General features: G+C 60.5%; 105 protein-coding genes (2 of these 105 running past the window's edge). 54 read left to right on the plus strand and 51 right to left on the minus strand.

Features of this window, described 5'->3' with window-relative positions; translation table 11 throughout:
- The 6 genes from ACZ1HH_RS03075 to ACZ1HH_RS03100 all read right to left on the minus strand — a co-directional run.
- Positions 1-745, minus strand: partial view of an O-acetylhomoserine aminocarboxypropyltransferase/cysteine synthase family protein gene (locus tag ACZ1HH_RS03075; RefSeq protein ID WP_011537932.1) — the 5' portion only. The gene continues 548 nt to the left of window position 1, outside the view; 745 of the gene's 1,293 nt are visible here — the first part of the coding sequence; the start codon lies at positions 743-745; the stop codon falls past the left edge of the window.
- Positions 746-895: 150 nt separating this feature from the next.
- Complete coding sequence (locus tag ACZ1HH_RS03080) at positions 896-1,885, minus strand: hypothetical protein (protein WP_472637285.1); 990 nt, start codon at positions 1,883-1,885, stop codon at positions 896-898.
- A 98-nt stretch (positions 1,886-1,983) separates the two neighbouring features.
- The gene (locus ACZ1HH_RS03085) at positions 1,984-2,859 is read right to left on the minus strand and encodes a hypothetical protein (protein WP_011537934.1); all 876 of its coding nucleotides are present in this window, start codon (positions 2,857-2,859) and stop codon (positions 1,984-1,986) included.
- 109 nt (positions 2,860-2,968) lie between these two features.
- Positions 2,969-3,412, minus strand: coding sequence for a MaoC family dehydratase (locus tag ACZ1HH_RS03090; protein ID WP_416368010.1), 444 nt, complete (start codon positions 3,410-3,412; stop codon positions 2,969-2,971).
- Positions 3,413-3,614: 202 nt separating this feature from the next.
- Positions 3,615-4,490: a TIGR01459 family HAD-type hydrolase gene (locus ACZ1HH_RS03095; RefSeq protein ID WP_011537936.1), complete on the minus strand. Its 876-nt coding sequence runs from the start codon at positions 4,488-4,490 to the stop codon at positions 3,615-3,617.
- Positions 4,491-4,641: 151 nt separating this feature from the next.
- Positions 4,642-6,735, minus strand: a complete 2,094-nt coding sequence (locus tag ACZ1HH_RS03100) for a DEAD/DEAH box helicase (protein WP_472637286.1) — start codon at positions 6,733-6,735, stop codon at positions 4,642-4,644.
- Between the two features lie 354 nt (positions 6,736-7,089).
- Between ACZ1HH_RS03100 and ACZ1HH_RS03105 the strand changes: the two genes are divergently transcribed.
- Entirely contained in the window at positions 7,090-7,854 is a 765-nt protein-coding gene (locus ACZ1HH_RS03105; RefSeq protein WP_472637287.1) for a M48 family metalloprotease, read from the plus strand.
- Positions 7,855-7,972: 118 nt separating this feature from the next.
- On the opposite strand, the gene ACZ1HH_RS03110 is transcribed toward ACZ1HH_RS03105, so the two are convergent.
- The 3 genes from ACZ1HH_RS03110 to ACZ1HH_RS03120 form a co-directional block, all read right to left on the minus strand.
- Entirely contained in the window at positions 7,973-8,893 is a 921-nt protein-coding gene (locus tag ACZ1HH_RS03110) for a manganese-dependent inorganic pyrophosphatase (RefSeq protein ID WP_472637288.1), read from the minus strand.
- Between the two features lie 135 nt (positions 8,894-9,028).
- Positions 9,029-10,090, minus strand: a complete 1,062-nt coding sequence (locus ACZ1HH_RS03115; RefSeq protein ID WP_472637289.1) for a TraB/GumN family protein — start codon at positions 10,088-10,090, stop codon at positions 9,029-9,031.
- Positions 10,087-11,166, minus strand: a complete 1,080-nt coding sequence (locus ACZ1HH_RS03120) for a TraB/GumN family protein (RefSeq protein ID WP_487320373.1) — start codon at positions 11,164-11,166, stop codon at positions 10,087-10,089. Before ACZ1HH_RS03120 ends, ACZ1HH_RS03115 begins: the two co-directional genes overlap by 4 nt.
- A 69-nt stretch (positions 11,167-11,235) precedes the next feature.
- Between ACZ1HH_RS03120 and ACZ1HH_RS03125 the strand changes: the two genes are divergently transcribed.
- From ACZ1HH_RS03125 to ACZ1HH_RS03155, 7 genes are all read left to right on the plus strand, one after another.
- On the plus strand, positions 11,236-11,925 hold the full coding sequence (locus ACZ1HH_RS03125) for a DUF2161 domain-containing phosphodiesterase (RefSeq protein ID WP_472637290.1): 690 nt from the start codon (positions 11,236-11,238) through the stop codon (positions 11,923-11,925).
- A 274-nt stretch (positions 11,926-12,199) separates the two neighbouring features.
- The gene (locus tag ACZ1HH_RS03130) at positions 12,200-12,487 is read left to right on the plus strand and encodes a co-chaperone GroES (protein WP_011537943.1); all 288 of its coding nucleotides are present in this window, start codon (positions 12,200-12,202) and stop codon (positions 12,485-12,487) included.
- 60 nt (positions 12,488-12,547) lie between these two features.
- Positions 12,548-14,191: a chaperonin GroEL gene (groL, locus tag ACZ1HH_RS03135; protein ID WP_005616555.1), complete on the plus strand. Its 1,644-nt coding sequence runs from the start codon at positions 12,548-12,550 to the stop codon at positions 14,189-14,191.
- Between the two features lie 588 nt (positions 14,192-14,779).
- On the plus strand, positions 14,780-15,034 hold the full coding sequence (locus tag ACZ1HH_RS03140; protein WP_472637291.1) for a hypothetical protein: 255 nt from the start codon (positions 14,780-14,782) through the stop codon (positions 15,032-15,034).
- Positions 15,035-15,203: 169 nt separating this feature from the next.
- Positions 15,204-16,097, plus strand: a complete 894-nt coding sequence (locus ACZ1HH_RS03145) for a DMT family transporter (protein WP_472637292.1) — start codon at positions 15,204-15,206, stop codon at positions 16,095-16,097.
- A 9-nt stretch (positions 16,098-16,106) separates the two neighbouring features.
- Complete coding sequence (locus tag ACZ1HH_RS03150; RefSeq protein ID WP_472637293.1) at positions 16,107-16,913, plus strand: esterase/lipase family protein; 807 nt, start codon at positions 16,107-16,109, stop codon at positions 16,911-16,913.
- 3 nt (positions 16,914-16,916) lie between these two features.
- Positions 16,917-18,074: an alpha-D-ribose 1-methylphosphonate 5-triphosphate diphosphatase gene (locus tag ACZ1HH_RS03155; protein WP_487320374.1), complete on the plus strand. Its 1,158-nt coding sequence runs from the start codon at positions 16,917-16,919 to the stop codon at positions 18,072-18,074.
- Between the two features lie 200 nt (positions 18,075-18,274).
- On the opposite strand, the gene ACZ1HH_RS03160 is transcribed toward ACZ1HH_RS03155, so the two are convergent.
- Positions 18,275-19,372 carry a 5-(carboxyamino)imidazole ribonucleotide synthase gene (locus tag ACZ1HH_RS03160; RefSeq protein WP_011537949.1) on the minus strand — a complete coding sequence of 366 codons (1,098 nt, stop codon included), beginning with the start codon at positions 19,370-19,372 and terminating at the stop codon, positions 18,275-18,277.
- Positions 19,365-19,853 (minus strand): 5-(carboxyamino)imidazole ribonucleotide mutase, encoded by a 489-nt coding sequence (gene purE / locus ACZ1HH_RS03165; protein WP_011537950.1) that lies wholly within the window; start codon positions 19,851-19,853, stop codon positions 19,365-19,367. The genes ACZ1HH_RS03160 and purE overlap by 8 nt, the downstream gene beginning before the upstream one ends.
- 249 nt (positions 19,854-20,102) lie before the next feature.
- On the opposite strand from purE, the gene ACZ1HH_RS03170 reads away from it, so the two are divergent.
- Together ACZ1HH_RS03170 and ACZ1HH_RS03175 are read left to right on the plus strand one after the other, a co-directional pair.
- Positions 20,103-20,993 carry a PhzF family phenazine biosynthesis protein gene (locus ACZ1HH_RS03170; RefSeq protein WP_011537951.1) on the plus strand — a complete coding sequence of 297 codons (891 nt, stop codon included), beginning with the start codon at positions 20,103-20,105 and terminating at the stop codon, positions 20,991-20,993.
- 197 nt (positions 20,994-21,190) lie between these two features.
- The gene (locus tag ACZ1HH_RS03175) at positions 21,191-21,529 is read left to right on the plus strand and encodes a GFA family protein (protein ID WP_487320440.1); all 339 of its coding nucleotides are present in this window, start codon (positions 21,191-21,193) and stop codon (positions 21,527-21,529) included.
- On the opposite strand, the gene ACZ1HH_RS03180 is transcribed toward ACZ1HH_RS03175, so the two are convergent.
- From ACZ1HH_RS03180 to ACZ1HH_RS03195, 4 genes are all read right to left on the minus strand, one after another.
- The gene (locus ACZ1HH_RS03180) at positions 21,511-22,041 is read right to left on the minus strand and encodes a DUF6653 family protein (RefSeq protein ID WP_472635850.1); all 531 of its coding nucleotides are present in this window, start codon (positions 22,039-22,041) and stop codon (positions 21,511-21,513) included. The two genes, ACZ1HH_RS03175 and ACZ1HH_RS03180, sit on opposite strands and share 19 nt — an antisense overlap.
- Before the next feature lie 103 nt (positions 22,042-22,144).
- The gene (locus ACZ1HH_RS03185; RefSeq protein WP_472635851.1) at positions 22,145-23,629 is read right to left on the minus strand and encodes an inorganic phosphate transporter; all 1,485 of its coding nucleotides are present in this window, start codon (positions 23,627-23,629) and stop codon (positions 22,145-22,147) included.
- Positions 23,630-23,878: 249 nt separating this feature from the next.
- On the minus strand, positions 23,879-24,103 hold the full coding sequence (locus tag ACZ1HH_RS03190) for a DUF1150 family protein (protein ID WP_011537955.1): 225 nt from the start codon (positions 24,101-24,103) through the stop codon (positions 23,879-23,881).
- Positions 24,104-24,106: 3 nt separating this feature from the next.
- On the minus strand, positions 24,107-24,520 hold the full coding sequence (locus ACZ1HH_RS03195) for an Hsp20 family protein (RefSeq protein ID WP_005616528.1): 414 nt from the start codon (positions 24,518-24,520) through the stop codon (positions 24,107-24,109).
- Between the two features lie 195 nt (positions 24,521-24,715).
- Here ACZ1HH_RS03195 and ACZ1HH_RS03200 point away from each other — a divergent pair, with 195 nt between their 5' ends.
- Positions 24,716-24,940: a YdcH family protein gene (locus ACZ1HH_RS03200; RefSeq protein ID WP_011537956.1), complete on the plus strand. Its 225-nt coding sequence runs from the start codon at positions 24,716-24,718 to the stop codon at positions 24,938-24,940.
- A gap of 157 nt (positions 24,941-25,097) precedes the next feature.
- Here ACZ1HH_RS03200 and ACZ1HH_RS03205 read toward each other — a convergent pair whose 3' ends face one another.
- The 3 genes from ACZ1HH_RS03205 to trxB form a co-directional block, all read right to left on the minus strand.
- Entirely contained in the window at positions 25,098-26,816 is a 1,719-nt protein-coding gene (locus tag ACZ1HH_RS03205; protein ID WP_011537957.1) for a bifunctional sulfate adenylyltransferase/adenylylsulfate kinase, read from the minus strand.
- 213 nt (positions 26,817-27,029) lie between these two features.
- A complete protein-coding gene (locus tag ACZ1HH_RS03210; protein ID WP_044027023.1) occupies positions 27,030-28,721 on the minus strand; it encodes an adenylate/guanylate cyclase domain-containing protein in 1,692 nt (563 codons plus the stop codon).
- A gap of 254 nt (positions 28,722-28,975) precedes the next feature.
- A complete protein-coding gene (gene trxB / locus ACZ1HH_RS03215; RefSeq protein WP_472635852.1) occupies positions 28,976-29,917 on the minus strand; it encodes a thioredoxin-disulfide reductase in 942 nt (313 codons plus the stop codon).
- 244 nt (positions 29,918-30,161) lie between these two features.
- Between trxB and ACZ1HH_RS03220 the strand changes: the two genes are divergently transcribed.
- On the plus strand, positions 30,162-30,662 hold the full coding sequence (locus ACZ1HH_RS03220) for an Lrp/AsnC family transcriptional regulator (RefSeq protein WP_011537960.1): 501 nt from the start codon (positions 30,162-30,164) through the stop codon (positions 30,660-30,662).
- A gap of 30 nt (positions 30,663-30,692) precedes the next feature.
- Here the strand turns inward: ACZ1HH_RS03220 and ACZ1HH_RS03225 are convergent, their stop codons facing one another.
- From ACZ1HH_RS03225 to lgt, 5 genes are all read right to left on the minus strand, one after another.
- The gene (locus tag ACZ1HH_RS03225; protein WP_472635853.1) at positions 30,693-31,460 is read right to left on the minus strand and encodes a Hint domain-containing protein; all 768 of its coding nucleotides are present in this window, start codon (positions 31,458-31,460) and stop codon (positions 30,693-30,695) included.
- Positions 31,461-31,707: 247 nt separating this feature from the next.
- Positions 31,708-31,863, minus strand: a complete 156-nt coding sequence (locus tag ACZ1HH_RS03230; protein ID WP_168610629.1) for a hypothetical protein — start codon at positions 31,861-31,863, stop codon at positions 31,708-31,710.
- Between the two features lie 280 nt (positions 31,864-32,143).
- Entirely contained in the window at positions 32,144-32,911 is a 768-nt protein-coding gene (gene pgeF / locus ACZ1HH_RS03235; protein ID WP_472635854.1) for a peptidoglycan editing factor PgeF, read from the minus strand.
- On the minus strand, positions 32,908-33,981 hold the full coding sequence (locus tag ACZ1HH_RS03240; RefSeq protein WP_487320375.1) for a class I SAM-dependent methyltransferase: 1,074 nt from the start codon (positions 33,979-33,981) through the stop codon (positions 32,908-32,910). Before ACZ1HH_RS03240 ends, pgeF begins: the two co-directional genes overlap by 4 nt.
- A complete protein-coding gene (gene lgt / locus ACZ1HH_RS03245; protein ID WP_416368027.1) occupies positions 33,978-34,886 on the minus strand; it encodes a prolipoprotein diacylglyceryl transferase in 909 nt (302 codons plus the stop codon). The genes ACZ1HH_RS03240 and lgt overlap by 4 nt, the downstream gene beginning before the upstream one ends.
- A 114-nt stretch (positions 34,887-35,000) precedes the next feature.
- On the opposite strand from lgt, the gene ACZ1HH_RS03250 reads away from it, so the two are divergent.
- The 5 genes from ACZ1HH_RS03250 to ACZ1HH_RS03270 all read left to right on the plus strand — a co-directional run bounded on the left by ACZ1HH_RS03250 (position 35,001) and on the right by ACZ1HH_RS03270 (position 38,499).
- On the plus strand, positions 35,001-35,246 hold the full coding sequence (locus ACZ1HH_RS03250; RefSeq protein ID WP_168610636.1) for an accessory factor UbiK family protein: 246 nt from the start codon (positions 35,001-35,003) through the stop codon (positions 35,244-35,246).
- Positions 35,247-35,811: 565 nt separating this feature from the next.
- Complete coding sequence (locus ACZ1HH_RS03255; protein ID WP_011537967.1) at positions 35,812-36,312, plus strand: type III secretion system chaperone family protein; 501 nt, start codon at positions 35,812-35,814, stop codon at positions 36,310-36,312.
- A 60-nt stretch (positions 36,313-36,372) separates the two neighbouring features.
- On the plus strand, positions 36,373-37,188 hold the full coding sequence (gene proC, locus ACZ1HH_RS03260; protein ID WP_011537968.1) for a pyrroline-5-carboxylate reductase: 816 nt from the start codon (positions 36,373-36,375) through the stop codon (positions 37,186-37,188).
- The gene (locus tag ACZ1HH_RS03265) at positions 37,181-37,531 is read left to right on the plus strand and encodes a tRNA-binding protein (RefSeq protein ID WP_416368028.1); all 351 of its coding nucleotides are present in this window, start codon (positions 37,181-37,183) and stop codon (positions 37,529-37,531) included. Before proC ends, ACZ1HH_RS03265 begins: the two co-directional genes overlap by 8 nt.
- Positions 37,531-38,499: a 2-hydroxyacid dehydrogenase gene (locus ACZ1HH_RS03270; RefSeq protein WP_472635856.1), complete on the plus strand. Its 969-nt coding sequence runs from the start codon at positions 37,531-37,533 to the stop codon at positions 38,497-38,499. Before ACZ1HH_RS03265 ends, ACZ1HH_RS03270 begins: the two co-directional genes overlap by 1 nt.
- Positions 38,500-38,606: 107 nt before the next feature.
- Here the strand turns inward: ACZ1HH_RS03270 and ACZ1HH_RS03275 are convergent, their stop codons facing one another.
- On the minus strand, positions 38,607-39,209 hold the full coding sequence (locus ACZ1HH_RS03275; RefSeq protein WP_472635857.1) for a thymidine kinase: 603 nt from the start codon (positions 39,207-39,209) through the stop codon (positions 38,607-38,609).
- 515 nt (positions 39,210-39,724) lie between these two features.
- Between ACZ1HH_RS03275 and ACZ1HH_RS03280 the strand changes: the two genes are divergently transcribed.
- A complete protein-coding gene (locus ACZ1HH_RS03280; RefSeq protein ID WP_011537972.1) occupies positions 39,725-40,186 on the plus strand; it encodes a hypothetical protein in 462 nt (153 codons plus the stop codon).
- 113 nt (positions 40,187-40,299) lie between these two features.
- Here the strand turns inward: ACZ1HH_RS03280 and ACZ1HH_RS03285 are convergent, their stop codons facing one another.
- A complete protein-coding gene (locus ACZ1HH_RS03285) occupies positions 40,300-41,424 on the minus strand; it encodes a beta-ketoacyl-ACP synthase III (RefSeq protein WP_472635858.1) in 1,125 nt (374 codons plus the stop codon).
- Positions 41,425-41,640: 216 nt separating this feature from the next.
- On the opposite strand from ACZ1HH_RS03285, the gene ACZ1HH_RS03290 reads away from it, so the two are divergent.
- Genes ACZ1HH_RS03290 through ACZ1HH_RS03300 form a run of 3 tightly spaced genes read left to right on the plus strand, consistent with a single transcriptional unit; the run spans position 41,641 to position 46,255 of the window.
- Positions 41,641-42,123 (plus strand): MarR family winged helix-turn-helix transcriptional regulator, encoded by a 483-nt coding sequence (locus tag ACZ1HH_RS03290; RefSeq protein ID WP_472635859.1) that lies wholly within the window; start codon positions 41,641-41,643, stop codon positions 42,121-42,123.
- Entirely contained in the window at positions 42,120-43,193 is a 1,074-nt protein-coding gene (locus ACZ1HH_RS03295) for an efflux RND transporter periplasmic adaptor subunit (protein ID WP_472635860.1), read from the plus strand. Before ACZ1HH_RS03290 ends, ACZ1HH_RS03295 begins: the two co-directional genes overlap by 4 nt.
- Before the next feature lie 11 nt (positions 43,194-43,204).
- A complete protein-coding gene (locus ACZ1HH_RS03300; RefSeq protein ID WP_472635861.1) occupies positions 43,205-46,255 on the plus strand; it encodes an efflux RND transporter permease subunit in 3,051 nt (1,016 codons plus the stop codon).
- 574 nt (positions 46,256-46,829) lie between these two features.
- On the opposite strand, the gene carB is transcribed toward ACZ1HH_RS03300, so the two are convergent.
- Entirely contained in the window at positions 46,830-50,192 is a 3,363-nt protein-coding gene (gene carB / locus ACZ1HH_RS03305; RefSeq protein WP_011537977.1) for a carbamoyl-phosphate synthase large subunit, read from the minus strand.
- Between the two features lie 211 nt (positions 50,193-50,403).
- On the opposite strand from carB, the gene ACZ1HH_RS03310 reads away from it, so the two are divergent.
- From ACZ1HH_RS03310 to ACZ1HH_RS03325, 4 genes are all read left to right on the plus strand, one after another.
- Complete coding sequence (locus tag ACZ1HH_RS03310) at positions 50,404-51,537, plus strand: aminodeoxychorismate synthase component I (protein WP_487320376.1); 1,134 nt, start codon at positions 50,404-50,406, stop codon at positions 51,535-51,537.
- Positions 51,492-52,139, plus strand: a complete 648-nt coding sequence (locus ACZ1HH_RS03315; RefSeq protein WP_472635862.1) for an aminotransferase class IV family protein — start codon at positions 51,492-51,494, stop codon at positions 52,137-52,139. Before ACZ1HH_RS03310 ends, ACZ1HH_RS03315 begins: the two co-directional genes overlap by 46 nt.
- 165 nt (positions 52,140-52,304) lie before the next feature.
- Positions 52,305-54,089 (plus strand): aspartate--tRNA ligase, encoded by a 1,785-nt coding sequence (gene aspS / locus ACZ1HH_RS03320; protein WP_487320377.1) that lies wholly within the window; start codon positions 52,305-52,307, stop codon positions 54,087-54,089.
- A gap of 300 nt (positions 54,090-54,389) precedes the next feature.
- A complete protein-coding gene (locus ACZ1HH_RS03325; protein WP_472635864.1) occupies positions 54,390-54,530 on the plus strand; it encodes a hypothetical protein in 141 nt (46 codons plus the stop codon).
- 166 nt (positions 54,531-54,696) lie between these two features.
- Here ACZ1HH_RS03325 and ACZ1HH_RS03330 read toward each other — a convergent pair whose 3' ends face one another.
- Positions 54,697-55,416, minus strand: a complete 720-nt coding sequence (locus ACZ1HH_RS03330; protein ID WP_011537981.1) for a response regulator — start codon at positions 55,414-55,416, stop codon at positions 54,697-54,699.
- A gap of 186 nt (positions 55,417-55,602) precedes the next feature.
- Here ACZ1HH_RS03330 and mce point away from each other — a divergent pair, with 186 nt between their 5' ends.
- Positions 55,603-56,007 (plus strand): methylmalonyl-CoA epimerase, encoded by a 405-nt coding sequence (gene mce / locus ACZ1HH_RS03335; RefSeq protein WP_011537982.1) that lies wholly within the window; start codon positions 55,603-55,605, stop codon positions 56,005-56,007.
- 69 nt (positions 56,008-56,076) lie between these two features.
- The gene (locus ACZ1HH_RS03340) at positions 56,077-56,352 is read left to right on the plus strand and encodes a DUF1467 family protein (protein ID WP_011537983.1); all 276 of its coding nucleotides are present in this window, start codon (positions 56,077-56,079) and stop codon (positions 56,350-56,352) included.
- 130 nt (positions 56,353-56,482) lie between these two features.
- On the opposite strand, the gene ACZ1HH_RS03345 is transcribed toward ACZ1HH_RS03340, so the two are convergent.
- The 7 genes from ACZ1HH_RS03345 to ACZ1HH_RS03375 form a co-directional block, all read right to left on the minus strand.
- A complete protein-coding gene (locus ACZ1HH_RS03345) occupies positions 56,483-57,436 on the minus strand; it encodes a LysR family transcriptional regulator (protein ID WP_011537984.1) in 954 nt (317 codons plus the stop codon).
- Positions 57,437-57,992: 556 nt separating this feature from the next.
- Positions 57,993-58,334, minus strand: coding sequence for a DUF427 domain-containing protein (locus tag ACZ1HH_RS03350; protein ID WP_011537985.1), 342 nt, complete (start codon positions 58,332-58,334; stop codon positions 57,993-57,995).
- Positions 58,335-58,395: 61 nt separating this feature from the next.
- Positions 58,396-60,180, minus strand: a complete 1,785-nt coding sequence (locus ACZ1HH_RS03355) for an aminopeptidase P family protein (RefSeq protein WP_472635865.1) — start codon at positions 60,178-60,180, stop codon at positions 58,396-58,398.
- Positions 60,181-60,570: 390 nt separating this feature from the next.
- Entirely contained in the window at positions 60,571-62,448 is a 1,878-nt protein-coding gene (gene cobT, locus ACZ1HH_RS03360; RefSeq protein WP_011537987.1) for a cobaltochelatase subunit CobT, read from the minus strand.
- Positions 62,449-62,607: 159 nt separating this feature from the next.
- A complete protein-coding gene (gene cobS / locus ACZ1HH_RS03365; RefSeq protein ID WP_011537988.1) occupies positions 62,608-63,594 on the minus strand; it encodes a cobaltochelatase subunit CobS in 987 nt (328 codons plus the stop codon).
- Positions 63,595-63,822: 228 nt separating this feature from the next.
- Positions 63,823-64,422, minus strand: coding sequence for a methyltransferase family protein (locus tag ACZ1HH_RS03370; protein ID WP_472635866.1), 600 nt, complete (start codon positions 64,420-64,422; stop codon positions 63,823-63,825).
- 317 nt (positions 64,423-64,739) lie between these two features.
- Positions 64,740-65,366: a DnaJ domain-containing protein gene (locus ACZ1HH_RS03375; protein WP_416368041.1), complete on the minus strand. Its 627-nt coding sequence runs from the start codon at positions 65,364-65,366 to the stop codon at positions 64,740-64,742.
- Positions 65,367-65,483: 117 nt separating this feature from the next.
- On the opposite strand from ACZ1HH_RS03375, the gene ACZ1HH_RS03380 reads away from it, so the two are divergent.
- A complete protein-coding gene (locus tag ACZ1HH_RS03380) occupies positions 65,484-65,738 on the plus strand; it encodes a BolA family protein (protein ID WP_011537991.1) in 255 nt (84 codons plus the stop codon).
- 51 nt (positions 65,739-65,789) lie between these two features.
- Here ACZ1HH_RS03380 and ACZ1HH_RS03385 read toward each other — a convergent pair whose 3' ends face one another.
- The 3 genes from ACZ1HH_RS03385 to rimO all read right to left on the minus strand — a co-directional run bounded on the left by ACZ1HH_RS03385 (position 65,790) and on the right by rimO (position 69,193).
- On the minus strand, positions 65,790-66,359 hold the full coding sequence (locus tag ACZ1HH_RS03385) for a DUF4177 domain-containing protein (RefSeq protein WP_011537992.1): 570 nt from the start codon (positions 66,357-66,359) through the stop codon (positions 65,790-65,792).
- Between the two features lie 76 nt (positions 66,360-66,435).
- Positions 66,436-67,683, minus strand: a complete 1,248-nt coding sequence (pepT, locus tag ACZ1HH_RS03390; protein WP_472635867.1) for a peptidase T — start codon at positions 67,681-67,683, stop codon at positions 66,436-66,438.
- Between the two features lie 106 nt (positions 67,684-67,789).
- Positions 67,790-69,193, minus strand: a complete 1,404-nt coding sequence (gene rimO / locus ACZ1HH_RS03395) for a 30S ribosomal protein S12 methylthiotransferase RimO (RefSeq protein ID WP_487320378.1) — start codon at positions 69,191-69,193, stop codon at positions 67,790-67,792.
- Positions 69,194-69,436: 243 nt separating this feature from the next.
- Between rimO and ACZ1HH_RS03400 the strand changes: the two genes are divergently transcribed.
- Together ACZ1HH_RS03400 and ACZ1HH_RS03405 are read left to right on the plus strand one after the other, a co-directional pair.
- On the plus strand, positions 69,437-70,660 hold the full coding sequence (locus tag ACZ1HH_RS03400; protein ID WP_487320379.1) for a pentapeptide repeat-containing protein: 1,224 nt from the start codon (positions 69,437-69,439) through the stop codon (positions 70,658-70,660).
- 113 nt (positions 70,661-70,773) lie between these two features.
- Positions 70,774-72,714 carry an AsmA family protein gene (locus ACZ1HH_RS03405; protein ID WP_472635870.1) on the plus strand — a complete coding sequence of 647 codons (1,941 nt, stop codon included), beginning with the start codon at positions 70,774-70,776 and terminating at the stop codon, positions 72,712-72,714.
- 149 nt (positions 72,715-72,863) lie between these two features.
- On the opposite strand, the gene ACZ1HH_RS03410 is transcribed toward ACZ1HH_RS03405, so the two are convergent.
- Genes ACZ1HH_RS03410 through ACZ1HH_RS03425 form a run of 4 tightly spaced genes read right to left on the minus strand, consistent with a single transcriptional unit; the run spans position 72,864 to position 77,616 of the window.
- A complete protein-coding gene (locus tag ACZ1HH_RS03410) occupies positions 72,864-74,360 on the minus strand; it encodes a phosphomannomutase/phosphoglucomutase (protein ID WP_487320380.1) in 1,497 nt (498 codons plus the stop codon).
- Positions 74,361-74,383: 23 nt separating this feature from the next.
- The gene (gene kdsA / locus ACZ1HH_RS03415) at positions 74,384-75,217 is read right to left on the minus strand and encodes a 3-deoxy-8-phosphooctulonate synthase (RefSeq protein ID WP_487320381.1); all 834 of its coding nucleotides are present in this window, start codon (positions 75,215-75,217) and stop codon (positions 74,384-74,386) included.
- A 4-nt stretch (positions 75,218-75,221) separates the two neighbouring features.
- Positions 75,222-76,979 carry a KpsE/RkpR family capsule polysaccharide export protein gene (locus tag ACZ1HH_RS03420; RefSeq protein WP_472635871.1) on the minus strand — a complete coding sequence of 586 codons (1,758 nt, stop codon included), beginning with the start codon at positions 76,977-76,979 and terminating at the stop codon, positions 75,222-75,224.
- Positions 76,957-77,616, minus strand: coding sequence for an ABC transporter ATP-binding protein (locus tag ACZ1HH_RS03425; protein ID WP_011538000.1), 660 nt, complete (start codon positions 77,614-77,616; stop codon positions 76,957-76,959). Before ACZ1HH_RS03425 ends, ACZ1HH_RS03420 begins: the two co-directional genes overlap by 23 nt.
- Before the next feature lie 334 nt (positions 77,617-77,950).
- On the opposite strand from ACZ1HH_RS03425, the gene ACZ1HH_RS03430 reads away from it, so the two are divergent.
- Positions 77,951-78,553: a uracil-DNA glycosylase family protein gene (locus ACZ1HH_RS03430; RefSeq protein ID WP_472635872.1), complete on the plus strand. Its 603-nt coding sequence runs from the start codon at positions 77,951-77,953 to the stop codon at positions 78,551-78,553.
- Positions 78,546-79,337 carry an SseB family protein gene (locus ACZ1HH_RS03435; protein WP_472635873.1) on the plus strand — a complete coding sequence of 264 codons (792 nt, stop codon included), beginning with the start codon at positions 78,546-78,548 and terminating at the stop codon, positions 79,335-79,337. Before ACZ1HH_RS03430 ends, ACZ1HH_RS03435 begins: the two co-directional genes overlap by 8 nt.
- Before the next feature lie 145 nt (positions 79,338-79,482).
- On the opposite strand, the gene yghU is transcribed toward ACZ1HH_RS03435, so the two are convergent.
- Complete coding sequence (yghU, locus tag ACZ1HH_RS03440; protein WP_416368050.1) at positions 79,483-80,355, minus strand: glutathione-dependent disulfide-bond oxidoreductase; 873 nt, start codon at positions 80,353-80,355, stop codon at positions 79,483-79,485.
- 259 nt (positions 80,356-80,614) lie between these two features.
- On the opposite strand from yghU, the gene ACZ1HH_RS03445 reads away from it, so the two are divergent.
- The 3 genes from ACZ1HH_RS03445 (at position 80,615) to ACZ1HH_RS03455 (ending at position 82,494) form a co-directional block, all read left to right on the plus strand.
- Positions 80,615-81,403, plus strand: a complete 789-nt coding sequence (locus ACZ1HH_RS03445; RefSeq protein ID WP_472635874.1) for an NYN domain-containing protein — start codon at positions 80,615-80,617, stop codon at positions 81,401-81,403.
- Entirely contained in the window at positions 81,403-81,813 is a 411-nt protein-coding gene (locus ACZ1HH_RS03450; protein WP_011538005.1) for a DUF4260 domain-containing protein, read from the plus strand. Before ACZ1HH_RS03445 ends, ACZ1HH_RS03450 begins: the two co-directional genes overlap by 1 nt.
- Before the next feature lie 162 nt (positions 81,814-81,975).
- Entirely contained in the window at positions 81,976-82,494 is a 519-nt protein-coding gene (locus tag ACZ1HH_RS03455; RefSeq protein ID WP_044027027.1) for a YHS domain-containing (seleno)protein, read from the plus strand.
- Positions 82,495-82,662: 168 nt separating this feature from the next.
- On the opposite strand, the gene ACZ1HH_RS03460 is transcribed toward ACZ1HH_RS03455, so the two are convergent.
- A complete protein-coding gene (locus tag ACZ1HH_RS03460) occupies positions 82,663-83,253 on the minus strand; it encodes a GcrA family cell cycle regulator (protein WP_011538007.1) in 591 nt (196 codons plus the stop codon).
- A 189-nt stretch (positions 83,254-83,442) separates the two neighbouring features.
- Here ACZ1HH_RS03460 and ACZ1HH_RS03465 point away from each other — a divergent pair, with 189 nt between their 5' ends.
- Positions 83,443-84,267, plus strand: a complete 825-nt coding sequence (locus ACZ1HH_RS03465) for an ABC transporter permease (protein WP_011538008.1) — start codon at positions 83,443-83,445, stop codon at positions 84,265-84,267.
- Here the strand turns inward: ACZ1HH_RS03465 and ACZ1HH_RS03470 are convergent.
- Complete coding sequence (locus ACZ1HH_RS03470) at positions 84,264-85,190, minus strand: DMT family transporter (RefSeq protein WP_416368054.1); 927 nt, start codon at positions 85,188-85,190, stop codon at positions 84,264-84,266. The two genes, ACZ1HH_RS03465 and ACZ1HH_RS03470, sit on opposite strands and share 4 nt — an antisense overlap.
- Before the next feature lie 373 nt (positions 85,191-85,563).
- Between ACZ1HH_RS03470 and ACZ1HH_RS03475 the strand changes: the two genes are divergently transcribed.
- Both ACZ1HH_RS03475 and argF read left to right on the plus strand, forming a co-directional pair.
- Positions 85,564-86,739: an aspartate aminotransferase family protein gene (locus tag ACZ1HH_RS03475; RefSeq protein ID WP_472635876.1), complete on the plus strand. Its 1,176-nt coding sequence runs from the start codon at positions 85,564-85,566 to the stop codon at positions 86,737-86,739.
- A 75-nt stretch (positions 86,740-86,814) separates the two neighbouring features.
- Positions 86,815-87,741 carry an ornithine carbamoyltransferase gene (gene argF, locus ACZ1HH_RS03480; protein ID WP_011538011.1) on the plus strand — a complete coding sequence of 309 codons (927 nt, stop codon included), beginning with the start codon at positions 86,815-86,817 and terminating at the stop codon, positions 87,739-87,741.
- 192 nt (positions 87,742-87,933) lie between these two features.
- On the opposite strand, the gene ACZ1HH_RS03485 is transcribed toward argF, so the two are convergent.
- The 3 genes from ACZ1HH_RS03485 to hrpB all read right to left on the minus strand — a co-directional run bounded on the left by ACZ1HH_RS03485 (position 87,934) and on the right by hrpB (position 92,718).
- Positions 87,934-89,424, minus strand: a complete 1,491-nt coding sequence (locus tag ACZ1HH_RS03485) for an inorganic phosphate transporter (protein ID WP_011538012.1) — start codon at positions 89,422-89,424, stop codon at positions 87,934-87,936.
- A 121-nt stretch (positions 89,425-89,545) separates the two neighbouring features.
- A complete protein-coding gene (locus ACZ1HH_RS03490) occupies positions 89,546-90,013 on the minus strand; it encodes an NUDIX hydrolase (RefSeq protein ID WP_011538013.1) in 468 nt (155 codons plus the stop codon).
- A 179-nt stretch (positions 90,014-90,192) separates the two neighbouring features.
- Positions 90,193-92,718: an ATP-dependent helicase HrpB gene (hrpB, locus tag ACZ1HH_RS03495; RefSeq protein WP_487320382.1), complete on the minus strand. Its 2,526-nt coding sequence runs from the start codon at positions 92,716-92,718 to the stop codon at positions 90,193-90,195.
- A gap of 245 nt (positions 92,719-92,963) precedes the next feature.
- Between hrpB and meaB the strand changes: the two genes are divergently transcribed.
- The 4 genes from meaB to ACZ1HH_RS03515 all read left to right on the plus strand — a co-directional run bounded on the left by meaB (position 92,964) and on the right by ACZ1HH_RS03515 (position 95,631).
- Positions 92,964-93,965, plus strand: a complete 1,002-nt coding sequence (gene meaB, locus ACZ1HH_RS03500; protein ID WP_472635877.1) for a methylmalonyl Co-A mutase-associated GTPase MeaB — start codon at positions 92,964-92,966, stop codon at positions 93,963-93,965.
- 301 nt (positions 93,966-94,266) lie between these two features.
- Entirely contained in the window at positions 94,267-94,557 is a 291-nt protein-coding gene (rpmB, locus tag ACZ1HH_RS03505) for a 50S ribosomal protein L28 (RefSeq protein ID WP_011538016.1), read from the plus strand.
- A gap of 170 nt (positions 94,558-94,727) precedes the next feature.
- Positions 94,728-95,063 (plus strand): hypothetical protein, encoded by a 336-nt coding sequence (locus tag ACZ1HH_RS03510; protein ID WP_416368058.1) that lies wholly within the window; start codon positions 94,728-94,730, stop codon positions 95,061-95,063.
- Positions 95,064-95,139: 76 nt separating this feature from the next.
- Positions 95,140-95,631 carry a copper chaperone PCu(A)C gene (locus tag ACZ1HH_RS03515; protein WP_472635878.1) on the plus strand — a complete coding sequence of 164 codons (492 nt, stop codon included), beginning with the start codon at positions 95,140-95,142 and terminating at the stop codon, positions 95,629-95,631.
- Positions 95,632-95,688: 57 nt separating this feature from the next.
- Here the strand turns inward: ACZ1HH_RS03515 and ACZ1HH_RS03520 are convergent, their stop codons facing one another.
- Positions 95,689-96,387 (minus strand): NAD-dependent deacylase, encoded by a 699-nt coding sequence (locus ACZ1HH_RS03520; protein ID WP_472635879.1) that lies wholly within the window; start codon positions 96,385-96,387, stop codon positions 95,689-95,691.
- Positions 96,388-96,501: 114 nt separating this feature from the next.
- On the opposite strand from ACZ1HH_RS03520, the gene ACZ1HH_RS03525 reads away from it, so the two are divergent.
- Positions 96,502-96,951, plus strand: a complete 450-nt coding sequence (locus ACZ1HH_RS03525) for a low molecular weight protein-tyrosine-phosphatase (protein WP_472635880.1) — start codon at positions 96,502-96,504, stop codon at positions 96,949-96,951.
- 108 nt (positions 96,952-97,059) lie between these two features.
- Here ACZ1HH_RS03525 and ACZ1HH_RS03530 read toward each other — a convergent pair whose 3' ends face one another.
- Positions 97,060-98,025 carry a LysR family transcriptional regulator gene (locus tag ACZ1HH_RS03530; RefSeq protein ID WP_472635881.1) on the minus strand — a complete coding sequence of 322 codons (966 nt, stop codon included), beginning with the start codon at positions 98,023-98,025 and terminating at the stop codon, positions 97,060-97,062.
- Between the two features lie 266 nt (positions 98,026-98,291).
- The gene (locus ACZ1HH_RS03535; RefSeq protein WP_472635882.1) at positions 98,292-98,603 is read right to left on the minus strand and encodes a hypothetical protein; all 312 of its coding nucleotides are present in this window, start codon (positions 98,601-98,603) and stop codon (positions 98,292-98,294) included.
- A gap of 210 nt (positions 98,604-98,813) precedes the next feature.
- Here ACZ1HH_RS03535 and lepA point away from each other — a divergent pair, with 210 nt between their 5' ends.
- Together lepA and murD are read left to right on the plus strand one after the other, a co-directional pair.
- Entirely contained in the window at positions 98,814-100,613 is a 1,800-nt protein-coding gene (gene lepA / locus ACZ1HH_RS03540) for a translation elongation factor 4 (protein WP_472635883.1), read from the plus strand.
- 142 nt (positions 100,614-100,755) lie between these two features.
- Positions 100,756-102,159 carry a UDP-N-acetylmuramoyl-L-alanine--D-glutamate ligase gene (gene murD / locus ACZ1HH_RS03545; RefSeq protein ID WP_472635884.1) on the plus strand — a complete coding sequence of 468 codons (1,404 nt, stop codon included), beginning with the start codon at positions 100,756-100,758 and terminating at the stop codon, positions 102,157-102,159.
- A 5-nt stretch (positions 102,160-102,164) separates the two neighbouring features.
- Here the strand turns inward: murD and ACZ1HH_RS03550 are convergent, their stop codons facing one another.
- Positions 102,165-103,340: a BaiN/RdsA family NAD(P)/FAD-dependent oxidoreductase gene (locus ACZ1HH_RS03550; protein WP_472635885.1), complete on the minus strand. Its 1,176-nt coding sequence runs from the start codon at positions 103,338-103,340 to the stop codon at positions 102,165-102,167.
- A gap of 223 nt (positions 103,341-103,563) precedes the next feature.
- On the opposite strand from ACZ1HH_RS03550, the gene ftsW reads away from it, so the two are divergent.
- From ftsW to ftsZ, 9 genes are all read left to right on the plus strand, one after another.
- Positions 103,564-104,733, plus strand: coding sequence for a putative lipid II flippase FtsW (gene ftsW / locus ACZ1HH_RS03555; RefSeq protein WP_011538026.1), 1,170 nt, complete (start codon positions 103,564-103,566; stop codon positions 104,731-104,733).
- Positions 104,734-104,779: 46 nt separating this feature from the next.
- Positions 104,780-105,877, plus strand: coding sequence for a UDP-N-acetylglucosamine--N-acetylmuramyl-(pentapeptide) pyrophosphoryl-undecaprenol N-acetylglucosamine transferase (locus ACZ1HH_RS03560; protein WP_472635886.1), 1,098 nt, complete (start codon positions 104,780-104,782; stop codon positions 105,875-105,877).
- On the plus strand, positions 105,874-107,283 hold the full coding sequence (gene murC, locus ACZ1HH_RS03565; RefSeq protein ID WP_011538028.1) for a UDP-N-acetylmuramate--L-alanine ligase: 1,410 nt from the start codon (positions 105,874-105,876) through the stop codon (positions 107,281-107,283). Before ACZ1HH_RS03560 ends, murC begins: the two co-directional genes overlap by 4 nt.
- Positions 107,284-107,449: 166 nt before the next feature.
- Positions 107,450-107,689, plus strand: coding sequence for a DUF2484 family protein (locus tag ACZ1HH_RS03570; protein ID WP_044026678.1), 240 nt, complete (start codon positions 107,450-107,452; stop codon positions 107,687-107,689).
- Positions 107,690-107,830: 141 nt separating this feature from the next.
- On the plus strand, positions 107,831-108,757 hold the full coding sequence (gene murB / locus ACZ1HH_RS03575; RefSeq protein ID WP_472635887.1) for a UDP-N-acetylmuramate dehydrogenase: 927 nt from the start codon (positions 107,831-107,833) through the stop codon (positions 108,755-108,757).
- 358 nt (positions 108,758-109,115) lie between these two features.
- Complete coding sequence (locus ACZ1HH_RS03580) at positions 109,116-110,000, plus strand: D-alanine--D-alanine ligase (protein WP_049763232.1); 885 nt, start codon at positions 109,116-109,118, stop codon at positions 109,998-110,000.
- Positions 109,988-110,887 (plus strand): cell division protein FtsQ/DivIB, encoded by a 900-nt coding sequence (locus ACZ1HH_RS03585; protein WP_011538032.1) that lies wholly within the window; start codon positions 109,988-109,990, stop codon positions 110,885-110,887. The genes ACZ1HH_RS03580 and ACZ1HH_RS03585 overlap by 13 nt, the downstream gene beginning before the upstream one ends.
- 1 nt (position 110,888) lies before the next feature.
- Entirely contained in the window at positions 110,889-112,223 is a 1,335-nt protein-coding gene (ftsA, locus tag ACZ1HH_RS03590; protein ID WP_044026679.1) for a cell division protein FtsA, read from the plus strand.
- 424 nt (positions 112,224-112,647) lie between these two features.
- Positions 112,648-113,830, plus strand: partial view of a cell division protein FtsZ gene (ftsZ, locus tag ACZ1HH_RS03595; protein ID WP_472635888.1) — the 5' portion only. 491 nt of this gene lie beyond the right edge of the window; only the first 1,183 of its 1,674 coding nucleotides appear in the window; the start codon lies at positions 112,648-112,650; its stop codon lies beyond the right edge, outside the window.

Consider the following 113,830-nt stretch of genomic DNA (forward strand, 5'->3'; position numbering starts at 1 on the left):
CGTGATAGGCGGGTTCCGGAGCTGAGAGCGAGGGGAACTTGTCGGAGGCGGACCAGTCGAACTTGCCCGAATCCACGATGCAGCCGCCGGTTACAGTTCCATTGCCGGTGAGGTACTTGGTTGTGGAATGAACTACCAAGGTCGCGCCCTGGGAAATCGGCTGGCACAGGTAGGGCGTTGCAGAGGTGTTGTCGACGATCAGGGGCAGGCCTGCGGCATCCGCCACATCTGCAACCGCGCGGATATCGGTGACATAGCCACCGGGGTTGGCGACGGATTCGCAGAAGACGGCCCGCGTGTCATCGTCGATCGCCTCGCGCAGCGCATCGAGATCGTCGAAATCAACAAATTTCGCGGACCAGCCGAAGCGTTTGATGGTCTGGCTGAACTGCGTCACCGTGCCCCCGTAAAGGCGGGTGGAGGCAACCACGTTCTTGCCGGGTCCCATCAGGGGGAACAGGGCCATGATCTGTGCGGCGTGACCCGACGAGCAGCAGACCGCGCCGACACCACCCTCGAGCGTGGCGAGACGCTCTTGCAGGACCGCAACGGTCGGGTTGGTGAGGCGTGAATAGATGTAGCCTACTTCCTGCAGGTTAAAGAGCGCCGCCGCGTGGTCGGCGTCACGAAACACATAGGCAGTGGATTGATAGATCGGCGTCTGCCGCGCGCCGGTTGCCGGATCAGGGCGGGCGCCAGCGTGAATTTGTAGCGTATCAAAGCCATAGGTCGGGCTGTCGGACATATTGAAACTCTCCCATGTCGCAATCGGTCTGGTTATGGCCACACCACACACCGGGCGCGGCGTCAGTGCAAGCAAAAGCCGGTAGAAGGATTCTCCGAATTTGGCCAGCGACAGAGGACATATGTTCTGACACGGGGTGCAAGTGCGCGTTCAGCGCATCCAGAGACCTGCGGATTTGATCCGGTTGCGGATGGCCTGCTCTTTGCGCGGGAGGTTGTGCTGGTCAAAGAGGGCGCGGACACGCTGACCTCTGCCCTGATAGACCATCCGTTTGATCGGCTCATAACCTTTAAGGACTTTCTTGAGCCAGTTTGGAGCGCAGACCTCCTCAAGCGTGGCGATCACCTCATCACATTCGCGGGCATAAAGGAGCGGGAAGCTGCGATAGTGGCAGCTTGTGCTGCCATCCAGATGGCCTTGTGGCAGGCTGTCGCGCGCGCCACCAAAGGAGTGGATCACCAGCGGCAGGGCTATCTGATCTAGCCAGGGGTCGAGCGACTGGCCGATGAGGGCAGGCGGGAGATCATCGCGGATCGACAACGCGTATTCCAGAAACCGCGTCCCAAAGCGGTGCGGACAGGCGCCATAGAAATAGCCCGCATTAAAGTAGAGATAGCGTCTCCAATGTTCATCGGGTTGGGATAGATCGAGGCTGCTTTCGAAGTCCAACCCAAAACGCGCGTAGAGGCTGCGCCAGATTTCGGTATAGCCGGGACCGTAGAGCGTGGGCTTGGGCCAGGTGCCCTCGCGGCGTAGGCTTGCAGAGGGGCGGTCAAAGTCAAACGGGACGGCATCGATCTCGCCTGTGAGCAGCGTGTCCGTGTCAAAAAAGACAAAAGGCTCGCCTTCGGGCAGCACCGAGAGTGCTTCGATTTTGTTACCATATGGATAAGCCTGACCGAAGTGGCGGCTCTCAAATGGGATTACCTCTGCCTCAAGACGCGCCAGTGCCTCGAGGACGCCACCGTTGCGGATCGTGGGGTTCGAGGTCCAAAGAGAGCCCGGCTCAGGCGTCGCGACGATCAGGCGACCTTCGAAGGCTGGGCTCTTCTGGCGCAGGGATGCCGCAAACAACAGTGCTTCGAACATCAGGCGACCGGACTGGCCGACAATGAGGATGTTAAAGACCTGCCGGGGCATGACGCTCGCTTTGCGACCTAGGGAATTTGCCCGTTCTTCCTATCGCCGCACCTCGCGCGGGTAAACACCTTTGGTCGCTGCAACCGGCAGAGGGTCTATCAGGGGCTGAGCAGGGTCACACCTGGGATCGCCTGCAATTGCGCGACATCAGCATCATAGGCTTGATCGATCCGCTCGATGAACTCCGGCGACCAGTCGGGGATATCCAGCTCTTCCTCGAGCTCTTCATCAAGGGCGAATTTGTCAAGGAAAGCGGCAAAGACCTTTCGCTTGTATACTTCGGTCATTTCAGGCCGATCATGGAGGTACTGACGCAGCAGCCGCATGCCCTCGCGGGTCATGATCGAGGCAAGAAGATCCATGCCGCCTTTGACTTTGCTGTCGGGTTTGAGATGTCCCATCTCGCGCATGATTTGGGCCCATAGGAACGGGGAATCTTCGTAACACCAGAGGGTTATTGGGATATCGGGGACCGCTGTGCGGATGCGAGCGGCCATTGCAGACCAGCGCAAATCCAGTGGATTCGTCTCGTTGAGGACTGCGTGCCGTCGTCCTGCGCCCGCCTTCTCCAGTAGCTTGGACAGAAAACTCACAGGGCTGCGAATGGCCATGTAGAGATGCAATTCGTCCTCTGGAAAAAGCGCCTGCAACGCCAGCAAGCGCTGCTCGGCCTCGGGGTAGAGGCGCTGGCCTTCCAGAGCGTCGCGCTGCGAGCCAAAGAAATGTGGATTGGACAGGATCACCCGCTCTGCGGTCTCTTCTTCGAGGATGGCATCCCACAGAAAGTCACGCGCTCCGGGGGCTGGGTCACCCTGCTGCGCTGCGGACATGCAGTCTTTGAGCAGGGTGCGGTATTTGGCCGGGCCAGGAACAGCGGTGCCGCGCGCAAGGAGGTCCTCCTTGTTGCGCAAGAGGGTCTTCATCAGCCGATCTTCTTCGGTGCCATGCGCGCCGGCATGTATGATGATCTGCATTTCTCTGACCCGTCCGCTCTTTGCCTCCTGCTATAGGTAAAGTGCGTCAAAGTTGCGGTCAAATCGCAACTTATCGGTGACGAGGTCGCTGATCGTCGCAGCGCAAAAGTTAGTCGAACTTGCGCGAGGGCGCCATCACCATGGCTTCTCCGACGAGCACCTTCTTGCCATCGACGATGCAGCGGCAATCCAGCTTTACCCTGCGCTTGTCGATCTGGATGTCGGTGACCTCGACTTCCGCATGCACCAGATCACCCGGTCGCACCGGGGCGAGAAACTTGAGATTCTGGCTCATGTAGATGGTGCCGTGGCCCGGCAGTTGCTCGCCGATCACCGCAGAAATCAGGCCAGCGGTCAGCATGCCATGCGCGATACGCCCATGAAACATGGTGTCTTGCGCGTAGTCTTCGTCCAGGTGCACGGGATTTCTATCGGTGGAGACCTCAGCAAACATTTCAATGTCACGGTCGGTCACCTGTTTGCGCACATAGCGCGTCATACCCATCTCGATGTCCTCGATGCAGATGGTACCGCGGGGGAAGTTGTCGAGCATCTGAGTCTCCTGCCTGCATCGAGAGGGTAATAATGATCACTATTTGCGATCAACTGAGAAATTAAATTACTTCGCAGTTGCAGAAAGTCAAGCCCAAATAGGTTCATATGGAGGGGCCTCAACGGGCGCTTTTTGGGCGACAGCAAAAGACCCGCCTTCACCTTGCGGCAAAGACGGGTCAGATACTCCAAAAGTCGCGATTTTAGCGCAGAAAGCCGATGCTGTAGGTGGGCGCGATCTGTTCCTGCGCGAGATACGCCTCCAGTGCAGCAGGCTCGGGCTGATGAGCCGTTTGGGTGTCTTTTGCGGCCAAGCCGCCGGTGATGAACAGCGTGTCCACCCCTTCACCCATGCCGCCTGAGATGTCGGTATGCGGCCCGTCGCCAATCGCGAGAATGTCGCGGTCCGAAACATCGTGGCCAATTTCCGTCAGGCGACGACGCGCGAGATCGTAGATCGGCGGATGCGGCTTGCCGAAATAGAGGCTCTCGCCCCCCATTTCGGTGTAAAGTTTGGCCAAGGCCCCAGCGCACCATTCGCGTACCTCGCCACGGTCGACGATAATATCCGGATTCGCGCAAAGAAGCTTCATACCCATCTGTTTGGCATAGAGAAAATCGGCGCGGTTCACCTCCGGGTCGGCCAGGGTGTCGAAGGGGCCGCAGCAGACGATCCCTTCGGCTTCCTTGAGCGGGACGCGGGTGATCTCAATGGGCTCGTGGATAACCTTCATTGGCTCAAAAAAGCCGGCATCGCGCTCCCACTCGCCCATGAAGTAGACCTTTTCACCGACAGCACCTGTGAACATCGCCGCGCGCGCGGAATCGCCAGAGGTAGCGATGGTGTCATAGGCGTCATCTGGGACGCCGAACTGGCTCAGTTGCTCTGCCACCCCTGCGCGGGGTTTGGGCGAGTTGGTGACCAGTACCACCACTCCGCCGGATTTGCGGTAGGCCTGAAGGGCCGCGACAGCGTCCGGGTAGGCTGTGATCCCGTTGTGAACGCAGCCCCAGAGATCCACGAACAGAGCCTTGTATCGGTCTGAAACCTCGGAAAGGGCGGAGATGATCTGGCTCATGGGGCCTCCTGCACGGTTGGGATTGCTCTTCCTATGGCAGAGCCGTCGGGCTTTGGCTAGGGGCGCACGGGGTGGAGTAAGCAAGGACCAAGCATGAAAAAAGCCAGCGCCCGGATCACAGGCGCTGGCTTTTTATCTGGAACCTCTGAGGTCAGGCTTTGCGGCCCGGCGGTGTGAAGCGTTTGGATGTGTTGCTGGCGTCAGACCGGCGCGCCTTGTTCTTTTTGCTGTTGGGTTTGCCCTTTGGGGGCGGGGGCCCTTTGGGTTTGGACGCGCGGGGCTTGTCGAATTTGGGCTTATCACCGCGCGGCTTTTCTCCGTGTGGCTTATCCCCCCGGGGCTTGTCACCCCAAGGTTTATCCCCTCTCGGCTTGTCTGAGCGGGGTTTGTCGGCGCGGGGCTTATCAAACTTGCCCTTTTCCGAGCGATCACCGCGCGGTTTGTCAAAAGCAGGTTTGTCCCCATTGGGGCGCGGCTTGGCCGGACGTGGTTTGACCGTGCGGTCAGCGTCGCCATCACGATCGCGGTAAGGCTTGCGGTCGCCTTTGAAATCGCCGCCGCCTTTGCGCTCTCCCTTGTAGCCGCCGGGCTTGCCGCCGCCAAAGCCACCGCGTCCACCACCGCCGCCTTTGCGGAAGGGGGGCTTGCTGCGCTCTGGCAGGTTAGGCGCTTCGCTCAGGCGCTCCAATGCAGAGCCATCATCCAGCGCCATCTCACCGCCAAGGGTTGCCATGAAGCCTTCGACCTTGTCCTCGGCGATCTCGGCATAGCTCTTGTCGCCTACGATGCGAATGGCGCCGATGGCGGTTTTGTCGATCCCACCGGCCTTGCAGAGCATCGGCAGCAGGCGACGCGGGTCGGCACCGGCATCGCGGCCACCGTCGATGGCAAACCAGACAGACGGTCCGAAGGGCGCGCGGTCTTCTTTTCTCTTCCGCGTGTCCATTGCGGCCACGTCCGTGAGTTCTTCGGGCGCTGAGCGGGCTGCGGACCACAGCCGCAGGTACCCTGCAGCCAGTTGTTCCGGGGTGAAACTCTCGACGAGTTTGGCGAGGGTTTCCTGCTGGCTTTCGGGTGCCTCTTCGGTCCAGACCGTATCAGAGAGCATTCGCTCCAGATCGCGGCCGCGAACCTCATCGGCGGAGGGGGCATCGATCCATTCGGCCGAAAGCTTGGCTTCGCGCAGGAGGCGCTCTGCCTTGCGTACCGAGCGCGGCGTGACCATCAGGGCGCTGGCGCCTTTGCGGCCCGCGCGGCCCGTCCGGCCCGAACGATGCAGAAGGGTCTCATGGCTCGATGGAAGGTCGGCATGCACCACCAGGTCGAGGTTCGGCAGGTCAATCCCGCGCGCGGCCACATCGGTGGCGACGCAGATCCGGGCGCGGCCATCGCGCATGGCCTGCAGGGCACCGGCGCGCTCGGATTGCGACAGCTCGCCCGAGAGTGCGACGACCTGAAAACCACGGTTCGACAAACGGGTCAGCAACCGGTTCACCGCTGCGCGGGTATTGGCAAAGACAATGGCGTTGGGCGCTTCGTGAAAGCGCAGCACGTTGATGATCGCGTTCTCGATGTCATGGGGTGCAACCACATGTGCGAGATAAGAGATGTCGCTGTGCTGTTCGGATTTGTTGATCGTGGAGATCCGCTGCGCATCGTTTTGATAGGTCTGCGCCAACGCGGCGATGGGTTTGGACACCGTCGCCGAGAACAACAGCGTCTGGCGGTCTTCGGGGGTCTCTTCGAGGATGAACTCGAGATCCTCGCGGAAGCCGAGATCCAGCATCTCGTCCGCTTCGTCCAGCACAACAGCGGCCACGCCGCTCAGGTCGATGGAGCCACGGGTAATGTGGTCGCGCAGACGGCCCGGAGTGGCGACAACGATATGCGCCCCCCGCTCCAATGCGCGGCGTTCGTCGCGCATGTCCATGCCGCCAACACAAGAGGCCAGGACAGCCCCCGCGTCACCATAGAGCCAGCTCAACTCGCGTTTCACCTGCAGCGCGAGCTCGCGGGTCGGTGCGATCACCAGAGCCAACGGGCTGGCGGCGCGTTCAAATGTGCCGTCCTCGCCCAGAATGGTGGGCGCAATCGCAAGCCCGAAACCTACGGTTTTGCCAGAGCCGGTCTGAGCAGATACCAAGAGGTCCGCGCCCGCCAATTCGGGGTTCGAGACCGCCTCCTGAACAGGGGTGAGAGACGTGTATCCACGGCGCTCCAGCGCCTGCTGCAAGGTGGGTATCAAGTGGGGGGTCCGTTCGTATCGCAAAGAGGGCACTGTCCTGCGCCCGTTGGGTCAAGCTCGGGCGTATAACCTAAGGCTAGGGCTTTGTATAGCACATCTCACCTGTTGTCGCTGCATGGCTGTGTTGCATTCGCGGTGAAATATCGAAGAGCCCCCATGGCGCGCCTCTGGCTGGCGCAGGATAAGTGGCGATTGCCGACGCGGTAGGATGTGCTTTCAGAGTGTCTTGTGATGGCTGCAGAGGGTGATAACTTGAAATAAAATCCGAGTTTGGGGCTGCGCCCAGTACAGAGCCAGTCCAGAGGTACAGATATGAAGCTACAGTATTTTTCACGCCTATCCCGGCCGCTTTTGATGACAGCAGGGCTATTGACCCTCCTGTCCTGCGGCACAACCTATGAATTGCCCGATACCGGCGGTGTGCATTCGGACGCGGCCGCGCGGCTCTATGCCGAAGCGCGCCAGAGCCCGCCGCCAAAAACCTTGTCGCCCACAGCGGCACAGGCGCGGTTCGCCCGCGTGGAGCCACGCATCATGCGAGCAGGGCGAGAGACCTGCCTCCAACTACAGACCGGTGTGAACTGCAATGTAGACATCGCGATTGATCGCGAGATGAAGGAGCGCAACGCCTATTTCACCTATCAGGATGGTCAGCCGATCATCCGCATTTCACTCCCGCTCATTCAGGATACAGGCAGCGATGACGAGGTCGCCTTTGTCCTGGCCCATGAATATGGTCACCTGATTGGCCGGCATGTGGAGAAGCAGCAACAGCAAGTGCTGGCGGGCGCACTTATAGGCGGTGCGCTCGCAGGCATCGTCGGCGACAGCAGTGATGCCATCGGTCTGGGGATGGGTGTGGGCGCCAGTGCCGGGGGGATTGTCTATTCACAGTCATATGAGCTGGAGAGCGACACTCTCGGCACCCGGATCGCTTATGCCGCTGGATATGATCCGGTCGAGGGGGCGCGGTTCTTTGCCCGCTCCGAGGCCGCGCGCGGCGCCAGTGGCGGCTATTCCATCTGGGGCACTCACCCGCCTGACCGGCGCCGTGTTGCCACCGTTCTGGCCACCAAGGCCCAGATCGAAGGGCAGGTGGGCCTGAAGACCGCCAATTAGGCGACCGTTTTGGCGACACTGTAACGCGCTCACCGCGCCGAAACGAAAAGGCCCGCCTGAAGCAGCGGGCCTTTTTTTGCTTTTGGTATTGATGTCATCAGGGCCGGGGCCCGAGAGGTCAGACCTTGAGGTTCGGGATGATCTGCTTCTTGCGCGACATCACGCCGGGCAGAACAACGAGATCGCCGTCGACCGAGGCGCCAAAGCTCTTTTCGGCGACGGTTTTGACCAGATCATTGGGGACCAGCAGCGTGGCTTCTTCCTTGAGGATGTCGACCACGAAGAGGAGCACCTGATCGACGCCGTCTTCGGTCTGGACGGTGTTGAAGGTCTCCATCAGGCTGTCCTTGCGACCCAGCGGGATCTCGGGTGCGGTGGTTTCCAGAACGGAGACACGGAACTTGGTGCCGTCGACTTCGTATTCTTTGGAGTCCATGCGGATCAGCTCGGCATCGGAGAAAGCCGACACGTCCGATTTCGCCGCAAACATTTCGGCTGCATAATCGGTGATGTTGAGGCCGAGATCGGCGGCAAGCTTTTCAGCGACGGCACGATCGTGGTCGGTTGTCGTCGGAGAGCGGAACTCCAGCGTGTCCGACAGGATGCAGGTCAGGGCTGCGCCCTTGATGTTTTCCGGCATGCGCGCGGCATCTTCACCCATCAGATCGTACATGATGGTGGCGGTGCAGGCGAGCGGACGCACGGTGATGTCGATCGGGCCTTTGGTCTCGAGGCCGCCTACCAGCTTGTGGTGGTCGATGATCGCGCGGATATCGGCAGAGTTGATCGAGGCGGGAAGCTCGGCGGGGTTGTTGGTGTCCACGATTACAACTGGCGCATCGGCTTCGACGTCTGCGATGATGGCGGGCTGCTCGAAACCCCAGCGCTTCAGCATGAAGGCGGCTTCGGTATTGGGTTCGCCCAAGAGCGCGGGGGTCGCGGCTTCGCCCTTCACTTCGTTCAGATACCAAGCCCAGACAATTGCGGAGCCGGTGGAGTCGGTGTCGGGAGATTTATGGCCAAAAACTTGAATAGTCATACTTACGATCCTGTCTGACGGGGTCTGTTGCCGCGCCTTATAACAGGGACGCTAGCTTTGTCACCCCGCGTCAAGCGGGCTGCTGGGTTCAGCTCTGTGCATAGCTCTTGGCGGTTGGGGCGCAATAAGGCGCCCCTAGCGGTCGTCTACGGGCGAAAGCGCATAACCCGCGCGGTGCAACAGGTTCAATACTCCGGTGTCTCCGGCCAGATGCGCAGCCCCCACGGCCACAACCAGATGTGGCTCCTTGCGTGCCAGCAGTCGCTTGACCCAGGTGCGGTTGCGGCGTTCCAGAACGACCCTGTCAAAGCTCGCTAGCAGTCGATGGACCTCCTGGCGGGGGACATCAAGGTCTCTGTACATCATCCACAGCAGCAAGATGCGTCCTTCGGTCAGGCGGCCCTCAAAGAAAGAGTCCGACAAGGTGACGTATAGATCCTGATGCCGTGTCTCGCTGCGCAGATCAAACCGCAACATCTTGACCTGATCGGAGAGCGGCATGGAGGCAAGGGCGGCCAGTCCGGCCTCGGGCGATTCCAGGCCAAACGTCGGGATGCCGGCGGTTCGGGCGACGTGCTCGATGCGGTCGTCCAACCCCCGCCGGCTGCCAAGGCCGCGCTTGCGGCAATCGGTGCCGGTGAGGAAATCCGACAGATACCAGGGCTGCATGCGCGCGGTCGCGTCGGAACTTATGCCAAATGGGGCAAGGCGCGCCATCAGCAGTCGCCACTCCGCTTCAGGGATCATCTGGTCCAGCCTTTGTCCCGGCGGCAGCAGGAAGTAGGGCGCAAAGCTGTCCTGCGCCGTGTCGGCGGCTCGCATCTGCGGTTCGGTGACTTCAAGGAATATTGCATCTGCCTGCTCGATCACCGGGCGTAGCCTGCGCATGATGGGGAGCATGCGGGCATCACCGCTGTGTTGCGTGCCAATCACATTGATGCGCTGATCGCCTTTTATCGCAACCCAATGATTGCCGACCGCGAAGGGGACCTTGGCGAGCGCGTCGTCGAGTTTGTGGCGCGCGCTCTCGGTCAGATGTTGGCGAAGATCAATGCCATCACAGCGTGCTGCAGCCGCTTGGGTCAGCGACGCCATCAGCACTGCGGCGATGAGCACCGTGAAAGCCCGCGCGCGCAACTCCAGCAGCGCCTTCCCGCACCGTTCGATCAGTGCGGCGCGTCCCCTTAAATACTTCACCGGAGCGCCTCTTCAATTTGATAACCCTCTGCTTCGAGAAGGGCCAGCACCCCGGCCTCTCCGGGGAGATGCGCCGCGCCCACCGCGATCACCAGTCGGTTGCCCGCGGTGGCTTCTATGACCGGGATCCAATCACGGTTGCGCTGGTAGAGCAGAGCCTCCAGCAGGTCATCCACCTGCGCCTGACGCTCTGCTACCGAGAGGTCGCTTTCTGATGTGAGAAATTGCTTCAACTGCAAAAGGACGTAGGCCTGAACCTCCCCGTCAAAATAGCTTTCCACCATCGTGTAGAAATCATCCGCGCCCACGCCTGCCATGGCGATGTAGCTTCGCAGTTCCTTGATCTGCTCTTCGATTGGCGTGGCGTCAAACAACTGGAACAAGCCCAGAGGATCTTCGAGCGATAGGGTTTCGACGCCGGCGCGCTCTGCCAGGGTCATCAATTTCATGTCGAGCCCATCAGTGACATCCTCAATTGCGCGCGCACAGAGTGGCACAGACATTGACAATGACAGAAACCAGGGTCGCATCTTGGCCGCCATGAAAGGCGGGATTCCGGCAGCGCCGGCGCGCTCTGCGATCTCGTCCCACTCCTCTGGGGGCAGGCGGTCGATCAAGGTCGGCCCCTCGGTGATAAAGATGAGCGATGGCGTCTCAGCCAGGGTGCGCTCGAGTCTGGCCTTGTCTGCACGATTGACCTCGAGCAAGACCGCATCGGCCGCCTGAATTGCAGGCGCCATATGCGCAACCAGCGCATCGTGGCGCGGATCGTTCAGATGCATGGTGCCAATGATATGTAGGCGACGATCGCCGCGGGTTGCGACCCAGCTGAGCCCGCGCGCAAACGGGGTGAGGGCAATCTCCGCCTCGATCTCTGCCCACATACCTGGCGCGGCGCTCTCCCGCAGGTCTAGGCCGCTGCAGGCGGCCCGAAGAGGCGTGGCCATCCAGACTGCGACCAAGCAGAAACAGATCAACGAGAGAAACGGCCGCAGCGTGGCAGGGACAGCACCAGAGTGGCCAAGCGCATGCCGTCTGTCACCGGAGCGTTGCGCGCGGGAAAGCAATCTGTTCATGGTATTCCGCATAAAAATCAGTCTCGGACACATTGCCATTGAGACCGAGCCGGGGCAAGCATGGCCGGGATGGAACGTGAACAGGATCTCTACGCCCCGGTCAAAGCGCTGCTGGAGGCTCAAGGTTACGCGGTAAAAGGCGAGATCGGGGCCGCAGATGTCGTCGCCCTGCGCGGCGAGGAGCCGCCCGTCATTGTGGAACTCAAGCTTCGTTTTTCGCTGGCCCTGTTTCATCAGGCGATCGAACGGCTGAAAGTCTCGGATACAGTCTATGTTGCAGTGGCGCGTCCAATTGGGAAAACCGCACGTCGGGCCTTGAAGGACAATCTCGCACTGTGTCGCCGCCTCGGGCTTGGGCTGATTACGGTGCGCGCCGATGGGCGCACCGAGGTCCATTGCGATCCGGGCCCCTATGCCCCGCGCAAATCACCCTCGAAAAGCGCCCGCCTCTTGCGCGAGTTTTCGCGCATCAAAGGCGATCCCAATGCCGGGGGGGCAACCCGTGGTGGCCTGATGACCGGCTACCGTCAGGACGCGCTCTCCTGTGTCAGCTACCTGCACGAGCATGGTCCGGCCCGCGGCGCCGACATCGCCAAGGCCAAAGGCGTCAGTCGCGCCACGCATGTGCTGTATACCAACCACTACGGCTGGTTCGAACGCGTGACGAAGGGCGTCTACGGCCTTACCGACAAAGGGCGCGTAGAGCCGCTTGACTGGTTCGCCTCCGCAGCTGTTTCCGCAACGCCTCGACCTAAGTGAGAGGGCCACATGAGAGGGCGTTGACCGCCTTCTTCTAACTTGAAATATCCCGGGGAGCGCGAGGGGCAGCGCCCCTCGCAGCCATAGCCGGCTTTGAGGCTCGGGCATTTGCAAGAAACCTCAAATTTTCTGACAGCCCCGTGTTGACTCACGTTTTCGCTATGCCTAACTATCCCGCAGTTAGCACTCGACTGAGGTGAGTGCTAACGTCTCCGCGGCCCATGATGGGCGTGGGGAAAGGAAAACACTTTGAGCCTTTTGAGGAGCTGCAAAGATGGCATTGAAACCGCTTCATGACCGTGTGCTGGTTCGCCGTACCGAAAGCGAAGAAAAAACCGCAGGTGGTCTGATCATTCCCGACAGCGCCAAGGAAAAACCGTCCGAGGGCGTTGTTGTCGCGTGTGGCGAAGGCGCGCGCAAGGACAGCGGCGAGCTGATCGCGATGGCCGTGAAAGAGGGTGACAACATCCTGTTCGGCAAATGGTCCGGCACCGAAGTCACCGTCGACGGCGAAGAGCTGCTGATGATGAAAGAGAGCGACATCATGGGTGTGATCGTCTGAGCCTCGCTCCGACACATCCCACATCGCGTAACAAGACAGTATTCTCAAGGAGACTGAATAATGGCTGCTAAGGACGTCAAATTCGACACCGATGCCCGCAACCGTATGCTGAAGGGTGTCAACACCCTCGCAGACGCCGTTAAAGTGACCCTCGGCCCCAAAGGCCGCAACGTGGTTCTCGAAAAATCCTTCGGCGCACCGCGTATCACCAAAGACGGTGTGTCTGTTGCCAAGGAAATCGAACTGGAAGACAAGTTCGAGAACATGGGCGCACAGATGGTGAAGGAAGTTGCTTCCCGCACCAACGACGAAGCCGGTGACGGCACCACCACCGCGACCGTTCTGGCTCAGTCCATCGTTCGCGAAGGTCTGAAGCAGGTTGCAGCGGGCCTGAACCCGATGGACCTCAAGCGTGGCATCGATCTGGCAACCGACAAAGTTGTCGAAGCGATCAAAGCCATGGCGCGCGAAGTCAAAGACTCCGACGAAGTTGCTCAGGTCGGCACCATCTCCGCGAACGGCGAAGCTGAAATCGGCCGCCAGATCGCGGACGCGATGCAGAAAGTCGGCAACGACGGCGTCATCACCGTTGAAGAAAACAAAGGTCTGGAAACCGAGACCGATGTTGTCGAAGGCATGCAGTTCGACCGCGGCTACCTGTCGCCCTACTTCGTGACCAACGCCGACAAGATGACCGCAGAGCTCGAAGACTGCCTCATCCTGCTGCACGAGAAGAAACTCTCCTCCCTGCAGCCGATGGTTCCGCTCCTTGAGCAGGTGATCCAGTCGCAAAAGCCGCTCCTCATCATCGCTGAGGACGTCGAAGGCGAAGCGCTGGCAACTCTGGTTGTGAACAAACTGCGCGGCGGCCTGAAAATCGCAGCCGTGAAGGCACCTGGCTTCGGCGATCGCCGCAAGGCCATGCTGCAGGACATCGCGATCCTGACCGGCGGTCAAGTGATCTCCGAAGACCTCGGCATGAAGCTCGAGTCCGTGACCATGGACATGCTTGGCACCGCCAAGAAAATCCAGATCACCAAAGACGAGACCACCATCGTTGACGGTGCGGGCGAGAAAGCAGAGATCGAAGCACGCGTTGCTCAGATCCGCGCCCAGATCGAAGAAACCACTTCCGACTACGACCGTGAGAAGCTGCAAGAGCGCGTTGCCAAACTGGCAGGCGGTGTTGCCGTGATCCGCGTCGGCGGCATGACCGAAGTCGAAGTGAAAGAGCGCAAAGACCGTGTGGACGATGCTCTGAACGCAACCCGCGCAGCTGTGCAGGAAGGCGTGATCGTCGGTGGTGGTGTTGCTCTGGTTCAGGCTGGCAAGTCCCTCGAAGGTCTCACCGGTGTGAACGCAGACCAGAACGCAGGTATCGCCATCGTGCGTCGTGCGCTCGAAGCACCGCTGCGTCAGATCGCTGAGAACGCAGGCGTCGACGGCGCCGTGGTTGCAGGCAAGATCCGTGAGTCCGAAGACAAGAACTTCGGCTTCAACGCTCAGACCGAAGAATATGGCGACATGTTCTCCTTTGGTGTGATCGATCCGGCCAAAGTGACCCGCACCGCGCTGGAAGACGCAGCCTCCATCGCAGGTCTGCTGATCACAACCGAAGCCATGGTTGCAGACAAGCCCGCCAAAGAAGGCGCGGCACCTGCAGGTGGCATGCCCGACATGGGCGGCATGGGCGGCATGATGTAAGTCACGCCATCCAGTCTTGGATGATGACCCTTCGGGGTCGAAAGGGTCGCCTTCTGGCGGCCCTTTTTTGCTGCCTGACCTCTGTTTGGTGTTTTTTTGGGGGGGGGGCGGAGTGCAGCATCCCCCCCAAAAAAAAGAGGGGGCGCGGTCGTGTTTCAAATGTCACAGCGCATTGTGTCAGGACAATTTCGCGCTTCTGGAAATTTGTAACCCTGTGTTACGACACGCTCCGTGTTCAACCCCAAACTGACGGAGGCACTATGATGAATATTGTAATCAAGCTGCGCTCCGGCGTTGTATGGACCGATCAAGGCCGCGGGAGCCGTGCTTATGGCAGCCCGCAAACGGGCCATATGGCAGGCACCTGCTGGTCGTGACCTGATCCACCTGGCTCTGGTTTGAGCTGAACACTTTTTCACCCTTTGACTGATTTCTGACCCCTTGTCGCAGTTTCGGCTGCGGTTGGTCATGTGTCTTACATGGCCCGCACATGTGCTGGCCAAGGGGACTCGTTTTTTTCCGCGGGTCAGGAGACGTCATTTCAACAGATAACATATCAAAGGAGCCCCGATTGTGGGGAATACCGAAATGTCAGATCATCCTGCCCTGCCACATATGGCACCCAACCCAATGCTCGCGCGTCTCGTCGTGGAGGACCACTTTCGTGGGCTGAGCTTGATGCGGCGGCTGGCGCTTGCCGTAAGACTGGTCCTGATCGCACGGCCCGCGCGCGCGGGCGTCATCGACACGCCGCTAAGCGCGCATTTGCGTGCTGATGTCGGCCTGCCCGCGAGAACGGATCGCGTCGAGCCGCCTGAGTGGTATCCGCCACCGCTCTATTGACCGCATCTTGCCCCGGAGCCGGCAAACGCCTCCGCTCCGGGGCAAGATCTCTTAATTGGGGCCCAAACCACAGGATTGTGTCCCGCCATTGCTTGACAAGCCGCGCGATGGTGGGCTGGGTGCCCCGGGGCATTGGAGCCACGAGACATCGTAGGGACGGACCTTGGATATGCGGCTGATCGCCCTGACCACTCTTGTGATGATCGCCTTTGCGGCGAACTCAATTCTGGGACGCTGGGCCATTGGGCCGGGTCACATGGATGCGACTGGATTTGGCCTGCTGCGGCTGGCATCGGGGGCAGCGACGCTCTGGGCCTTGTGTGCCCTACAGGGGCGACGCCCGCGTGAATCCTGGCGCCGGTCGCTGGCAGGGGGCGCCTCGCTCACCCTCTATATGGTCGGCTTTTCAATGGCCTACGTTGCGCTGGATGCTGGCTTGGGGGCGCTGATCCTGTTTGGCGTCGTGCAGATCTCGATGTTCGGATGGAGTCTGCTGTCCCGTCAGCCGGTGTCGATGCTGCAGATTGCAGGGGCGTCCATCGCTCTCGCGGGGCTTGCCTATGTGGTGTGGCCCGACGCAGAGATTGAAGCGCCACTCTGGGCCGTGCTCCTGATGGGGGCAGGGGGGCTCGGCTGGGGGATCTACAGCCTGGTTGGCCGTGCGGCGCAGGTGCCGCTGGCGGCCAGTGCAGTGAACTTCTTGTTGGCCACGGGCCTGATCCTGCCCTTTGTCTGGCTCGCGGGGGGCGGCACGGTGATCTCGGTGTTTGGCTGCGTTCTGGCCGTCGTGTCCGGCGCTGTCACCTCGGGACTGGGCTATGCGCTCTGGTATCGCGTCCTGCCGCAGCTGTCCGCCGCGGTTGCGGCCACAGTGCAATTGAGCGTTCCGGTTATTGCGATTCTTTTCGGGGCGCTGATCCTTGGTGAACCTGTCGGAGCGCGTTTGATGCTTGGTACATTCGTTGTGCTTGGAGGGATCGGCTTGGTGATCCTTTGCCCCCGCCCGCAACCGAGGCCTCGCAAAGGCGCGCAGGGGCTTTCGGGATCCCCGCCGAACGCCTAAGTACAACCTATGATCCGCTACATTCTTGCCGCAGTCCTGTTGTCCTTCGCCTTTGAGGCGGGTGCGCAGGAGGGAGCCTCCAGCCCCGCGTCGCCTGAGGCACCGGTGACGCAACCGACAAAGGGCTGCGTTATCCTGCTGCATGGCTTGGCCCGCACTGAGACCTCCTTTCTGCTGATGGAGGAAGCACTGGTCGCGCGGGATTACGAAGTTGTGCGCCCGGGGTATCCGTCGACCGAACATACGGTGGAGCGTCTGGCGGATGCGGTGCTGCCGCGCGCCTTTGATGCCTGCACCCAGACACCGGTGCATCTGGTGACCCATTCCATGGGCGGCATTCTAGTGCGCTATTGGCTCTCGCACACCCGTCCCGTGACGCTTGGTCGGGTGGTAATGCTGGCGCCGCCAAACCAGGGCAGCGAGCTTGTAGATGAGATGGGCGATTGGGCCGTCTTTGACCTGCTGCATGGGCCTGCGGGGCAGGAACTTGGGACCGGGCCGAACAGCCTCCCCAAACGCCTTCCAGCGGTTGACTATCCGGTTGGAATTGTCGCGGGCAGCCAGTCTCTGAACCCTGTCTTCTCGGCGCTTTTGCCCGGACCGGACGATGGCAAGGTCTCTGTCGCGAGCACCGCTGTCGAGGGGATGAAAACCCAGATCATCCTTCCAGTCACCCATACCTATCTGATGAACAACCCACGCGTCATCGCGCAAGTTGTGCAGTTTCTTGAGACCGAACGTTTTGAGCCTTCGCTTGGCTGGCTTGATGGGGTATTGGGCCGCGACTGGGACGGCGGTCTGAACGGGGTAGACTGAGCTATGAGTGAAGATGGATACGTCACACTGCGTCTGGTGGGAGCAGATGTGCTGCGCGCAGATGGGCTGGAGCGCAGCGGGGAGCTGACCCTCGCCGACGGACTTCTGCAAGACGCATCAGGCGCCAGAGAGGTGGATCTCAACGGCTATCGCCTCCTTCCGGGGATTGTGGACCTGCACGGAGACGGGTTTGAACGCCACGTCGCCCCCCGCCGAGGCGCCATGAAGCAAATGGGCGAAGGGATCCGCGCCACTGAGGCAGAACTCGCCGCCAATGGCATCACGACCGGAGTGCTGGCGCAATTCCTGTCATGGGAAGGCGGACTGCGTGGGGCCGAGTTTGCACATCAGGTCTTTGAGGGCATCCGCGAGGTGCGCAGCCAATTGGTTACGGATCTGATCCCTCAGCTTCGATTCGAGATCCACCTGCTTGACCTCTATGACACGCTTCCTGCGCAAATTGCTGATTGGGAGGTGCCCTATGTGGTGTTCAACGATCACCTCCCACACGACAGGCTCGCGCAGGGGAAAAAGCCGCCGCGGTTGACGGGGCAGGCGCTCAAGGCTGGGCGAAATCCTGAAAAGCACTTTGAGATGCTGCTTGAGATGCACGCCCGCAGAGACGAGGTTGGCCCCGCATTGGACAGGCTGTGCAATCTTCTACGCCAAAATGGCATCTGCTTTGGCAGTCATGATGATCATAGCGCGCAGGATCGGGAAATCTGGCGCGCGCGTGGCGCGCATATCTCGGAGTTTCCGGAAACCGCTGAGGCCGCAGAGGCCGCCCGGAGTGCGGGAGATCACATCATTCTCGGTTCCCCGAATGTGGTGCGCGGTGGCAGCCATAAGGGTAATGCCTCGGCGGTGGAACTGATCTCGATGGGACTCTGTGATGCGCTGGCTTCGGATTATCACTATCCCAGCCCGCGCCGTGCGGCGCTTATGCTGGCCAAAACCGGCCTGCTGCCTTTGGAACAGGCCTGGGCGCTGGTCTCATCCGGCCCGGCAAAGATCCTTGGTCTTCACGATCGTGGAGTCCTGACGGATGGGAAACGCGCAGATCTGGTGATCCTTGACGAAAACAATCAGGTGGCGGCGACGCTTTCGGGCGGGCGCGTAAGCTACATGAGCGGGGCTATTGCTGCGCGCTTCTTGAGCTGAGTTGCGCTGCATCTGCACGTCGGGGCGGTAGCGCATTCACTTTTATTGCCTGCGGCGAGCAGAGCCAGGTTCTGCGTCAGGCCTTGGCATCAGGTCTGAGGAGACGTCTTCGTGGTGCGGTCCTCTGGCTCCTCCAGTTCGCTCTTCCGGCCGCGGGGGCAGGAGACAAACCAGCGGAGTCGCCAGAGGATGGTGGCGTGTCAGTAGCCCTCGCGCCCTTCGGTGTGGATGACGCGGTTTACGTGGCCCATCTTGCGGCCAGGCTTTGTTTCGGCCTTGCCATAGAGATGAATGGCGCAATCGGGATCGCGTGCAAGATCGGCGATACGTCCCACGTCCTCGCCAATCAGGTTTTCCATCACAACATCGGCGTAACGGGCGCCATTGCCGATGGTCCAGCCTGTGATGGCCCGGATGTGCTGTTCGAACTGGTCGATGGTGCAGCCTTCCTGCGTCCAGTGACCCGAGTTGTGCACGCGCGGGGCGATTTCATTGACCACTAGGCCATGCGCGGTGACAAAGATCTCGACCGCCAGAACACCAACGTAATCGAGGGCGTTCAGGATCTTACCGGCCATCAGCACCGCATCCATGCTCTGACCCGTCGTGAGGTTTGCGGGCACGGTGGTGGTGCTGAGGATGCCTTCGAGATGCACGTTCTCGCCCGGATCATAGCAGGCGACTTTGCCATTGAGGCTGCGGGCTGCGATGACCGAGACCTCGTGGCTGAAGGGGACAAACCCTTCGAGCACCGCGGGCGCGCCCTGCATGGCGGCCAAGGCCTCCGGAGCTTCTTCGGGATGCATGATGCGCATCTGACCCTTGCCATCATAGCCAAACCGCCGCGTTTTCAGGATCGAAGGCGTGCCGACCTTTTCCAATGCAACTTCAAGGCTGGCGGCATCATCCACCTCTGCAAAGGGCGCTGTTGCCAGCCCAAGCTCTTGCAGAAAGGTCTTTTCCGTCAGGCGGTCCTGCGACACCCGAAGCGCCTCGCGACCGGGGCGGATCGGTTTCAGATCCTCGAGAATGTCGAGCGCCGAGGTGGGGATATTTTCAAACTCATAGGTGATCACATCCACGGTTTGTGCAAAGGCGCGCAAGGCCGCCTCATCCTCATAGGCAGCGGTTGTGACCCGATCCGCAACATGGCCCGCAGGCGGATTCGCGGCCGGCTCGTAGATGTGGGTGGTGAAGCCAAGGCGGGAGGCTGCAACCGACAGCATCCGGCCAAGCTGACCACCGCCCAGAATGCCGATTACGGCACCAGGTTCGAGGATTTGGTCGAGATCAGTCATCGGTAGGCTCCTCGGGAATGGATGCGGCAAGCGCGTCGCGCCAGGCGTCAAGACGTTCTGCCAGCGCGGCGTCGCTGGTGGCGAGAATGCCGGCGGCCATCAGACCTGCGTTGGCAGCGCCTGCGGCACCAATCGCCATGGTGGCAACTGGAAATCCTTTGGGCATCTGCACGATCGAATAAAGGCTGTCGACACCGGACAAGGCGCGGGTCTGGACGGGCACGCCAACCACGGGCACACGGGTCTTTGACGCCATCATGCCGGGCAAATGCGCCGCGCCGCCCGCGCCTGCGATGATCACATGCAGGCCGCGCTCTGCTGCGGTCTTGCCATAGTCCCACAACCGGTCCGGCGTGCGGTGAGCCGAAACGATCCGCGTTTCATAGGCAACGCCCAGTTCGTCAAGGATGTTGGCTGCTTCCTTCATCGTGGGCCAGTCGGACTGGCTCCCCATGATGATCCCTACTTTGATGTCGGCCATATCTCGCCTCTACAGTGGAAGGAGCGCGCACCTTAGCGAAAATGACCAAAATAGCAATGCGTTGCGGGGGGATTTGCTGCAGTTGCAAAACTCTCTGATCTTGGCACAGGACGGAGCATGCCGAACGACGCTTTGGGCGCCTGCCAGAGCTCTTTGGGACATCGAATTGTATCAGCACAGCGCGCGCGGCTTGAGCTTGATACGGATCAATGGTTGCCTGCAGCCCATCATCTTCTGAGGGCGCGACTGATGCAGGATTTCCAGTTTGATTGGGTGGACGCTTTTACGGATCGTCCCTTTGGCGGCAATGGTTGTGCAGTGGTCCATGGGGGCGCGCATCTGCCCGAGGCGGTGGCGTGCGCTTATGTGCGCGAAACCTCGCTGGTAGAATGCACCTTCACCGGCCCGTCTGAGGTCGCGGACATCAAGGTGCGCTATTTCCTCGCCAGCCGAGAGATCCCCTTTGCCGGTCACCCAACCATCGCGACGGTCGCCGCCATGCGGGATCGCGGGCTGATCTCGGGCCAGCGCATCACGCTCGAGACAGGTGCGGGCATCGTTCCAGTCGATCTCGAAGACGATCTCATCGTAATGCAGCAGGTCGCGCCCCAGTTCGGCGTGACCCCGGATCGAGCACTTGTTGCTGCAGCGATCAGCCTGCCGGAAACAGCAATCCTCGGTCAGCCGCAGCTCGTGTCTACGGGGCTGCCGTTTTGTATTACCGTGCTGAAAGATCTCGACAGTCTGCGTGCTGCGCGCCTCGACGCGGTCGCGATGGAGCCACTTGGGCGCGCCCTTGGTGCCGATGGCAGCGATGTAATGGAGCCTTTCCTCGTGACGCTTGATGGGTTCACCCCAACAGGCGATACGTTTTCGCGACTGCTCATGCTGCCGCCAAGCCCGCCGGAGGATCCGTTTACGGGCTCTGCAACGGGCGCTATGGCGGCTTATCTTTGGCATCATGGCTTGATGGACAAAGCCGTGTTTGTAGCAGAGCAGGGACACCTGATGGATCGCCCGGGCGAAGCTCATGTCGCCCTCGTCGGGGACCGGTCAGCCCCGAAGGGCATTCGCGTCGGGGGGCGCGGTTTTGTTTTGATGCGTGGAGAGGTCGGCTTGCCAACGAGTTTACAGACCTGACCCCGCGCAGTTTTCAGAGCCCCCAGGCGCCGCGCAGGCCGCTGGGCTTCGGGCGTCTTTACAGCTAGTGCTGGGCTCATGTTCATGATATGTTCCTATCCATTGCCGATCTGACCGGCCGATATTGGGAGCAAGAAATGATTGAAGGAAGCTGCTGTTGCGGGAATGTGCAATTCGCGCTGAGCGCGCCCCCCTCCATGATGGGGACATGCCATTGCACGCGCTGTCGAAAGCTGGGGGCAAACGTCATGGTGTTTATTCGCCGCGACACTCTGACCTGGCGGCGAGGGCGTGAGAATGTCGCGGTATATCAGCCCGAGGCCCCCTATAAATACCCGCGCTGTTTCTGCAAAACCTGCGGCACCTCTCTCGGAGAGATCCTGTCAACAGAAGAGAGCTTTCCGATTTCGGCTCAGGTCCTTGATGGTGACCTCGAGATACGCAACCGCTTTCACGAGTTTGTTGCGGAGAAACCGTCCTGGTACGAAATCTGCGACAGCGCGGAGCAGTTTGAGGGTCACCCCGTGACGTCTTGATCCGCGTCGTCATGGGCGAGAGAGCCTGAGTGCTGAACATCCGCGAGGACCCAGACCATGCGATCAAGCATCCACAGTTTGCCAAGGCTCGCGATACAAAGCCCGGTCAGCGTAAGACCGGGCCACAACAGGATAAGTCCCACAAGATAGGCCAGCGCCCCGGCCGCACTCAGAAGCGTGATCTGCCGCACGACGGCAAGGTGATGGCTGAGGTCTGGCGCGGTCTTGTGGCGCAGCCAGATCTGCTCTCCCTGAACACCGCGTGACATCCAGTTGTCCGTGCGCTTCGGTCGGGGAAAGATGCGCGGATTGAGCCAGGTCCAGATTAGAACAAGCACAACAGGGACAAGGGCGCCCCAGCCAAGCCATACGCGGCTCCAGACTGCGAGGGCAAACAGGGGCAGGATTGTCAGCCGTGTCCAGCCACTCCATGGGTTTGCATGGCGCGCCCAGATTTCGGGGGTCATGCCCATCATCGCTTCGGTGCGCTCGAATGTGTCTTTGGTGGCCATGCGTATATGCTCCTGTTGAATGCGATCATAGGAAGCCTGACCTGAAAAGAAAACGACCCGCCAGTGGGGCGGGCCGCATCAAAATCGATGGGGAAGGGGAGCCTTATCCCACCATCCGGTTGATCAGCACGAACAACACCCCAGAGAGCGTCGCGGCAGCGGGGACGGTGATGACCCAGGCCGCGATGATGGTCAGGAAATGTGAACGTCGCACCAGTTTGCGGCGGCGGCGCTCTTCGGGGCCAACGTTGGGCGCATCTGCCTTGACGGCCTTAGTCTTGCGCATGCGGCGCTCTGTGTCCCATTCGCGGAAGAATCCAACGCCAAAGACGCCGCCAATCGCGATATGTGTGGAGCTCACCGGAAGGCCGAGCCAGCTTGCCACGATCACCGTGATGGCCGCAGACAGCGCCACGCAATATGCCCGCATCGGGTTCAGTTTGGTGATCTGGCTGCCCACCATGCGGATCAGTTTGGGGCCAAACAGGAAAAGACCAAAGGAAATCCCGAAGGCCCCGATAATCATCACCCAGAAAGGGATTGAGACTGCATGGGTGAAATCCCCAGAGGTCGACGCCTGCACGATTGCCGCAAGCGGTCCAACCGCGTTTGCCACATCGTTTGCACCATGCGCAAAGCTCAGCAGGGCCGCCGAGACAATAAGCGGGATCGAGAAGAGCACCTTCAGCGATTTGTTTCTGTTCTCCAATCCCTTAGACTGTTTGCGGATCACGGGGATCATGAGCATCCAGACCAGAAGCGCAACCACAAGACCAATCATCAGTGAATGCGAGAGGTCAATTTTGATGAGCTTTTTCAGGCCTTTGACCGCGAGGTAGGAGGCGAATGCTCCCGCCATGATGCCCACCAGAATGGGGACCCAGGTGCGCGCTGCAGCAATCTTGTCTTCGCGGTAGATGATGCGCGACTTGATGAGCCACAGGAACCCGGCCGCGATCAGTCCACCCAAGAGCGGCGAGATCACCCAGCTGGCGGCGATTGCGCTCATTTTACTCCAGTTCACGGCGGCAAAACCGGCGGCCGCGATCCCGGCGCCCATGACGCCCCCTACAACCGCATGCGTGGTGGAAACAGGTGCACCGATCCAGGTTGCAAGGTTGACCCAGAGTGCCGAGGCCAGAAGGGCGGCAAGCATAGCGGCGATGAACATCGAAGAGGTCGCCATGGTATCGGGCGAGATGATCCCTTTGGCGATGGTCGAAACCACATCTCCGCCCGCAATCAGGGCGCCCGCGCTCTCAAAGATGGCCGCAACCACGATGGCAAAGCCCATCGACATGGCGTTTGCCCCAACCGCAGGACCCATGTTGTTGGCCACATCATTGGCCCCAATATTGAGCGCCATATAGGCGCCAAAGGCGGCGGCGATCACGATGATAAACGTGTTGTCGGCACTGCCGAGCATCAATCCGGTCGCTGCAGCGACGATCAGGATGAACATGAAGGCGAGACCAAGTCCGACATTCGACCGCCCCACATAGGCTGTCGCCTGTTCCAGCGAGGACAGGCGATCAAGGTCGCGGTCTAGGGTTTCAAGGTGACGCGGCTCTAGATCGTTTTGGGACACCCGTCCTCTCCATTCGTTTTTGCGCGCCGCGTCTGTAACGGTTTTGTGACACCCGGGCAACGTATATGCCGCCTTGCCCTGAAGGAGTTCCTGTTGAGCCGCAGGCGTTGGAACCGCTGCCGCGGCAGTCGGGTCGGGGGATGTCTGGACGGAACCCATTGGCATCGCACAGAATAAAGCCCCCGCACCGTTTTCGGGGGCGGGGGCTGATGCGGCCAGCGAGGGGCTGCGAAAAAAATGCGTGATAGATCAGTGCACGGCAACCGGCGCGTAGTCATGCTGGCGCGCCAGCACGAAGGCCATCTTGCGATCGGCGACAAGCGCGAGCTGCTCGCCGGCCTCATCGTGAACAGCATAGAGCTGGGTGCGACCGGGTACGGAGGCCTGCACATCCTTGGGCAGATCGGCGACTGCAACAGTCTTGACGTAGACGGTGCGACCGCCAGCCTGAGCCATTTCTACAGGTGTCTGCATGATTTACCCCTTTTTGATATTGATGGTTTGCACAACGGTTTCGGGACGTGAGCGCGTGAGATCCACATGAAGCAGTCCGTTCTCCATCACGGCTTCCCCGACTTCGACGCCATCCGCGAGAACGAACATGCGCTGAAACTGGCGTGCGGCGATCCCACGATGCAGGAAGATGCGCCCGTCCGAGTCGTCACGCTGTCGGCCACGAATCACCAGCTGCCTGTCCTCGACCGTGATCGCTAGATCCTCTTCCGCGAATCCGGCCACAGCGAGGGTGATGCGGTAGGAATGGTCAGATGTCTGTTCGATATTGTAGGGAGGATAGCCCTCATTGCCAGATTTGGCAGAGCGCTCCAGCAGGCGTTCCAGTTGCTCGAAGCCCAGCATGTGAGGGTATGAGCCCAAGGTAAGTTTCGACACTGTATCTTCGTCCTTAATTCGAAAGCGACGGTTTCTTGCGGTCCCAATCTGGCAACCGCTGTGCTATAAGATATGGGATGTTTTTGCCGTTTCACAAGTCCCGGGTTCACCTTTGTGCCGACAGTCGCCCCTAGCGCTGCGGTCCAAGGGAGCATAATATGGCGAATGTTTCACTGTCCTTAACAAGAGTCGCAAATGAACAAGCGGTCTGATCTGGCCATGGCCAACGAAGATGTCCTCCGTGTCGAGTTGGAGGTGTTTCGCAGAGAGCATCGCGACCTCGATGAAGCGATTGAGGCTCTGGAGGAAAAAGGCACTGCGGATGCGCTGACGATCCGGCGTCTGAAAAAGCAGAAACTGGTGCTCAAGGACAAGATCGCGCTGATCGAGGATCGGCTGCTTCCCGACATCATCGCCTGAGGGCGCGACATCCCGGTGATACCGGCCAGTCGCTCGGCGGTTGGCGGCGGTGCTGATTATACTTGGGAGCCCCGAACTCGACGTCACAGCCCGCATGTTCAGAGACAAAAAAACGGCCCGCGCAAGACGGGCCGTTGTTCTTTTCTGAATACAAGGATCAGTTGCCGTTGATGAGACCCATGCTCTCAAGCTTCAGCAGCACCTGATGGGCGCAGTTGTCGACTTCGACATTCTCGGTCTCAACGCGAAGTTCAGGGTTCTGCGGCACGTCGTAGGGATCGGAAATCCCGGTGAATTCCTTGATCTTGCCTTCACGTGCGAGCTTGTAGAGCCCCTTGCGGTCACGGCGTTCGCATTCTTCGATCGTGGTTGCGACGTGAACCTCAACGAAGGCGCCGAACTGTTCGATCTCTTCGCGCACGTGACGACGGGTGGCTGCATAAGGCGCGATCGGCGCACAGATGGCGATACCGCCGTTCTTGGTGATCTCGGAGGCGACATAGCCGATGCGCTTGATGTTGAGATCGCGGTGCTCTTTGGAGAAGCCCAGCTCGGAGCTGAGGTTCTTGCGCACGATGTCCCCATCCAGAAGCGTGACCGGACGGCCACCCATTTCCATCAGCTTGACCATCAAGGCGTTTGCAATGGTGGATTTGCCCGAGCCGGAGAACCCGGTGAAGAAGACGGTAAAGCCCTGCTGCGCGCGCGGCGGCTTGGTTTTGCGCAGCTCGGCCACAACCTCGGGGAAGGAGAACCACTCGGGGATTTCCAGACCTTCGGCCAGACGGCGGCGCAATTCGGTGCCGGAGATGTTGAGGATGGTGACGTCATCCTTGTCGGCAATTTCGTCGGCGGGCTCGTACTGGGCCCGCTCCTGCACATAGACCATGTGCTTGAAGTCGACCATTTCGATGCCGATTTCTTCCTGATGGGCGCGGAACAGGTCCTGCGCGTCATAGGGGCCATAGAAATCTTCACCGGCAGAGTTCTTGCCCGGGCCTGCGTGATCGCGGCCCACGATGAAATGTGTGCAGCCGTGGTTCTTGCGGATGATACCATGCCAGACGGCCTCACGCGGGCCAGCCATGCGCATCGCAAGGTTCAAGAGCGACATGGAGGTGGTGGCCGCCGGGTATTTGTCCAGCACCGCCTCGTAGCAGCGCACGCGGGTGAAGTGGTCCACATCGCCTGGTTTGGTCATGCCGACAACAGGATGGATGAGCAGGTTGGCCTGTGCTTCACGCGCGGCGCGGAAGGTCAGCTCCTGGTGGGCGCGGTGCAACGGGTTACGAGTCTGGAAGGCCACAACCTTGCGCCAGCCGAGCTTGCGGAAATAGGCGCGCAGCTCGTTGGGAGTATCGCGACGGGCGCGGAAGTCATAGTGGACGGGTTGCTGGATGCCGGTCACCGGTCCGCCGAGGTAGATTTTGCCTGCAGTGTTGTGCAGGTAATTCACCGCCGGATGCGCCTCGTCATCAGCACCAAAGACCTTTTCAGCCTCGCGGGACTTGTTGGGCTCCCAACGGTCGGTGACGGTCATGGTCGCCAGGATCACGCCTTCCTGATCGCGCAGGGCAATATCCTGACCGATCTCGATGGAGGCGGCAAAATCTTCGGTGACATCAAGGGTGATCGGCATCGGCCAAAGTTGGCCATCCGCAAGGCGCATGTTTTCCACGACGCCGTTGTAGTCCTCTTCGGAGAGGAAGCCCTTGAGCGGGTTGAACCCGCCGTTCATCAACAGTTCCAGGTCGCAGATCTGGCGCGGGGTGAGGTCGTGGCTGGTCAGATCCGCCGCTTCGACCTTGAGTTTCTGCGCGGAATCATATGACACATACAGCTCCGGGATCGGAGCCAAATTACTCGACATTGGCATAATAAATCTCTCTCGTCTTGCGTCGCTCGGGCGATGGCAGCGCTGTGTCGGGCAATACTCCCTCGGGCAAAGGAATGTCTAGGACCGCCAAAGAAAAAGGACGCTGTGTGCCTAATGTGACGTGTTTCAATCACGGGTCATGCAAACGGGCCCGGTTTTGGAACAGAATTCACCGTTGCGCGCTCAGGGTTGGATGGTTCATTCGCGCCGATGTTACCGAAGGGCGTTCTCCGAGGGAGTGTCTGCCAACAAGTCACTCAGCCTTGATGCATGCTCAAGGGGCAGGGCCGCAACGGGGGCATCCACGCCACGCAGCTCGAAGGTTTGAAACCGTGTCTCAGCTTGGGGCAGGGTGGCGGTGTCGAAGACTGCGCGCGAAATGAGGATTTCGACGCCGAGTTCCTTGGTCTTGGCCTCAAGGCGGCTTGCGGCATTTACAGTGGCACCAATGAGCGTACGGGGCGCATGCCCGGCTGCACCGATTTCACCCAGAACGACGGTTCCGGTGTGAACCCCCATGCCGATGCGCAATGGCTGTTCTCCTTCGGCGACCAGCAGGCGATTGAACCGCTCCAGCGCGGAACCAATGTCGGCTGCCGCTGTCAGCGCGGCCTGTGCCGAACTGGTGGCATCCGAGGTTTCAAACAGAGCGAGCAACCCATCCCCCATATATTTGTCGACGGCCCCGCCAGCGCGTGTGATTTGCGGGACAATGGCGTCAAAAAACCGGTTGAGCAGGAACACAACATCATAGGGCAAGAGCCCCTCGGACCGCGCGGTAAAACCACGAATGTCGAGAAACAGCACCGCGATGGTTTTTTCTTCGCCTTGGGTTGCGTGAACCTGATGACGGCCCTTTGCCATATAGAGACGCTTGACCGTCAAAGCCGAGGTGGGTGTGATCTGGCATGCCAGACGCATGTTCTCGGGCGCGTTGATGGCGCGCAAACTGCGGGCCTCAGCCGCTGTCGGTGGGGGGAGATCGTCGCCCCCCGCCAGAATTGCCACGCGGCAGGTCGTGCAGCGCCCTTTGCCGCCACAAAGCGAAGGGTGCGCAATGCCATTCATTTGCGAGATTTCCAGCACGGTCAGCCCGCGGTCGGCCGTCACCTCGGGACCACGCTCGTAGGTGATGCGCACCGATCGACGACGCCGAATGAGACGCCTCACCCCATAGGTGCCCAGGGCGAGCACGAGACAGCCAAAAAAGATCGAGATGCTATAGTCGGAGACCATCGCCAGATGGGCAAAACCCGCGGCATCCGGCCAGTTGTAATCCTCGATGATCTGTTGCGCGACCTCAGGGTTTGAAAAGAACGCCCACATGCGGCGCCCTTCAGTCACCAAACCGGCTAGGGCCAGCGCGGGGATCAAGACCGCAAGCCCGATCATATAGGGTGTCAGGGTCCCCCACCATCTTGTCAGGCGCAGCCACATGTGAAGGCCGACGCAGCCATGTATCCATACCGCCAGCAGCAGGAGATACTGGTGCAGCGCTTCCGGCCCTGACCATAGCATCACCACGACCGAGGACATTTCGTCCTCATAGCCTTGCACGCGGGCGGCATAGTTTGTGTGCGCAATATGTTGAAACAATTGCAGCGGGATCAGTACCCCAAGAAGCAATTGCAATCCCTGCACAAAGCTCATCCGCAGTGTGCGCCGCATCGCCACCTGCCAGAGTGCTAGACCGGCATGCACCAAAAGCGACCCGTACAGAAGCACCTGACCGGGGGGGCTTTTGCTGAAAGGTTCGCGCACCTCCTGCATCGCCTCCATCAGCGCGGGCGAGACCAGACCGGCGGCAACATTCAGAAAGTGAAAGAATGCAAAAGTAAAAAGCACAAGGCCGGAGACCAGCCGGCTGCGGTGGATCCAGTTGCCTTGCCAGAGTGCTTGGGCCAAGAGCGAGCTGTCCTTCTTGCATTGGAGGGGCGGCGCGCATGTCGCCTCTGTGACACCTTGCGGGAACATGCCGCCCGCCGACAAGCCCTTCTCATGATGCCGGTGGTCGTGACCCTAGAATGGTGCTGCGCAGGGCGCGCTGTCCGCCTGGCTGCATATTAGTTCGCAAGCTGAAAAACGAACCATGGGAATGACCATGGAAAAGGCGCGCGAAGCGGTCAGTCTTCGCGCGCCTTCCAAGACAAGGTTGATCCTCACTCTTGCTCGGCGAGGAAACGCTCTGCGTCGAGGGCGGCCATGCAGCCCATGCCCGCCGAGGTGACGGCTTGGCGGTATTTATGGTCTGTCAGGTCGCCCGCCGCAAAAATACCGGGGATCGACGTTTCTGTCGTGCCGGGTTTCACTTTGACATAGCCACCGTTGTGGGTTTCCAGCACGTCTTTGACCAGTTCGGTGGCAGGCGCGTGGCCAATGGCGACAAAGACGCCCTTGGCGGGAATCTCTGTGATCTCGCCTGTCTTGGTGTGTTTGACGCGCACGGCTTCGACGCCCAAGGGCGCATCGGTGCCGACCACCTCATCGAGTTCGTGAAACCACAGCGGCTCGATCTTCTCGTTTTTCATCAGCCGGTCGATCAGGATTTTTTCGGCGCGCAGCTCGTCGCGGCGATGGATCAGAGTGACCTTGGAGGCAAAATTAGTCAGGAACAGGGCTTCTTCGACTGCGGTGTTGCCGCCGCCGATCACCACGATCTCCTGACCGCGATAGAAGAACCCGTCGCAGGTGGCGCAGGCTGAGACGCCAAAGCCCTTGAACTTTTCTTCCGAGGGCAGGCCAAGCCATTTGGCCCGCGCGCCTGTGGCGAGGATCACTGCATCCGACGTATAGGTGGTGCCGCTGTCGCCCTTGGCCACGAAAGGACGGCTCGAGGTGTCAAGCGAGGTGATGATGTCACCGATGATCTCGGTCCCCATCGCGCGGGCGTGGCTTTCCATATTCACCATGAGATCAGGGCCTTGGATCTCGGTGTGACCGGGCCAGTTCTCCACTTCGGTGGTGGTGGTCAGCTGGCCACCCGGCTCGATGCCCTGCACAAGAATCGGCTCGAGCATCGCACGGCTTGCGTAAACGGCGGCCGTATAGCCGGCCGGGCCGGAGCCGATGATCAGAACCTTGGTGTGGCGCGTGTCGCTCATGGTTTTTCCCCAGGTGTTTTGTGCTTGCGGTCTTGCCGCCGTCGAGGACTGCATATAACTGCGACGCGCGCATGCTTAAAGACCTTCGTTTGCACGTCTATGTGTTTGCTCACGGACCAAGATTGCCTGTTCTGGCGGCATGCATCCGAAGATCGCTACAAGAATGTTGCTAGGTTGTGAAATAATGTTGCGTGATTGCCGGTCTCTGCTATAAGAAACGCAATTCTCAGGAGAAAGCCTACCCATGGTCACCACACGTCTGGACCCGATCGACCGCAAGATTCTGTCGGAGCTACAGGCCGATGGCCGGATGACGAATGTCGAACTGGCCAAGCGCGTCGGAATTTCTGCGCCCCCCTGTCTGCGGCGGGTGCGCGCCTTGGAGGAGGCGGGTTTGATCCGGGGCTACCACGCGGAGGTGAACGACCGCGAGTTGGGCTTTGAGGTGCAGGTCTTTGCGATGGTGGGCCTCGAAAGCCAGGCCGAAGCGGAACTTAGTGCCTTTGAAGAAAAATGCCGCAGCTGGCCCTTGGTTCGGGAATGCCACATGCTGAATGGCGAGGTGGATTTCATCCTGAAGTGCGTGGCGCCTGACCTGTCGACGTTCCAGAGCTTTTTGACCAGCGATCTGCTGACCACGCCCAATGTGGCGAGCGTCAAGACGTCGCTGGTTATCCGGGGTGCCAAGGATGAGCCAGGCGTGCCCTTTGACGTGCTTGAAGAGCGGCTCGCGCGCGAAGCCTGAGCACGGCGGAGCCCGCGCTCAGGACCTCAGTCAGGCTTGCGTGGTGCGCGCGCGATCAAAGGCGAGCGGGCCAAAATCCGAAATCTTGTCGGCATGTGGAAACATGTTCAAGAACAGGGTCTTGATCGGATAGCTCACCAGTCGGAGCGCTTCTGGGCCAGGATGATAGGTCTCAAACTCCAGGCCGCCCACTTTTATCACCGCATGTTTGGCAAGGCAGAGGTGATACATGTCGATCGGCGTTGGGGGCGTTGTCTCGACGATGTTCATGCCATCGATGAATTCCGTGACCGGCGTCAAGAGCGGGCTGTCGCCCTCCGCATGGCGCAGATGCATGGGCGTGCGCAGCAGGCGCGCTGCCGGGCCGGTCACCACGCAGGACATCGGCTTTTCCATCCCAAAACTATCGGCCATGAAACTGGTCATCGACAAGGGACCACCGGTTGCAGCCTGATGGCCAGGCACCATCGTCGTCATGCCTTTCCAGATCAGTGTCTGATAGCTGCCATCGCGGGTGAGTACCTGGTCACCGGGATAAAGATCTTCGATTGCAACCGGGCCATAGTCGGTCTCGACGAGCGAGCCGCGCGTGAATGCCGTGAAGGCTTGTTCAAACAGGGGTAGGGCCGGCGCAATGTGGCGGGTCTCGGTCGGGTTGCCATTGGGCAAGAGACTGGCCACCTCATAGCGGCGCAACTGCGGCTTTGACCCATCCGGAAGGGCTTTCTGGTGCCGCACCAGCGGCTTGGTCTTCGCAAGATTGGCGGCAGCGCGCTCTAATGACTGAGGTATGGTCAAAATCCAGGTCCTCTTTCCCTTTGGCGCAGCCTCCGGCCCCCACCGGCGTCTGCGCGCATACTGTTGTGGCCCGAGCGTCCGCTTGCTCTCAATCCGCGCAGCTTGTGTCCGACGGGCAGAACATCGGGCAAACACGCGTTGAGTGACACGGCCAAGGCAGGCAAGACCGGGCTATGAAGCCTGTGCGTCGATGTCACAGGCATGCCGGTTTCACCGACATCGTTTGTTTCAAGAGAGCGAAGAGCCATCAGGCGGATTTGGCGACCGGAGCCTCTGCGTCAGAGGCGTCGTTGCGTCGGGTAATCATCTCTTTGCGCAGCGTTCCGCGGGTCCAGGGCATTTTGACCTCTTGCGATGAGGAGGCCGAGATGATGGATTTCACGAACCGTGATTGCGCGGGCATTCTTCTTCTCCTGTCCACCTCAAAGGGTGGCCGAATTCTTTCTCTGAAATCGTTTTCCACCAACATTGCGGTCTGAATATGACCGATAGATGGAAAGACAGGACGCGCTGTTTGCTGCGCCAAATGGAGAGGCGACTGTCGCTACGGATTTGATTTTATGCAGAAACGCTGTGCTCGTGACGCTGGGTTAATGGCGCTAAACGCAGTCCAGGCGCCAAATGTGGCGCCCGAATGTATCAATTTGGACAAATCGAATGTGGTCTAAGGCGGGCTTGCCGGTTCAGAGCCGGATGCAGGAGATCAGGCGCCCGTAGTCGGCATCCTTCTCATGAGTCGCCCGTCGATAAGAGAAGAAGCGCGCAGGGTCGCCATAGGTGCAATGGCGCGTCCAGGCACTGTCCTTCACGCCCGCGGCCCGCAGTTTTGCCAGACCAAGGCCCGGCAGATCGAACAGGAACCGGTCGCCTTCACCCTGCGCAAAGAAACGGGCGTTGCCCTCATCTTCTGTCATGAAGGCCTCAAAAAACTCGGGTCCGACCTCGTAGGCGCGTTGCGAGATCGTGGGGCCGATCACCGCAGAGATGTTTTCGCGCGTTGCGCCCAAAGACACCATTGTCGCGATCGTGGCCTCCAGTACCCCATCCAATGTGCCGCGCCAGCCGGCATGGGCCGCGCCGATCACCCCGGCCTTGGGGTCGGCGAACAGGACCGGCTGACAATCCGCAGTCAGCACCGAAAGCACCAGACCCGGTGTGGCCGTGACCAGCGCGTCCGCCTTGGGGCGTGGGGCATTCGGGTCCTTGGGCAGTGCATCAATCACGGCGACATCTGCGGAGTGCACCTGATGCATCCCAAGCAATGCCTCTGTCGGAGCCTCCATCGCTTCGGCGACGCGGGCGCGGTTCAGCATCACTGCTTCGCGCTGGTCCGAAGATCCGACGCCGCAGTTCAGTCCCTGAAAAACGCCAGAGGATGCGCCGCCCTTGCGCGTGAAGAACCCATGCGCCACGGGGAACAGAAGGTCGGATGTGACAGATTCAAGTGTCATTTTTCCAGTCCTGCGGGGGGAGCAAATTTTGCCGGGTACAGACCCAGCACTTTGAACAGGTTTCCCATTTCCTCTGGGTGCGTCAACCGCCGATGTGCCGCGATGATCTGCGCGAGCGGCTCTCCGGCGGCTCCTGACGCCAACGCATTGGCGCGATCTGTGATGCCAAGCCGTTCGAGGAAGACACCCTGCGGGGTGAGGCGCGTGTGGGCGCAGCCAGTGGCGCTGGCGGCGGTGCAGATTGCCTCAAAATCCACATGCGCCGTCAGATCCGCCTGACCTGGTTCTGCAAGCGGATCCGTTGGGGCATGGGCGCGCAGCGCCTGCAAGGTGTCGCCGAGCGAGCGCCAGTCACCATAGTCTACCAGAAGGGCCACGCCACCATGGTCGCCAATGCGCTGGGCAATCGCCTCGGTGACGACAGCGGCCACTTCGCAGTGCTCCACCAGGTCGCCGTCCTGGGTGTCCTCGAGACGATGCGCCAGCGCGGGCTGTGGGGCTGGGGCTCCAAGGCCGAGCGTGAGGCCGCTTGCATCCTCTGCGAGCCCGACGCGGCGTTCGCGCCATTGGTTGCCCTCGCGCTGGAACTGTCGGATCGGCAGCGCGTCAAAGAACTCATTGGCCACCAGAAAGAGGGGCTGTTGCGGCAGATCCTCGACCGAGGGGACCCAACGTGGCGCATAAGGGGCGAGGGCCTGGCGCTGCAAATCGCGCAAGCGTGGCGAGGCTTCGATCAACAGAAGTTCCATTGCTTCGTGAAAACCCGGCACCGCACGGGTGGCTCGCAGCATATCGGCCATTAATGTCCCGCGACCGGGGCCGAGCTCTGCGAGCGTAAAGGGCTGTGGCCTGCCCTGATCAAGCCAGCTCTGAACCAGCACCAAACCCAGAAGTTCGCCAAACATCTGGCTGATCTCCGGGGCGGTGATGAAATCGCCCTCCGCTCCGATTGCCGGGGCTGTGGTATAGTAGCCGTAATCGGGATGGAGCAGACATTCCGACATGTAGTCCGCGACGGTCATGGGACCGTCAAGTTCGATCCGGCGACGCAGGCTTTGCATCAGGCTCATGCGCGCACCTCATCGAGGTCAGTTTTTCTGGCGCGCAAGACGAACCACAGCCCAATCAGGATCATCGGGATCGAGAGCGCCTGTCCCTGCGTGAGACCGAAACCGCCGATGTGCCAGGCAAGACCCAGCGGGTTGCCCTCGGAGATGAACTGCGCATCCGGCTGGCGGAAGAACTCGACGATGAAACGTGCAATACCATAGCCAGCAAGGAACACGCCCAGGATACGGCCGGAGGCTAGAAACGCTTGGCGCCGGTAGACCATCCACAGGATGAGCGCGCCAAGGATCAGCCCTTCCATTGCGGCCTCATAGAGTTGGCTGGGATGGCGGGCGCAGATCTCGCCCAGAGCCTGACCACACTTCTGCGCGGCGCGGCCCGGAAAGGCAACGCCCCACGGCAGATCGGTTGCGCGCCCCCAGAGCTCTGCATTTACGAAATTCGCAAGCCGCCCCAGCAAAAGGCCCGGAGCGACAGCATGGGCGACGAGATCCGCGATCTGCAGCTTGTTGATATTGTGCGCTCGCGCATAAAACCAGGACGCGAGCACAACCCCCAGAAGGCCGCCGTGAAAGGCCATGCCGCCCTCCCAGATCCGCAGGATCTGTGCGGGGTTTTGCAGATAGACCGAGGGTTGATAAAAGAGCACATAGCCGATCCGCCCACCCAAGATCACGCCAAGAATGATCCAGGTCATCAGGTCCTCGACCTGGCGCGGGGTCATCGGCGGGGCCTCATTGGCCCAGAGCGCCGGACGTTTCACCGCCCGCACCGCCAGAAACCATGCGATCAGGATGCCAACGATATAGGCCAGCGCATACCAGCGCAGCGCGAACTCGGTTCCAAAGAGCGTGACGGAGAAAATCTCCGGCGACAGGTTCGGGAATTGGATCATCTCTGCGAGCATGGGGTGTTCTGTGCCTCTTTGGGGCAAGTCCTGTCAACGGCTTGCCGTTTGCGCCTCAAGTGCCCATATAGGGGGTAAGCCTCGCAGAGGTAAGACATGAACCGGGAGATGGCCATGCAGACCCGCAACAAGATTATGGACGACATTTCGCAACTGATGACCAACGCCATGGGCGTGGCGCAGGGGGCGAAAGACGAAGCCGAAACCGCGATGAAAAGCATGATTGATCGCTGGCTCGCAGATCGCGATTTCGTGACCCGCGAAGAGTTCGACGCCGTACGCGCCATGGCACAGAAAGCGCGCGAGGAAAACGAAGCGCTGAAGGCGCGTCTGGACGCGATCGAAGCCAAGGCCGACTAAAAGGAAGCGCGCCGCGCATCGGTCGCCCTGTGGTCGCCACAGGTGTTGCCTTACGCGGTGAATGGTCCGAGATCTTGGAATATGGGAAAAGGGATGCACATCGGCATCCCTTTTTCAGTTTGAGTGGTGCCCCGAGCCAAATGCACGGGCTCCCGCCGCCGGTTTCCGTGCGCGCGGTGCGCATCCCCGCGATGACCTGTGCGTCGCCTCAGCGCGGTGCTCTGCGGCAAGGGATTCGAAAGGTTAACGCGTTTTGGGCAAACAAGTGGGCCGATACATCGGTTGAACACGGGGGTGAGGCCCGCCGCTTCCGGTCCCGAACCACCCAGGGCGATGGTTCAGGTAACGCTCCTGAGAGAGTGTACCGCAACATCGATATTTTGCACGTTTTTTCCAACCATCCACAACTTATTGCAGTTGTCCCCAAATAAAGGGTTGCCAGATCTGGGCTGCGCGCTCACCATATCTAGTAGGGGCAAGGAAAAAACTCCCTGCCCTTAGATCAGACAGCTAGCGATAGGGGCGCCTGGCGAGCCTATAAGCTAGAGACCAGAGAGGTGGCATCATGGCACTTTCCGAGCACGAGCTACAGGACGACCTTCACCCCATCGATATTGTCGAAAACCTCGCCTCCCATCACGACTGGGATTTTGACCGCATTGCGGATGATCAGATCGCCATGGCGGTCGAAGGGCAGTGGCGCACCTATTCGCTGACCCTTGCATGGTCCGATTACGATGAAACCCTGCGTCTGGTTTGCAGTTTCGAGATGGAGCCACCAGAGGCCAAGATCCCTCAGCTTTATGAGTTGATCAATCATATGAACGACCAGTGCTGGGCTGGTGCATTCAGCTATTGGCCCGAGCATAAGCTCATGCTGTATCGCTATGGGCTGGTGCTTTCGGGAGGTCAGATGGCCACGCCGGAGCAGGTCGATGCCATCGTGCAAGCGGCCGTAAGCAACTCGGAGCGCTATTATCCGGCCATTCAATTGATGGTCTGGGGCGAGCGACCCGCCAAAGAGGCGATGCAGGTCGCCATTGCAGAGGCCTACGGCCGGGCGTAAGTCTTGTCCCCATCAGCCGCGCAAAAAGCGGCAATGTTCAAACGATAGATGGGGGTAAGCATGGATATGAATGAGATCGCAGCGCGAGGGTTGGTGCTTTTGGGCTGCGGCAAAATGGGATCCGCGATGCTCAAGGGCTGGCTCGAAGGGGGGCTGCCGCGTGAAGCTGTCTATGTAATGGACCCCAACCCCTCCGACTGGCTCAAGGGAACCGGCGTGCATATCAACGCCACGGTGCCTGAGCAGCCCGCAATCGTTCTGGTTGCGGTCAAGCCGCAGGTGATGGGCGCGGCGCTTCCTTCTGCCAAATCCTATGGGGGCGGTGGGACCCTGTTCATCTCCGTTGCGGCAGGCACACCGATTTCGACGTTTGAGACGATGCTCGGTGAGAGCACCCCGATTGTACGCGCTATGCCCAACACACCCGCAGCCGTGGGGCGGGGCATTACGGCTCTCATCGGGAACGCCCATGTGGATGAGGCCAAGATGGCGCAGGCCGACGCCCTGTTGCAGGCTGTGGGCCAGACGGTGCGGCTGGACGACGAAGGTCAGATGGATGCAGTCACCGGGGTGAGCGGATCCGGCCCTGCCTATGTCTTCCACCTCATTGAGACGCTGGCCGCTGCGGGTGTGGCGCAGGGTCTGCCCGAGCCGCTGGCGATGCAACTGGCCAAGGCCACGGTTGCCGGAGCCGGGGCTCTGGCCGAGGCGGCAGAAGAGGATCCCAGCGCGCTTCGGGTCAATGTGACCAGCCCGAATGGGACAACGCAGGCCGCGCTTGAGGTCCTGATGGATGAGGAGACAGGCTTCCCGCCGCTCCTGCAGCGCGCGGTTGCGGCTGCGGCCAAGCGTTCGGAGGAACTGTCCCGTGGCTGACATTTCCTTTGATGACTTCCTGAAGGTCGACGTGCGCGTGGGGACTGTGGTGCGGGCCGAGCCCTATCCTGAAGCACGCCGCCCTGCGATCAAGATGTGGATCGATTTTGGCGATGAGATCGGGGAGCGCAAGTCCTCTGCGCAGGTGACGGCGCATTACGCGCCAGAATCCTTGATCGGCAAGCAGGTGATGGCGGTGGTGAACTTCCCGCCTCGCCAGATCGGAAAATTCATGTCAGAAGTGCTTGTGCTCGGCTTGCCGGATGAGAATGGCGAGATTGTCCTGATTGGCCCCGATGGCGATGTGCCCGCGCAGGTACCGCGCGGGGGGCGGATGCACTGATGGCGGCTTCAGAACGTCGGCGGCTGTTGATCACGCGCCCCATGACCGCAGCGGTTGAGGCGCGCGCGAGCGCAGAATTCGACGTGGAGATCCGTCAAGAGACCACGCCTCTGAGCCCAGAGGAAATGAGACAGAGCCTCGGGGCGTTTGATCTTGTGATGCCCACGCTCGGAGATGCCTATTCGGCGGATGTCTTTGCAGCGGTGCCACAGCCTCGGTGCCGTCTGCTCGCTAATTTTGGGGTTGGCTTCAACCATATTGATGCTGAAGCGGCGCGGGCGGCCGGGGTGGAGGTCACCAATACCCCCGGTGCCGTTACGGATGCCACGGCCGACATTGCATTGACGCTGATGCTGATGACCGCGCGACGGGCTGGCGAGGGCGAGCGGCTGGTGCGCTCGGGGCAGTGGCAGGGCTGGCACCCGACACAGATGCTCGGGCTGCATCTGTCGGGCAAGCGGCTTGGTGTGGTTGGGCTCGGACGGATTGGCGATGCCATCGCGCGACGCGCACATTTCGGCTTTGGCATGGAGATTTCCTATCTCGCGCGCAGCGACAAAGAAACTGCCTATCCTGCCACGCGGGCCTCGAACCTGATCGAGCTCGCCGCGTCGGTCGATATGCTTGTTGTGGCGGTGCCCGGAGGTGCGGAAACCCGACATCTGATCAATGCGGACGTGCTGGCAGCGCTGCCGTCTCATGCGCATCTGGTCAATATCGCGCGCGGCGAGGTGGTCGATGAGGCCGCTTTGATTGCCGCTTTGCAAGCGGGTCAGATCGCGGGCGCAGGGCTTGATGTCTATGAGTTTGAGCCAAAGGTGCCAGCGGAGCTCAGAGCTATGGAGCAGGTGACGCTGCTGCCGCATTTGGGCACGGCCACCGAAGAGGTTCGCAGCGCCATGGGGCATATGGCGCTGGACAACTGCGTGGCATTTCTGACCGGGGCGCCTTTGCCAAACCCTGTGTGATGGATGAACCAGGCGCGAGGGAGATCTCGTGAAGGCAGGGGCACTGCCCCTCTGGGCCCACAAGGGGCCCATTCACCCCGGGATATTTGCGGTTAGAAGAAGATGCTCTATCCCAGTGTTTTAGCGGTGGGGAGATCCCCCATCGCGGCGCGCCAGTGGCGGCGGCACAAGGAGATATAAGATTCGTTGCCGCCAATCTGTACCTGGTCCCCTTCGGTCAGGACCTGGCCTGTCGCGTCCTGACGCACCACCATGGTTGCTTTTTTGCCGCAATGGCAGATGGTGCGCACTTCGCGCATCTCGTCGGCAAGGGCCAGCAGGCTTGCAGAGCCGGGAAACAGATTGCCCTGAAAATCCACACGAAGCCCGAAGGCCAGCACCGGCACACCCAGATCATCGACGACGCGGGCCAGCTGCCAGACCTGCTCGTGCGTCAGAAACTGCGCCTCATCCACAAAGATCGCCGCCACAGGCCCATCCTCGAGGCGGGTTTCGATTTTGCCAAAGAGGTCATCTTCGGGCGCAAACATATCTGCCTCTGCGCTGATGCCAATGCGTGAGGCAATCCGACCCGTTCCGGCGCGGTCGTCGATGCGCGCGGTCAGCAGGTAGGTCTGCATGTTGTTCTCGCGATAGTTATGAGACGCTTGCAGCAGGACCGTGGACTTGCCGGCGTTCATGGTCGAGTAGTTGAAATAGAGCTTGGCCATGCGCTGCGGTCTATCCCGTTTGCTGGCTCTAGAAAAGACGAAAGCGCGGTGGGCGAAGTTGGGTCAGCCAGACCTTGGACGGGGCAGGCCTTGGGGGGCACTTGGGCTGCCTTGCAGGACATGATGCAACGGGGCTGGCTATGCCGAGTGGCTCTGGAATATCGGGCGCACCAGTGTTGAGCCAATGCCAGCTCCTGGGCCAGTGTTGGGATGTCCCCCGCCGCACAGAGTGCCGTCCAGAACGCCTAGCGTTCGTCTTTGAACGGTTCTGCCCTTTGGGGGACATCAATCGGGCAGACCAATTGCCCAGAATAGAACCGGATACTCACTCACTGGGACCGGCTCCACAGGCCCTGCGTGACCAATACTCTTACTGTTTCACTCTTTGAAACCAAGGGTCACACCGGGTCTGGCAAAGGTATTGCACTTCGGGTAAGTAAACTTAATGGGAATTTAATCGTGAGGTTCCCCGAGGCGCAGGCTGCAGGGGGCATCCACTTGGGTAAAAGAGCATTATGGCGGATATCGGGACGTATCTGAAAAAGCACACCGAAGCACTTGTGAAGGATGTTGGGATCGAGGCCGCCTGCCAGATCACCGGGAAATCAAAGGCCACATTGGGGCGCTATTACTCTGAGAATGCGGAACATGCGGACCGGTTTATCCCGGTCGATGCGGTTGCAAAGCTCGAGGGGGCGGCGTCCTTTCCGCATGTGACCTCTGCGCTGGCCGATCTGAAGAACATTACCTTGTCCTATTCCTCCGGCACCGAGGCTTCGGTGTCGCGCCCGGGGGGCGTGAACACAGATGTGATCGCCTTGAGCCGCCGTTTTGCCCAGCTCATGAGTGAGTATCAGGACGCGATTGCCGATGGCATCATCACAGTCAACGAGGCCAAGCGACTGCTGAAAGAGACGGTGTTGTTGCAGCAGGTGCTCCTCGACATGAAGCTGCATCTCGAAGAAGAGAGCGGCTGAGGCTGTCGTCTTTGCCCTTTTGCAGGGGCCATGTGTATCGAGGATCTTGAGCCGCGCGCCCCATTCGGGCGCGCGTTTTGGTTTGGCCAGAAGGGCCCGGAGGATGGATCGCCTCAGCCGTGGCGCCGCACGAGCACTGAGCCCACCGAGTAGCCCGCCCCAAAAGAGCAGATCAGGCCCGTGTCGCCCGCCTCGAGATCGTCCGAGAATTTTGAAAACGCAATGATCGAGCCGGCCGAAGAGGTGTTGGCATAGTCTTGCAGGATATTGGGCTGTTCTCCGGCCTCTGGCGTGCGACCCAGAACCTTTTTACCGATGAAATCATTCATCGTCTTGTTGGCCTGATGCAGCCAGAGCCGTTTAAGGTCGGCAGCGCCGACACCTTCAGCGGTCATATGATCGGTGATGTGCTGGCTGACCATTGGCAGCACTTCCTTGAACACCTTGCGACCGTTTTGCATGAACTGCATGTCACGACGGTCCGCAACGCCATCGGGGCGCGAGCGGCGCAGGTAGCCGTTGTTGTTGCGGATGTTGTTGGAGAACTCTGTGGCGCAACGGGTGGATAGGATCTCGAAATGGGCGCTTGTGGCGTCTTCGCTGCGCTCGATCAAGGTGGCGGTCGCAACATCCCCAAAAATGAAGTGGCAATCTCGGTCGCGCCACTCTAGGTGGCCGGAACAGATTTCGGGATTGACCACAAGAGCTGCACGAATGGAACCCGAGCGGATCATGTCGGCGGCGGTCTGAATGCCAAAGGTGGCCGAGGAACAGGCAACGTTCATGTCAAAGGCAAAGCCCTGGATGCCAAGGAGCTTCTGGATCTCGATGGCCACCGCAGGATAGGCGCGCTCCATATTGGAGGCGGCACAGATTACCAGATCCACATCCTCGGCTGATCTTCCTGCCTGCGCGAGAGCCTGTCTGGCGGCATCCACCGCCATTTCGGCCATGATCCCGGGTTCGTCATCGCTGCGCTGGCGCAGGAGCGGGTGCATCACCTCCGGGTCGAGTACGCCGGATTTGTCCATGACAAAACGGCTCTCAATGCCTGAGGCCTTGAGGATGAACTCTTCGGATGAGTATTGCAGCGGCTCGCGCGCGCCCGAGGCGATCTCGTCGGCGTGTTTCTCATTCTGCAGGTCGACATAGGCGTTAAAGGCCTTGACCAGTTCTGCATTGGTGATGCGTTCGGACGGGGTGTACACCCCGGTGCCGGTAATTGCTGCTGTGTACATTGTAACGTCCCGGGTCGCAGGCCCATCCCTAGGGCCCTGTCTCAAGGTGGCGCATATAGGGCCCGTTTACCTCGCGAAGGTCAAGGGCAGGCGCAAGATCCCGGCTGCATGCCCTCGGGGCAGCGTCGTACTTTTTCGCCTCGGGCCGCGGGAAAAACGGGGGCGTGTCTTTAAATACTTCATCAGGTGAACTAGTTTGGGGCGAGGAGTCGGGACATGACAGTCGACCATTCAGACATCTGGAAGCTTTACACGCCAGAAGTGCAGGCCATGATGGGGGTTTTTGCGCTTCACTGGCAGTTGGAGCAACGTCTGAACGATGTCTGTCACGAGGGGCAATTGGGCCGGTCGGAGCATCAATTGTTGCTTGTTCTTGCGCAACCCCGTCGCATGGGGGAGCTTGCGCGGCTGACGCACAAGACGCCGTCTGCGATGACGGCTGCTGCGGCTGTCCTGGAACAGTCCAATCTGATCCGCCGGGTAAGGGACCCCGGGGACGGAAGAGCTTGGCTACTGGAGTTGACAGAAGAGGGGCGCAGGCGTCGGGCACAATTGGTCGATGCGGCATCCGGGATATTTTACGAAACGTCGGGCCTCACGCGGGAAGAAGCAGAAATCCTCGCCCGGCTCGCACAAAAAATTCACAATAAGGCCGTTCAGTCGGGCGCTGTGGCACCCTGTGAAGGAGATCAAACATGAAAATGACGTCAATCCGGGCGGTGATGCTTGGGGCGATTTTGGCGACCCCGATGGCGGCTGGCGTAGCCGCACAGGCGCAAGACGCAATGCCGGAACAGGTGCTTTTGAAACCTGTGAAGCTGATGACCGCCGATGGTGGCTCGGCGCCGCTGGAACGGAGCTTTTTTGGCCAGGTAGCGGCCAAGGAAACCGTCGATCTGGCCTTTCAGGTGGGCGGGCAAGTGTTGAAGCTTCCGATTACCGAAGGCGACGAGATCCCCAAGGGCGGGCTGATCGCGCAGCTGGATCTGGAGACGTTTCAGCTTCAACTCGAGCAAGCGGTGCTGAATAAACAGCAAGCGGATCGCACCAAGGAACGCAACGCGCGCCTCGCGGGCACCGTGAGCCAGGTGGCGATTGAAGATGCCGAAACCGCCGCCGGACTGGCAGAGGTGGCCTTGCGTACGGCCCAGACGAACCTCGATCATGCAACGCTCTATGCACCGTTTGATGCCCTGGTGGCGCGGCGCGAGGTGGCGCAGTTTTCCACGGTGGCTGCAGGTACGCCAATTGCGCGCCTGCATGATATGTCCGAATTGCACGTCGAAATCGACGTGCCAGAGCTTCTGTTCCAGAAGGCCAACGAGAGCGATACGTTCGAAATCGTGGCCTCTTTCCCCGGGAGCAGCAAAGAATACCCGCTTCAGATCGTCGAATATGTCGCCGAAGCCTCTGCCGTGGGGCAGACCTACCGCGTGACCCTTTCGATGGAGCCGCCGGAAGATCGTCACATCCTGCCGGGGGCCTCGACCACCGTGAGCGTGCGCGTCTCGACCGGCCTGCATCGTATCGCACTTCCGGTGACCGCCATCGTGACCACGCCAGAAGGCAAGACCGGTGTGATGGTCTTTACCCCCACGGGCGCGGACGCGGGCTCGGTGACATGGACCGAAGTAGAGATCGCGCCCAATCAGTTCGGCACGTTTGATGTGCTCTCCGGTGTGGAGGACGGCGACGAAGTCGTTCTCACCGGGGGCGCCGCGCTCAAGGACGGGCAGGCGGTGCGCCGCTTTGTCGGTTTCAGCAATTGAGGCTCTGAAACATGGACATTGCACGCGGATCAATTCAACGGCCGCTTTATACGTGGCTGATCATGCTGTTTGCCCTCTTTGGGGGCATCTGGGGCTTTCTCTCGCTGGGCCGATTGGAAGACCCTGCCTTCACCATCAAACAGGCGGTGATCCAGACGACTTATGCCGGCGCCAGCGCCGAGCAGGTGGCGCTGGAGGTGTCCGAACCTCTGGAATCCGCCATCCAGAAGATGGAGGAAGTCAAGGAAATCACCTCCATGAACCGCCCCGGCGTGTCGATCATCGAAGTGGAGATGCGCGACACCTATGACGGCTCGGAGTTGCCACAGATCTGGACCAAACTGCGCGCAAAGGTGCGTGATGCGGCCCGTGGCCTGCCGGATGGCGTCAGCGAGCCGCTGGTGAACGACAGCTTTGGGGACGTGTTTGGTATCTTCTATGCGGTGACGGCTGAAGGGTTTTCCGACCGCGAGAAATACGAGCTATCGACCTTCCTGCGCCGCGAGTTGTTGACCGTGGACGGTGTGGCGGATGTCGATATCTCGGGGCTGCGCAAAGAGACAATCTATGTCGAACCAGACATGCCGATTGCCACCAACCTCGGGGTTTCGGTCAATGCGATCGCCAATGCCGTTGCCACTTCGAACTCGGTGACACCGGCAGGAGAGATCAAGGCCGGACCGATGAACACCATTCTGCAAACTCCCGAAGGCTCGGATTCCGTTTCGGAGATCGCGGGTCTGACGGTGGGCGTCGGGGGTGAGACCATCAACATTATCGACATCGCAAATGTCTGGCGCGGACGAGAGATCGACCCGTCGCTGATGATCCGCTTTGACGGGGTTGAGGCCTTTACCCTTGGGGTGTCCGGGATCGCCAATGAAAACATCGTGGATGTTGGTCATCGCGTGGACGCCAAGCTGGCGGAGCTGGACAGCGACATTCCCTTTGGCGTGGAACTGCATCCGATCTATCAGCAGCATATCGTTGTGGAGCAGGCGTCCAATGATTTCCTCGTGAACCTTGCCATGTCGGTGGCCATTGTGATCGTGGTGCTGGCGCTCTTCATGGGGTGGCGCGCGGCCATTGTGGTCGGGACAACCCTGCTGCTGACGGTGGTGGGGACGCTCTTCTTCATGGCGCTGTTTTCAATCGAGATGGAACGCATCTCGCTTGGGGCGTTGATCATCGCCATGGGCATGCTCGTCGATAACGCCATCGTGGTGGCGGAGGGGATGCAAATCTCCATGCAAAAAGGCAGATCCTCGCGTGAAGCCGCGCATGAGGCGGCCTCAAAGACCCAAATCCCTCTGTTGGGCGCGACGGTGATTGGCATCATGGCCTTTGCCGGGATCGGGCTCAGCCCGGACGCCACGGGCGAGTTCATGTTCTCGCTCTTTGCCGTGATCGGGATCTCGCTTCTGCTGAGCTGGATTCTAGCGCTCACGGTCACGCCGCTTTTGGGGCATTACTTCTTTAAACGCGGTTCGGGAGACGATCAGGACAGCTACAACGGGCTGTTGTTTCGCAGTTACGGCGCTCTGCTGCGCGGCGCACTCAAGGCGCGCTGGCTTGTGGTGGTCGGCCTCATTGGCGTGACGGTGATGTGTTTCATGGGGTTTGGCCTCATCAAGCAGCAGTTCTTTCCGAACTCCAACACGCCGCTGTTCTATGTGCACTACAAGTTGCCACAGGGCACCGCGATCGAAGCAACCTCTGCGCATATGGCTGAAATGGAATCCTGGCTGGCTGCGCGCGATGAGGTGGTATCGACCGCAACCTTCGTGGGGCAGGGGGCGACCCGCTTCTTGTTGACCTATGCCGGTCAGAAGGCCAACCCAAGCTACGGGCATCTGATCATCCGCACGGAAAATCTCGAACAGATCCCGGGCTTGCAGGCGGATCTCGAGGCCTGGGGCAAGGCGCATTTTCCCGAAGGTGAGTTCCGCACAGAGCGGCTGGTCTTTGGCCCCGGCGGCGGCGCCCCGATTGAGGTACGTTTCTCCGGTCCGGACCCGGCTGTGCTGCGCCGCCTTGCCAATGAGGCCAAGGAACTGCTGGAGACAGAGAGCGATCTGACGCGCGATGTGCGTCACAATTGGCGCGAGCAGGAGTTGGTGCTCAAACCCGTCTACGCCACGGACCGGGCGCAAACGGCTGGGGTGACGCGAGAGGCGATCTCGAGCGCGCTGCAGTTCTCGACCAACGGGGTGACAGCGGGGGTGTTCCGTGAACGCGAACGCCTGATCCCGATTGTCATGCGCCAACCACAGGAAGCCCCCTATAACGTGATGAACCAGGTGGTGTTCTCGGAGACCTCTGGTAGCTGGATCCCGCTGGAACAGATGATCGATGGCATCTCCTACGAGGTTCAGAACACGCTCGTGCATCGGCGCGACCGCGTCTACACTATCACCGTGGGGGCGGATGTATTGCCGGATGTGACGGCTGCCACCGCCTTTGGCGAGGTGCAGGCCGCGATCGAGGCCATCGAGGTGCCGGTCGGCTACAAGATGGAGTGGGGCGGGGAGCATGAGAACTCCTCGGAGGCCAATGCAAGTCTCGGCAAGCAATTGCCGCTCTCGCTGCTGATCATGGTGCTGATCTCCGTTCTGCTCTTCAATGCGATCCGTCAGCCGATCATTATCTGGCTGCTGGTCCCGATGAGCGTGAACGGGGTTGTGATCGGTCTCTTGGGCACGGGGCTTCCCTTTACGTTCACAGCACTTCTTGGTCTGCTGAGCCTGTCCGGCATGCTGATCAAAAACGGGATCGTTCTGGTGGAAGAAATCGACATTGTCCGGCGCGAAGAGGGGCTGCCGCTGCGCGAAAGCATCGTGAAGGCCTCTGTGTCGCGTTTGCGTCCCGTAATGCTTGCGGCGATTACGACCATCCTCGGTATGGCCCCTTTGATGAGCGATGCCTTCTTCGTGTCGATGGCGGTGACGATCATGGGCGGTCTGGCCTTTGCAACAGTGCTGACGCTTGTTGCGGCGCCGGTGTTCTACCTGATCTTTTTCAAAGGGGTGGAACGGCAGGAGCAGATGGCAGCCGCCGCCTAGGCTGCGGCCTCACGGCGTGCGAGAGTGCCTGAGACCATTGCAGGCGCTCTTCAACCAGCCCGAGCCAGTCTGACGCAATGTGAGCGTTGGCGTCATGTTATGGCGAGACACAAAAAATAAGAAAAGCCCCGGGGATCTGTCCCTCGGGGCTTTTCCGTTTGGGGGGAGATCAAAGATTGGCCATCTGTGAGGGGTGAGAGAGCGATTGATGGCCGGGAGGGAACATGATCTTCCGCTGCCCTTCTGGGCTGCTCTGTGTATGGAGACTGTGCCTTTGAGGGTGAGTCGCTGCAATGCTATCTGCGTGAGCGCAGCGCAAATATCAGATCCAATTGTTTGTATATGTCCTCGCCATCCCGCAGCGCGTTCAGAGCACTGGTGGTGCGTTTCACCTGTTCTGTCGGGAAGGGACCTGCGCCGCAGCCGCCCGGCCGGATTGCCAATGGCGATCCGGTCTCTCTTGAGAGAGGTAAAGGCACAAAAAAACGCCCCCGAAACCGGAGGCGTTTTGAGGTCTGCTGCTTGCACGGTACTGTGAGACGATCAGCGGAGTTCGCGTCTTCGTACTTCGCAGTTAGCCTTGCAGGCTTTTCACTTCGACTTCCCCTTCGGCCTGCGCCTGAATGGCGCGCGCGGCGGCATGGGCCCCGGCTGCAGTGGTGAAATAGGGGATCTTGTCATAGAGCGCGACAGAGCGCATCGGCTTGGAATCCTCGACCGCCTGGTTGCCTTCGGTGGTGTTGAGCACCAGCTGGATCTCGCCATCCTTGAGCATGTCCACCACATGCGGACGTCCTTCATAGACCTTGTTCACCACAGCGCACTCTACACCGTGCCCCGCAAGCCAGCCCTGCGTGCCGCGGGTGGCCACTAGATCAAAGCCCTGGGCGATCAGGATGCGCGCCGTATCAAGCATGACCTCGGTCTTGTCCTCATCCTTGATCGAAATGAACGCGCGTCCTTTGCTGGGCAGCACCATGCCAGCGCCCATCTGCGCCTTGAGGAAGGCGCGCGCAAAGCTGCGATCCCAGCCCATGACCTCGCCAGTGGAGCGCATTTCTGGCCCCAGAATGGTGTCGACGCCGGGGAAACGGGCAAAGGGCAGCACCGCTTCTTTGACGGAGAACCACGGCATGTCCGGATCAGCAAGCGTCATCGGATCAGCCATGGGTGTGTTCACGTCATAGCCTGCGTCGGGCTCGTAGGGTGCGCGCTGCGGGAAGTTCGACAGCGGCTCTCCGGCCATGACGCGCGCGGCGATGGAGGCGATGGCGCTGTCAGTGGCCTTGGCGACAAACGGCACCGTGCGCGAGGCGCGCGGGTTTACCTCAATCAGGTAGATCTCATTGTCCTTGATCGCAAATTGCACGTTCATCAGACCAACAACATTCAGCGCCTTCGCAAGCGCAAAGCTCTGCTCCTTGATACGCTCGATCACCTCTTTGTCGAGCGAGTAAGGCGGCAGCGAGCACGCCGAGTCACCAGAGTGAACGCCAGCTTCCTCGATATGCTGCATGATGCCTGCAACATGCACGTCTTTGCCGTCGCAGATCGCGTCCACGTCGAGCTCCACCGCGCCAGAGAGGTAGCTGTCCAAGAGCACCGGGCTGTCGCCCGATACCACCACTGCCTCGTTGATGTAGCGTTTGAGCTGGTCCATGTCGCGCACGATTTCCATCGCGCGGCCACCCAGAACGTAGGACGGGCGGATCACCAGCGGGAAGCCGATTTCCTCTGCGATCTTAAGCGCTTGTTCGCCGGTGGAAGCGATGCCGTTCTTGGGCTGTTTCAGGCCAAGCTCATTCACAAGCGCTTGGAAACGCTCACGGTCTTCGGCAAGGTCAATCGCGTCCGGCGTGGTGCCGAGGATCGGAATGCCTTCGGCCTCTAGCGCATTGGCAAGTTTCAGCGGGGTTTGGCCACCGAACTGAACAATCACACCGTGCAGGGTGCCGTTTTCCTGTTCGACGCGCAGGATCTCCATGACGTGCTCCATGGTGAGGGGCTCGAAATAGAGGCGATCCGAGGTGTCATAGTCGGTCGAAACTGTTTCCGGGTTGCAGTTGACCATGATGGTCTCATACCCCGCATCCGTCAGCGCAAAACAGGCGTGACAGCAGCAGTAGTCGAACTCGATACCCTGACCGATCCGGTTTGGCCCGCCACCGAGGATCACAACCTTTTTGCGATCCGAGGGGCGCGCTTCGCATTCCACTTCACCCATCATCGGGCTTTCATAGGTGGAGTACATATAGGGCGTCTGCGCTTCGAACTCTGCGGCGCAGGTGTCGATGCGTTTGAACACCGCCTTGACGCCGAGGTTGTGGCGCGCGCGGCGCACGTTGTCCTCGTCACGGCCCGTCAGCAGACCCAGACGGGCGTCCGAAAAGCCGAGCATCTTGAGCGCGCGCAGCTTGTCTTCGCGCATCGGCAGGCCATTTTTGCGGATCTCGCGCTCGGCGTCGATGATCTCGCGGATCCGGGCGAGGAACCACGGGTCAAATTTGGTGACGCCCTGGATTTCATCGTCCGACAAGCCATGACGCATCGCCTGTGCGATGGTGCGCAGGCGGTCCGGGGTCTGCTGGCTGATCGCCTTGATCACTGCGGCCTTGTCGTCGGCACCAACGCTTTCCCAAAGGCCAGCTTGCACACCGGGGATCTCCACCTCGTCAAAGCCGGTGAGACCGGATTCCATCGAAGCGAGCGCCTTTTGCATCGATTCGTGGATGGTGCGGCCAATCGCCATGGCTTCGCCCACCGATTTCATCGCTGTCGTGAGGTAAGGCTCGGAACCAGGGAATTTCTCAAACGCGAATTTCGGAATTTTGGTGACGACATAGTCGATGGTCGGCTCAAACGATGCAGGCGTCACCTTGGTGATGTCGTTGTCCAACTCGTCGAGCGTGTAGCCCACAGCAAGCTTTGCCGCGATCTTTGCAATCGGGAAACCTGTCGCTTTGGAGGCCAGCGCCGAAGAGCGGCTCACGCGCGGGTTCATCTCGATCACGACCATCCGCCCGTCTGCGGGGTTCACTGCCCATTGTACGTTGGAGCCGCCGGTTTCCACGCCAATTTCGCGCAGGACCGCAATCGAGGCGGTCCGCATCATCTGATATTCCTTGTCCGTGAGCGTGAGGGCAGGGGCCACGGTGATCGAGTCCCCGGTATGAACGCCCATCGGGTCCACGTTTTCGATCGAACAGACGATGATGGCGTTGTCCGCTTTGTCGCGGACCACTTCCATCTCGTATTCTTTCCAGCCCAGCAGGCTCTCATCGACGAGGATCTGGTTCACCGGAGAGGCATCCATGCCGGAGCGGCAATAGTGGATGTAATCCTCGCGATTGTAGGCCACGCCACCACCGGTGCCACCGAGGGTAAAGGCGGGGCGGATGATTGCGGGCAGGCCGATGTCCTCGAGGGCTTCGAGTGCAAGCGCGACACCCGCCTCAAGGTCGGCGTTGCCGTTGTCTTTTTTCGGCGCTGTAACAATGGTGGCGCGCGGGTTTTCAAGACCGAGGCGATCCATGGCCTCGCGGAAGAGCTTGCGGTCTTCGGCCATCTCGATGGCTTCGCGCTTGGCGCCGATCATCTCGACGTTGAATTTTTCGAGGACGCCCATTTCCTCAAGCGCGAGCGAGGTGTTGAGGCCGGTCTGCCCGCCCATCGTCGGCAGGAGCGCGTCGGGGCGTTCTTTCTCGATGATCTTGGCGACCACTTCCGGGGTGATCGGCTCGATGTAGGTCGCATCAGCAAGACCCGGGTCGGTCATGATCGTCGCTGGGTTGGAGTTCACCAGGATCACCCGGTAGCCTTCTTCGCGCAGCGCCTTGCAGGCCTGAGCGCCAGAATAGTCGAATTCGCAGGCCTGACCGATGACGATGGGCCCGGCGCCAATGATCATGATCGACTTGATATCGGTTCTCTTCGGCATGGCGGGCGTCCTTTTGACAGAAATTTCGGCGTGGCAGTCTGAATCAGGCACGGGCTGCGCCCAAATTGTCCTGCGTTATAGGCAGCGAGACAAAAGGTGCAAGGGGGATCGGCCCTGCAATGCAAATTGCCGTTTTCGACCCTTTCGTGTGGCGTCGAAACCGCTATATGCGGGGCAAGGGAGACACTCACTGCTCACGGAGACCCTGCCGGTGGAAATCCGCTTTGACAATGGCCCATCGAAGGGCGCGGCGCTGTTTGAAGCCCCAGTTGACCTGATCCGCGCGCAAGACCCGGATGAGGTGCTGGGGGCGCTTGCGGCCTTGGACCGTGCCCGCGCCGAGGGGCATTGGGTTGCAGGCTACGCGTCTTATGAGTTGGGCTATGCGCTTGAGCCACGTTTGACGCATCTTCTGGAGGGGCGCGGGCACCGGCGTCTTCCGTTGCTGCAGTTCGGAGTGTTCCGCGCGCCGGTGGCGGCGGAAGTGCCGCTTTGGGCTGGGGATGCAGGCGTGGGAGAGGCGTGCGCGCGCTGGGACGCTGCCCGCTACACCGAGGCCTTTGATCGCGTCAAATCCTACATTGGCGCGGGCGACATATATCAGGCCAATCTGACTTTCCCCATCGACGCACAGGTCTGGGGCGGGGCGGATGCGCTTTATGCGGCCCTTGCCGCGCGTCAGCCTGTAGGTCACGGGGCGCTGGTGCGTCAGGACGGGCTGCCAACGATCCTGTCGCGCAGCCCGGAGCTCTTCTTTCGCACATCTTCTGATGGGGTGATCGAAACGCGTCCCATGAAGGGCACGCAACCGCGCAGCCTTGACCCGCGAGAGGATTCGCGACGACGGGATTTCCTGCGTTCTGACGAAAAGAACCGCGCTGAAAACCTGATGATTGTCGACCTTCTGCGCAATGACATCAGCCGCGTGTCTGAGACCGGCTCGGTCCATGTGCCAGAACTGTTTGCCGTAGAAAGCTACGCCACGGTGCACCAGATGGTGTCACTGGTGCGGGCACGCCTCAAGGCCGGCTGCGGTCTGGCGGACATCTTTGCGGCACTTTATCCCTGCGGTTCGATCACCGGCGCGCCCAAAATCCGTGCCATGGAGATCCTTGCGGAACTCGAGCCCTGGGCGCGCGACATTTATTGCGGCACCATTGGCTGGGCGGCCCCCGACGGGCGGTCGGAATTCAATGTCTCCATACGTACGATGATGCTGGAGGGCGATGCGGCCACGTTCAACGTCGGCGGTGGGCTGGTCTGGGACAGCACCTCCGCCTCCGAGTATGAGGAAGCGCTGTGGAAAGCCCGTTTTGCACAAGTGACGACCCCGATTTCCGCTTGATCGAGACCTTCGGCTTTGCGCCGGGGCAGGGTGTTGCGCGGCTTGATCTGCACTTGGCGCGTCTGACGCGCTCTGCCGAGGCCTTTGGTATTCCGTTCCGGCGTGCCGAAGCGCTGGCCATGGTTGAGGATCTCGCGGCGACCACGCCGCTGCGCTGCCGTATGACGCTGGCTGCGGATGGTTTTCTTGCGTTGACCACCGCAGAGATGCCGGCAGCGGCAAACCTCTGGCGCGTTGGGGTTGCGCAGGAGCGCCTCGCCTCGGATGAGCCTTTGCTGCGTCACAAGACGACCCGCCGAGAGATCTACGATCGCGCGCGGGCGCGCCTGCCCGCAGGGATCGACGAGGTGATATTTTTCAACGAACGCGAAGAGATCTGCGAGGGCACAATCACCAATCTTGTTCTGACAAGAGAGGACGGCACGCGGCTGACGCCACCTGTGTCCTCGGGCTGCTTACCGGGCGTCTACCGCCAGAGCCTGCTCGACGCAGGAAGCGTAAAAGAAGCCGTTTTGACAATGGCCGACCTTCAACGGGCCGCTGCACTGCATCTCACGAATGCGCTGCGCGGTGAGATCCCCGCGACACTGTCTGAGACCTGAGCGCCCATCCCGCGCCGGTCGCTGCCCGACGCGGCGCTGAAACAGGCGCATTTTGCCCACATTGCTTGACAACGGGGCGGGAACCTTGTGTACGGAGGGTTGAATTTTGCTTGGGCACGGCGCCCCCTCGCGCGCGCCCGCCGCTGACCGAAAGAGACCAGATCCATGCACGCATTTCGCAGCCATACCTGCGCTGAACTGAACAAATCCCACGTGGGCGAAACCGTTCGCCTCTCCGGCTGGGTTCACCGGGTCCGCGATCACGGCGGCCTTTTGTTCATCGACCTGCGCGACCACTATGGCGTCACGCAAGTCATGGCCGACCCCGACAGCCCGGTGTTTGCCGAGATTGAAAAGGTGCGGTCCGAATGGTGTATCCGTATCGATGGTGAAGTGAAGGCACGTGACGAAAGCCTCGTGAACGCCAAGATCCCGACCGGCGAGATTGAGGTTTTCATCCGCGACATCGAAGTTCTGGGCAAATCCGAAGAGCTGCCGCTGATGGTCTTTGGCGAGCAGGAATACCCAGAAGAAACCCGCTTGCGCTATCGCTACCTCGACCTGCGCCGCGAGAAGATGCAGCGCAACATGGTGCTGCGCTCCAACATGATCCGCTCGATCCGCAATCGGATGTGGGATAAGGGTTTCAACGAATACCAGACACCGATCATCACCGCGTCGAGCCCCGAAGGCGCGCGCGACTTCCTCGTGCCGTCCCGTCTGCACCCGGGCAAGTTCTACGCCCTGCCGCAGGCGCCGCAGCAGTTCAAACAGCTGATGATGGTGTCGGGCTTTGACAAGTATTTCCAGATCGCGCCCTGTTTCCGCGACGAGGACCCGCGGGCGGACCGCTCGCCGACCGATTTCTACCAGCTCGACATGGAAATGTCCTTTGTCACCCAGCAGGATGTGTTTGACACCATCGCGCCGGTGATCGCGGGCGTGTTCGAGGAATTCGGCCAGGGCCGCAAGGTCGATGCTCCGAATGAATGGCCGCAGATTTCCTATAAGGACGCGGCCCTCTGGTATGGCTCCGACAAGCCGGACCTGCGCAACCCGATCAAAATGCAGGTGGTGTCCGAGCATTTCCGCGGCTCTGGTTTTGCAATCTTCGCAAAGCTCCTGGAGCAGGAAGGCACCGAAATCCGCGCAATCCCCGCACCGACCGGTGGCTCGCGCAAGTTCTGTGACCGGATGAATGCCTTTGCCCAGAAAGAGGGCCTGCCGGGCATGGGCTATATCTTTTGGCGCGAGGGCGCGGACGGCATGGAAGCCGCTGGACCCTTGGCGAAAAACATCGGCCCCGAACGCACCGAGGCGATCCGCCAGCAGCTTGGTCTGGGTGTGGGCGATGCGGCCTTTTTCCTCGGGGGCAAGCCCAAGACATTCGAGGCGGTTGCAGGCCGCGCGCGCAATGTGATCGGCGAAGAACTGAACCTCACCGACAAGGACCGTTTCGCCTTTGCCTGGATCGTGGACTTCCCGATCTATGAAAAGGACGAAGAGACCGGCAAGATCGACTTTGAGCACAACCCCTTCTCCATGCCGCAGGGCGGAATGGACGCGTTGAACGGCGATCCACTCGATGTGCGCGGCAACCAGTATGATCTGGCGTGTAACGGTTACGAGCTGGTCTCGGGCGCGATCCGGAACCACAAGCCAGAGATCATGTTCAAAGCCTTCGAGATCGCAGGCTACGGCAAGGAAGAGGTCGAAAAGCGCTTTGGCGGTATGGTCAACGCGTTCCAGTATGGCGCCCCGCCGCACGGGGGCTGTGCAGCCGGTATCGATCGGATGGTGATGCTTCTGGCGGATGAGGCCAACATCCGCGAGGTCATCATGTTCCCGATGAACCAGCGCGCCGAAGACCTGATGATGGCCGCACCCTCCGAGCCGATGTCGGAGCAGCTGATGGAACTTGGCCTGCGCGTGATCCCGCAGGACGACTGAGACTGACGCATCGACGGATTATGATGGGGGCTGCTAGTTTGGCGGCCCCTTTTCTTTGGTTGGCGCGCGTTTCAGCCGGGTCCAGTGCTGCGTCTTTCACGACAGACGGCATTGCTTGGCACAGCTGTGCTGAGGGGCTGGATCGGGCGCATGCCCAACGCACGCCTATCTATATGCAGGCGCACGCAACTTGGTGCCCGGCTTGTCGCGCCTTCTGGTCGGATTTCTTTGAACGCCGCGTCGGGGCGCCCTCGCGCAGGTTGATATTTGTGTCGGGGGGATCGGGAGCTGCAACCTGAGATGCTTCAAACCTCTGCACCGGAGGGTGACGACATCCCGCGCGCAATGATCCTGTCACCCGAAGCCGAATTGCAGGAGGCGCTCAATTCCGGACGCCGTGACGACCGCATTTTTCGCCAGGGGAAGACCCGGAACCGCTGATCGGCCTGTTGGAACAGGCGATTCGCTATACAGGCTAACGCGTTTTTGGGCGTCGACGCTGCATCGAATGACGAGAGGCCTCTGTGTCAGAGGAGCTGAGACGAGACTGCACGGCCAGGACGATGACCAGCGTCAGCGAAGCGATGACAAGGGACTGCAGCATGGTTCAGATCGCAATCTTGCGTTGGAGCCGCTCCTGTACGAGATCGGCAATCATTGCAGTTTCAACGGCCAGCGGCCCACCAGATTTGCGTGTCTCTTGGAGGCGCGTTGCAGCGGTTTCAAGCGGGGCATCCCCGACGCTCCGCGCCACACCTCCCAGGAATTGCGCCAGGTAGTCGAGCGTCTGCTCGTCCTTGCCTTCATCCAGAACCTCGGCCGCATGTGCCATGTCATCGCGGAACGCGAGCATGTCAGGTTCTACCGATTCATCTGTCATTGGGCGCGGCCCGATGGGTTGACGTTCCGGAGGCATGTTCGAAAGGATCGCGTTCTGGAAGGCGGCGAGCGAGACGATGGGCTTGGGAAGAAAGCCGTCTGCGCCAGCTGCCATGGCGGCTGCCTCGGCATTTTCATCACCAGAAATGCCGAGGATCACGGCAACCCGCGGCGAAGCCGTGGAAAGCGCCTCAATGAGCTCGGCACCGGACCCATCGGGCAATCCCAGGTCGATGATCACCACAGAGGGGCGATAGACCTGCAGATGCCTGCGGGCGGACTTGAGACTGTCGGCGCGCCGAATCCGAGCCCCGCTGCGCAAACACAAAAGTCGCATTGCTTCACATGCATAACGGCTGTCCTCGACCACAAGGATCGTCAGCCCCAGAAGTGGGCGGCGACCGCTGCCCAGACGGGCTGCAGAAGAAAAAAGATCCGAATCGTCCATGTCCTGACCTCACTAATAACCTGCTAAGACGCTAGGGATTCTGGGCTAACAAGTTCTTAACTGGCGCCTGAGAGCGCTCTCATACCCAATTTTTGCAACCTGAGCGTGCGTAGGTGGGCTTGCAAGAAACGTGCGGTTTTGATCTTTACGGAGACATATCGTTTCAAAGCCTCGGGAGAGCCCCCCATGATCGGACGTTTGAACCATGTCGCCATTGCCGTGCCAGATCTGGAGGCCGCCATGGCCCAGTATCGCGACACCCTTGGCGCCAATGTCGGTGCACCTCAGGATGAACCTGATCATGGTGTGACAGTGGTCTTCATTGAGTTGCCCAACACCAAGATCGAGCTTCTGTATCCTTTGGGAGAGGGCTCTCCGATCCAGGGTTTTCTCGAGAAGAACCCGGCCGGCGGCATTCATCACATCTGTTATGAGGTCGATGACATCCTCGCTGCCCGCGATCGGCTCAAGGCACAGGGCGCGCGGGTGCTCGGAACCGGAGAGCCCAAGATCGGTGCCCATGGCAAGCCGGTTCTTTTCCTGCATCCCAAAGATTTCAACGGCTGCCTGGTGGAACTCGAAGAGGTTTGAGGCTAGATGCAGGGAAGGGCGCGCGGCGCCGCCCTGCGATCTGTCTTGGCTCTTTGAAAGGAACCTCCCATGGGTATCACTTCCGGTCTCGTACTCTATGCGGTCATCTGGTTCATGACTTTCCTGGTGGTGATCCCCATTCGACTGGAAACACAGGGCGACACAGGAAAGATTGTACCCGGTACCCATGCCGGGGCGCCGGAACGGCACTATCTCAAGCAGAAGGCCTGGATCACCACGGGCGCGGCTGCCGTGATCTGGGCCATCGTCGCCGGGATCATCCTGTCGGGAATGATTACCGTTAACGACTTTGACTGGTTTGACCGCCTGCCAGATCGGCCCTGATCCCCATTCCATCTATTGCGCGCCATGCGCTACGATGCTGATTTGTTCGCAAGGTCGGGAGATCGACGGCGTGTGAGAGCGTGCTCGTGTGAGTCTGCCTCTCAGCAAGCACTGTTGATTGAGGCGTAGCCTACTCGAACGAGTGCGCGCGAAGCCCAACGTCATTGGGGTGGTCCTGAGCTTGCTGGGCCAGTGCGGTTTCAATCGTCATCAGCAACCACTGCAACCGCGCAGAATCCGCAAAGCGGCGGTGCCAGACCAGATCGAACTGTAAAGGCGGCAACTCGACCGGAAAGGGCGAGGATGCCAGAGTGCCTGTGGTGTGGCGTGACGAGCGGGAAGGCAAGCTTGCAATCATGTCGGTGCCCTGCATCAGCCGGATGAGGGTCCAAAGGTTGGGCACCCCGAGTGTGACCCGTCGGTGGATCGCCAGTGCTTCGAGCTCGGTCTGCAGCAGGCTCTTGCTGCCCTGGCCGAAGGATACGGTGGCATGGGGTGCCCCACAAAAGTCCTCGACGCTATCGACCGGCCCTCTGACATTTGGGTCGTAGAACACGCGGAAACTGTCTTGCGTCAGAGCCATGTGGCGGAGCGTGTTGGGATAGGACCGTGGGCGCAGCGTGAGAACCACATCCGCCTGGCGCGTCTCCAGAAGGGGCTCGATCTCCGAGAGCTTGCCAAGGTCCCGAAACATGAGGTGCTTCTGCGGCAGGCTGAGGCGCAAGGCGTCATATATGGTCTCAAGTTCGCCATCCAGGATGCTTGAACTCAACGCAATGACAAATGGGTCGGGGTCGGTGATGGGGTCATAGATGCCCTGATCTGCCAGGCCTTCCATCTCGATCAGAATGCGGCGGACCTTTGGTGCCAGGACGTCCGCACGTGCGCTTGGGACGATGCCGCGTCCGGATTGCACAAACAGCGCATCCCCCAGCAATCCGCGCAGTTTTTCAATATTGTGGCTGATGGTGGATTGGCTGCTTTCGAGCACATCCGCGGCCCGGCTTACTGATTTCTCGTCATAGACAGTCAGGAAAACACGCAGCACGCGTCCGCTGATTTGAGAGATGTCAATTCGAGGCATAAGCGCACCAGAATTTAGGACTTGATAACAAAGGTTAACCCGGGCAATTTTGTTAATAAAGCAGTAATAATAGCAGGCATCGGGTGGACGAATATAATGCATGCTTGGGCAGGCGATCCGAGTGAGATCGGATCTTTCGGGACAGATAAGAACCAAGAAAACGAGCGGGCTGCGCTAACGGCTCTCATAAACTATGTCGTTGAAACTACTTGCAATTCTCCGGAGAACCCAACCCTCGACAATGCCGAGGATCTGCGGCGGAGCCTGAGCGAAGTGGTTCTGACAGCCTAGTCTGGGACAAGGATTTGCGCGCATCGTTTTCGAAGTTTTGAAACTCCATCCCGCGGGGTGGCGCGCTGACTATGGCGCATTGAATGCGGCCATTTTTTCGAGAAAATGAAAGCGGCAGCCCCTCTCAAAAAATAAAGTGCAATACTGTTGCAAAAAAGCCGGACCATCTGTGGCCCGGCTTTATCGATTTAAGTGACAAACTCTTGGTGGATATTGGCGATCTGGTTGCCGATCCGCTTTGCCTACAGACGAGCCGCGGCGATAATCAGAGTTGCTCCACCTTCACCGAGGCAAGCGGCATGAAAGCCAGGTGGCCTTTGATCTCCGATACTGCATCAATTGGGTTTTCGTAACTCCAGACTGCGTTTTCATCGGTGGAGGACCTATTCACAATTGAATAATAAGTGGCGTCGCCTTTATGCGGGCAATGGCTTGTTTTGTCGGTTTTGTCGAGAAACGCCATGGCGATGTCCTCGCGCGGGAAATAGATCACTGGGGCCAGATCGCCTTCGATCAATTCCAGTGCATTCTCCGTCTCGCCTAGAATGGCGCCACCAGAACGCACAACCCATCGGCCTGTTGCTTTTTGGATCGTGATCTTGGTCATCGGGTTCCCCCTCCTTCTAGCTTTGGTAAGGCTTCTGCCCGGTCATTGTAACAGTCATGTATCACAGCGGCGCGCAGGCCGCGTTCAACCACTCTGCCGCAGCGGCGCTGACGCGCGGCGCGATAGTGCGGTTTACATCTGCGTGATAGCTATTGAGCCACTCGCGCTCCCCCGAGCTCAGCATCTCGGGCACCACCAAACGGCGGTCGATGGGCGCAAACGTCAGCGTGCGCCACGCGAGCATCTTGCGGTCTGGGTCGGCGGTGTCAAGGGCTGGGGCCTCTTCTACCACTACGAGGTTTTCAATCCGGATGCCAAAGGCGCCCTCCCGGTAGTAGCCCGGCTCGTTGGACAGGATCATGCCCGGCTCAAGCGGTACCGTATTAATGCGGGAAAGACCCTGCGGTCCTTCATGTACGCTGAGGAAGGCGCCGACGCCATGACCAAGCCCATGGTTGAAATCCTGTCCAGCCATCCAGAGAGGCAGGCGGCCGATAGCATCAAGTTCGCGCCCGGACCGCCCCTCGGGCCAACGCAACCGGGAGACCGCGATCATGCCCTGCAGGACGCGCGTGAAGGCTTTGGCTTCCTCGCGGCCCGGCGATCCAATGGCGATGGTGCGGGTGATGTCGGTGGTACCATCGAGATATTGCCCGCCGCTGTCGAGCACCAGAAGATGACCCTCTTGCAGCGTCGCATTGGTATCATGTGTCACACGGTAATGCATGATCGCGCCATTGGCGCCTGTCCCGGCGATGGTTTCAAAGCTGATGTCACGCAACGCTGGATCTGCCGCGCGGAATCCTTCGAGGGTTTTGACCACGTCGATTTCGGTAATCGTGCCCGGCTCCTGCGCATCGAGCCAAGCCAGCGTTTCGACAACGGCAGCCCCATCGCGCAGATGTGCGGCCACGCTGCCTGCGATCTCGGCGGCGTTCTTGCGGGCCTTTGGCAGGGCGCAGGGGTCTCCGACCGCCACCAGCCTGTCGCCCAAAACCCGTGCAACAGCCTGTGGCAGGCTGCGCGCGTCCACCGCGACCTGACCATTGAGGCCGGCTGTGGCCTCGAGAAAGCGATCAGGCGTGTGCAAGGTCACATGCGCGCCAATTCTGAGCTCAGAAAGCTTCTCTGCTGCCATAAACAGGTCCACACGGGCGTCATCATGCAGGATCGCAAAACCATGGGCGACCGGATTGCGCGGGATGTCAGAACCACGGATATTCAAGAGCCACATGATGCTGTCTGGAAGAGTGATGACCGCTGCGGACTGTCCGCTTTTACGCAGGCCCTCGGCCAGGCGCTGAGCCTTCTTTTCGGCGCTCTCTCCGGCATAGTCCTCCGAATGCGCCCGAGCTGGTTGCATCGGGGGCGCTGGCTGGTCTGGCCAGATGCGGTCTACAAGATTGTCGCTCTCCACCAGTGAAATACCCGACGAGGCGAGCCGCTCGGTCAGGTCGCGGATCTCCTGCAGGGAATGCAGCCAGGGGTCATAGGCGACAATCCCGCCCTCTGGCAGTTGCTCCACCAGCCAATCGCCCAAAGTCACATCCGGCCAAGGAACAGGGGTATAGACATCCGCGATTTGGCTTTTGACCTGTGTGCGGTAGCGCCCGTCGATAAACACGCCAGCAATATGCGGCAGCACGGCGCAGAATCCCGCAGAGCCGGTAAAGCCGGTGAGCCACGCCAGACGCTCATCCCGTGGGGCGACGTATTCGCCTTGATGCGCATCGGCGCGCGGGACCAAAAAACCGTCGATCTTGTCTCGCTGCATCTCAGCGCGAAGCGCGGCAAGGCGCGCCGGGCCCTGCTCGGGACGGGCCGTGACGTCAAAGTTTTGAAACATTTGTCTCTCCTCAAGATGAGTCACTCTTCGCGAGGACGTCTGTGAAGCGGATCGGGGATTGCCCACGGCGACACTGGCGCGTGGCCGAAAGTGGTTTGTTGCAGATCAGAGGTCTGCACACAAGCCCGCCGGGAAGGCGTGTCGCGGCGACAGGAGCGGAGAGGTGGCACACATGGTGCCTTGCGGGGAACCACTAAGCCGCCGCGTCCATCCTTCTGCAAATGCCGGGCCTGCAGTCATTGGGGCTGAAGGCCTAGCAGACGCTCGTGAACGCAAAGTCGGATGTATCAACGCAGGCACGTTAATGGTGCGGCAATGAGTGCAGTTGAGGGCACGCCAAAACGCGCCCTCAGAAAGGTCGATTGCGACCGTGCATGAGGCCCGCAGGTGCTATCCGGTGCGACGCATCCCCATTACCCGCGCACGTGCCCTTGGATCGCTGTCAAAGAGGGCCGCAAGCTGTTCCGTCATCGCACCCGCAAGTTGTTCGACATCGGTGATCGTTACCGCGCGGTCGTAATAGCGGGTCACATCATGGCCAATGCCAATGGCGAGAAGCTCCACCTGTTTCTTTTTCTCCACCATGGCGATTACGTCACGCAGGTGTTTTTCAAGGTAATTCGCCGGGTTCACAGAGAGGGTGGAATCGTCAACGGGGGCACCGTCTGAAATCACCATCAGGATCTTGCGCGCCTCGGGCCTGTTCACCATGCGACGATGCGCCCATTCGAGTGCTTCACCATCGATGTTTTCTTTCAGGAGGCCCTCTTTCATCATCAAGCCAAGGTTGGGGCGCACGCGCCGCCAGGGCGCATCGGCCCCCTTGTAGATGATGTGGCGCAGATCATTGAGACGCCCCGGCAACTGCGGGCGGCCCTCGTTGAGCCAGGCCTCGCGCGAGAGCCCGCCTTTCCAGGCGCGAGTGGTGAAGCCGAGGATTTCGACCTTCACGTTGCACCGCTCCAGCGTGCGCGCCAGAACATCGGCACAGATCGCCGCGATGGAAATAGGCCGCCCCCGCATGGAGCCGGAATTGTCCAACAGGAGCGTCACCACAGTGTCGCGGAACTCCATGTCCTTTTCGACCTTGAACGACAGGGGCGTGGTGGGGTTCGCGACCACACGCGCCAAGCGGCCAGCATCCAGCACGCCTTCTTCCTTGTCGAATTCCCAAGAGCGGTTCTGCTGCGCCTGCAGGCGACGCTGCAGTTTGTTGGCAAGCCGCGATACCGCGCCCTTCAAAGGCTCCAGCTGCTGATCGAGATAGGCGCGCAGGCGCTCGAGCTCTTGTGGCTCAGCGAGATCTTCGGCGGCGATTTCCTCGTCATGGGCGTCGAGGAACACGCGGTAATCGGGATCAGCGTCAGAGACGGGTTGCGGGGCCGGAGGCTCCAGCGGGGCCTCGCCGTCGGGCATCTCGGTCTCGTCGGTGACCTCTTCTTCGGCCATGTCGTCGGCGGAAACCTGAGCCTGACTCTCGTCCTGCTGCTGTTCCTGTGCCTGCTCGGGAGAGGCGTCCGCCTCTTCCTCGTCGCTGTCGTCCTGGCCAGAGCTGTCGGGCTGTTCCTCTTCTTCGGCGGTCTCCTCGGACTCGTCATTCATCTCGTCATCGAGATCATCCGGGTCGTCGCCAAGCTGGTCGCCATAGCCAAGGTCAGAAATCACCCGGCGGGCAAATTTTGCAAATGCGGCCTGATCCGAGAGGGTTTCATCTAGGTTCTCGAGCGTCTCGCCAGCTTGCGCTTCGATAAAGCCACGCCAGAGTTCCATGACGTTTGCCGCTGCCTCGGGCATCGGGCGGCCGGTGGCGAGATGACGGATCAGATAACCTGCGGACACCGCCAGGGGCGCCTCTGATGCAGATGTGACCTGATCATACCCGCGCCGCAGCGCTTCGTTCTGGATCTTGACGTCAATGTTGGAGGCTGTGCCCGGCATATCGCGCGCGCCCATCGCCTCGCAACGGGCGCTTTCCATTGCGTCATACAATTCGCGCGCCATGTCGCCGGAGGGCGCATAACGGCTGGCAACGCTCTCGTCGTGATACCTGCGGCGCAGCGCCAGCGCATCGGCGGTCCCGCGCGCCAGCAGCACTTCCTCTCGTGTCATGCGGCGGGAAACCTGCGGCAAGCGCATCGTGTCGCCGCTCATGCCAGCGGGGTCGACCGAATAGTTGACAGTCAGTTCCGTGTCATCGGCCATGACCTTGGTGGCCTCTGCGAGGGCCTTCTTGAACGGATCTGCCGGGTTATCATTTGGTTTGCTCATGAGCGCGGGCTCCTGTTGCACCAGCATTGAACCTTTGCGGGGCGCTGTCCAGCCCTTCGGAGGCTGACGGGTCGCGTCACGCAAGGGGCGGGGGTGCCTGCGCCCCCGTCGAGGGGGCGCAGGCACCGGTCGAACGGCGTAGCCGTCCGAACCCCGCTCTTATCCGAGGCTCACATTTGCAGCGCTTTCAGGCAGTTCCTCGTCAAAACAGCGCTGATAGAACTCAGCCACGGTCTGGCGTTCCAGTTCGTCACATTTGTTGAGGAACGACAGACGGAAGGCATAGCCAATGTCGCGGAAGATTTCGGCGTTCTGCGCCCAGTTGATCACGGTCCGCGGCGACATCACGGTCGACAGATCACCGTTCATAAAGGCGGTCCGGGTCAGATCCGCCACCGTAACCATCTGAGCGATCTGCTTGCGGCCCTTTTCGGTGTTGTAATGCGGCGTCTTCGACAGGACGATAGCGGTTTCTGCGTCGTGGCTCAGATAGTTCAATGTCGCCACCAGCGACCAGCGGTCCATCTGTGCCTGGTTGATCTGCTGGGTGCCGTGATAGAGCCCGGTTGTGTCCCCGAGGCCGACTGTGTTGGCGGTGGCAAAGAGGCGGAAGAAGGGGTTCGGGGTGATGATCTCGTTCTGATCAAGCAGCGTCAGCTTGCCGTCATGCTCCAGCACACGCTGGATCACAAACATCACATCGGCGCGCCCTGCGTCATATTCGTCGAATACGATCGCAACCGGGTTGCGCAGCGCCCAGGGCAGGATGCCCTCGTGGAACTCGGTGACCTGCTTGCCATCGCGCAGCTTGATCGCGTCCTTGCCGATGAGGTCGATCCGGGAGATGTGGCTGTCGAGGTTGACCCGCACCGAGGGCCAGTTCAGACGTGCGGCGACCTGTTCGATATGGGTGGATTTCCCCGTGCCGTGGTAACCCTGGATCATGACGCGCCGGTTGTGGCTGAAGCCGGCAAGGATCGCCATCGTGGTGTCGGGATCGAATTTATAGGTGGGATCCAGCGCCGGAACGCGGTCGGTCCCTTCTGCAAAGCCCTTCACCGTCATGTCGGTGTCGATGCCAAAGACCTCACGTACCGAAATCGTCTCGGTTGGTTTTGCGTTCATATCCAGCAGGCCGTCGGTCATAGGTGTCAGTCCTTGTCTTGTCAGTCACGGGCGCGGGATGGCTGCCTTGTGGCCCGTCGGTCACTCTCGGGGTGCAGTTGCATGTAATCGCGCGATTGGTGCCTGAAGATGCCCGGGAGGGCAAGGGAAACCGTTGTGTCGATACGCCACATGCCCGCTGCAGCGCTGAGGTGGCGCAAAAAACCGCACTGTCAAGACATCCAGCAGAGCCGCGTTGGGGGAGCCGGCTCAGAGTGCCGCGCGAAGGCGCTCGAGGCTGCGTTCGTCCAAAAATCGAGGGGTCGAGCGCATGTAGTCGGCAAAGGCCTTCCCGTATCCCTTTAGGAGCCAGCGCTCCTCGTTCAGAACAAACAGGAAATAGAGCGCAAAGAGCACCAATGCGAGGGCGACGGTGGTCCAGGATCCGGTCGTGATGCCAAGGCCGACAGTCGCCAGCACCGAGGTCACATACTGCGGATTGCGCGAATATTCATACATGCCTCCCGTCACCAAGCCGCCCGTGTCGCAATAGGTATTGTCGAGCCCGAGGATCCGGTACCCCCAAAGCGTGATTCCGAAGGCCATCACCATGAGAGGCAGCCCCAGCGCATAGCGCAGCCAATGGCCCCACCCATTCACGCCGATCTCTGTCAGTGCAAAGACAACCGTCGCGCCGCAGAACACGCGAAACAGCCCAAACGCAAGATGATGTCGCCAGCCGTCAGCGGCAGGCCAAAGACCAAGACTGGGGCATTTCAAGCTGAGACTGAGGTGCGTTGCGAGCAGTATGGCGGCAAGAAGCGCCACCATCGGGGCGAGATCGTGAGTGGTCTGGAGATAGTCGAACATGGCGTCTTCGGTTCCTTTTGGGGCAGGTCGTGGACTGTGCAACGGGCTCCGGGCAGGGGCTCGGATGCCGCTTCGACTAACAGCAGATTGTAACAGCCGTGCGCAGCCGCTCGCATCTGCGTGCCATAGCCGCGCCCATAGCAGGGCTCAGGGTCGGAGCAGAATGGCAGGGACAGCAATGCGCCGGATCCATTGTCCAAAAGAAATCGCCCGCCCCTGTGAAGGGACGGGCGACTGCGTTTTTCACCTGCAGGCCTTGCTTGTCGGAGATCTTTTCGAGAGGTGGGCCTCATCCAACAAGTGCCCTCAGGAGGGCTCTATTTGAAGCTGCGGCTATCCTTGACCTGATCCCAGGCCCACATGACCTCTTGCAGCTGTTCTTCCTGGCTGCGGTCTCCGCCGTTCATATCCGGGTGGAGCACCTTGATGAGCTTCTTGTAGGCCTTGCGGATCTCGGCCTTGGTCCAATCGTCCTTGGCCTCGAGGATTTCAATGGCGCGGCGCTCGGTGGGCGGCAGACGGCGACCGGCGGTCTGGCCGTTCTTGCCCGGGTTGCGGGTGGCATTGTTTCCGAGGACCTGATGCGGGTCCTCGATGCCGAGACGGGCCCAGGCGCGGGCCTCGGGATCCCCTAGCGGCTTCGTGGTGCGCTCCCAGACCTTGTCTTTGGAGGCTTGCGCGTTCATCTCGGCCTCCGTGGTGCCCTCGAAGAAGTTCCACTTTTGGTTGTATTCACGCACGTGCTGCTGGCAGAACCAGAAGAAATCGTCGAGAACATCCGGGGCCTTGGGCGCGCGGAATTTTCCTGGCTCCTCGCAGCCCTCGTGGTCGCAGACGCGCACTGATGTCTCCGAGGCGCCGGACATGCTCCGCCGCCCGCGCGGATTTTTCTTCTTCGCGGAGCGAATGGACATATCAAAGCCAAAGGGATCGGATTTGGTCATGCGGGAGCACCTTCTAGACGCATCTGTTCGACTCGGAGGCAGCAGTTTAGTCTAACGGTCGAGAGATAAAAGGGGGGCGGACACAGTTTTATGAACAACAGGCGGAGTAGTGCAGCAATGAGCGTCAGAGACGAAATCGAGAACACGTTGAGAGAAGCCTTTGATCCCAGCCGATTGGAAGTTGTGGACGACAGCGACAGCCACGTCGGGCACGCAGGTCACGACGGAAAGGGTGAAAGTCACTTTAACGTGCTGATCCGCGCAGAGGCCTTTCTGGGCATGACGCGCGTGGCCCAACACCGGGCGGTACACAAGGCGCTTGGCGATATCGTGCCACGTATTCACGCGCTTGCACTGGACATCGGCAGCTGAGACACAAGATCCGGCCACGCCTAATGTGGCCGGATCCTGCATTCGTTGGACTTAGTCGTCCGTCTTGCCTCGGCTTGCGCGCGCTTTGAGTGCGGCGGTCAGGCCTGAGACGGGGCTCAATTCCTCGACGCCATCATCGGCAACCATGCGGCGAGCGCCGGGGCCAGGGACCGGAATGGCTTCGGGCGGGGCCTCGGGATCACCTGCGATGGCGGTCAGCGGCGCCGGCTCTGGCGCATGCTGTGCGTCGGGGGTGGAAACACGCGGTGCGTCGTCCGGCAGATCGACCTTGCCTGCCTCTTCTGGGGCCGCGACTTCGGGCGCGCTGTCCACGGCGGGCGCAGGCTCTGCCGCGGTCGCTGGCGTCGGTTCTGTGAGGCCGGTGTTGCCAAGTGCGCGTCGAAACACCAGCAGATTGCGCCAGGTTGTCTTGCTGCCCGTGAGGCCCGAACGTTCTTCGCTGGGCAGCATCTCGGCACGTTGAAATTCCCAGCCCTGCTGGGCCATTTCGTTCAAAACCCCCTCAATCCCATGTGCAAAGCGGGCTTCGGGTGTTTTCACGCCGCGCGCTTTCTTGCCCTTGTTGGGAGCGGGGACGACCTTGTACTCGTAGTGTTGCATCACTTGTTCCTGTGCGGCCCAGGGTAGGAGCCTAGCAGCTCTGCGGGGCAGAGCGAAAGGCGCGCCATGGTTAGTTTTAGGTCTTGTCGAGCGTTGCGGCGCGCGCCGCGAGGCTCAGACACATCTGCGTTGCCAGCGACATATCCTGAACCGAGATCCACTCCAAGGGGCCATGAATGCATTGCATCCCCGTAAAGATATTGGGCGTCGGCGTGCCGAATTCGGTCAGGCGAGACCCATCGGTGCCCCCGCGGATCGGAACCGATACGGGCTCCAGCCCCACATCTCGGCAGGCGGCATGGGCGAGATCGACAGGGGTCATGTCCTTTTCGAGCCAATACCGCATGTTGCGATATTGCGGGGTAATCTCGCAGGTGATCTCGGCGCGCGGTTCGGTTGCCGCAACCGCCTCGCAGACGCTGCGCAGAAGGGCGCCCTTGGCCTCAAGATCGGCCATTTCAAAATCGCGCAGGATGAAGCGGATCTCCATCTCGGAAGACCCCCCGAACATGTCGGTGGCATGGATGAACCCCTCGCGGTCCGCTGTTGTCTCGGGCGTCATCGTGGCCTGCGGCAGCGTCTGGATGATCTTGGAGGCAAGATGGATGGCATTGACCATCTTTTCCTTGGCGAGGCCCGGGTGGATGGAAACGCCGGTAATTTTCACAACTGCGCGGTCGGCCGAAAAGCTCTCGTACTCCACTTCGCCGAGTTCCCCGCCATCGAGCGTATAGGCAAAATCCGCCTCCAGGTCGCGCTCCAGCTGGGGTTGCACGCCGCGACCAATCTCTTCGTCCGGAGTGAAGGCAATCCGGATCGTCGGACGGGCGGCATCCGGGTTTTGCAGCAGGTGCTCTGCCATCGTCATGATGATCGCAACCCCCGCCTTGTCGTCCGCCCCAAGCAATGTGGTGCCAGACGCAGTGATCAGATCATGGCCGATTTTCTCGGCCAGATAGGGGTGCGCCTCGGGAGAGAGCACCAGCTCCGGATCATCGGGAAAGCTGATCTCGCCGCCATTGTACCCTTTGATCACACGAGGTTTCACACCGGTGGCATTGAACTGCGGGGCAGTGTCGACATGGGCGAGGAAGCCCACTGTGGGGGCCTCCGAGGTGCCGGGGATCGTCGCCAGAACAACGCCGTAATCGGTCAGCTGCACGTCTTGCGCTCCGATCTCGGTCAACTCGTCGCGCACCAAGTGCAACATATCAAACTGGATCTTGGTGCTGGGTGCGGTGGGGGAATTCTCATCGCTCTGGCTGTCGATGGCAGCATAGCGCACGAGACGGGATTGAAGGGCGTTGTCAAAGCTGTCGGTCATCAAAAACTCCTGCTGTCGACTGCAAGATTGAGGGAGGAGAGGAGCAGGTCAAGGTGAACTCTCAAACCTGCACCGTCCTGAATGTGGCCGGATTGGCAGCGCCGCCTTAGCGCAGCGCCCCCCAAAGGTCATACTCGCCGGCTTCATCCACTTCGACCGTGACCAGATCCCCGACGCTTAGATTTTCGGTGCCTTCGTCGATAAAGAGGTTGCCGTCGATTTCCGGAGCATCCGCCTTGGTGCGGCAGGTGGCGATCCCGTCCTCGTCGATCTCGTCCACGATCACCTGCAGGGTCTGGCCCACTTTGGATGCGAGTTTGGCCTCGGAAATGGCCTGTGCTTTTTCCATGAAGCGCTCCCAGCGGTCTTGCTTGACCTCCTCCGCGACGTGGTCGGGCAAGTCATTGGAGCGGGCGCCGTCGACGTTTTCATATTTGAAGCAGCCCACGCGATCCAGTTGAGCCTCATCCATCCAGTCGAGCAAGTGCTGGAATTCGGCCTCTGTTTCGCCTGGATAGCCGACGATGAAGGTCGACCGCAGGGTGATGTCGGGGCAGATGGCACGCCAGGCGCGGATTTCGTCCAGCGTCTTTGCTGCCGCTGCCGGGCGGGCCATGCGACGGAGCACATCCGGGTGGGCGTGCTGGAACGGAATATCGAGATAGGGCAGCACCGCATTGTCAGGGTCGGCCATCAGCGGGATCAACTCGCGTACATGCGGGTAGGGGTAGACGTAATGGAGCCGCACCCAGAGCTGATCGGCGGGGGCCAGCTCCCCCAATGCGCGGCTCAGATCAGTAATATGGCTTCGGATCTCGCCGTCTCTCCACGGGTTCACGTCATATTTTCGATCGAGCCCATAGGCCGAGGTATCCTGCGAGATGACCAGAAGCTCTCGGACGCCAGCGGTGACCAGTTTCTCGGCCTCGCGTAAAACCGCATGGGCCGGGCGCGACGCAAGTTTGCCGCGCATGTCGGGGATAATGCAGAACTTGCACTTGTGGTTGCAGCCCTCAGAGATCTTCAGATAGCTGAAATGCCGGGGCGTGAGGCTCACACCCGTGGCGGGCAGAAGGTCCACAAAGGGGTCGGGGCTGGGCGGTACCGCCGCATGGACCGCATCCAGCACCTGCTCGTATTGATGCGGGCCCGTGACGGCGAGGATGCGCGGATGGTGCTCGCGGATATAGTCCGGCTCAGCACCAAGGCACCCGGTGACGATCACCTTGCCGTTTTCCTTCAGCGCTTCGCCAATCGCCTCGAGGCTCTCGGCCTTGGCGCTGTCGAGAAAGCCGCAGGTGTTGACGATCACCGCATCCGCGCCGGCATAATCCGCCGAGATCCCATATCCTTCGGCGCGCAACCGGGTGAGGATGCGTTCGCTGTCCACCAGGGCCTTGGGGCAGCCCAAGGAGACCATGCCGAGGGTCGGCTGGTCGGGGCGGGGCGCCGTGCCAAAGGTGGGTTTGGGGGCGAGGTCGGGGCGGAGATCTGGCGGGTTGCTGGTCATTGCCGTCCTATAAACCGCAGCGCGGCGCTTGGGAATGGAGGATTTCCGGGATCCGCTCACAGGCGCGGGCTTGCGCGAGCGGTTTTTGGCCGCGGCGTTGCGCAAAACACCCTTGGCCCGTGCCCCGCGTGCTGGTTAGGCTGGCTGCACTGCGATTTTGATGACGAAAGCCGATTGATGACCGATGCGCCCGAGATCCCAGAGGGCCTGCGCCCCGCCAATGAAAACCCCTGGTACATCCTGATGACGCTCTATGGCGAGCAGGAGGGAGAGGAGATTGATGTCGAATTGCACAAGAAGAACCGCCGGGCGTGGAATGCTTGGGTCGGGCAAGCGCTGAGCGCGGAGGAGCGAGTTGCGGCGGCGAAAAGCTCGCAAATCAAGGTAACGGAGCTGGAGGCTTGGGATGAACTTGGAGAGAAGATCAAAGCACGTTTTTTTGAGGAGAGCAATCGTCGCAATGTCGATACTGAGGGGATGCTGGTATTTCCCGAACCCGCGAAGCCAATATGGATGGGAAACACCGTATTCTCCGAGAATCTTGTATTTGAGAATATGGTGATTGCATCAAAGGTGAATTTTGGTTCAGCCAATTTCATGCGAAATGCACGGTTTGGTTTTGTAACCTTTGCTGGCGTTGCTGTGTTTGGGTCAGCCAAGTTCGAGCAGGAGGCTTGGTTCCACTTTGCGAATTTTCAAAAAGCAGCCTTGTTTGGTAGAGCCAGGTTCAAGGATTTTGTCTACTTTTTTCGCGCGCGTTTTGGCGGGTGCTCTGGCGTACGGTGCCTTCCAAGCTTCGCCTACTGTCAATTTGAAAGGCCGACGATCTTCTCTCGTGCGCTTTTCTGTGATGGCTATCCCGATTTCTCGGGCGCGGTGCTGCATGACAAGACCAGCTTTACCGCGCGAATGGACCCGACCTCGGATGAAGTTGCCCAAGACAAAGACCTTGAGGGGCGGACCTTCTGGCCCCAGAGAACCAAACAGGATCCGGTTAGTGCGCGTGAAAGCTGTGCCACCATACGGCATTTGCTGACCCAACAAGGGCTACCGGAAGAGGCGCATTTCTTCTTTCGCCGGGAAATGCGCTTTGCCAGCCAGATAGGCTCGTTCTGGCAGCGGCTGCCTTATCTGTTGTTTGGCTGGCTGTCCGACTTTGGGTATTCGATCCAGCGGCCCCTGTGGTGGCTGGCGGGGATCTGCTTTCTCGGGATGGCGGCGTTTTGGACGGTGTTCTCCTTTCCCGGTGGCCCCCCGGTCCTTTCAGAGAGCGATCTTGGCACGGCGGCAGCGCTGAGCTTTTCCAATCTCTTTCCGCTCTTTGGCTTTGGCCGGGTGTTTCTGAGCGAGGTGCTCGCGAGTTTGCCACGCTGGGCGCAGGTGCTGTCCGGGGCGCAGACCGTGTTGTCGCTGCCGCTGTTGTTTTTCCTCGGTCTGGCGCTGCGGCAACGGTTTCGATTGCGCTGAGGGCGCGCTGGGCAGCTGCGGTGGATTGATCCCGCGCGCGAGCGGTGTAATCTGCGCCAAAGCCCTGATGTCACGGGCGAAGATTTCCGCATTCCCAGAAGGGGCCACGAGCTATGCGCCTGATCCTCCGTATTCTTTCCGCCATCGTGATCACCATTGCCGTTGGCGTCGCGATTTTGACCTTTCTGCCCGGCCAAAAGATCGCTGAATTGGCCGCGCAGCAAATCGAGAAGCAGACCGGGCGTCAGGTGGTGTTTGGCGGTGACGTGCGATTCTCCTTCTGGCCGACGCTGGGTATTCAGGCCGATGACGTCGCCCTTGCCAACGCGGATTGGGCGGGGCCAGAGCCGCTTTTGACGGCGGGGCGGCTCACGATTGGCGTGGATGCCGCGGATTTGATCCGCGGCGACATCCGGATCACGGAGCTGACGGCGATTGTGCCCCATCTCAATCTTGAGACCCGCGAAGATGGCATTGGCAACTGGGTCTTTGATGCGCCCGCCTCGGGCGAAACGTCCGCCCAGGTTGAGACCGACCCAGAGGGTGAAGGGACGTCCGTCGCGATCGAGGCCATCACGCTGCGTGGGGCGTCGCTGCGCTTTGCGGCCCATGGGCAGGATGTTGTCGAAACCAACCAAGTGGACCTGCAACTCGCGTGGCCCGATCCCAACGGCACGGCAAACGTTGATCTGACCCTGCGCCCTGCCGGAAAGCCGCTCCGGATTGCAGGGGAGATTGGCAGTTTCAGGCGGTTCCTGCTTGGTGAGGTCGCGTCCCTCGGGGTGACGGTCACGGCCGAGGCAAGCAAGCTGCGCTTTGATGGGCAGGCGGATCTGAGCGGGGCGTTTGATGGGCGCATCACCGGGGCAAGCGACGACACCAGTGCGCTCTTGGTGGCCTTGGGGCAGGCGGCGGTTGATCTCCCCAACGGTCTTGGGCGCGCAATGACTTTTGCTGCTGACACGACCTATACACCGGACGGGCGGGTGTCGCTGCGCGATCTGAGCCTTGCCCTGGATCACAACGCGCTGCGCGGGGATGCGGATCTGAACCTTGCGGCGTCTCCGCTCAAGGTGACGGCCGCCTTGGAGGGAGATATGCTGGACCTCAGCGCGCTCGGAGCGCCGACGACAGGCGCCGGGGGCAACACCGCGGAGCCTGCGACGCAAGGATGGTCGACCACGCCGATCGATGCGTCCATGCTTGCGCTTATCGAGGGGCAGATCTCGCTGGATGTGAAGGGGCTTCAGACGTCCTCGGTGATATTTGGTCCCAGCCGGATGACTCTGAGCATCGTGCGGGCGCGGGCGGTTCTATCTTTCCTGCCGGTACAGGCTTTTGGCGGGACGCTTCAGGGGGAGTTGATTGCGAACAATCGAAATGGGCTCTCGGTGGCGGGCAACCTGCAGTTTGCCAATGTCGAGATGCGCGAGGCGCTGGGGCAATTGGCAGGGTATGACAAGCTCAACGGGGAGGCGCTCGGTAATCTGGAGTTCCTCGGCGTCGGCAATTCCATGGACCAGATCATGCGCTCGCTTGATGGCAAGGGGCGCGTTGAGCTGGGCAAAGGGTTTTTCACCGGGTTTGACTTGCAATCGGTCATGGATCCGAACGGCGGCAATGGTGGGACAACCATCTTTGAAGGTCTGACCGCAAGCTTTGACATGATTGATGGGACTTTGCGCAATGACGATCTGAATGCTGCGCTCAAGGTCCTGAAGGCCGCAGGCGCGGGGCGCATCGGGCTTGGATCGCAGGATCTGGACTATACGTTTACCCCCACGGCCTTTGCGAGCGAGACCTCTGCAGGCGTGTCGGTACCGGTGCGGATACAGGGATCGTGGTTCGACCCCGAGATCAAACCCGATCTGAGCAAGCTGGTGCAGCCAAAATTGGATGAGGCCGAAGAAAAGGCAAAACAGGCTGTGCGTGACAAGCTGAGCGAGGAGCTCGGGGTGCCGGTGGAAACCGAGGAGGACCTGAATGATGCGCTGAAGCGTCGGGTCGAAGAAGAGGCGCGCAAGCAACTGCTGAAGTTTCTCGGCAGCGATTGAGCTGGCGTCTTTGCTATCACACAGGGGCTATGCGGCTCGTGAGGGGAGATCGGGGCGCTGCCCCGGGACCCTATTTATTTGCAAAGAGATGAAGCATACATACACGGCCGCGCCCCTCGGATGAGGGCGCGGCCGTGTTTTTGCCTGGATCAGATGGTCTGATCGTAATCGCCAACAGCGGGTTCGGTGCGGATAACCGCATCGATGTCGGCAAAGATAGCGCGCATTTCGTCTTCGCTTTCAGAGCTTTCGCAGACCACCACGAGGTTGGGGGTGTTGGAGGACGCGCGCACCAGCCCCCAGGAGCCATTGTCGAGGATCACGCGGGCGCCATTCACGGTCACGACCTCTTTGATGGTGCGGCCTGCCATGAGCTCACCTGCGTCGTGTTTGGCGACAAGTTTGTCGACCAGCCGGGCGAGGATGTCGTATTTCTCGGTGTCTGCGGCATAGGGCGACATGGTGGGTGTTGCCCAGGTGCGCGGCAGCGCCTTGCGCAGGTCGGACATCTTCATGTCTGGGTTTCGGTCGAGCATCTTGCAGACCTCGACCGCGACGCGCATGCCACAGTCGTAGCCGCGTCCCACTGGTTCGGCGAGGAAATAATGGCCGGATTTCTCAAAACCAGCCAGGGCGCCAATTTCCTTGACCCGCCGCTTCATGTGGCTGTGACCGGTTTTCCAGTAGTCGGCTTTGACGCCGTTTTTCTGCAGTTCCGGGTCAGAGGCAAAGAGGCCCGTGGACTTGACATCCGCAACAAAGGTGGAGCCCGGATGCAGTTTGGAGAGGTCACGGGCCATGATCACGCCAACCTTGTCCGCAAAGATCTCTTCACCCTCGTCATCCACCACGCCGCAGCGGTCGCCGTCGCCGTCAAACCCAAGCGCGAGATCAGCGCCCGAGGCTTTGACGCTCGCGGACATATCGTGCAGCATTTCCAGCGCTTCGGGGTTGGGGTTGTAATGGGGGAACGTGTAATCAAGGGCGTTGTGGCTGGGCACAACCTCGACGCCGATGCGCTCAAAAATTTCGGGTGCGAAGGCCGAGGCGGTGCCATTGCCGGTTGCGCAGACCACCTTGAGCGGACGCGACATTTTGAAATCGCCCACAAGGTCGTCGATATAGGCTTCCTTGACGCCTTCGACAAATTCGTAAGAGCCCCCCTCGCGGCGTTCGCCTTCGCCGTTCAGCACGATGTCGCGCAGCTCATTCATTTCATCCGGGCCATGGGTGAGGGGGCGGTCAAAGCCCATCTTTACGCCGGTCCAGCCATTTGGGTTGTGCGAGGCGGTGACCATGGCGACGGCCGGGACGTCCAGATGGAACTGGGCAAAATAGGCCATGGGCGAAAGCGCAGGGCCGATGTCCTTCACTGTGATCCCGGCCTGCATCAGGCCAAGGATCAGCGCGTTTTTGATCGCCAGCGAGTAGTCGCGGTAATCATTGCCGACTGCGATGACAGGCGCGATGCCGCGGCGGATCATCTGCGTTCCAAGACCAAGACCGAGCGCGGTCATCCCCGGGAGGTTGATCTCTTCGGGGTATTTCCAGCGCGCGTCATATTCACGAAAGCCGGTGGGCTTGATCATGGCGTCGCGCAGGAAACTCCAGCTGTTGGGGGTCACCTCTGGCAGCGGCTTGGTCATGGGAGATCCTCGTTCTTTCAAAATCAGATGCGGATGGGGCTGGCTTTGGCAAGTGCGTCAAAGCCCATCAAAGTCTCAATCAATTGCGGCATATCTTTGAGGTAAATCATATTCGGCCCGTCCGAGGGCGCGTTGTCCGGATCTTCGTGTGTTTCGATGAAAACGGAAGCAATGCCCAAAGAAACGGCTGCGCGGGCCATCACCGGAGCGAACTCTCGCTGACCACCTGTCGAGCCCCCCTGACCGCCCGGCTGTTGAACCGAATGGGTGGCGTCCATGACCACCGGGTAGCCGGTTTGTGCCATGCGGGGCAGACCACGCATATCTGCGACCAAGGCGTTGTAGCCAAAGGAGGTGCCGCGTTCGGTCAGCAGGATCTTGTCGTTGCCGGTGCTTTCGACCTTGGCCACAACATTGTCCATGTCCCAGGGTGCGAGAAACTGGCCCTTTTTGATGTTCACGGCCTTGCCGGTGTTACCGGCGGCCAGCAACATGTCAGTCTGGCGGCACAAAAAGGCGGGGATCTGCAGGACATCAACCACGTCCCCCGCAACGATGCACTGCGCCTCGGTGTGAACATCAGTCAGTACCGGCACGCCAAAGGTGTCACGCACGCCCGCGAGCACTTCGAGGCCCTTGTCGATGCCAAGGCCGCGCTTGCCCGACAGTGAGGTGCGGTTGGCCTTGTCGTAGGAGGCCTTGAAGATGAATTGCGCGCCCGCAGCGTCGCAGGCTTCCTTGAGCTTGCCCGCGATCATTTGCGCGTGGTCGGCGCTTTCCAGCTGGCAGGGACCGGCAATGACCGTCAGCGGACAGTCATTGCCAATGGTGAGACCATTGATGTCGATTTTTTTCATGAGCTTACGAAGAGACCTGTTCCCGAAGAATGGATGCCGTGAGGGCACACATCAGGTAGATACCGGAAAAGATCAGGAAAGCCAAAATCGTATTTTCGAACTTGCGCGGCGAGGAGGGTGTGTCGGCGGGAACCGGCTCGACCGCAGTTGTCAGATAGCGCACCTGGCGGTTTGCCTCCATACGGGTTTGTTCGACCTGTTGCAGGGCGGATTGCAGCATCATGTCGCGCGTCGCGAGGTCCGCTTGTGCCATCTGGATCTTGACGCTCAGCGAGGCAAGCGAGTTCTCGCCCTGAGACGCATCGGTCATGCGTTCGTTGAGATTGGCAATCAGCGCCTCAAGGCGTTTGATGTCTGCGGCGGTGCCTTCGACCTTGGCGGCGTTGGGGCGCAGGTTGTCCTGCAACGCCGCGAGCTCCAGGCGCTTTTGCTGCAGTTGAAGCTCAAACGTGTTGATCTGGGAGCGCAGCGAGGCAATGACCCCTTCGGGATCGAGGACCGACCCTTGCTGCTGCAGGCGCACAAGTTCTGCCTGGGCGTCGCGGCGTTGCTGCTCTGCAAGGGCAAGCGCCTCCTCGGCGTCACCCACCTGATCGGCGCGCTTTTGCTCGGAAAGGTGGTTCACGTTTTCCTGTGCATAGGAAATCAGGCGGCGTGAAAACTCTGCCGCAACCGCTGGTTCTGCCGCAGAGACATCCATGCGAATGACGCCCTCGGTGGGATCATAGCCGATTTTTACATTGCGCTGATAGGTTTTGTAGGCGTCGTCATTGCTGGCGTCGGGTTCCAGTCGCTGAATTGGGTCGATCCAGTCCTGCGAGAAATGCGCGCGAAATCCGGCCTCTTCGTCGAGGCGGCGCATCGCGACTTTGGATTGCAGATAGGCTTGTACCGCAATGGAATCCTGGCTGGTGGCAAATTGCGTGCCGCTCAGAAGGCCGCCGAACCCCGAAGACCCGGTGCTGTCGGCTTTGAGAACAAGGAACTCCGAATGCGACGCATACATCGGTGTTGCGACCTTGTAATAATAATACCCTGCCAAAAGCGTAGGGATCAAAACAAAGGCCCCGAGCCGCGCCCCCAAGAGCGCCATTTTACGGCGGCGGCGTCGCGCGATGTCACGCTGGATGGAGCGAATTTCGCGGTTGCGTCGCTCGGTCGGGCTCAGATGATCGGCGGGCGGTGCGCTGGGTTTGCTTTTCTCTACCGTCTGCGGAAGCGTCTGTGGCTTGGGCGCGCCCTGTGGGGCTTGGGTCGCGGGCAGGCTTGCGCTTTGGCTTTGCGGCACCACCAGCTCTAGCATGTTGGCGCGTTTGAATGGATCAATGCCGCGCAGCCGCAGCAAACGCACAGCGTCGTAATCCGATGTCGCAGGCAGATCGTGCTTTTGTGCAACGCGACGGGCGAGGCGCAATTGACGCCCCGTGAGGCCCTCACGCTTGATGTCTTCAATATCGGTCGAGCCCACATCCTCGGATGCATCCTGCGGTGGCGTTGTGGCGCCGCTCTGGGATGGCGTCATCTGTGGCGAGGACGCGCGCGCTGGTGTGTCGGACGCGGCAGGCGCAAAATTGCCCGCGGAAGAAGCCTGTGCAGCCTGTTCCACCTGAGACTGCATCTCAAGCGGATGGTCGCGTCCGGTCTCCTGCGCGGGCGGCGGAGGCACCGGGCGAGCGCTCGCCGCCGCAGCGGCCTGCGGCTGTTCAGCCCCCGAACTCGGGCGGCGGATACGGAATTTTTTAGCCTTGGGTTTCGTAGTCATAGAGCTGTTTCGCTTCTTCCAAGGTTTCAAACATATGGAGTTGTCCATTCATCAACACAGCAGCGGTGTTGGCGAATTTCTCCAGCGTACGGGGCTGGTGGGATACAATAACGATTGTCGTTGTCTCGAGACGTTCTTGCAAGATGATGCCCGCCTTGCGGTTGAACTCCACATCGGTGGAACTGGGCATGCCTTCGTCAATCAAATAGATGTCGAAGTCCAGCGCCAGCATGAGCGCAAACGAAAACCGCGATTTCATGCCAGCAGAATAGGTGCCAAGCGGTTGGTCGAAATACTCGTTCAAGCCACAGAGCCAGCGACAGTAGCTTTCGACATAATCCGGGTCGAGACCATAGAGGCGTGCGATATAGCGGCAGTTTTCCATGGCCGAGAGACGGTTGATAACGCCGCCCATGAACCCGAGCGGAAAGGAAATCTTGCAGCCGCGATAGATCTCGCCCTCATCGGGCTTCTCAAGGCCGGCCATCATGTTGATCAGCGTCGTCTTGCCGGTCCCGTTTGGGGCCAGAATGCCAAGCGAGGTCCCAAGCTCCACCGTGAAGGAGACTTTGTCCAGGATAATCTTGCGCTGAGTCCCGGTCCAAAAGGATTTGCTGACATTCACGAATTCCAACATGGTCTGCTCAGTATATCGCCTCTTGACCTCGGGTGTTGGCGGCGTTGGTCACACTGTTGTGACCGGTCCCGCGCGGAATGTTATATGTTGACCTTCGCCCGGCGAAGGTGGGGTGTAAACGCAGAAAAACCAAACGATTTCCCGTCATTGGTGTCTCTGCAGATGCCTGTTGTGCCAGCCCTAGCACAAGTTAGTTAACGGACTACGCGTTGATTTAGGCGCAAATATGTCGAATTTGAGCGATGCAGGGATGCTGGCTGGAAACTGTTGTGGCAAATCGACAGTTTATGCGCGCAGGCAACGGCGTGCGAGAGCCTGCCAACAGGGGAGAGCGATGCAGAGCAATACGGATGGGCTCAAGAAAGAGATCTCTGCCTGCCGTCTGTGCGCGGCCCGGTTTGCCGCGACGCGGACCGCGCATGAGCCGCGTCCGGTGGTCTGGTTTGAGCCAAGCGCCCGGATATTGATCGCAGGGCAGGCGCCGGGGATGCGGGTTCACCAAAGTGGCCGCCCGTTCACGGATTCCTCGGGCGACCGGCTGCGAGAGTGGCTTGGCCTGAGCGAGGATTGCTTTTACGACACCAGCCGCGTGGCCATTGTGCCCATGGCCTTTTGTTTTCCCGGCTATGACGCCAAAACAGCCGATCTGCCGCCGCCCAGGATCTGTGGCGCGACTTGGCATGATCGGGTGATTTCGGCACTGGGGAAGCTGCGGCTGCGGATCCTCGTTGGAGGGCATGCGCACCGCTATCATCTCGGAACCCGCCTTGGGGTCACCGAACTTGTGAAGGGCTGGCGCAGCTTGCCGGAGGGGGTCTTTGCCTTGCCTCATCCCTCCTGGCGCAATACGGCTTGGTTGAAACGAAATCCCTGGTTCGAAGCGGAGCTTCTTCCGGTTCTGCGCGCAAGGGTGAAGGAGCAGATGCAACATGACTGAAATGACCCCGCTTGATCTGGCCCATGCGGCAATGGAAGCGGCGCCTGCCGATGCTGCTGCGCGGCTGCGGTTCTTTGAACGCCTTGCGGACAGCGAACTCTTCCTGCTGCTGGACAAAGAGCCGGAAGGCGATCGGATCAGCCCCGAGATCTTTGAAACAGGCGAGGGGCGTTTTGTTCTGGTGTTTGATCGCGAAGAGCGACTGGCGCAGTTTGCCGAGCGCATCGTGCCTTATGCAGCGCTCTCCGGGCGGGTGATTGCGTCGATGTTGGCGGGGCAGGGGATCGGACTTGGCGTCAATCTGGAAGTCGCGCCATCCTCCATCCTCATCCCGGACGCGGCGATGGGCTGGCTTGCGGAGACGCTCGCGCATGCGCCGGGCGAGGTGGAGGCTGCGATCTCGGAGGTGCACCCGCCCCGTGGGTTGCCGGAGACCCTTCTGGCGGCGCTCGACACAAAGCTTGCCACAGCGATGGGGCTGGCGCGCATGGCCTATCTTGCAGCCGTGACCTATGAGAGCGGCGGCAGCGGCCACCTTCTGGCCTTTATCGGAGCGGAACCCGGCGCGGAGCCTGCATTGGCCAAGGCCGCCGGAGAGGCACTGACGTTTTCCGGGATCGAAGCCGGGGCTCTGGACGTGGGCTTTTTTGCGGCAAGCGAGGAGATTTCCGCAAGGCTAGCGCGTGTCGGGCTGCGATTTGATCTTCCTGAGGTGGAAACCGGGCAGATCTATCAGCCGCAAAGACCCGGCAGTGATCCAGAAAAGCCTCCCCGTCTGAAGTGATCGCTCAACGCGCCCTGGAGGGATGCGGGCCGGCGCGCGGGGATCGCGCCCACTGCCAGTGTTCTGCCTGTCCGCAGGCCCCGAAAACGGAACTGGCCGCACGCCCGGTAGAGCATGCGACCAGATCGCGACTGCAAAGAGCGGGTTACTCTGCCGCTTCGAGCTTGTCTTGGGTCTTGGTTTCAAAGTCCTCGGCCGAGTGACGTTCTCGCAGCTGCGTCGACAACTCGCCAAAGGCACGGTTGACCATGCGGCCACGCTGGACGGCGGGGCGGGCATCAATCGCCTTGGCCCAACGCATCACATGTTCGTAGCTTTCGACGTCCAGGAATTCTGCCGCGTCATAAAGGCGGCCCAGTACCAGCTGGCCATACCATGGCCAGATCGCCATATCGGCGATGCTATAGTCTTCGCCCGCGATATAGGTTTTGGTCGCCAGCTCACGGTTCAGCACATCCAGCTGACGCTTGGACTCCATCGTAAAGCGGTTGATCGGGTACTCGAATTTTTCGGGCGCATAGGCGTAGAAATGACCAAAGCCACCGCCGAGATAAGGCGCAGAGCCCATCTGCCAGAAGAGCCAGTTCAGCACTTCGGTGCGGGCTGGGCCCTCCTTGGGCAGGAAGTGACCGAATTTCTCGGCCAGATGCATCAGGATCGATGCGCTCTCGAATACGCGAACGGGTGCATCGCCGGAACGGTCATGCAGCGCCGGGATCTTGGAGTTCGGGTTGATCTCCACAAAGCCGGAGCCAAACTGGTCGCCCTCGCCGATATTGATAAGCCAGGCATCATACTCGGCGTCTTTGACGCCCGCCGCCAGAAGCTCCTCGAGCATCACGGTGACCTTCACGCCATTCGGGGTCGCCAGTGAATAAAGCTGGAAGGGATGCTCCCCGACCGGAAGCTCCTTGTCGTGGGTCGCGCCCGCGATCGGACGGTTGATCGAAGCGAACTGGCCGCCGCTTTCCTGTTCCCAAGTCCAGACCTTGGGAGGGGTGTAAGTCGTATCGCTCATGGAGGGCCTCTTTGTTCCCGTGTCAGACAATTGTTGTCGAGCCGCCCTTGAGGCGACGTCGTTCCTCAGATGGGGACGATAATGAAAATTCCAATGACTGGAAGGTCTGTAGCTGTAAAAAATCGCACAGGCTCTGTGCACAGGGGAGATTGCATTTCACCCATCGCCTCTGTGCCAGCCGTGCGCGCTCAGCGCTTTTCATTTGTGCACATCCGCGTATGAAGGAGAGAGACTTCCTCACAAAAATACAGGACATCCAATGGCCAACACCGAAAAACCCCCGCTTCTGGCGGTCCTGATTGACGCGGACAACATATCGGCGAAATTCGCTGGGGCCATGTTTGAGGAGATAGCTTCACTCGGAGAGGCGAGCATCCGCCGCATCTATGGTGATTTCTCGGGCGGCGGACCGCAGGGCTGGAGCAAAGACAAGCTGGCGGCGTTTGCAATCGTGCCGCACCAGCAGTTTGCCAATACTACCGGGAAGAACGCCAGCGACATCGCTCTGGTCATCGACGCGATGGACATTCTGCACTCAGGCCGCTTTGATGGCTTTGTGCTGATCTCCTCGGATAGCGATTTCACCCGACTGGCGAGCCGCATTCGCGAACAAGGGTTGGACGTCTACGGTATGGGTATGCGCAAGACACCTGCAGCCTTCGTACGCGCCTGCAAGCGCTTCATCTATGTCGAGAACCTTTTGACCGAGGTCCCGAAAGACGCGCCCAAGCCGCAGAAATCAAAGCCAAAACCCTCGACGCAATCCTCGGGCGCCACTCTCGAACAGACTGCCGCGCCGCAAGACGACGAAGCCCCGGCGGAACTTGAAGATCCGCAAAAGCTGGTCCTGCGTGCGATGGATGCGATCAGCCAAGAGGACGAGTGGTTCTCTCTTGGGCAGATCGGTCAGTACATTACGGCGGCAAGTCCCGATTTTGACACCCGCAGTTATGGCAAGCGCAAACTGTCAGATCTGATCGCAACCATGAAAATATTGGAAACGCGCCGTGGAGAAGGCAATCAGATCCTCGTACGGAGGCTCGACTGATGTCTGTACCGCAGGCAGCGGACGCGCCTGCGCGCATCTGGCAACGAATCGAGGGTGGCCTGATCTGTGCTGCGGGGCTTTGGCTTTATGCGGGGGCGGAGGCGGTGCTGCCGATCTGGGGCGCGATGCTTCTGTTCTTTGCCCCTGACCTCAGCTGCGTGGGTTATCTGTTTGGCCGACGCGCCGGGGCGTTTTGTTACAATCTGGTCCATCTCTACGCTGCTGGGGTCGTAACATTGGCCTTGGCGCATCTGTGGCAGTCCCCTCTGTTGTGGGAGATCGCCGCGCTTTGGCTGGCGCATTGCGGATTTGATCGGCTGCTCGGCTATGGGTTGAAATCCACGCAAGGGTTTGAATTCACTCACCTTGGGCGCATCGGTCGGGCGCGTGAACCACGCTCCGATGCCTAAGGCGCCGGGGGCGAGCTCTCCTCACAGGGTCTCTTCTTGCAACACAGCCGCGTGAGAGTGGCTTCGCGCGCGTCAGAACTTGCGTATCGTTGTGGCACGGGCCGATTGATGCGGCTCGATTGGAGCGTGCAGCGCCCGTGGGCGCAAGAAGAGGACTTTGTGATGAAACGTTTTGCTTTGGCTGCGGTGGCGGCTCTGTCTTTTGGTCTGCCTGCCTTTGCGGGCGAGCAGTTTGTGGATGACACCGGATTTGCGGTTTCGGGCTATGATGTTGTGGCCTACCGCAGCCTTGAGCAAGCTCCGGTGGGGCAGGCCCAGCCTGCGGCGGTCCCGGGCAAAGCCGACATTACCGCCGACTACAACGGCGCCACATTTGCTTTTGCGACGGAGGAAAACCGCGCGACGTTTTTGGAGAATCCTGCCTATTACGCACCGGCTTATGATGGTCACTGCGCCTATGGGGTTTCAAAGGGGGGCAAGGTGCCCGGTAACCCAAACCTGTGGCGCATCGTGGATGACAAACTCTATCTCAATATCACCAAGAATGTCGTGAGCTTCTGGGAAGAAGACATTCCCGGAAACATCACGCTGGCCGAAGGCAACTGGCCCGCGATCGACCCCAACCCTGCCTCTGGCAACCCGATCCCGAATTTCACCTCGAGCGCGCCAGTTCAGGACTGACGCCTGCTTCCAGCGGATACCGAGACTCAGAAAGCCCCGCAGCGATGCGGGGCTTTTTGTCGAGCAGGCGCATGAAGAAACGAAACCCCGGCGTGCCAGTGGCAGCCGGGGTTGAAATCTGTGTCGGCGCTGATTCAGCCATGATGGGCTGATGAGCGCAACGGCTGGTTAGCGTTTGCGGTCGCGGCGCGAGCTCATCGGCTGGAAGGCAACGCCCACATGAGCCTCGCAATAGGGTTTGCCCTGTTGCACGGGCAGGCCGCAGAACCAGAAATCTTCGGTTGCGGGATCGCCCACGGGCCATTTGCAGGTTCGCTCGGTCAGTTCCATCAAGGAGAGCTTCTTGGCTTTCTTCTCGATCTCATTGACCTTGGCCAGTGCCTCTGCCGGGATTTCATTGGCAGAAGGCTGCGGAGGCAGGGGCTGACCGGCGGGAATGATCTGCTTGCGCGCCGGGGTCGAGGGCTTCGGCTCTGCAGCGGGGGCCTCGGCCACAGGCTCCGGCGTCACCGGGCGCGCCGGTTCTGTCTTTGGCTGAGCCTTGGGCTTTGCGGCCGCCTTGGGCGCGGGCTTTTCTTTTGGCTCGGCTGCAGCCTTGCTGCCGCCGCCGGTGGTGCGGTTGGACAGACCGAGGCGGTGTACCTTGCCGATCACCGCATTCCGGGTCACGCCACCAAGTTCTTTAGCGATCTGACTGGCCGACTGGCCTTCGCCCCACATTTTCTTGAGCAGTTCGACGCGCTCGTCAGTCCAGGACATAAGGTGCCTTTCAAAGCTAATAGCGGCCTCAAGAAACCTGTGGCCGCCATCGAATTCCAGAGTTCCGCCCTACAATAGTCACTGACGGGCGAGATACAAGTCATGAACCGACGTCTCGGCCGACAGAAGCGCGGCTTGCATCCGCGTGATGAGACTTTATGCAAGGGGCAGCACGAAGATGAGGGTGGCATGTCAGACAACAACGCACAGTCGAGCTTTCGGATCGAAGTGGGAGAACGCCGCTTTGGCAGAGTGAATTGGCTGGGTCTTCAGACGCTTGCCGGGCGCGAGATCAAACGCTTTATGGTGGTCTATACCCAGACCTTGCTGGCGCCGATGGTGACGGCGGCGCTGTTCCTGTTGATCTTCTCGATCGCAATTGGCCCACGACGCGGCGATGTCATGGGCGTGCCTTTCATTTCCTTTATCGCACCGGGCATCATGATGATGACCGTGATCCAGAACGCCTTTGCCAACACGTCCTCGTCGCTGGTGATCTCCAAAGTGCAGGGCAACATCGTCGACACGCTGATGCCACCGCTTTCCGGTTTCGAGATCCTCCTCGGGTATCTTGCGGGGGCGATCACACGCGGGCTGTTCGTCTCTGTCGGGATTGGTCTCGGGCTGGCTCTGGTGCTGGGCATGGTGCCGGCGCATCCGCTCGTGGCGCTGGGCTTTGTGGTTCTGGGAGCAGCGTTTCTCGGGGGGCTTGGCATCGTCGCTGGCGTATTTGCCGACAAATTCGACCAGATGGCGGCCATCACCAATTTTGTGGTGACGCCGTTGGCGTTTCTATCCGGCACGTTCTACTCAGTCGAAGCCCTACCACCGGTGCTCTACGCGATCTCCCATGTGAACCCGGTTTTCTACCTGATCGACGGGGTGCGATATGGCATGATCGGCGTCTCCGACAGCGACCCGGCCTTTGGCGCGCTAGTCTGCCTTGGGGCGACGGCTGTCATATTGCTGCTGGCCTGGCAGATGCTTCGGACAGGCTACCGGCTGAAGAACTAGAGCACGGTGTCGCTGCGGGGCAGGGGCTCTGTCACCAGGGGACGCTTGCCGTTGACGCTCTCGCGCCAGGCAAGCAACCCCGCTCCAGAGAGGATGATGCCAGCCCCCAAGACCGTGACCCAGTCAGGCAAAACTCCAAAGATCAGCGCATCATAGAGTGCGGCAAACACCAATGTGGCATAGGCGAAGGGAGCCACAAACGAGGCGTCCGCCCGCGCCATCGCATTGACAAAACACGCCTGCGCGCAGGCCATCAACGCCCCAAGCGCCACAAGGGCCGCCCATTGAGCGGGCGTTGGCATCTGCCAAACGGCCAATGCTGCCGTTGAGGCAATGACCATACCGATCAGGTTATTCACCCACAGGATCTGCAATGGTGGCTCGCGCCTTGCGAGGGTCTTGATAAAAATCAGCTCTGCGCCCATCGCGAGCGCCGCCCCAAATGCAAGCAGCGCCGCCGGCTGGAAACTCGCAGGTGTAGGACGCAAAAGAACCATAGCCCCCAGAAGCGCGATCGCAGCCGCCAGCCAACGCCAGGGCCCGACCTTTTCACCTAGGAAAGGGATTGCGAGGATCATGCCGATCACCGGGTTGAGAAAAGAGATCGCCGTTGCGTCTGCCAGAGGAATAAAGGCCACAGAGGCGAACATCAGCGTGACGCCGCCCCATCCAAAAGACGACCGCCCGATATGCAGTCCCCAATGCGGCGTGTGGATCTTCTGGCGCAGAGCCACCACGGCGGCGGAGATCCCGATAAAGGCAAACACAAACCGTCCCTGACTGATCTGCAAGGCGTGCAAAGGGGGGCCAAGCACCTCTGTGCCAAGTGATTTTGCCAGCAACGTGGTGCCGGCGATGAACACGGTGGCCAGCAGGATCAGCGCCGCGGCAAGGGGTGGGTTCTGTGGGGTCTCGTGGGTCATGGCGTCATCGGTGCGCTCTGGCTCGCCCAAAGGCAAGCGCAAAAGCCGCGGCCGCAACGTGCCCATTGGCTATGAATGGGTGCGCTTCTGCCGTTTTGTTGCAACTTGGGTGCCAAAGGGGGTTTTCAGTCGCGCTGCCTTCCGTTATGGAGCCGAACTATGATCAAACACGCAGTCCTCCTGTCGACCCGACGTCGACGCCAATGTGCCTGATACGCTGCCCTCGCAGCGCCTTTGATCCCATGCGCCGCCTTGATCTTTGCAAATGGCGCTCCCTTCAAAACCTACCGGACCTCTTATTGACCGTCGCCCCGTAGTGGGGCACTGATTTGGTCCTGATCCCCGTTCGAACTCTCCATAAAGGATGTTTCAGATGATCCCCTCCGTTCTCCCAACCTATAACCGGGCGCCCTTGAACTTCGTCAAAGGCGAAGGGTCTTGGCTGATTGAGGCGGATGGACGACGTTTTCTGGATCTGGGCTCTGGCATCGCGGTGAACGCGCTGGGCCATGCGCATCCTGCACTGGTGGAGGCGCTGACCACGCAGGCGCAGAACCTTTGGCATGTCTCCAACCTCTATGAAATCCCGCAGCAGCAGGCTCTGGCCGACAAGCTGGTGGCGGAGAGTTTTGCGGATACGGTGTTCTTCACCAACTCCGGCACCGAATCCTGCGAGCTGGCCGTCAAGATGGCGCGCAAGTACCACTATGAAAAAGGCCACCCGGAAAAAGTCGAGATCATTACCTTCGAGGGTTCTTTTCATGGCCGCTCCTCGGCGGGGATCGCCGCCGCGGGATCTGAGAAAATGACCAAGGGGTTTGGTCCCCTGTTGCCGGGATTCGTACATCTCCCCTGGGGCGATGCGCAGGCGGTTGCGGCCGCCATCGACGACAAGACCGCAGCCATTCTGGTTGAGCCGGTGCAGGGCGAGGGCGGCATTCGCCCGATGCCCGATCAGGACCTCAAGGATCTCAGGGCGCTTTGTGACGAGCACGGTCTCCTTCTCATTCTCGATGAGGTGCAATGCGGCGTGGGACGCACCGGTAAACTCTTTGCCCATGAATGGGCCGGTATCGCGCCCGACATCATGATGGTCGCCAAAGGCATCGGAGGTGGCTTTCCTCTCGGCGCCGTCCTCGCGTCCGAAGAGGCCGCCTCGGGTATGACCGCCGGCACCCATGGCTCCACCTATGGAGGCAACCCTTTGGGCTGTGCTGTGGGTTGCGCGGTGATGGATCACGTTGCCGCACCGGATTTTCTGTCTGAGGTCAATCGCAAGGCGGGCCTCCTGCGCCAGAAACTCGAAGGTCTCGTGGCCTCTCACCCGGATGTTTTCGAGGAGGTGCGCGGCTCGGGCCTGATGCTTGGCCTCAAATGTAGGGCTGTCAACGCAGAGGTTGTCAAAGCAGGCTACGATGCCGAAGTCATTACCGTGCCCGCCGCCGACAATGTGATCCGCCTCTTGCCCGCACTGACCATCACCGACGCCGACATCGAAGAAGCCATCACCCGTCTTGATGCCGCGGCCACTGCGGTCGAAGCCGCCTGAACTTCATCTTTTTACAAATAGCTCGGGGGTGCGGGTCTGGCCCCCGCATGTCCCTCTCCAGAAAGCGACGACAACATGAACCATTTCCTCGATATCCATAAAACCGCACCCGAAGATCTGCGCCAGATCATTGATCAGGCCGGGCAAATGAAAACCGCACGTCTTGGCCGCCCCAAAGGCACGCCAGATGACGAGCAGCCGCTTGCAGGGCATATGGTTGCGCTGATCTTTGAAAAGCCCTCGACCCGGACGCGGGTGTCTTTTGATGTCGGGGTGCGTCAGATGGGCGGCGAAACCATGGTGCTCTCCGGCAAGGACATGCAGCTTGGTCACGGCGAGACCATCGCTGACACCGCGCGGGTGCTGTCGCGCTATGTGGACATGATCATGATCCGGACTTTCGACGAAACCGTGCTTACCGAGATGGCAGAATATGCCGATGTGCCGGTGATCAACGGTCTTACCGACCGCACCCACCCCTGTCAGATCATGGCCGATATCCTCACCTATGAAGAACACCGCGGCCCCATCAAGGGCAAGAAGGTGGTCTGGACCGGGGACGGAAACAATGTTTGCGCGTCTTTTCTCCACGCGGCGGGTCAGTTCGGCTTCGATCTTACCTTTACTGGTCCGGCGCAGCTTGACCCGGAAGATGAATTCATCGGGTTTGCGCGCAACGCGGGCTCCAAGATCACGATCGAGCGGGATGCGGCGAAAGCCGTTGAGGGCGCGGATCTGGTGGTGGCCGACACTTGGGTGTCGATGCATGACAGCCAATCCTCGAAGGAGCGGCGCCACAACATGCTGCGTCCCTATCAGGTCAACGATGCGTTGATGGCGCATGCCAAGCCGGACGCGCTCTTTATGCATTGCCTGCCAGCGCACCGCGAGGAAGAGGTGACCTCGGCAGTGATGGATGGCCCCCAGTCGGTGATTTTTGACGAAGCCGAAAATCGCCTGCACGCGCAAAAGGCGGTCATGCGCTGGTGTCTAGGCGTCTGACGCTACCCCCCGGGTGCACTCCCGCCCGTCGGATGCAGTATTGAAATACTACCCCTCCCGTTGGGGATTGCGCCGGGCCTTTGGCCCGGCGCTTGGCGTTTCAACAGGCTGCTTCAGCGCTGACATGACAAACAGAAGAGCATGAGCATCGGGGATGCCGTAGAGGACGGATGCCCCGCTTGCACTCTCTCGTTAGCCAGAAAACAGATGCAAGATCCCGTAGATGCCCGCTGACAGCAAACCAGAAAGCGGCACGGTAATGAGCCAGGCTGCCAAGATTGTTAGAACATGGCTGCGGCGCACCAGTCGACGGCGGCTGCGATCTTCGTGAGGCAGGCCGGGTCGGGTCTCCTTCTGGCCTGCGCGGCGCGCCTGTGCTGCGGCGTGCTCGCGGTAGAATCCAACCCCAAAGACGGCGCCGACGGCCACATGGGTCGACGATACCGGCAGACCCAACCAACTGGCCATGATGACCGTGAGGGCGGCAGACGTGGACACGCAATAGGCCCTGATCGGGTTCAGCTTGGTGATCTGGTTGCCCACCATGTTCACCAATCTGGGACCAAACAGAACCACACCCATTGCCATGCCAAACGCTCCGATGATCAGAACCCAGACAGGCACATCAAGAGTTGTGAACGCATTGATTTCGGCTGGGTGTGAGCCGGTGTTTTCCAGATCCATTGCCTGCACGATGCTGGCAAGCGGGCCGATGGCATTTGCCACATCATTGGCCCCATGCGCAAAGGACATCAGGATCGCGGCGATCACAAGGGGCAGGCGGAACAGGGCCTTTATCGCGCCCTTTTGGTTCTCAAGCTCTGCGGCGCGGCGCAGAATGAGCGGCCGAGCAATCACAAAGGACAACAGCCCGAGGCAACCGCCCGCCAGCAGGGCTTGGGCAGAGGTTGCGGCGGCAACGGTTTCAGGCAGCTTGAGCACGAAGAACGTCCCAAATGCGCCCCCCATACCGGCCAGCAGGATCGGCACCCACCGGCGCGCGGCTTCGAGCTTTTCATCCTGCTCGGTGATCACCTGTCGGATCAGGGCGAGGAGCGCCATCGCAAGCACGGCCCCGATCAGCGGAGAAAGCATCCAGCTTGTGGCGATGCTGCCAAAGGTCAGCCAATCCACCGCGCCAAAACCGGCCGCCGCTGTTGTCGCACCTAGAATGGCACCAATGATGCTCTGTGTTGTGGAAACCGGCGCCCCCATCCATGTGGCCAGATTGACCCAGAGAGCGGATGCAATCATGGCCGACATCATCGCCTGAATGAGCATATGCGGCGCGCTCATGGCGTCCGGCTCGATCAGGCGGGTAGAGACGGTTGCCACCACCTCGCTGCCTCCCAGAAGCGCGCCTGTAACCTCGGCCAAGGCGGCAGCAATCAAGGCTGCGGTCATCGGTAGCGCCTTAGCGCCGACAGCGGGACCCATGTTGTTGGCCACATCATTGGCCCCGATGTTGAGTGCGAGATACGCGCCGAACATGGCTGCGACCATTGCCATCATCGTGGTTTGGGATGTCCCCAGTACAAAGGCCGCTTCAACACCAGCCAAAGCCATGAAGGTCAGCGCCAGGCCAAACCCGAGGAGCGGGCGCACCACATAGCCTGTGGTCCGCTCCGTCTGGTTAAGGCGCACTAGGTCCTTGTCCAGTGATCTCCAGTCCGGCTGTGTCATCGCGCGCCCCCGTCAATCACTGCGAGTTCCTGCCTTGCGCACTGCTTTGCGCGCTGGCGTGGGAGAGGCCCGCGCGCGATGCAAAAGGATACAGTCTCGGGGGAGTTCAGGGGCGACAGGATCAAGATGGGCTGAAACCGCGCAAAAGGTCCTGGAGTTGAGGCTCGCGCACCATCTCTGCGGCGTCCTTGGGGCTGACCCATTTTCGGGTACGTTCATGGGCTTCGGGGAAGTCGTCTCGCAACTCCTGCACTTCGATCGCGTAGACCAGTGTCTCCAGAGGCTCCAGTGCTCCGTTGTTCAGGCGCTTGTCATATTCAAAGCGCCCGACAGGAGTTTCCTCAAAACGGCCACAGCGCACGCCAGCTTCTTCCCAGGCTTCCTGAGCGGCACTCTCGGCGCTGGATTTGCCCTCCATTGGCCAGCCTTTTGGTACCACCCAACGACCGGTGTCCCGGCTGGTGATCAACAGGACTTCGCACCCCGACTTGTCACGGCGATAGCATAGCGCTGCCACTTGCAATCTGCGCGGGCGCGACAACATGGGCTGAAAGGTCTGGGACCAGATTTTATGCAGTAACTGTTGCATCGAGTGCTCGAAGCCTTTTTCGGCCAATTCTTATACTCTTTGGAGGATTGAGCAACGGGATATAGCCCCGTTCGCCCTTGTGCACAACGTCTTTGCGCTCAAGTTTCGCAACCGTTGCTCTTATATCAATTCCCGCTAGCGCTGGGCCCCGGCGTTTATGATGGCTTATCGGTGTTGGCCTATTTGCGCGGTCGCGCCCGCAAGGTTGCCTCCGCCTTTGTGGGGTCTTCGGGCCAGGGGTGTTTGGGGTATTGTGCCCGCATGTCCTTGCGGACATCGGCATATGATCCCGCCCAGAACCCCGGCAGATCGCGAGTGATCTGGATCGGGCGACGGGCGGGCGACAAGAGCGTGACCTTCAGCGCGACGCCTGCAACCGTGGGATGGCGGGTCACGCCGAACACTTCCTGCAGGCGTACCGCGATCCCGGGGATCTCGCCGTCGTAGTCGATCGGGATCTTGCGTCCCAGAGGTGTCACAAAACTGCCGGGCACATCGCGGTCGAGCATTTGGGTTTGGTCCCACGTCAGGGCAGCACGTAGGGCGGGGAGGGCGTCAAAGCTCTTCCAGTCCGCGTCGCTACGCAACCCTGAGATCATGGGCAAGAGCCAGTCCTCAAGCCTGGCCATCAAGCCCTCCTCGGAGAAATCCGGCAAGTCGCGTCCCTCAGCGCGCAGCAGCTCCACACGCGTTGCAAGACGCGCAGCTGCAGGCGAGAGCCGCAGGCCCAGATCACGCACCCCATCAAGCATGGCGTGGGCCACGGCGTCAGGCGGGACATCTTTCCAGATCCTGTCGTCCAGCACCAGAGCACCAAAGCGCTCTTGTTTGCGGGCGACCACGCGCCGGTCCCGTTTGGACCAGCTGCAGACCTCTTGCCACGCGATCTGATCGCCAAATAGCCCACGGATTTCGGCGAGGGTGATCTGTGCAGCCTGACGGATCTTGGCCTCGCGCGGGTTGCCATCGGTGTCGGTAACCACGAGGTATGAGGCCCCCGCCAGCGGGTCAGCGTTGTCCAGCACAGCCCCCTTGCCTCCGGAGAGCATAAAACGTGCATCATCGCCCTTCCGGCGCTGGGCCACCCGGTCGGGATAGGCAAGCGCAGCCATTGCGGCAGGCGAAAGGGGCTCGCCGGACGGGGCAGCGGGGAACAGCGGAGCGGCGGGTCCGTCCACGGGATTGGGGGCAGCGGTGCCGTGCCCGCCGCGATGGCGCTTGAGACGCTTTGCCTCGGCAGTGATGGCCTGGTGCGCGGGGGCTTTTACCTCATAGGGGCGGCGGTCGCGAAACCGGCGCAGATCCTGCAAGGCCTCCAGGCGCAGCGCCAGATCTACCGGTGCCCCCCGCAACGGGTCGCGGTCGGCCAGCAATGCGGCCAGCGTTGCGCTCTCGGGGCCTGCGATGGTGAACATATGCGCGAGGCGGGGATGCAAGGGCAGACGCGCCAGCGCGCGACCATGCTCTGTGATCCGCATCTTGGTATCGAGGGCGCCCAGCATCTGCAGAAGCAGCTGCGCCTCGGCAAAGCTGCCCGCAGGCGGTGGCGTGAGCAACGGCAAATCCTGCGGTTCCGCCCCCCACAGCGCCAGTTCCAGCGCGAGACTGGTGAGATCCGCCGCCTCGATTTCGGCCGGGGGGTAGGCGGCGAGTGCGCCTTCTTCACCCTGTGCCCAGAGACGATAGCAGACGCCCGTGCTCACGCGACCTGCGCGCCCCTGGCGTTGAGTGGCCTCGGCGCGGGTGACGCGCTCTGTCACAAGTCGCGACATTCCCGCACCGGGGTCAAACCGGGCGCGCCGGGCCTGCCCCATATCGACCACCACGCGGATGTCCTCGATGGTGAGCGAGGTTTCAGCAATGGATGTTGCAAGCACAACCTTACGCCCCTCGGTGGCGGGGGCAATCGCAGCGCGTTGCTCGGCAAAGGGCAGCGCCCCAAAGAGCGGGCGGACCTGGCATGTGGCGGGCAGGCGGCGCTCAAGCGCGCTGGCGGCGCGGCGGATTTCGCCTTCGCCGGGCAGAAACACCAAAAGACCGCCGCCGCCCGCGCGATCATCCTTGTCGCGGGTCTCGGCCTCGGCTTGCACCACAAGATCCACCAAGGCGTCGATCCGGCGCGCCTTTGCGGGGAGCGGAGCAGGGAGCCAGCGGGTTTCCACCGGGTAACTGCGCCCCTCTGAGGTCACAATCGGTGCGTCCATCAATGCCGCAACCGGGGCAGCGTCGAGCGTCGCGGACATCGCCAGCAGCAGCAGATCGTCGCGCAGGGCGCTTGCCACCTCTAGGCAGAAGGCCAGCCCGAGATCGCCGTTCAGAGAGCGCTCGTGAAACTCGTCAAAGATCACGGCTCCCACGCCCGGCATGTCCGGATCCGACTGCAGCATCCGGGTCAGAATGCCCTCGGTGACGACCTCGATCCGGGTGGATCTGGAAACCTTGGCCTCGCCGCGCACCCTGTAGCCAACGGTCTGGCCTGCGGGTTCACCCAGTTTGGAGGCCATACGTTCCGCTGCCGTACGAGCGGCGAGGCGGCGCGGCTCGAGCATGAGGATGCGCCCTTCCGTCAGCTTCGCATCAAGGATCGCGAGCGGAACCTTGGTTGTCTTACCTGCACCGGGGGGGGCCTCCAACACGGCTCGCCCCCGTGCCCGCAGGGCCGAAATCAATTGAGGAAGCGCGTCGTCGATGGGAAGCCGTGTCATGGCGGCGCTTATCGCCAATCATGGCTGCAAGGTCCAGTGGCGCGCGCAGCCTGGCACGTGCGAAGTCACCCCATATGCGACGCGTTGGAGCGGCCCGCACATTCAAAGTGATCCTGTCTTGGCGCTGACGGAATGCGAACACAGCTCAGAGCCCTTGTGCGAAGCCGTCAGAGTTTATCCGCCCTCCACTGGACAAGCCCGCCCTGACTGCGCCATCAATGCGCGGCACAGGTAAAGGGCGCGCCATGGACATCACAGAGCTGAGCAAGAAAATCCTGCAGGCTGATCGAAGGGCGCTGGCCCGGGCGATCACGCTGGTCGAAAGCGCACGCGCCGATCATCGCGCACAGGCAGATGCGCTGTTGTCCGAGCTCGCCAAAAGCGACCGTCAGGCATTGCGGATCGGGCTCTCCGGGACACCGGGCGTGGGGAAATCCACCTTCATCGAGGCCTTTGGCATGATGCTGATCGAGCAGGGGCTCAGGGTCGCCGTTCTGGCGGTTGATCCAAGTTCGGCGCGGTCTGGTGGCTCGATCCTTGGCGACAAGACTCGCATGGAGCGGCTGAGCCGGGAGCGCGCGGCCTTCATTCGCCCCAGCCCCAGTCAAAGCCATCTCGGTGGGGTCGCCCGGCGCACCCGCGATGCTGTTGCGCTGTGCGAGGCGGCAGGGTTTGATGTTGTGCTGATCGAAACCGTCGGTGTTGGTCAGTCGGAGACCGTCGTCTCGGAGTTGTCGGACCTGTTCTTGCTCCTGCTTGCGCCTGCGGGCGGGGACGAACTGCAAGGGGTCAAGCGCGGCATCATGGAGATCGCGGATATGATCCTCATCAACAAGGCCGATGGCGATCTGAAGGCGACCGCAACCCGAACCTGTGCCGACTATGCCGGGGCCTTGCGGCTTTTGCGCAAACGTCCGCAAGATCCCGAGGGCTTTCCCAAGGCGCTCACGGTTTCTGCCATAGAGGCGGCGGGGCTCGATCAGGCCTGGGAAGAAATTCAGGCGCTTGCCGGGTGGCGGCGAGAGAACGGCTTTTGGGACAAGAACCGTGCACAACAGGCGCAATACTGGTTCGCAGAGGAAGTCCGGCAGGCCCTCCTGTCACGGTTGCAGACTTCCTGGGCCAAGTCCCGCATGGCAGACCTTTCGGCGCAGGTCGCGGGTGGGGCGCAAACACCACAGGATGCGGCGCGCGATATGCTCTTGGGGCTGGGCGTGGGTGATGTGGATCCTTCCGGCGCGCCCTGAAGGAGCGACTCAGGGGCGTAAGCGGCGAAAACCCGGAGGACCAGAAGCCAGGCCCAGGCTTGTAAGCTGCGGCTAAAACTGTAAAAGCGCGCCAGCGCCAGTGGGGATCACGCGGGAATGTCGTCTGCTCTGCCATAAAAGCGTCGCATATGGCTTGACCATCTTCGCGATTCCTCCTAAACGCATCCAACCAGTTTTCGGGCGCAGCCAATGGCAGCGCCCTTGTAATTTGGCGACTGATTCCAAACGGCCGGGCAGGCCATAAACGGGTCGGGACGCCGCAGATACGAAGGATAACACCATGTCGCGCCGTTGCGAACTGACCGGAAAAGGCCCGATGACTGGCAACAATGTCAGCCACGCCAACAACAAAACCAAGCGTCGTTTCTTGCCGAACCTGAACGACGTCACCCTGCAGTCCGAGACTCTCGGTCGCGGCGTGAAGCTGCGCATCTCCGCAGCAGCCCTGCGTTCGGTTGACCACCGCGGTGGTCTGGACGCCTTCCTGGCCAAAGCCAAGGACGAAGAGCTCTCCGCCGCAGCGCTGAAGGTCAAAAAAGAAATCGCAAAAGCACAAGCTGCTGAGGCCTAAGCGCCCGCGATTTTTGATCCTGCCCAGATATTCTGGAAAGACCACCGTGCTTCGCGCCGGTGGTCTTTTTGCATGCTGTAGGGGCGCAGGCTGCGACTCTTTGCCTGAGCTGTGCCGGCGGTCTTGCGATCCCGGCTCGGTCCTGAGATATCCATGACAAGATGAAGGTCATGAGACGGTATATCGCCCTGCTTCTGGCAGCGGCCTTGCTGCTGACCGGCCATAGCGCCGCTGCCAGCCGCTTTGACCGTGATGCGACGGGGCAGGTGATCCTCTGCACGGGCAGTGGGCCTGTGACCGTTTATGTGGATGAAAACGGTACTCCAACGGGCGCGCCGCATATCTGCCCTGACTGCATCACGCATCTTCTTGATCTGGCGGAATATGCCCCACATCTGCGGGCGCCTTATGAACCTGTTCGGCAGGTCCACCGGGTGCTTTCGCGCGCGCAATCCACCGTCGCACCTCTCGAAGAGGTTCGCGCGCGCGCGCCGCCCTTGGTCTGACCTCTGCTCTGTTTACAGCCCGACTGGTCGCCTGACAGCGCCCGGAACACTCAGATCTCATATCAAGGAAAAACTCATGTCCTATAAATCCCTCGGCCGGTCTGCGGCCTTTGGTGTTTTCGCAAGCGTTGCATTCGCCACTTCGGCTTCGGCACAGATGCTTGTGCAGGATGCCTATGCGCGATCCTCCAACAAAATGGCGGGCGCGGCCTTTATGGAAATCACCAACCAAGGCGCATCAGAGGATCGCCTGATCGACGCTCGCTCTGATGTGGCCAAGCGTGTGCAACTGCACACACACCAGGAAGACCCCAATGGCGTGATGAAGATGATGCATGTCGAAGAAGGGTTTGCGATTCCCGCCGGAGAGACTCATCTGCTGCGGCGTGGTGGCGATCACGTCATGTTTATGGGGCTCACACGGGAACTCAAGGATGGCGAGACTGTCGATGTGATCCTTGTGTTTGAAAACGCAGGAGAAGTGTCGGTGCAGATCCCTGTCGACATGGATCGCGCACCCAAGGGCGGCCACGGAAATCACAGCGGGCACGGTGATCACTCGAACTGATCTTGGCAGAGACACCCGAGATGTCAGACAAGGCTCCGGTTATGACCGGAGCCTTTTTTACGCAGCGTCCCGCATGAGGTCCTCTACCCAGATCGGAAAAATGTCGGAGGCCTTGCCAAAGCGATGCTGTGCAAAATCTGCACTCACTTCCGAGGGTTCGAGGTTGAGTTCGAGCGTCTGCGCGCCGTATGTGGCCGCCTCTTGGACAAATGCCGCTGCCGGATAGACCTGACCCGAGGTGCCAATGGCAACAAAGAGATCGGCTTCTTCGAGATGGCTTGCGATTTGCTCCATATGATAGGGAACCTCGCCAAACCAGACCACATCCGGCCGAGCCGTGTTTGCGTCACAGGCAGGACACCGGGTCTCGGGCGTCATCTGGAGCGGGGCAGGCCAACGGTGCGCACAGGCGGCACAGAGCGCGCCTGAGAGCGCGCCATGCACGTGCAGCACACCGCGAGAGCCTGCTTTCTCATGAAGGCCATCGACGTTCTGCGTTATGATGATGACGTCGCCAGTCCACCGTTCTTCCAGACGTGCCAGCGCGTCATGGGCCGCGTTGGGGAGGGCTTCTGCCGCATGCTGGCGCCGTGCGGAATAAAACCTGTGCACAAGTTCCGGATCGCGAGCAAATCCTTCGGGCGTTGCAACATCCTCGATCCGATGCTGCGACCACAGGCCTCCTTTATCGCGAAACGTGCCAAGCCCGCTTTCTGCTGAAATTCCTGCGCCGGTGAGGATCACGATTTTTTTCATCTCAGTATCTTTGCCCTCTGGTTTCAAATTGGTTCCAGCATTGATGACCTGCGCTCTGGTGCCTATCAAAATTATATATATTATTTTGAAGTGCCAAAAACAAAAGGGGGCTTCGTGGAAAGCGTATTGTTTGTTTGTCTTGGGAATATTTGTCGATCTCCTGCCGCGGAGGCGATATTTCGTGAAAGCTGTCCCAATATCCAATGCGATAGCGCGGGGACAGCTGGCTACCATGTCGGCAGTCCTCCCTATCCAGAGATGCCAAAGGCCGCCCGCGCGCGAGGAATTGACATGAGCGACTTGCGGGCACGGCAATTCTGCGCGGAGGATTTCCGGAACTTTGATTTGATCGTGGTAATGGATCAGGACAATCAGGAAAACGTCGAGTCCCTGCGCCCCGCGGGAGACCGGACACCGGTAGTTTTATTTGCACCGATGGCGGCGGGCTTTGATGTCGAGGCGGTACCGGATCCCTATTACACGCGGGACTTTGATGGATGCCTTGATCTGTTGGAGAGCGCAGCACAAGGATTGAAGCGCTATGTCACTCAGGCCGGGGTGTGAACGGGGATCCCGGGCACGGGTATTGACGGCATAAAAGCCAAACCGGGCGCCATGTCGTATGCGGGAAAATCGCAGTCTGGGCGCGGGTGACGCGCCCAGGCGCGAGGATCACTCTTCGATGACGCGCAGTTGTCCGGCAAGCCAAGGCAGGCGGTTGATGGCTGGGGTGATCATCTGGCTCTGGGTCAGTCGACGCACCGTGCCTGCCACCTCAAGCGGGACAGTGTCCGGCCAATCGGACTGTGCAAAGAGTGAAATGCGACGCGAGAACCCGGCAAATGGCAGCGCGTATGCGTCGATGTCCTCATGGAAGCGCACGGCCCGCATGTAGCCCAGCGGGGTCGTAATGGCCCAACCAATCCGGCGCGCCACCATGGCCATCAGCGCAAGATGTGAGCCGATCTCGAAACGGTCGTCAAATTCCATCTTGTTGCGGCTGAGATGCGACTCGATCTGCTGCGAGATCAGCTGATCCCGCGCGTAGCGCAGCAGCGGCAGGTGATTGAGCTGGTTCCCGACGTCGTCGGGGTCGGTGATGCAGCCCCGCGGGGCCACCAGGATAAAGGGCTCTTCCACCAGCGGATATTCGGTCACACCTGTGCGAAGTTCGCCGGTTGATGCCGCAACGCCGATGTGCAGATCCTTTTCAGCCATGGCTTTATGGATGTCATGGCTGGAGGCTGTGACCATCTTGAAACGGCACTGCGTGAGACTGTCCGCCAGAATGGTCGCAAGGCGCGGTGTCAGGTCATTGTCAAAATCGTCAATCAACCCAATCGACAGCGCCGGCAAATGTGACAGATCCATCACGGTGAGTTCGCTTTGGGCGAGGCGCAGCTCGCTCAGGATCGCTTGGGTGCGCGACAGAAAGCTGCGTCCGGCAGAGGTCAGCACCATTGGGCGCCGTCCATGATCGACCAGATCCGATCCAAGCGCCTTTTCGAGATTTCGAAGTTGCTGACTCACGGCGGGCTGGCTGAGTCCGGTAATATCTGCAGCCTGCGCGACAGAACCCGATTTGGCCAAAGCTTCAAAAACTTCAAGCCCTCTGAGCGTGACGCCTTTCATAAGCATAGATTAGCTCCCAAAAGTCCTATTAATTTCAAACTCCGTCACGCGATGCTTCTGCCGGGGGAGCGTCTGAACACTGAACAGCACAGGATTTCCCTGCGTATGAAACGATCTGCAATGTTTCTATTTTTATTTTATTAGTTTGAAAAGAGAAAAGTTCTCAAATTGTATCCGAGGCGGTGAGTTTTGCCTTTTTGAAAGAAAAAATGGTTAATTACAGCGCGGATTAACCATTTTTTAACAGAGTTTCTGAGGTGGGGTCGGCGCGTTTATCCGCAGATGCGTTCGGCGTCCGTACCAAAGAGTTTGTAACGTTCCCACAGACGGGCATCGCTGCGCCGGTCGGATTGGCGCACTTCTTGTGCGCGGTGGGGTTCTGCAAACCACTTGGCGACGGTGCGCTGCTCGGATTTGGTGAGCCGACGTTCTGCGACTTTCTGGATGCAACGGCAGATCGTGGGCTCTGCGGCCTGACGGTCGGAGTTGCGACAGGCGCGTTCGATCGTGCCGGCCTGCGCCGAGGGCGCAAAAACAAGCGTTGTGGACAGGCAGAGGCAGGCGGCGAGGGTCAGGCGGTACACGATGATCTTTCTCCGGTTGGCACGGTGAAACTCTCTAAAAATTTGACCAACTATTCCACATCTGAACAGGGCGTTTCAATGGGCTTGCAGCGGCCTTTGGTCTCTGGAATGCGCCAGCGCGGCGACCGGTCGCATCTTCGCGCCAATCCGGTGGGCAGTTGCGCATGATCCACCTTGACCAAAGGCGAAATCCCAATCATATGCGCATGCATGACAGAGCTCTCGAAAATCCGCAATTTTTCCATCGTCGCCCATATCGACCATGGTAAGTCCACGCTTGCAGACCGCCTCATCCAGTCGACGGGGACGGTGCAGGATCGTGACATGAAAGAGCAGTTGCTCGACGCCATGGACATCGAGCGTGAACGGGGCATCACCATCAAGGCGAACACCGTCCGCATCGACTACGAAGCCGATGACGGGGAACGCTATGTGCTGAACCTGATTGACACCCCCGGCCACGTCGATTTTGCCTATGAGGTGTCGCGGTCCATGCGCGCGGTTGAGGGCTCTTTGCTCGTTGTCGACTCCACCCAAGGGGTCGAGGCGCAGACCTTGGCGAATGTCTACCAGGCGATTGATGCGGACCACGAGATCGTTCCGGTTCTGAACAAGATCGACTTGCCGGCGGCCGATTGTGACCGTGTGGCAGAGCAGATCGAGGACGTGATCGGCATCGATGCAACCGATGCGATCCGAGTCTCGGCCAAAACCGGCATCGGCATCAAGGACACGCTTGAGGCCATCGTGAAACGTCTGCCCGCCCCGACAGGAGAGCGTGACGCGCCTCTGAAGGCGATGCTGGTGGACAGCTGGTACGACGCTTATCTGGGCGTGATCGTTCTGGTGCGCATCATGGACGGGGTCCTGAAGAAGGGCGACCAGATCAAGATGATGCAGACCAACGCGCGGTACGGTGTGGACCGGATCGGTGTGTTCCGTCCCGCGATGCAGGTGGTGGACGAGCTTGGGCCGGGCGAGATCGGCTTTATCACGGCTTCGATCAAGCAGGTGCGTGATACCAAGGTGGGCGATACCATCACCCACGACAAGAAAGGCGCAGAGACCGCATTGCCGGGCTTTAAGCCCTCTGTGCCCGTGGTGTTCTGTGGCCTGTTCCCGGTGGACAGCTCGGAATTCGAGGACCTGCGCGACGCGATTGAAAAGCTGGCGCTCAATGATGCGTCCTTCTCCTACGAGATGGAAACCTCCGCCGCGCTTGGGTTTGGTTTCCGTTGCGGCTTCCTTGGGCTCTTGCACCTTGAGGTAATCCGGGACCGGATCGAGCGAGAGTATAATATCGAGCTGATCACCACGGCGCCGTCGGTTGTCTATCATATCTTCATGAAAGACGGGGAGATGCTTGAACTGCATAACCCCGCTGACATGCCCGACTTGTCCAAGGTGGATCATCTCGAAGAGCCGCGCATCAAGGCGACCATCCTGGTGCCGGATGAGTATCTCGGTGACGTGCTCAAGCTGTGTCAGGACCGCCGCGGCATTCAGCAGGACCTGTCCTATGCGGGCTCGCGGGCCATGGTGGTCTACGACCTGCCGCTCAACGAGGTGGTGTTTGACTTCTATGATCGTCTGAAATCGGTCACGAAAGGCTATGCGTCCTTTGATTACCAGATGATCGGCTATCGCGCGGACAATCTCGTAAAGATGTCGGTGCTGGTGAATGACGAACCTGTGGATGCGCTCTCGACCATGGTTCACCGCGACCGTGCCGAGCAGCGGGGCCGCGCCATGTGCGAAAAGCTCAAGGACCTGATCCCGCGCCACATGTTCAAGATTCCGATCCAGGCCGCGATTGGTGGCAAGGTGATCGCGCGCGAGACGCTCTCGGCCCTGCGCAAGGATGTGACCGCAAAATGTTACGGCGGCGACGCCACCCGGAAACGCAAGCTCCTTGAAAAGCAAAAAGCCGGTAAGAAGAAGATGCGCCAGTTCGGCCGGGTTGAAATCCCGCAAGAGGCGTTTATCTCCGCGCTCAAGATGGACGACTGAACAAAAGGCCTCCCCTCGCGGGAGGTCTTTTTGATTTAGAGAGGGGGCTGGAAACAGCGGCCATCGCTCCAGCCCTGCTTGCATTTCCGTCCGACGCAGGTGCAATGTCGCGCCGACTTAAATTTCCAGAACGAGGTGAAGCATGATCCCGGTCAAAGGTGTCGCAGGGCAAAACGTGGCTGTGCTGGGGCTTGGGCGCTCGGGGCTCTCTGCGGCGCGGGCCTTGCGCGAAGGCGGGGCAGAGGCGATCTGTTGGGACGATAACCCCGCTGCACGCGCCACTGCCGAGGCAGAGGGCTTCACCTGTCGTGAATTGACCAAGCAGGGCGCATTCGATGGCATCTCGGCCCTCATCGTGTCGCCTGGGATTGCGCATCTTTACCCGAAGCCCAATCCGGTTATCCGGGCTGCCCTGATGGCGGGCGTGCCGGTGGACAATGATATTGGCCTGTTCTTCCGCTCTGTTGCGACCTCGGAGTGGGACGAGTTTGACACCGCGCCGAAGGTGATTGCCGTAACGGGCTCAAACGGCAAATCGACGACGGTTGCCTTGCTGCACCACATTCTTGAACATGTCGGGCGCAACAGTCAGATGGCGGGCAATATCGGGCGCGGGGTGCTGGACATCGACCCACCCGTGGACGGTGGTGTCGTGGTGCTGGAGCTCTCCTCCTATCAAACCGATCTGGCGCGCGCGCTCACACCGGATGTCGCGGTCTTCACCAATCTGACGCCGGATCATCTGGACCGTCACGCTGGAATGGGGGGCTATTTTGCGGCCAAGCGGCGCCTTTTTTCAGAGGGTGGCCCGGATCGCGCGGTCATCGGAGTTGATGAGGACGAGGGGCTTTTCCTTGCAGGGCAACTGAGCGAAGGCGAGAGCGATGATCGCGTGATCCGCATCTCAGCGCGCCAGAAACTCTCGGGCGGGGCAGGGTGGACCGTCTTTGCCCGCAAGGGGTTCTTGTCGGAGTATCGCAAGGGGCGGCAGGCCGGCTCGATTGATCTGCGCGACATTCCCGGTCTGCCCGGAGCGCATAACCATCAGAACGCCTGCGCGGCCTACGCTGCAGCCCGTACGCTTGGGCTGGCGCCGCGGGTGATCGAGGCGGCGATGCGGACCTATCCGGGGCTGCCGCACCGCAGCCAGCGCATCGCGGAGGCGGATGGGGTATCTTATGTCAATGACAGCAAGGCCACCAACGTCGACAGCGCCGCCAAGGCGCTGAGCGCGTTCAAAAATATCCGCTGGATCTGCGGCGGCTTGGAAAAGGAAGGCGGGCTTGAGGCGCTGAAAGGTGCCACGGATGATGTGCTCAAAGCCTATGTGATCGGCCGCGAGGCGGCGCAATTTGCCATGCAGCTCGATGTGGAGGCCGAGGTCTGCACCACCATGGCGCAAGCCGTCGCGCGTGCCATGGCCGAGGCGGGCCCGGGGGAGACAGTGCTTCTGGCCCCTGCGGCGGCGAGCTTTGATCAATACGACAGTTTTGAAAAACGCGGCGAGGATTTTATCGCTGAGGTCACGGCGCGCCTGAACGGCTAGACGCCTCAGCCCCGAATGGCGGTGCCTGCGGCGTGGCCCGACGCCCAGGCCCACTGGAAGTTATAGCCGCCGAGCCAGCCGGTCACATCCACCGCTTCGCCGATTACATAGAGGCCGGGCTGCGTCTTGGCCTCCATCGTGCGCGACGACAGTGCATCGGTGTCGATCCCGCCCAGCGTCACTTCGGCGGTGCGATAGCCCTCGGTGCCGGTGGGCTTCAGTCGCCAACTGTGTAGCCGCACGCAGAGGGCTTCGAGCGCTGCGTCGGACTGATCGGCCAAACGCCCCTTGAGGCTGCCGTCCTGCGCCAGCTCCTCCACCAACCGTGCGGGCAGGTGACGCGTTAGTTCGGTTGTCAGATCCTTGCGCCCGCTTGCCTGACGTTGCGCGCGCAGGGCCGAAAAAAGATCCAGTTCCGGCAGCAGGTGGACCAAGATGTCCTCTCCTTCGCGCCAATAGCTCGAGATCTGCAGAACCGCCGGTCCAGAGAGGCCCCGATGGGTGAAGAGCAGCGCTTCGTCAAAACTGGCCGCAGTATTGGAGAGCCGTGCGGGCACCGAGACCCCTGCCAAAGGTTTGAAACGCCCCTCGCCAAAGGTGAAGGGAACAAGCCCGGGGCGGGTCTCAAGGACGGGCAGCCCAAACTGCCCCGCGATATCATAGGCAAGACCCGTCGCGCCCATCTTGGGGATCGATTTGCCACCGGTTGCCAGCACGAGGTTCTGAGCCGTGATGGTCACGGGCTTGCCCTCGCGCTCAAGGCGGACGGTGTATCCGTCACGGCCATGCACCACATCCACGACCGAGGTCTGCAACCACAGGTCAGCCCCGGCGTCGCGCAATTCTTTGACCAGCATCGCGACGATCTGGCGTGCGGAGTCATCGCAAAAGAGCTGGCCAAGCGTTTTTTCATGCCACGCGATGCCATGACGGCCCACGAGGTCAATGAAATCCCATTGCGTGTAGCGGGCCAGCGCAGATTTGCAGAAATGCGGGTTCTGCGAGATGTAATTCTCGGGTGCGGCATACATATTGGTAAAATTGCAGCGCCCGCCGCCGGAGATGCGGATCTTCTCTCCGGGGGACTTGGCGTGGTCCACCACGAGGCAATCGCCCCCTGCATGGGCTGCACACATCATACCAGCCGCGCCGGCGCCGAGAATCAAGGTTTTTATCCGCATGGGGCGCATCGACCACGAAAGCGCGCACCGCGCAAGGCGCAGCAACAGATGCCATTCGGACCGATGCGCCTCGCAATTGGGGCATTTTCCCGCCCAGCAAGGCCGGAAGATGCTGGCCTGATCGTGTCAATCACGGTACACTTTGCCTAATAAGTTCCAAAACCGGGACACATTGAGGCAAAACAGGCCCCTCATTTTGGGGTCCAACAAAGGCAGTGAACCCATGACTGAGATGGTCTATGGCGCGCTTCCCGCGCAAGAGGGGGAGCCGATCCTCCCGAAATGGTGGCGGACACTGGACAAGTGGACGATGACTTTCATCGTTACCCTGTTTGTGATCGGCTTGCTTTTGGGGCTTGCGGCTTCGGTCCCGCTGGCGGCGCGCAACGGGTTTGACAACTTCCACTATGTGCAGCGACAGGCCTTCTTTGGGAGCACGGCGCTGGTGGCGATGGTGCTCACGTCTATGATGTCACCCACCTTGGTGCGCAGGTTGGCGGTCATCGGGTTTATCTTTGCCTTTGTGGCGCTTGCCTTCCTGCCGATCTTTGGCACGGACTTCGGCAAAGGCGCAGTGCGCTGGTACAGTCTGGGCTTTGCCTCGGTACAGCCGTCGGAATTCCTGAAGCCCGGTTTCGTGGTCCTGGCCGCATGGATGATTGCCGCCAGCCAGCAGATCTATGGGCCGCCGGGCACGCTGTTGTCCTTTGGTCTCTGCATGGCGGTGGTGATGCTTTTGGTGATGCAGCCCGACTTTGGTCAGGCCTGCCTCATTCTCTTTGGTTGGGGGGTCATGTATTTTGTCGCGGGCGCGCCAATGCTGTTGCTTGTGGGGATGGCCGGGGTTGTCATTATCGGCGGCGTCATCGCCTATTCCAACTCAGAGCACTTCGCCCGCCGCATCGATGGCTTCCTGAGCCCTGATCTCGACCCCACCACGCAGCTTGGCTATGCGACCAATGCGATCCGCGAGGGCGGATTGTTTGGTGTCGGCGTCGGCGAGGGGCAGGTGAAATGGTCGCTGCCGGATGCGCATACCGATTTCATCATTGCTGTAGCTGCCGAGGAATACGGGCTGGTGCTCGTCTCCATCATTATCTTCCTCTACGCCATGATCGTCGTGCGCTCCCTGTTTCGCCTGATGCGTGAACGCGATACGTTTATCCGCCTTGCCGGTGCGGGGCTTGCCTGCACTTTTGGGGTTCAGGCGATGATCAACATGGGTGTGGCGGTGCGCCTGCTGCCTGCGAAAGGCATGACTTTGCCGTTCGTGAGCTACGGTGGCTCCTCCCTCATTGCAGGCGGCATCGCGATGGGTATGCTCCTGGCCTTCACACGGACCCGACCTCAGGGCGAAATCGCGGACGCATTGCGCGGGCGCGGGCGTGGCTGAGCATGGTGGTTCGGTCAACGGACAAGAAGACGAAGGCAGGCACGAGATGACACAGAAACTGCTCCTGATGGCGGCAGGCGGCACCGGGGGGCATATGTTCCCCGCGCAGGCCTTGGCCGAGGCGATGCTGCGTAAGGGCTGGCGGGTGAAGCTCTCGACGGACCCGCGCGGTGCGCGCTACACGGGCGGCTTTCCTCATATGACCGAGATCACGGAGGTCTCCTCGGCGACATTTGCGCGCGGTGGGCTGCTTGCAAAGGCCATGGTCGCGCCGCGGATCGCCGCCGGCGTTGCGTCTATGGCGATGCAGATGCGCCGCGACCGGCCCGATGTGGTGATCGGCTTTGGCGGCTATCCGTCCATTCCGGCACTGGGGGCAGCGACGCTTCTGGGACTGCCGCGCATGATCCACGAGCAAAACGGCGTGCTTGGCAAAGTGAACCAGAAATTTGCAACCCGCGTGGCCGAAGTGGCCTGCGGCGTCTGGCCCACGGATCTACCCGCAGGTGCCGAAGGTATTCATGTCGGCAATCCGGTGCGGGTCGCTGTTCTGGAGCGCCAGGGCGCGCCCTATATCCCGCCCGGCGATTATCCGATGTCGCTTCTGGTGATGGGCGGCAGCCAGGGCGCGCGTATCCTGTCGGATGTGGTTCCCGGAGCCATCGCGGCGCTGCCCGAGGCCTTGCGCCGCCATCTGCGCGTCAGCCATCAGGCCCGCGAAGAGGATATGGCACGGGTTGCGCAGTTTTATGCCGACGCAGGAATTGATGCCGAGGTCCAGACCTTCTTTGCCGATGTGCCGTCGCGGATCTCCGAGGCGCAGCTGGTGATCTCGCGCTCCGGGGCGTCCTCGATTGCGGATATTTCGGTGATCGGCCGTCCGTCGATCCTGATCCCGCTGGCCACGGCCGCAGGCGACCATCAAACCGCGAATACCCGAGGGCTGGTTGAGGCCGGAGGCGCGATCCGTATTCCCGAGAGCGCCCTTGACACCACCTCGCTTGCAGAGCAAATCGCCGCAGTCCTGACCAATGCCGAAGGGGCCACGCAGATGGCCCATGCCGCGTTGAGCACAGGCATTCCAGATGCCACGGAACGTCTTGTGGCGCGTGTTGAACATTTGTCCGAGGAAGCTGCCCCATGACCCCTGCCACCAAACTGCCCGGCGACGTCGGCCCGATCCATTTTGTCGGTATTGGCGGCATCGGGATGTCTGGCATCGCCGAGGTGCTTTTGAACCTTGGCTATGTGGTGCAGGGCTCGGATCTCAAGTCCTCCAGGATCACCCAGCGGCTCGAACGCCTTGGCGCAACGATTTTTGAAGGCCAGCGCGCCGAGAACCTCGAAGATGCCGAGGTCGTGGTGATCTCGTCCGCGATCAAACCCGGCAACGCCGAACTCGACGAAGCCCGCTTGCGTGGACTGCCGGTGGTGCGCCGCGCTGAAATGCTGGCCGAGCTCATGCGGCTCAAGTCCAACATTGCCATTGGCGGCACCCACGGCAAAACCACCACCACCACCATGATGGCAGAGCTGATGGTGGCGGGTGGCTTTGATCCGACCGTTGTGAACGGGGGCATCATTCATGCCTATGGGTCGAACGCGCGGATGGGGCAGGGCGAATGGATGGTGGTGGAGGCCGACGAGAGTGACGGCACCTTCAATCGTCTGCCTGCCACGATCGCGGTTGTGACCAATATCGACCCCGAGCACATGGAGCATTGGGGCGACTTTGATCGCCTGCGCGACGGATTTTATGAATTTGTCTCCAACCTTCCTTTCTATGGTCTCGCGGTATGCTGTACCGACCACGCCGAAGTACAGGCGCTTGTTGGCCGGATCACCGATCGCCGCGTTGTCACCTACGGGTTCAACGCGCAGGCTGACGTGCGCGCGGTGAACCTCACCTACAAAGGAGGCGTGGCGCATTTCGACATCCTGCTGCAGGCTGAGGGTCAAAAAATCGAAGGCTGTACGCTGCCGATGCCTGGGGATCACAATGTCTCCAACGCGCTCTCTGCGGTGGCCGTCTGTCGTCACCTCGGCATGAAGCGCGAAGAGATCCGCACAGCCCTTGCCGCCTTTGGTGGGGTCAATCGTCGCTTTACCAAAGTGGGCGAAGTGGATGGTGTCACCATCATTGATGATTACGGCCATCACCCGGTGGAAATTGCCGCCGTCCTCAAAGCTGCGCGACAAGCCATCGGCACCGAGGGCGAGGGGCGCGTGATCGCCGTCCACCAGCCGCACCGCTATTCGAGGCTCTCCAACCTCTTCGACGATTTCTGCGCCTGCTTCAATGACGCCGATGTTGTGGCCATAGCCGAGGTGTTTGCCGCCGGCGAAGATCCCATCGAAGGTGCAAGCCGCGACGATCTGGTGGCAGGGTTGATCCGGCATGGTCATCGCCATGCCCGCGCGATCCTCAACGAAGATGACCTGCTGCGCCTCGTGCGTGAACAGACGCGCCCCGGTGACATGGTGGTGTGCCTTGGTGCAGGGACGATTTCGGCATGGGCAAACGGATTGCCCGAGAGGCTCCGGGGGTGAACCCGGGCGCCTTCCTGCCCCAGAAGGCACAGGGTGGCGAGGCTGTCTGCGGTCCGCGCCCGTGCCGTATGGTCCGGTTTTGCGCCGACCAGACGGTAAGCGAAGCGCCGCGCTGCGGCGCCCATTGCTGGAATTGCGGCGGTGGCAACGGGTGGAGGGCCATTTGATGAATATCTCCCTGATCCTTGCGTGCATTTGGATCTTGGTCGCCAATGTGCTGGCGCTCATACCCTCGCGCGACAATCACTGGACACGCGCTTATGTACTGATCGCGATCGGCATACCGCTGCTGGGCTATGTGACATATGAAAACGGCCCCTGGTGGGGGCTGGCGATGCTGGTGGCAGGTATGTCGATCCTGCGTTGGCCTGTGATTTACCTGTTGCGCTGGATGCGGCGCGGCTAGGCGAGTGATGCTCGATGTCAGCGCGCTTGCTGCGCGGGCCTGCTCGGGAATGTCGTTCAGAAGGCTGCAGAGATCGGACAGAGGGGTTTTCCTCGCAATGGGCATGGCCTAAACCCTCGGGGAAACCACAAGCGAGCCATCATGACCGACCTTCCTGCTGTGCGCGGGCGCCTGACGCCGAACCGAGACCTTTCCGATCTGACGTGGCTGCGTGTCGGAGGTCCAGCGGATTACCTGTTCCAGCCAGCCGATTTGGAGGATCTGCAAGAATTCCTGCGGAACCTACCGGCAGATATGGACGTCTTTCCCATGGGCGTTGGCTCCAATCTGATTGTGCGTGATGGCGGATTGCGTTCGGTGGTGATCCGTCTTGGGCGCGGCTTCAACGGGATCGCGGTTGACGGCGACACGGTGACTGCTGGCGCGGCGGCGCTTGATGCACATGTGGCACGAAAATCCGCCGAGGCAGGAGTGGACCTGACGTTTCTGCGCACGATTCCCGGCAGTATTGGCGGCGCCGTGCGGATGAACGCGGGGTGCTATGGTTCGTATCTGGCGGATGTCTTTGTGTCCGCGCAGGCGGTGCTGCGGGATGGCAGCCTTGCGACGCTTTCGGCAGAGGATCTGCAGTTCAAGTACCGCCAGACCGAGCTGGCGCCCGGCGCAGTTCTCGTGTCCGCAACCCTGCGAGGCCCCAAGGGGGACCCAGATGCCCTGGCGGCGCGCATGGAGGAGCAGCTGCGCAAACGCGACGAGACACAACCGACAAAGGAACGCTCTGCGGGGTCCACCTTCCGCAACCCGGCGGGGTTCTCGTCCACTGGCAAGGCGGATGATGTCATGGATCTCAAGGCCTGGAAGGTGATTGACAACGCGGGCTTGCGCGGCGCCACCCTTGGAGGGGCGCAGATGAGTGAAAAACATTCCAACTTCATGATTAACGCCGGCGGCGCAACCGCCGCCGATCTGGAAGGATTGGGCGAAAATGTGCGAAAAAAGGTTTACGCGGACTCAGGCATTTGGCTAGAATGGGAAATCATGCGTGTGGGCGATCCTAAGCGGTCGTGACCCTCGAAAACTCAAGTCAATTCATGAATTTGGGCCGATCAGCGGAATGTCTGATCCGGCTCGGTGGAGCGATCTGAGCAGGGTCATGGTCGTCTGGCTGCTTAACTGGCAGGTCACTTTGGTTAATGAAGCGGTAACGCTTTTGTCATAACTTGGACCACGTCAACGCCAGCATCTCGGTGCGCGCAGACAGGACACTACTGCAAAGGGGAGCAGGCCCCCGATGCGAAGACAGACAAATTGCTGTGCGGGAGCCGGAAAACCGACCCCGTTATAATGATAAAATGGGCGAAAATGCCCGGGTACAATTGAGGCAGTGATCGTGGGTGGAGCGAGCGGAACACTCCCGAAGGTTGCGATGTTGATGGGTGGCCCCTCGGCCGAGCGCGAGGTGTCTTTGTCGACGGGGCGCGAATGCGCCCGCGCACTCAGAGGACAGGGCTACGAGGTGGTCGAGGTCGATGCAGGCCCCGACCTTGTAGCGCAACTCAATGACATCAAACCGGATGTGGCTTTCAACGCTCTGCATGGGCGTTGGGGAGAAGACGGGTGTGTGCAGGGGCTTCTTGAGTGGCTGCGCATCCCCTACACCCATTCCGGCGTGCTGGCCTCTGCACTGGCGATGGACAAGGAGCGCTCCAAGGCGGCCTATCGTACCGCAGGCCTGCCGGTGGTCGACAGTGTGATCGCCGCCAAAGCAGACGTGATGGCCCGCCATGTGATCGCGCCGCCCTATGTGGTGAAGCCCAATAATGAGGGTTCGTCGGTTGGCATTTACATCGTTCACGAGGCCACCAACAGCCCGCCGCAGCTCTCTGAAGAGATGCCTGCACAGGTGATGGTCGAGGCCTATGCGCCTGGTCGCGAGATGACAGTGACCGTGATGGGGGATCGCGCGCTCTGTGTGACCGACATCCTCACCGATGGCTGGTACGACTATGAGGCCAAATATGCCACGGGTGGCTCGCGCCATGTATTGCCTGCCGAGATCCCGGACGAAATCGCCGATCTCTGCCATGATTACGCCCTGCGTGCCCATCAGGTGCTTGGGTGTCGCGGGATTTCGCGTACGGATTTTCGCTGGGACGAGGCGCGCGGCGCTGATGGGCTGGTGCTGCTTGAAACCAACACGCAACCGGGGATGACGCCGACCTCGTTATCGCCTGAACAGGCCGAGCATGTTGGTCTCACATTCGGGCAACTTTGCGCCTGGTTGGTGGAGGACGCGTCATGCGAGCGCTGACCTCTCGTTTGTCCCGCAGCCGCGCAGGTGAAAGCAAGGCTGACCCAGCGCCTTCACGATTGAAATACCGGATCCAGCGCTGGATGTTGACGCCGGGCATTCGAACGGGCTTGCGGGTGGGGCTTCCGCTCGGGGTTCTTTTTATCGCTGCCGGGAGTTATCTGGCCAGCGAGACCCGCCGCGATCATCTGATGGCTCTTTATAATGAGGCCCGGGCCTCCTTTGAGACCCGTCCGGAATTCATGGTTAACGTCATGGCGATCGACGGCGCGGGCGAGAGTGTGGCGACCGATATTCGCGAGGTGACCTCGCTGGATCTTCCGGTCAGTTCCTTTGATCTCGATCTCGCGGCCATTCGCGATCTGATCGTGGGGCTTGATCCTGTAAAAACCGCATCGGTGCGGATACGGCCCGGAGGGATCCTGCAGGTTGATGTGGAAGAGCGCGAACCAGCAATCGTCTGGCGCAGCCGCGATGGGCTGGCGCTGCTGGATGAGACCGGTGCATTTGTGGCTGAGCTTGGCCAGCGCAGCCTGCATCCGGATCTGCCGCTGATCGCTGGACGGGGGGCGGACGAACGCGCTCCCGAGGCACTGCGCCTTTTTGCGGCCGCGCGCCCGCTAGGCAGTCGTTTGCGCGGCATCGTGCGTATCGGCGAGCGCCGCTGGGACGTGGTTCTGGACCGTGGCCAGCGTATTCAGCTGCCTGTAAAGCGCCCCGTCGCGGCGCTTGAGCGGGTAATCGCGGTCAGCGAAGTCAAAGATCTGTTGGAACGGGATGTCGCAGTCGTGGATCTGCGCCTGCCCACGCGTCTAACCGTTAGAATGAACGCGCCAGCCGTAGAGGACTGGTGGCGCATCCGTCAATTGAATGAGAGCTCCTATTGATATGACAGACCTGTATCAATCCCAACGTGCGATGCGGCAAATGCGCCGCCAGGCGATGCAACGCGGTGTGGTGGCCATTCTGGATGTGGGCAGTTCCAAGATATCCTGCCTGGTACTGAGGTTTGATGGCGTCACGCGCCTGAGCGAAGACAATTCGATCGGGTCTCTTGCAGGGCAGTCGGGTTTTCGCGTGATTGGCGCGGCGACGACCCGTTCGCGCGGGGTGCAGTTTGGCGAAGTCTGCGCCATGCAGGAAACTGAGCGCGCCATTCGCACCGCCGTGCAGGCGGCGCAAAAGATGGCTGAAGTCCGGGTTGACCATGTGATCGCTTGTTTCGCCGGTGCACTGCCCCGGTCGTATGGGCTTGATGCCACGGTGGAGCTCGAAGGGCAGGAAGTCACCGAGAATGAGATCGCACGTGTGCTGGCGGCCTGCGAAGTGCCGGAATACGGCGCCGGGCGCGAGGTATTGCACGCGCAGCCGGTGAATTTCGCACTCGACAATCGATCTGGTCTTGAAGACCCGCGCGGCCAGATGGGGCAGGCGCTCTCTGTTGATATGCATATGCTCACGGTCGAAGCTGCCGCCATCCAGAACCTGGTGCGCTGTGTGCAGCGCTGCGATCTGGAACTGGCGGGGATTGCCTCTTCGGCCTATGTCTCGGGGATCTCAGCCCTTGTGGAAGATGAGCAAGAACTCGGCGCGGCCTGCATCGACATGGGGGGCGGCACCACTTCGGTGTCGATCTTCATGAAGAAACACATGATCTATGCCGATGCGGTGCGCATGGGGGGGGATCACGTTACCAGTGATATTTCCATGGGGCTCGGCGTGCCCACAGCCACTGCCGAGCGGATCAAGACCATGTCTGGCGGCGTACATGCGACTGGTGCGGATGATCGCGACATGATCGACATCGGCGGCGAGACAGGCGATTGGGAGCGGGATCGCCGCACCGTTAGCCGGGCGGAGCTCATTGGGATCATGCGCCCCCGCGTTGAGGAAATCCTGGAAGAAGTGCGCGTCCGTCTCGATGCCGCCGGATTCGACCATCTGCCGAGCCAGCAAATCGTGCTGACCGGCGGCTCCAGCCAGATCCTCGGGCTTGATGGTCTTGCAAGCCGCATACTCGGCCAGCAAGTGCGCCTTGGGCGACCGATGCGTGTGCATGGTCTGCCGCAGGCTGTGACCGGGCCGGGCTTTGCCTCTGCCGTCGGCATGTGTCTGTTTGCAGCGCATCCGCAGGACGAGTGGTGGGATTTCGACGCGCCGGTGGACCGGATGGCTGGCGGCTCGATGCGCCGCGTCGTGCGTTGGTTTAAGGACAACTGGTGATCTACGCGGCGCTCGGCAAACCTTTGCCGATTGCCGCGGGCCTCCACAAAGTTATGCACAGGTTTCCCACAGCTTCTCCACATTGGCCGTGACAGGCCTCCGAGGATCAGTTATATCTACCAGAAACACGCTGAAAATCAGCGACGCGCGAGGCCGAGCAGAGGATCTCCGCAATCTGAATTCAAGACTCCGAACCGCCCGCATGCCGCGCGCGGGGTGATGTCCTGTTGTGTTTCAGGTTGCCGCGTTACACCACATCTCGCCAGAAGGGCGATATTCGGCAAGTTCCCACGCCTTTTGACCCATATTTTGTGGGCGAATGCGCTTTTGGGGATGACGAGACTCACGCGTCGCGGTAGGATTAAGGCAGAAGAGTGACAATCGACGCCCTTGCGGGAGGGCTAAAAACACAGGCGGAAAAAGCATGACCCTGAACCTTTCGATGCCCGGACAAGAAGAGCTGAGCCCCAAGATCACTGTCTTTGGGGTTGGTGGTGCGGGCGGGAATGCCGTCAACAACATGATCGCCAAGCAGCTCGAGGGTGTGGATTTTGTTGTTGCCAACACCGACGCACAGGCGTTGCAGCAAAACGCAGCCAAAAACCGTGTGCAGCTCGGCGTCAAGGTAACCGAAGGCCTTGGCGCAGGTGCACGCCCCTCGGTCGGCTCTGCTGCCGCTGAGGAAAGCATTGAGCAGATCGTTGACCATCTCGCGGGCGCGCACATGTGCTTTATCACCGCGGGCATGGGCGGGGGCACCGGAACCGGCGCCGCTCCGATCATCGCGCAGGCCGCGCGTGAGCTCGGTGTGCTGACCGTCGGGGTTGTCACCAAGCCGTTCCAGTTCGAAGGCGCCAAGCGGATGCGCCAGGCCGAAGAGGGCGTCGAGAGCCTTCAGAAGGTTGTTGATACGCTTATCATCATTCCGAACCAGAACCTGTTCCGTCTGGCCAATGAGAAGACTACCTTCACCGAAGCCTTTTCTATGGCGGACGATGTGCTTTATCAGGGTGTCAAAGGCGTGACCGACCTGATGGTGCGTCCGGGCCTCATCAACCTCGACTTTGCAGATGTACGTGCCGTGATGGACGAGATGGGCAAAGCGATGATGGGCACCGGCGAGGCCGAGGGTGAAGATCGCGCCATCCAGGCCGCCGAGAAAGCCATCGCCAACCCGCTGCTGGACGAAATCAGTCTCAAGGGCGCCAAGGGCGTGCTCATCAACATCACCGGTGCGCATGATCTGACCCTGTTTGAACTGGACGAAGCGGCCAACCGCATTCGCGAAGAGGTTGATCCCAACGCCAACATCATCGTGGGTTCCACGCTCGACACCGAGATGGAAGGCAAGATGCGCGTTTCTGTTGTTGCAACCGGGATTGATGCTTCTGAGGATGCCAATGAGGTTCCGGTGCCGCGTCGCCCGATGTCTGCACCGCTGACCAAAACCGTCAGCGTCGAGGAAAACCGTCAGGCGCCGCTTGAACTCACTGATCAGGTAGACGCTCCGGCGCCCGTCGCCGCGCAAGCCGGTGCAGGCCAGGAGCCTTCGTTGTTTTCCGAGTTTGATGCTGATGAAGGCGCTGCAAGCGACGATGTGATCGAGG

It is taken from the genome of Epibacterium sp. HA2-3 (assembly GCF_055693725.2).

Coding starts and splice junctions, on each gene's coding strand:
- ACZ1HH_RS03080 (WP_472637285.1), bottom strand. CDS start 1,885: ATGCCCCGGCAGGTCTTTAACATCCTCATTGTCGGCCAGTCCGGTCGC.
- ACZ1HH_RS03085 (WP_011537934.1), bottom strand. CDS start 2,859: ATGCAGATCATCATACATGCCGGCGCGCATGGCACCGAAGAAGATCGG.
- ACZ1HH_RS03090 (WP_416368010.1), bottom strand. CDS start 3,412: ATGCTCGACAACTTCCCCCGCGGTACCATCTGCATCGAGGACATCGAG.
- ACZ1HH_RS03095 (WP_011537936.1), bottom strand. CDS start 4,490: ATGAGCCAGATCATCTCCGCCCTTTCCGAGGTTTCAGACCGATACAAG.
- ACZ1HH_RS03105 (WP_472637287.1), top strand. CDS start 7,090: ATGACAGCAGGGCTATTGACCCTCCTGTCCTGCGGCACAACCTATGAA.
- ACZ1HH_RS03110 (WP_472637288.1), bottom strand. CDS start 8,893: ATGACTATTCAAGTTTTTGGCCATAAATCTCCCGACACCGACTCCACC.
- ACZ1HH_RS03120 (WP_487320373.1), bottom strand. CDS start 11,166: ATGAACAGATTGCTTTCCCGCGCGCAACGCTCCGGTGACAGACGGCAT.
- ACZ1HH_RS03125 (WP_472637290.1), top strand. CDS start 11,236: ATGGAACGTGAACAGGATCTCTACGCCCCGGTCAAAGCGCTGCTGGAG.
- ACZ1HH_RS03130 (WP_011537943.1), top strand. CDS start 12,200: ATGGCATTGAAACCGCTTCATGACCGTGTGCTGGTTCGCCGTACCGAA.
- groL (WP_005616555.1), top strand. CDS start 12,548: ATGGCTGCTAAGGACGTCAAATTCGACACCGATGCCCGCAACCGTATG.
- ACZ1HH_RS03140 (WP_472637291.1), top strand. CDS start 14,780: ATGTCAGATCATCCTGCCCTGCCACATATGGCACCCAACCCAATGCTC.
- ACZ1HH_RS03145 (WP_472637292.1), top strand. CDS start 15,204: ATGCGGCTGATCGCCCTGACCACTCTTGTGATGATCGCCTTTGCGGCG.
- ACZ1HH_RS03150 (WP_472637293.1), top strand. CDS start 16,107: ATGATCCGCTACATTCTTGCCGCAGTCCTGTTGTCCTTCGCCTTTGAG.
- ACZ1HH_RS03155 (WP_487320374.1), top strand. CDS start 16,917: ATGAGTGAAGATGGATACGTCACACTGCGTCTGGTGGGAGCAGATGTG.
- ACZ1HH_RS03160 (WP_011537949.1), bottom strand. CDS start 19,372: ATGACTGATCTCGACCAAATCCTCGAACCTGGTGCCGTAATCGGCATT.
- purE (WP_011537950.1), bottom strand. CDS start 19,853: ATGGCCGACATCAAAGTAGGGATCATCATGGGGAGCCAGTCCGACTGG.
- ACZ1HH_RS03170 (WP_011537951.1), top strand. CDS start 20,103: ATGCAGGATTTCCAGTTTGATTGGGTGGACGCTTTTACGGATCGTCCC.
- ACZ1HH_RS03175 (WP_487320440.1), top strand. CDS start 21,191: ATGATGGGGACATGCCATTGCACGCGCTGTCGAAAGCTGGGGGCAAAC.
- ACZ1HH_RS03180 (WP_472635850.1), bottom strand. CDS start 22,041: ATGGCCACCAAAGACACATTCGAGCGCACCGAAGCGATGATGGGCATG.
- ACZ1HH_RS03190 (WP_011537955.1), bottom strand. CDS start 24,103: ATGCAGACACCTGTAGAAATGGCTCAGGCTGGCGGTCGCACCGTCTAC.
- ACZ1HH_RS03200 (WP_011537956.1), top strand. CDS start 24,716: ATGAACAAGCGGTCTGATCTGGCCATGGCCAACGAAGATGTCCTCCGT.
- ACZ1HH_RS03205 (WP_011537957.1), bottom strand. CDS start 26,816: ATGCCAATGTCGAGTAATTTGGCTCCGATCCCGGAGCTGTATGTGTCA.
- trxB (WP_472635852.1), bottom strand. CDS start 29,917: ATGAGCGACACGCGCCACACCAAGGTTCTGATCATCGGCTCCGGCCCG.
- ACZ1HH_RS03220 (WP_011537960.1), top strand. CDS start 30,162: ATGGTCACCACACGTCTGGACCCGATCGACCGCAAGATTCTGTCGGAG.
- ACZ1HH_RS03230 (WP_168610629.1), bottom strand. CDS start 31,863: ATGCCCGCGCAATCACGGTTCGTGAAATCCATCATCTCGGCCTCCTCA.
- pgeF (WP_472635854.1), bottom strand. CDS start 32,911: ATGACACTTGAATCTGTCACATCCGACCTTCTGTTCCCCGTGGCGCAT.
- ACZ1HH_RS03240 (WP_487320375.1), bottom strand. CDS start 33,981: ATGAGCCTGATGCAAAGCCTGCGTCGCCGGATCGAACTTGACGGTCCC.
- lgt (WP_416368027.1), bottom strand. CDS start 34,886: ATGCTCGCAGAGATGATCCAATTCCCGAACCTGTCGCCGGAGATTTTC.
- ACZ1HH_RS03250 (WP_168610636.1), top strand. CDS start 35,001: ATGCAGACCCGCAACAAGATTATGGACGACATTTCGCAACTGATGACC.
- ACZ1HH_RS03255 (WP_011537967.1), top strand. CDS start 35,812: ATGGCACTTTCCGAGCACGAGCTACAGGACGACCTTCACCCCATCGAT.
- proC (WP_011537968.1), top strand. CDS start 36,373: ATGGATATGAATGAGATCGCAGCGCGAGGGTTGGTGCTTTTGGGCTGC.
- ACZ1HH_RS03270 (WP_472635856.1), top strand. CDS start 37,531: ATGGCGGCTTCAGAACGTCGGCGGCTGTTGATCACGCGCCCCATGACC.
- ACZ1HH_RS03275 (WP_472635857.1), bottom strand. CDS start 39,209: ATGGCCAAGCTCTATTTCAACTACTCGACCATGAACGCCGGCAAGTCC.
- ACZ1HH_RS03280 (WP_011537972.1), top strand. CDS start 39,725: ATGGCGGATATCGGGACGTATCTGAAAAAGCACACCGAAGCACTTGTG.
- ACZ1HH_RS03285 (WP_472635858.1), bottom strand. CDS start 41,424: ATGTACACAGCAGCAATTACCGGCACCGGGGTGTACACCCCGTCCGAA.
- ACZ1HH_RS03290 (WP_472635859.1), top strand. CDS start 41,641: ATGACAGTCGACCATTCAGACATCTGGAAGCTTTACACGCCAGAAGTG.
- ACZ1HH_RS03295 (WP_472635860.1), top strand. CDS start 42,120: ATGAAAATGACGTCAATCCGGGCGGTGATGCTTGGGGCGATTTTGGCG.
- ACZ1HH_RS03300 (WP_472635861.1), top strand. CDS start 43,205: ATGGACATTGCACGCGGATCAATTCAACGGCCGCTTTATACGTGGCTG.
- carB (WP_011537977.1), bottom strand. CDS start 50,192: ATGCCGAAGAGAACCGATATCAAGTCGATCATGATCATTGGCGCCGGG.
- aspS (WP_487320377.1), top strand. CDS start 52,305: ATGCACGCATTTCGCAGCCATACCTGCGCTGAACTGAACAAATCCCAC.
- ACZ1HH_RS03325 (WP_472635864.1), top strand. CDS start 54,390: ATGCTTCAAACCTCTGCACCGGAGGGTGACGACATCCCGCGCGCAATG.
- ACZ1HH_RS03330 (WP_011537981.1), bottom strand. CDS start 55,416: ATGGACGATTCGGATCTTTTTTCTTCTGCAGCCCGTCTGGGCAGCGGT.
- mce (WP_011537982.1), top strand. CDS start 55,603: ATGATCGGACGTTTGAACCATGTCGCCATTGCCGTGCCAGATCTGGAG.
- ACZ1HH_RS03340 (WP_011537983.1), top strand. CDS start 56,077: ATGGGTATCACTTCCGGTCTCGTACTCTATGCGGTCATCTGGTTCATG.
- ACZ1HH_RS03345 (WP_011537984.1), bottom strand. CDS start 57,436: ATGCCTCGAATTGACATCTCTCAAATCAGCGGACGCGTGCTGCGTGTT.
- ACZ1HH_RS03350 (WP_011537985.1), bottom strand. CDS start 58,334: ATGACCAAGATCACGATCCAAAAAGCAACAGGCCGATGGGTTGTGCGT.
- ACZ1HH_RS03355 (WP_472635865.1), bottom strand. CDS start 60,180: ATGTTTCAAAACTTTGACGTCACGGCCCGTCCCGAGCAGGGCCCGGCG.
- cobT (WP_011537987.1), bottom strand. CDS start 62,448: ATGAGCAAACCAAATGATAACCCGGCAGATCCGTTCAAGAAGGCCCTC.
- cobS (WP_011537988.1), bottom strand. CDS start 63,594: ATGACCGACGGCCTGCTGGATATGAACGCAAAACCAACCGAGACGATT.
- ACZ1HH_RS03370 (WP_472635866.1), bottom strand. CDS start 64,422: ATGTTCGACTATCTCCAGACCACTCACGATCTCGCCCCGATGGTGGCG.
- ACZ1HH_RS03375 (WP_416368041.1), bottom strand. CDS start 65,366: ATGACCAAATCCGATCCCTTTGGCTTTGATATGTCCATTCGCTCCGCG.
- ACZ1HH_RS03380 (WP_011537991.1), top strand. CDS start 65,484: ATGAGCGTCAGAGACGAAATCGAGAACACGTTGAGAGAAGCCTTTGAT.
- ACZ1HH_RS03385 (WP_011537992.1), bottom strand. CDS start 66,359: ATGCAACACTACGAGTACAAGGTCGTCCCCGCTCCCAACAAGGGCAAG.
- pepT (WP_472635867.1), bottom strand. CDS start 67,683: ATGACCGACAGCTTTGACAACGCCCTTCAATCCCGTCTCGTGCGCTAT.
- rimO (WP_487320378.1), bottom strand. CDS start 69,193: ATGACCAGCAACCCGCCAGATCTCCGCCCCGACCTCGCCCCCAAACCC.
- ACZ1HH_RS03400 (WP_487320379.1), top strand. CDS start 69,437: ATGACGCTCTATGGCGAGCAGGAGGGAGAGGAGATTGATGTCGAATTG.
- ACZ1HH_RS03405 (WP_472635870.1), top strand. CDS start 70,774: ATGCGCCTGATCCTCCGTATTCTTTCCGCCATCGTGATCACCATTGCC.
- ACZ1HH_RS03410 (WP_487320380.1), bottom strand. CDS start 74,360: ATGACCAAGCCGCTGCCAGAGGTGACCCCCAACAGCTGGAGTTTCCTG.
- kdsA (WP_487320381.1), bottom strand. CDS start 75,217: ATGAAAAAAATCGACATCAATGGTCTCACCATTGGCAATGACTGTCCG.
- ACZ1HH_RS03420 (WP_472635871.1), bottom strand. CDS start 76,979: ATGACTACGAAACCCAAGGCTAAAAAATTCCGTATCCGCCGCCCGAGT.
- ACZ1HH_RS03425 (WP_011538000.1), bottom strand. CDS start 77,616: ATGTTGGAATTCGTGAATGTCAGCAAATCCTTTTGGACCGGGACTCAG.
- ACZ1HH_RS03430 (WP_472635872.1), top strand. CDS start 77,951: ATGCAGAGCAATACGGATGGGCTCAAGAAAGAGATCTCTGCCTGCCGT.
- ACZ1HH_RS03435 (WP_472635873.1), top strand. CDS start 78,546: ATGACTGAAATGACCCCGCTTGATCTGGCCCATGCGGCAATGGAAGCG.
- yghU (WP_416368050.1), bottom strand. CDS start 80,355: ATGAGCGATACGACTTACACCCCTCCCAAGGTCTGGACTTGGGAACAG.
- ACZ1HH_RS03445 (WP_472635874.1), top strand. CDS start 80,615: ATGGCCAACACCGAAAAACCCCCGCTTCTGGCGGTCCTGATTGACGCG.
- ACZ1HH_RS03450 (WP_011538005.1), top strand. CDS start 81,403: ATGTCTGTACCGCAGGCAGCGGACGCGCCTGCGCGCATCTGGCAACGA.
- ACZ1HH_RS03455 (WP_044027027.1), top strand. CDS start 81,976: ATGAAACGTTTTGCTTTGGCTGCGGTGGCGGCTCTGTCTTTTGGTCTG.
- ACZ1HH_RS03460 (WP_011538007.1), bottom strand. CDS start 83,253: ATGTCCTGGACTGACGAGCGCGTCGAACTGCTCAAGAAAATGTGGGGC.
- ACZ1HH_RS03465 (WP_011538008.1), top strand. CDS start 83,443: ATGTCAGACAACAACGCACAGTCGAGCTTTCGGATCGAAGTGGGAGAA.
- ACZ1HH_RS03470 (WP_416368054.1), bottom strand. CDS start 85,190: ATGACCCACGAGACCCCACAGAACCCACCCCTTGCCGCGGCGCTGATC.
- ACZ1HH_RS03475 (WP_472635876.1), top strand. CDS start 85,564: ATGATCCCCTCCGTTCTCCCAACCTATAACCGGGCGCCCTTGAACTTC.
- argF (WP_011538011.1), top strand. CDS start 86,815: ATGAACCATTTCCTCGATATCCATAAAACCGCACCCGAAGATCTGCGC.
- ACZ1HH_RS03485 (WP_011538012.1), bottom strand. CDS start 89,424: ATGACACAGCCGGACTGGAGATCACTGGACAAGGACCTAGTGCGCCTT.
- ACZ1HH_RS03490 (WP_011538013.1), bottom strand. CDS start 90,013: ATGCAACAGTTACTGCATAAAATCTGGTCCCAGACCTTTCAGCCCATG.
- hrpB (WP_487320382.1), bottom strand. CDS start 92,718: ATGACACGGCTTCCCATCGACGACGCGCTTCCTCAATTGATTTCGGCC.
- meaB (WP_472635877.1), top strand. CDS start 92,964: ATGGACATCACAGAGCTGAGCAAGAAAATCCTGCAGGCTGATCGAAGG.
- rpmB (WP_011538016.1), top strand. CDS start 94,267: ATGTCGCGCCGTTGCGAACTGACCGGAAAAGGCCCGATGACTGGCAAC.
- ACZ1HH_RS03510 (WP_416368058.1), top strand. CDS start 94,728: ATGAGACGGTATATCGCCCTGCTTCTGGCAGCGGCCTTGCTGCTGACC.
- ACZ1HH_RS03515 (WP_472635878.1), top strand. CDS start 95,140: ATGTCCTATAAATCCCTCGGCCGGTCTGCGGCCTTTGGTGTTTTCGCA.
- ACZ1HH_RS03520 (WP_472635879.1), bottom strand. CDS start 96,387: ATGAAAAAAATCGTGATCCTCACCGGCGCAGGAATTTCAGCAGAAAGC.
- ACZ1HH_RS03530 (WP_472635881.1), bottom strand. CDS start 98,025: ATGCTTATGAAAGGCGTCACGCTCAGAGGGCTTGAAGTTTTTGAAGCT.
- lepA (WP_472635883.1), top strand. CDS start 98,814: ATGACAGAGCTCTCGAAAATCCGCAATTTTTCCATCGTCGCCCATATC.
- murD (WP_472635884.1), top strand. CDS start 100,756: ATGATCCCGGTCAAAGGTGTCGCAGGGCAAAACGTGGCTGTGCTGGGG.
- ACZ1HH_RS03550 (WP_472635885.1), bottom strand. CDS start 103,340: ATGCGGATAAAAACCTTGATTCTCGGCGCCGGCGCGGCTGGTATGATG.
- ftsW (WP_011538026.1), top strand. CDS start 103,564: ATGACTGAGATGGTCTATGGCGCGCTTCCCGCGCAAGAGGGGGAGCCG.
- ACZ1HH_RS03560 (WP_472635886.1), top strand. CDS start 104,780: ATGACACAGAAACTGCTCCTGATGGCGGCAGGCGGCACCGGGGGGCAT.
- murC (WP_011538028.1), top strand. CDS start 105,874: ATGACCCCTGCCACCAAACTGCCCGGCGACGTCGGCCCGATCCATTTT.
- ACZ1HH_RS03570 (WP_044026678.1), top strand. CDS start 107,450: ATGAATATCTCCCTGATCCTTGCGTGCATTTGGATCTTGGTCGCCAAT.
- murB (WP_472635887.1), top strand. CDS start 107,831: ATGACCGACCTTCCTGCTGTGCGCGGGCGCCTGACGCCGAACCGAGAC.
- ACZ1HH_RS03580 (WP_049763232.1), top strand. CDS start 109,116: ATGTTGATGGGTGGCCCCTCGGCCGAGCGCGAGGTGTCTTTGTCGACG.
- ACZ1HH_RS03585 (WP_011538032.1), top strand. CDS start 109,988: ATGCGAGCGCTGACCTCTCGTTTGTCCCGCAGCCGCGCAGGTGAAAGC.
- ftsA (WP_044026679.1), top strand. CDS start 110,889: ATGACAGACCTGTATCAATCCCAACGTGCGATGCGGCAAATGCGCCGC.